Raw genomic sequence first — 100,950 nt, 5'->3', positions numbered from 1 at the left:
TTACAAAGGGTACAGATTACTACTAGACATCCTTTTTCCTTATTAATGATTCTTTAACATCACTAACAATTTCTCTTGACTATACATCCACACTGTAATAATTAAACAAGCGAGTGCAACTTCTGATAATGCCATAAATCCAATCGCATAATGACCTGTCAGTTGGAATAGTAATGTTAAAATTAATGGTGGGAAGAACCCTCCTAGTCCACCTAAAGCTGAAACGAGTCCATTTACAATACCAGCTTGTTCAGAGAAGTACATTGGAACAAGTTTAAAGATTGTACCATTACCGATACCTGCACAAAATGCGACTAGTAAACAACCAAATGTATACACGTTCATGCTAGGCATAAATGATAAAACAATACCTGAAAGTGTTAAACCGATAAATACGAAGATTAATATTTTAAAGGGGTTAAACTTATCACCGAGCCAACCGCCAATCGGGCGCATGATTGTTGCTAATACGATAAATCCTGCTGTCCGCATACCGGCATCTACTTTCTCTAAACCGAAGTGAGATACTAAAAAGTTTGGTAAGTATACAGTAAATGCGACAAATGATCCGAAAGTTAAAAAGTAAAAGATACATAGGAACCAAAGTTTTTCGTTTTTATATACACCTTTTATTTGTTCCATTAATGGTGTGTTCACTTTTTTCTCTTTACGATCACCTAATAAAAAGTTCATAAGTGCAAACGCTGCAAGTAAAACTAAATAACACTGTACTGTCGTTCTCCAACCAACTGAAGTTGCGATAACAGGTGCTAAAAACGAAGTAATTGCTGTTCCGGCGTTACCGACACCATAAATACCATTTACAAAACCGTGACTTTCTTTTGGGAAGTATTTCGGTAAAGAAGTTACCCCTACTGAGAATACCGCTCCACCGATTCCTACAAATAATCCACCAATAATTAAATCCATCATAGAATTGGCAACACTAATATAAAAGACAGGAAATAATAATAGAATAAAACTAATAAAGAATAACTTTCTTGCTCCGAAACGATTTGTCCAATAACCAATTGGAATGCGGAGAATAGAGCCCAAAATAACAGGTACTGCTGTGACCATAGAAATTTGTCCCGCAGTTAATGGGATATCCGCTTTAATATAAGGCATTAATGATGATAAAATGACCCATACCATAAAACCGATAACTAGATTAGAAGTTTGTAGACTTAATTGAAAATTAGGACTTTTCATCCTGTTCCCTCCTATGTATGCATAGTTATATTCATTCTCTCCAGCCTAATCACGTCCTAACATGATTAGGCTGAAAAGAATCAACCACCACTTACTGGCGGAATCATCGCTACAATATCACCAGTTTGAATGATGTCATCCTCATTTGCATACTCTTCATTTATGGCGACCATAATCTCGTTTGGAATTGCTACGTTGTAGTTCTTAGTCAATACTTCCTTTAATTCCACAACCGTAATATTTTCACAATCTATGTGCAAAGCTGGCTTACTTACTTCTTCTTGCAAATGTGCAAATAATAGTACTTCAATCATGTTCTCATCTCCTTTCCAGGCTCACCATCTACATATGCTGTTTTCTCTAACTGATCACCTATCCATGATTCACCATCTTCCCAAAACTCTTTCTTCCAAATCGGAACAATTTGTTTTATACGCTCCATAATATATTCATTCGCCTCATAGGCCGCTTTCCGATGTGGTGTAGCAACAGCAACGACAACAGCCAAATCAGAAATTTGTAATGTACCTATGCGATGTGTAATTGCCACATATGTCCCAGACCATTTCTCTTTAACTTCAATACCAATTTTCTCAAGCTGCTTTTCTGCCATTGTCTTATAAGCTGCATACTCTAAATAAAGCGTACGACGCTCTTTCGTAAATTCTCTAACAGTACCAATAAAAGTAGTAACCGCCCCACACTCACGACGAATTACTTTGTTGGTAACTTCTTCAATTGAAATAGGTGTATCAATTACTTCATAATACGTATTTGTCATTTTGCACCTCTTATCTTTGTATAAGTTGGCAATCTATTTTCCTATTACTTGTATGATCGAAGTGGTTCTTTCCATGGCCACTCACTTCCGACGTTTAATTCTAATAACAGTACCGAAACAGTTATTCCTGCTTCAAATCCTCTCGTTCCCCCTGGCAAAACGATAAATGCATTCGCTTCTGCAAGTGAAGAAATTGCACTAGATTTATCTAAACCAACTGGTGTAACTTGCAATTGGCCATCTACAATTTCCACTCTCCCTCTTACAAAACGAATAAACGGATTTGCTTTCGGAAAGTCTTTCTGTAAAATTGCTTCTGCACGATATACGTGCGGATCTTTCCTATGCAAATATGTTCCGATGACTGGTCGAACATATAATTCACACCCGACATAACAAGCAGATGGATTACCAGATAAACCAAATAATAGTTTTCCTTCTAGCTCAGCTACAGTTGTCACACTTCCTGGTCGCATCGCTATTTTGTTGAAAAGTACATTTGCTTGTAATCTCTCATAAATAGCAGGTAAATAGTCATAGTCTCCTACTGAAACGCCACCAGTTGTAATTAAAATATCGACCTCTTTCATCGCTTTTTTTACAGTGTTATAACACGTCTCAAAATCGTCAACGAATTGTCCATAATACCGGACAGCTCCACCTGCCCGTTCAATTTGAGCAGCTATCATATAGGAGTTACTATTTCGAATCTTCCCTGTCCTTAATTGTTCATGTACTTCGAGCAGTTCACTTCCTGTCGTTACAATTCCAATAACCGGCTGTTTTACAACATGTACGGAACTATAGCCAAATGTAGCAAGAAACGCCGCTACTCCCGGATTAATAACAGTCCCTTTTTTCACAAGGATGCTATTTTGTTTTACATCTTCTCCTTTAAAAGAAATGTTATCACCAGAAGAGAAAGAGCGTTTTAATACCATATAAGTCTTTTCGTTTTCTTCAAATCCTTCCGTTAGCTCTAACATAACAACAGCATTACACCCTGCTGGAATTGCGGCTCCTGTCATAATACGGACAGCTTGAAATGCTTTCACTTCTTCTGAAAAAACAAAACCTGCTCCAATTTCGTCAATCACTTCAAACTGAATGGGATTACTGCTACTGGCTTCTTTCGTATCTTCTGCTCGAATCGCAAATCCGTCGTATGGAGAGCGATCAAAATGCGGAACATCATGATCAGCAATAACATCTTCTCCGAGGATTCTTCCGTAACTTTCTATAAGAGAAACCTTTTCCACTTCACCTTGATAGGCATATTCCATTACACTTGCAACTGCTTCTGCCACTGGAATTGGTATACGTTTTTCTAACATTCCTGTTTCACCTCTTTTTGATAAGGAGACTCTCTCTATCTATTCATCCTATATATTTTGCGTATAATCGTTTGGCCATTTTTACATCATTTGTTCCATGAATAAATGCCCTACCATCTGTAAATAAAACGAAACGATATTCCTCTACTAGAAACGATAGTAAATATGGAGTTTTTTTGACATTCACACTTTTTTGTAAGCGCTTTTGAATTTCTTCTAAATTAAGAATTTTCTTTATTCCTGAACGGATTTGAACTGTATTCCGCCCGCATAGCACTTCCGTTTTCATCTGTGCTTCAAATGTTAAACTTGGGTACGTGCGTGTATTTCCGCAAGATGGGCATGTATTTTTCTTCTGTCTATTTACTTTTAGTGAGAGACATTGATTATTCCAAATATCAAATGATAACATTGTTCCTCGTACTGCTTCGAAATCATCCACCAATATTTTCATCGCTTCTGTTACTTGGTGAGCAACAACCATTTGTACCGCTGGCTGAATGATTCCGGCTGTATCGCATGTTGCACCTCCCATAGGATGATCCATTAAGCAGCGAAAACATGGTGTTTTCCCTGGAAGAATTGTATACGTTACACCGTAACTTCCAATACATCCACCGTATATCCAAGGTATATTTTCTTTTTGTGAAATGTCATTTATAAGTAAACGCGTATCAAAATTGTCAGTCGCATCTAATATAAGGTCCACTTCTTTTGTTAACTCTTCCATTTCTTTCATTGCGACATCCGTTACAACTGGTACAATTTCCACTTCAGAATTAATCTTTCTTAAATGCTCTGCCGCTGCAATTGCTTTCGGTTTGCACTGCTGTGCATCTTCTTCTGTATATAACTGTTGCCGTTGTAAATTACTCCATTCGACGTAGTCACGGTCAGCAATTGTCAATTTCCCAATTCCCATCCTAACGAGCGCTTCTGCATTTGCAGCTCCTAGTGCACCCGCACCGATTAGAAGCACATGCTTTTCTCTTATTTTTCTTTGTCCCATTTCACCAATTCCAGAAAACAATACTTGTCTTGAATAACGCTCTTGCATAAGGAATGCTCCTTTCACTATCCACCAATGTAAGACATTTCAACTTTTGGACGTTTATTTGTACTTTCAACCGTTCTTTCATCTGAATATCGATCTGTTCTATATCGCCATGTATGTTGTAAAATTTTTAATAATGAGGCGTCAGAAATATTTTCTCGAAGAAGCGTTCGTAAATCCGTTCCATTTGCTCCGAATAAGCATGTAAAAAACTTACCGTCTGCTGAAATACGAGCTCTCGTACAAGAAGAACAAAAGGACTCAGAGACAGAAGTAATAAATCCAACTTCTGCATCGCTCCCTACATATCGATACAACTTTGCAACTTCTCCAAAGTAACGGGGCTTAACAAGCTCAATCGGATATACACGATTAATTTTCTCTATTAATTGTTCCTTCGTAATGACTTGTTCAAAGTTCCATCCGTTCGTACTGCCAACATCCATAAACTCGATAAAACGGAGCTGAATTTCTTGTTCTTTAAAATAACGAGCCATATGAAGAATTTGACTATCATTCATTCCTTTTTTTACGACCATATTTACTTTTACTTCTAATCCTGCTTTTTTTGCTGCTTCAATTCCTTTTAATACAGGTTTTGTGCTTACATTTCGTCCATTAATTTTTTGGAAGACAGGATCCTCTATCGCATCTAAACTAATATTTACACGTTTTAATCCTGCTTCTTTTAATAACTTTGCTTGTTTTGCTAAATGAATACCGTTTGTTGTGAGTCCAATATCTTTTAAGCCTTCTAGCTTTGCAAGTCTTGCAATTAACGTCGGCAAGTCTTTACGCAATAACGGTTCACCACCAGTAAGCCTAATTTTATTGACTCCCATACTTATAAATAATTTCGCTAATCTTTCTATTTCATCAAAAGTTAATAAAAACTCTTCCTGTAAAAAAGCATAATCAGGTCCGAACACTTCAGCAGGCATACAGTATGTGCACCTAAAATTACAACGATCAATAACTGAAATACGTAAATCTTGAAGTGGTCGTTCTAATGAATCTTTCATGTTCTCCTGCATCTATATCCCTTCTTTTCTGCTCAAATCCTTAGTAAGCTTTCGTTTTTTATTTGCCTTCATTATAAAAAAGAAGTTACATATTTAATGTGACTTTTCTCACATTACTTTCCCCATTCAAAAATTCTTCACAAATCCGTTCGAATTTTGTTCACATCTTTAGTCTCATCTACTTTATGTATTGATTTTTTCAAACTAAAAACTGAAAACCTCTTCCCCTTACGGTCATTGAAATTTCAATTTATTTTTAAAATAGCTCTTGCATTTTCATCATACTTACACTCAAAATAGGAAATGTATTGCTTATAAGAAGAAAGGTGATCACTGTGGCAAACAGTATGACATTATCTCAAGATTTAAAAGAATTACTTGCATCTGTTGAATATAAAATGCAAATTAAAAAAGGTAGTTTTATTTTTCAAGAAGGTATGGAAGCAACTGAACTCTATATCATCCACTTCGGAAAAGTACAAATTAGTAAACTAAGTGCTGATGGGCAAGAATTGACACTCCGGATTTGTTCGGAATACGACATTATTGGAGAATTAACATTGTTCACGGACAATGCGAAGTATTTATTAAATTCAAAATGCCTTGAAGATGTTGAAGTAGGAGTTATAAAGCGTGAAGCCTTAGAAAAAGCATTACTCGAAAAGCCCGCTCTTGTATTTGAATTTATGAAATGGATTAGTGAACATTTAAGAAGAATGCAAACAAAGTTCCGAGATTTAGTATTACACGGCAAAAAAGGTGCCCTGTATTCTACTCTCATTCGAATGACGAATAGTTACGGTTTGTTAAAAGAGAATGGGATTCTCATTGATTTACCATTAACGAATCAAGAACTTGCGAACTTCTGTGCAACTTCCCGTGAAAGCGTAAATCGGATGTTAAATGAATTAAAAAAGCAAGGTACAATTTCTATTCATAAAGGAAAGATTACAATTCACGATTTGCAGTTTTTAAAATGTGAAATTGCTTGTGAAGATTGCTCTGCCTCTGTTTGCAGCATTGATTAGCATCTTATTTAGATGCTAATCTTTTTTCAATTCAAGCTACTTATTAACGGTTATTCCCTATATAGACAAAAACGAGGCCTTCCATATTAGACCTCGTTTCGTTTTAACCGCTAGCTCCTATTTTTTCAATTCATTAGGAATACGTCTTCTGTAAATTACATAACTACGGCTTACGTATTTAATTGGGGCGCTAAATACATGTACAAGTCTTGTAAATGGCCATACTGCGAATAGCCCCATGCCTGCAAGAATGTGAATTTTAAACCATACTGGTACTTCCATCATATATTCAACTTTCGGTTGGAAAACGAATAGACTTCGGAACCAAGGACCGATCGTTGTACGATAATCAAACCCCTTTGAGTCGATATTTAAAAATGTTGAAGAAAGTCCTGCTAACATGACGATAAGTAATAAAATAAGCGCAATATAATCTCCCTTTGTGCTCGTTGCAATGATACGTTTTACTGTTACACGGCGGTACGTTAATATAATTAATCCGATAATAGAAGCAACACCTGCCGGAAGCCCGAAACTAATTGCCATTATGTGATACATATGTTCAGAAATACCTATTGAACGATATACAGCCTCTGGAATTAAAATCCCCATAACATGACCGCCAATTACGAACATAATCCCAAAGTGGAATAATAGACTTCCGATTCGGAGCATTTTCTTTTCTAATAGTTCGCTAGATTTTGATGTCCATCCAAATTGATCATAGTTGTATCTGAAAATATGTCCACCGATAAAGATTGCAAAAATGATATAGGGAAACAATACCCATAGAAATTGATCCATCATTTTGACAACTCTCCTTTCTAATTTGTCTGTACACCCCATATATCGATAGCGAGGAGAATAGCTGCAAGAATTGGTTCATACATACTGTCTGCTTCTTTTAACTGCACATGCAATGCTTGTATATTCTCCTTGTATTTACTCATAATCGGTTCACTATCTTGTTCATCTGCATTTGCAAAGAACTCAAGCAAAAGCGGTAAATAATCAGGTAGTTCTTTATCTGTTACTTCCAAACCAGATTTTTTATAATGCTGTTTTAACTCTAGTAATTCAATACCTCTTTCTCTTTGTTCACCAGTGTTCATATAAGTAAGATACATATTTGTTTTCTTACCAAAGTCGAATGTATATACGTAACAATCAATTAATTGATCATTCGTTTTATTTAGTACTTCTTTTATAAATGCTATAAGTGATGCTTTAACTTCTTCCTGTTCAATTGCTTCAATCTCTTCTTGTAATTCCATTACAGCTTCTCTCCACCCTAGTTCAGGGTAGGAGAGAAGAAAAGAAGAACAAGAAAAAGCCGTTTGTAAACTTTGTTTCATCATTTTCTGCCCCCTTTATTTAAGAAATTGTCATACAAGAGCCCGGACCACCTGTGAATGAAAGACCACAACTTCCTTGTTCACTATATAAATCTGCCACTTGTTCACGATGAGTGCCCGGAATGACGAAGCGATCTTTATATTTCGCGATGGCAAGAAGACGATACATATCTTCTATATCCTGTTTCGTTAAACCAAGTTCTTTTAATACAACTTCATTTGGCTCTTTATTAATTTGCAATGCTCTCATATGTGTTCGCATAACAGCCATTTTTTTCAATGTAAGACGAATGTGTGACTCATCCCCTGCAGTGAGTAAATTCGCTAAATATTGAATTGGAATACGCATATTATCAATCGCAGGGAAAACCTCTTCTGCTTGCCAGTTACTACCTTTCCCTTCCACCATGTTCATAATTGGGCTAAGCGGCGGGATATACCAAACCATCGGCATTGTACGATACTCCGGATGAAGAGGCAGAGCAATTTTCCAATCGATAATCATTTTATAGATTGGTGACTCTTGTGCCGCTTTAATCCATTCTTCAGGAATGCCTTGTTTTTTCGCTTCAGCTGCTACTTCGGGATCATTTGGATCTAGGAAAACAGTAAGCTGAGATTCATATAAATCTGTTTCATCTTCAACAGAAGCTGCTTCTTTTACTTTGTCAGAGTCATATAGCATTACCCCAATATACCTGATACGTCCTACACAAGTTTCTGAACAAATTGTTGGCATACCAGCTTCAATACGTGGGAAACACATTGTACATTTTTCTGCTTTATTCGTTTTCCAGTTAAAATACACTTTTTTATATGGACAAGAAGATACGCAGAATCTCCATGCACGACATGCATTTTGATTTACAAGAACAATGCCATCTTCTTCACGTTTATACATCGCACCAGATGGACAAGATGAAACGCAAGATGGATTCATACAATGTTCACATATGCGTGGTAAATACATCATAAAGACATTTTCAAAATCTGTTTTAATTTCTTCTTCCATTTTCTTTACGTTCGGATCTTGCAATCCTGTTATATGTCCACCAGCTAAATCATCTTCCCAGTTTGGACCCCATTCAATTTTATCGATAAATTCACCTGTAATTGCTGATTTCGGACGAGCAACTGGCTGGTGCTTACGCTGCGGACTATTTGTTAACGTTTCATAATCATAGTTCCAAGGTTCAAAGTAATCATCAATTGTCGGTTGGTCTGGATTATGGAAAATATTCATAAGGCGCTTCATTTTCGAACCGGATTTCAGCTGAATTTCACCATTTTTCAATTCCCAGCCACCTTTATATTTCTCCTGATCTTCCCATTGCTTCGGATAACCAATACCAGGCTTCGTTTCTACATTATTGAAATACATATATTCAGCACCTGGACGATTTGTCCAGGTGTTTTTGCATGTTACGCTACAAGTATGGCAGCCGATGCATTTATCTAGGTTCATTACCATTCCGACTTGTGCTTTAATCTTCAAGCCAATCTACCTCCTTCAGTTTGCGAATTACAACATTTAAGTCGCGCTGATTCCCAGTTGGACCATAATAGTTAAATCCATAGCTTAATTGGCCATATCCGCCAATCATATGTGTCGGTTTTACGTGAATTCGAGTTGGACTATTATGCGTTCCCCCGCGGGTGCTTGTTAATTTCGTTCCAGGTACGTTAATGTGGCGATCTTGTGCATGATGCATAAATGCCATCCCTCTTGGTATACGGTGCGTTACAACAGCACGCGCTACAACAACACCGTTACGGTTAAAGCACTCGATCCAATCATTATCTGCAACACCAGCTTCTTCAGCATCCTCTTTATTCATCCAAACAGTTGGACCACCTCTAAACAGCGTTAACATCGGTAATGAATCGAAATACATACTATGAATCGACCACTTATTATGCGGTGTTAAATAGTTCAATGTAATCTCTTTTCCTTCTACTTCAGGCCGTGATTTACGGAACGGTTTATGTTGCAGAATTGGTTTAAATGTTGCCATCGTTTCACCAAACTCTTTCATCATTTCGTGATCTAAGTAGAAAGATTGTCGACCCGTTATCGTTCTCCAAGGGATAAGACGTTCCACGTTTGTAGTAAATGGTGAGTAACGACGTCCACCTTTTTCTGAACCTGTAAAGGCCGGAGAAGTAATTACTGTTTTTGGCTGCGCTGTAATTTGTTCAAATGTGAAGCATTCTTCTTCACGTTCTTCTGCTAAATCACGTAGTTTTAAATCTGTTTGTTTTTCAAGTGCTTCCCATGCTTTTACAGCCATATGACCGTTTGTTGTAGAAGAAAGTGTTAATACCGCCTCAGCAGCATTAATCGCTTCTTTTATGTCTGGGCAACCTTTCGCGATAGAATCCGTTCGAACAACTCCTAATCGACTCTTTAATTGCTCATATTCTTTTTCTGCTGACCAAGAAATCCCTTTCGTACCAATCGGCTGTTCCCCAGCATTTGGTCCTAGCGCAGTCATTTTGTCATAAATCGTTTTATAATCCCTTTCGACAACATGAATTTGTGGCATCGTTTTACCTGGGATTGGTTCACACTCACCTTTACTCCAGTCTTTAATTTTGCCAAGTGGTTGTGCTAATTCTTGCGGTGTATCGTGAAGAAGCGGTGTTGCAACAACTTCTTTCATCGGTTCAAGATCAATTTTCTTCGCTAAATCAGACACAGCTTTAGAAAGAGAAGTGAAAATATCCCAGTCAGAGCGCGCTTCCCACGGTGAACCGATTGCCGGATTAAATGGATGTACAAATGGATGCATATCTGTACTACTTAAATCATGCTTTTCATACCAAGTTGAAGCAGGTAAGACGATATCAGAATAAAGCGCTGTTCCAGCCATACGGAAATCTAAATTAATGAGTAAATCAAGCTTCCCTTCTGGTGCTTCTTCATGCCACTTAATTTCTTCTGGTCGTAACGAATCACTATCATCATTCATTAATCCGTTCGTTGTACCTAACAAATGTTTCAAGAAATATTCATGTCCTTTACCAGAACTTGAAATTAAATTTGCACGCCATACGAATAAGTTGCGAGGGAAGTTATTTTTATTATCAGGATCTTCAATCGCAAATTTCAGTTCTTTATCTTTTAATTTTTGTGCAACGTATTTTCCGATTTCTTCTTGCGTTGTTGCACCAGCAGCAACAGCTTCTTTATATAATTCAATCCCATTTTTCTCGAATGTCGGATACGAAGGTAACCAGCCAAGCCTTGCTGCTAATACGTTGTAATCACCGTGATGTTGATAACGAGAGTTGCCTTCTACTGGTGATGCTAAATGTCCAACTGGTGTATCTTCATAGCGCCATTGATCTGTTACGAAATAGAAGAAAGATGTACCATTTTGTAATTTCGGTGGCCCTTGCCAATCTTTTGCCATCGCGATTGTTTGCCATCCTTCTGCCGGTCGTAATTTTTCTTGACCGACATAATGCGCCCAACCGCCGCCGTTTACACCTTGTGCCCCTACGAGAAGAACAAGATTTAAAACGGCGCGATAAATCGTATCAGAATTAAACCAATGGTTAATACCGGCCCCTACAATAATCATCGAGCGACCATTCGTATCAACTGCGTTTTGTGCAAACTCACGAGCGATTTGAATAATAAGCTCTCGTTTCACTCCTGTCATGTTTTCTTGCCATGCAGGTGTAAATGGTACATCATCATTGAAATCTTTCGGCTCTTGTCCGCCGAGACCTCGGTTCACGCCGTAATTTGCTAACGTTAAGTCGTATACAGTTGTAACGAACACTTCGCCCTCTTCTGTCATAACCTTTTTCACTGGAATTGTACGTTCTAATATTGTATTTCCATCATCAGAGAAGTACGGAATTTGTACAGTTTGAACACTATCTTCCATTCCAAGTAAAGAAAGACGCGGATTAATCTTTTCACCGGTTTCTTCATCTTCTAAACGTAAGTTCCATTTCTTTTCGTTATCCCAACGTGACCCCATTGTGCCGTGAGGTGTTGCAAAATCTTTCGTGTTCTCGTTCCAAAGAACAGGCTTCCATTCTCCTAACTTTGTTTCTCGTCCAATATCAGTAGCATTTAAGAAACGATCAGCAACGAATTGATCTCCTTTTTGTTTCAATGTGACGAAGAAAGGAAAATCAGTATATTGCTTCGCATACTTTGTGAAATATTCCACTTGATTATCTACATAAAATTCTTGTAAAATCACATGCCCCATTGCCATCGCAAGTGCACCGTCTGTACCTTGTTTCACACTAATCCAATCATCCGCAAACTTTGTAGATTCAGCGAAGTCAGGACTGACAGAAACGACTTTCGTTCCTTTATATCGAACCTCTGCTAAAAAGTGTGCATCTGGTGTTCTCGTCATCGGTACATTTGAACCCCACGTCATAATGTAACCAGAGTTATACCAATCGCTACTTTCTGGTACATCTGTTTGATCACCCCAAATTTGCGGAGAAGCTGGTGGTAAATCTGCGTACCAATCATAGAAGCTAAGCATCGGTCCACCCATAAGTTGCATAAAGCGACTACCAGCTGCATGACTTAACATCGACATAGCTGGAATTGGTGAGAAACCAACATTTCGGTCTGGACCGTATTTCATAACTGTGTATAGTAAAGAAGCTGAAACGAGTTGTAACACTTCATCCCAATTCGCACGAATGAATCCCCCTTTACCACGCGCCTGCTTATACGTACGTGCCTTTTCAGGGTTTTCCACAATGCTCTTCCAAGCATCTAATGGTGACTCGTTATTTTGCAGTTCCTCTTGCCACATATTCCAAAGAACACCACGTACATACGGATATTTCACACGAAGTGGACTGTAAATGTACCAAGAAAAACTTGCTCCACGTGGGCATCCTCGCGGTTCAAAATCAGGCATATCAGGACCTGTAGTCGGATAGTTAAGTTCCTGCCCTTCCCACGTTACAATTCCATCTTTCACATATATATTCCAGCTACATGAACCAGTACAGTTCACGCCGTGTGTAGAACGAATTACTTTATCATGCTGCCAACGCTTTCTGTACACATTCTCCCATTCGCGATCTTCATATGTTTCTTGTGTATGATTATCGTTATAACGATCTATTGGTGAAAAATATTTTAAACGTCTCATTAGTGCTGAAGATTTCTTCTTCATAATGTTCACTCCTTTAATACGTCTCTCTTACATACCCTTACTATAAAAGAGGTTATAAAATACAGATGTGACATTTCGCACAGTTCAAGAGATTGTCAAAAATTCAGTAGAAAATAAGTTTGTGAGAAAATCTTTTGTTCCGTTGTGAAGATTTATGGTTAATCTTAATTATTAGGAGAATAGTATTTTGGGGTATCGACTATTTTGCAAAAGAAAAAACGTAGGAGACATTCCTACGTTTTTCTTTATAAATATATGAAAAAGAGTTTTGATATTATTTCAAAACTGCCATAAGGAAAAGTTTAGAAATTGTATATAAGGAATTTTTTCTTTAACAATACTATTTTATATCCAGACATATTTTACATAAAACTACAAATCATTATTTACTATATTGCCCTTAGTTACGGAAACAATTATACTATATGTAATCGAAATAAATAATCTGAATATTCTTAGAATTTAAGATAGAAGTTTTACTACCCACAAATAGAATTATAAATTTGTCCACTAAATAGATTAGAAAACGATAATAAAATTAGGAGGATTACGATGCCCCAGCTTGATTCATTACATCCCACTGTAGAAAAAATAATTAACAATATTGAAAAATTAATGGTCGGAAAACGAAAAGAAACAATCTTAGCTTTGACAGCTCTCTTAGCTGAAGGTCATGTACTATTAGAAGATGTTCCTGGTGTCGGGAAAACAATGCTAGTACGTGCTCTTTCTAAATCCATTGATGCTGATTACAAGCGAATTCAATTCACACCTGATTTACTGCCATCAGATGTAACAGGTGTTTCTATTTATAATCCGAAAGAGCTCCAATTTGAGTTCAAGCCTGGACCAATTATGGGGAATTTTGTACTTGCTGATGAAATTAATCGTACATCTCCAAAGACACAATCTGCTTTACTTGAATGTATGGAAGAAGGCAATATCACAATAGATGGCATTACAAGGCCTTTGCCAAAACCGTTCTTTGTAATGGCTACACAAAATCCGGTCGAATATGAGGGAACATACTCTTTACCAGAAGCTCAGCTCGATCGTTTCTTGTTGAAACTAAAAATGGGATATCCTACACCAGAAGAAGAATTTGAAATTTTGAACCGGATGGAAAAAACAAATCCACTTTCCCATTTGCAAGCTATTACTACAATAGAAGAATTACTTTACATACAACAAAGCGTACGGGAAGTAAACATGGACAAAGCAATTAAGCATTACATTGTAAAGCTTGTTACTCAGACTCGTACGTATAATTCTATACAGCTTGGTGCAAGTCCACGTGGCTCAATTGCTTTAATGAAAGCTTCACAGGCTTATGCATTCATCCATGGCAGAAATTATGTTATTCCAGACGATGTTAAATTTTTAGCCCCTTACGTTTTGGCTCATAGGCTCATTCTAAAAATGGAAGCAAAATTGGAAGGAATAACAGGAGAGCAAGTTATCGCAAAGATCGTTGCACGAACAACAGTGCCGACTCAAAGGACGATGAACCCTTGATGAAACGAATACTGCGATTGCTATATCACGTTACGAAGTTATTGCTACTCCCTTTATGCCTAGTCCTAATATTTGTGTACGCTATGCTTCAAGGAGGATTTGTCAGTTGGTTTTTGTTTTACAGCATAATTCCCATTGCTCTTTATTCGCTACTACTCCCCTTCTACGCTTTACGGGACGCTGAAGTAAAACGAATAACAAACCAAAATGGATATGTAGTAGGAGAACAATTTGTAAGCACGATTACAATAAAAAGAAAATTTCCTTTTCCCTTACTTTATTTAGTTATAGAAGATGAACTGCCACCACAATTTATAAGTTGTAAACAAACAAAGATAAATAAGGTAGTACTCTTCCCAGGATTGAAACGAAATATTTCGTTTCAATATGTTATTGATACACTCCCTAGAGGCGATCACACTTTTTCAAGCGTACGTGTCAAAACTGGCGATCTATTCGGCATGATGGAGAAAGAAGTAACTTTTTCAGTTCCAGATACATTTTTAGTCTATCCCCAATATGTAGATATAACGTATCAACAATTGGAAAATCATTTCGAACACGGAGCGCTTTCAGCAAATATAAATTCAGCAAAAGACTCTACAGTCTCAGTCGGTGTCAGAGAGTATAAACCTGGTGACCGCTTTTCATGGATTGATTGGAAAGCAACTGCACGAACAAATAATATTATGACAAAAGAGTTTGAACAACAGCGCAGCCATAATATCATGATATTCATGGACAGAACCGAGTCTCCTCTATTCGAATCAGTCGTCACATTTACCGCTTCTATTGTGAGAGCTGTCTTGAAACAAAATTCACCAGCATCATTCGTGTCTGTCGGAAAAGAACAAACTATTTTCCCTTTAGACAATGGAGATACGCAGTTACAACAAATCCTTTGTCATTTAGCAAAAGTACAAGCAGACAGTGTATCCCCGCTCTCTCAAAGTGTAGAAATGGAACTAAGAAAAATTTATGAGCCAGTAACGATTATACTCGTGACAAGTAATCTTTCTCCCGATATTCAAAAGGCTGCTGATTGCGCTGCTATAAAAAACAGAAAATTCATGGTGTTTGTCGTGAAAGAAAAAGCGAATCAACTTTCACACCGAGAACTCAGTATAATAGAAACTCTAAAAAAACGACAAATATTTGTAAACACGGTTTATGAAAACCGGTATACAAACGTGTTTTTTGAGGTGAGCAAATGATAACATTACAAACAAAATACAAGTGGGATACGAACAGATTCTTTATGCATGCATGTGTATTTCTTCTTTTACTAGAATGGCTAAGACCTCTTATAGGTATTACAAATGTAGGTAGATTAGATATTTTCGTAACATTTATAGGAATTTGCTTCGCTCTCTCTTTTTTTCAAACGAGGTGGCAGATTCCAATAAAAATTGTCACAGTCCTATTTATCATTCATTCCCTGTATTATAAAAAGGCTTTTATAAATCCATCTTGGCTAACAGCATTCTTTTCTGATATGTTTCGAAATTCCTCCCTGTTTTTCCAAGGGAATTTACTAGATATTTCTCCAGTTTTTCCGACGGTTTTATTTTTTCTCTCATTTTGGTTTTTGAGTTCTTTTACTTCATTTTGGATTATTCATAAAAAACGTGGGTTTCTATTTCTTGTATTGACTATTATTTATATCGCAACTTTTCATAACTTACATTTATACAATGCAAACTACGCTATTATTCGTACTGTTGTCATCGGCTTTTTTATGCTTAGTCTTCTTCAAGTAGAACGAATAAAAGAACGTGAACACTTACAAAATTATGCTAGGGAAATCTCAAAATTACTTAGACCACTTACAATATTTATTGTATTATTAGCAACCATCGCATACTTTGCTCCAAAATTTGGCCCTCAATGGATTTTTTAAAATTCAACACATCTGAAGCAAGTAAAGAACAAAAAGTTTCTACAATTGGGTATGGTTTAGATGACTCGCGATTAGGTGGTCCTTTTAAGGCGGATCCTACAATTGTTTTCACAGCACAAGCGCAAAACAAACAATATTGGAGAGTAGAAACAAAAGATTTTTATACAGGAAAAGGTTGGGAAGTTTCTGAAAATCCGAAAAAGGTTTCTTTTAAAAATAAAAACGACGTCGTAAGCTGGTATGAACAAAATACAAAAACGGAAACTACTGAGGCAACAATTACCATGCAAAAAAGTTACCCTCACCTTACCTATCCAGCAGGATTAGTATCAGTTGAGGCTTCTTCTGATGTATCATACAGTGTTGACCCGTTTTCAGAAAAAATTTATACGATGAATGGAGACTCTTCTACTACTTTACATTCGTATAAAGTAACATATGAGATCCCTGAGTTTTCCATAGAAAACTTGAAAGCTGTAAAAGCAAATGCAGGTCAAGAAACAAATCCTTATTTTATGACAAAGTACACACAACTTCCCGAGTCATTACCACAGCGCGTAAAAGACTTGGCTGTTAATCTTACAAATGATAAAGACAACCGGTATGATAAAGTATTAGCTATTGAAAATTACTTCACAGACAACTCTTTTACATACGAATCAACGAATGTCTTGTACCCTGCCAAAAGCCAAGATTATGTAGATCAATTCCTTTTCGATACAAAAAGCGGCTACTGTAATAATTTTTCGACGTCTATGATTGTACTACTTCGTTCTGCCGGGATTCCTGCTCGCTGGGTAAAAGGCTATACAGAAGGAACTCTTGACAATACACTTGCCTCTGCAAAAGGTGAGGATGTTTATACAATCACGAACGATAACGCACACTCTTGGGTCGAAGTATATTTCCCAGGATACGGATGGATTCCATTCGAACCAACAAAAGGATTTACCAATCCCTATAATTTTATAAATAATACGCCTGCTCCTATTTCACAAAATAGCGAAGCAAATCATTCTAATAACGAGCAAACGCATCAACGAAATAATGAAGCAAAACTTAAAAGTTTAATAGAAAATACAGAAGAAGCTTCTACTAAAAAGGTCACAAATTCTAAAACTAATTTTTCTTGGTGGTACGTATTCCTCTCTACGATACTAATTAGTATTATGGGATACATTCTCTTCACCACTAGAATGAAATGGATAACATTTCTTATTATTCATTTCTATAAATACCGAAAAGATGGTGCCGTTTATCCAAAAGCTTACGTTGCACTTTTAAAACAATTTGCGAGAATTGGCATACCACGGGGTGAAAGTCAAACATTCCGAGAGTACGCTCTCCATATCGATACACTTTACAACTCGGCCGATATGCAACAACTTACTTTCAGTTATGAGAACGCTATGTATCAGCAAGGACAAGCCGCAGCCGAATGGAAGAAATCCGTACACTTATGGGAAGTACTTATGAAAAAAGCAGCTTCTCCACCTAAATCAAATGGCTTTGATACAGTGATTTAGGCTTGATAATTTGAGTTTAAAGAAAACGCCTCAAAGAACTACATTGTTCTTTGAGGCATTTTTAATAAAGTGAAACTCCTAATTATTCCCCAAGTACCTTCTCAATCTCAACCTCTAAATCTACCGGTTTCGTCTGCGGAGCAAAACGCCCTACTACTTTCCCGTCTTTTCCAATTAGAAACTTTGTAAAATTCCATTTCACTGCTTTCATACCAAGTAAACCTGGTGCTTGTTCTGTCATGTATGTATATAGAGGATGAGCCTTATCACCTTTCACATCAATCTTTGCAAACATCGGGAAATTTACACCGTAGTTTAATTCACAAAAACTCGTAATATCCGCTTCTGTACCTGGTTCTTGTCCTCCAAATTGGTTACAAGGGAATCCGAGTATTTCGAGGCCTTGGCCTTTATATTTATCATATACCTCTTGTAATCCTTTATATTGCGGTGTGAAACCACATTTGCTAGCTACATTTACAATAAGGAGTGGTTTTCCTTCGTAATCTTTTAACGATTTTTCTTCTCCTGTAATTGTTTTAGCTGAAAAATCATAAACTGTCATTGTCTTTGCCCCTCTCTTCACTATCATTCTATGTTTATACTATACTACATTCGTGAATATACAGCTCTTATTACGTACTTATACACTATAATGATAGCGCTTTATTTCCGTTCGAAAATTCGACACAAATTACTAGACTTTTATGATGGAAAGTTTTACAATTAAATTGTGAACAAAATGTGACAGTTTATATTCCATTATAAAAGAAAAGGATGGTGTTCATTATGAAAACTGCACAACATGAAACGATTTCAAATCGCGAGTTTTATTTCGTACTATATATGATGTTATTGTATGTTACTGGCTGGGTAATCGATGTAAATGGTTTATTCTTAAGCTCCTACTTTAATTTAGCAGGAGAGATTATGCTTCCATTAGTAGGGGGCATTGTTGGACTGTTCATTATGTCTATTAGTAAAGAACAAACGAAATAATAGTATTACAAAAAGGCAGAAGACGAGCTTTCGTTTTCTGCCTTTTTTCTATTTTAGCGTATAATAGAAACATGCATTATATAAGGAGTGGTAAAGATGAAAAAAGTAGAGCAATTATCTTCTCACCTATATCTTATTGATGATTTCGATTTACAACACAATGAACGAACTGGTACGTACGTTTTATTAGGTGACGATATTACTTTAATTGAAACTTGTGCAGCCCCTTCTCTTCCGTATATTTTAGACGGCTTACAACAATTACATATTGATTTAAACGATGTAAAAAACATTATCGTTACACATGTTCATTTAGATCACGCCGGGGCAGCTGGTTTAATGATGGAAAAGTGCCCAAATGCTACTTTATATGTGCATTCTCGTGGTGCTCGTCATATGATTGATCCAACAAAACTTATTTTAGGCGCAAAAGCTGTGTACAAAGAAGATTTCGATAAACTCTTTGATCCAATTCTTCCAATTGAAGAAGAACGTGTTCATATTGTACAACACGGTGATACGTTAAAAATGGCAGAAGACCGCATCCTTACATTTTATGATACACCAGGACATGCAAAGCACCATATTAGTATTCACGATTCATTAACAAACGGCATTTTTACTGGCGATACAATTGGAATTTATTATAGAGAACTCGCAGACCTTGATGTAGAACTATATCTACCATCAACGTCCCCTTCACAATTTCAGCCAGATGCGATGATTGCTTCTAAAAATCATATTCAAAGCATGAATATAGATACTATTTATTTCGGTCATTACGGCGCATCCTCTCATGTTACAGAAATATATAATCAACTGGAACATTGGTTACCTATTTTCGTTCATACTGGTAAAGAGGTCTTTGAACAGTATGATGATTTCGATAAGGCTACTAAGGCTTTACAAACTGTATTAATGGATAAGATTTCTTCTCACCTTACAACATTAAATATCCCATCAGATCATTCCGTTTATAACATTTTACATCTAGATATAGAAATTAGTGCGATGGGCATTATTGATTATTTCACGAAACAAGAGAAATCCAATTCCACTATTAACTAACCGTAAAAGAAGAGATATACAACAGTCGTTATTGTATATCTCTTCTTTTTTTGAATATATTTTTAGTAAAGGAGGGTGGAATAGAATGCAAAAAGTGATTCAATATCTCTGCTTCACATTATTTATCATCTTATTATTATTTGTAGGAGTAAAAATTCAATTTTATTTAGATACAGACGCACAGGTGAACTTTAACGTTTATCCAAGATTATTCTACTTTACACTCTTTCCTCTTTTGGTCGGCATTTTATTACGATTCCTTCAATCTATTAATTACGCAACGAGTAAACAAAACTGGAGCTTTCAACCGGATAAGTTTATTGCTATTACAGTGCCTATGCTATTCATTTCCTTTTCTCCAGCCCTACTCTTTTCACCAGTTGGCCAATACCTACCTTATTTAGCTAATATTATTCTTATAAATACAACTTTTGTTACGATAATTAGTTTAATAGCTGGTTATTCACTTTTAGATTGTTTTATACAAAAGGACAATGCAACGATGAAAAAATATAATTGAATGCTTTATTTAATCGTGCAAGTCAAGGATTGTACTGCCTTGGCTTGTTTTTAGAATACTTATATTCCTGTATAATACAGTTATCGAATAAATTTCGGAGGAATGATACAATGTTTTTTCAATTTTTTCTACTAGCAGTCATTATGTCTTTTATTAGTGGTAGACTCATTGGTACAAAACTAAATCTTTTCAAACAAGCAAGTGCAGCCACTGTAGGTGTTTCACTTACGTCAGCTCTGTATTGGTTTTTATATTTACGTTATCAAGATGAATCGGTTGTCGGTGTTGATAGATATTTTTGGCTAGGAAGCTCATTAATTGTATCGATGCTTTGTTACCTAGTTTTTGAATTATTTGATCCTATTAGGCGTGGCGAAATGGATGACGTAGTAACGGAAAGCCAAAATCCTATTTCAAAATTCTTCGCTAAGATTGGTAGACAAAAAAGATATATGCGCGTCTCTTCTATTGCAATAAAACACGGAATGGGAAAATATTTAGCTTTAAAGCGCTCACCAGAAGCAGATCGTAAGCTCGCCACTTCACTTCGAAATACACTAGAAGAATGCGGTGGTGTATTTATTAAATTCGGACAAGTTTTATCAACTCGCTCTGATTTATTACCACCTGTTTTTATTCACGAGTTATCAAACCTTCAGGAAAATGTAACACGTTTATCACAAAAACAAGTTGAAGAAATATTGAAAAAGGAACTACATACACCAAAAGATGAAATCTTCAGCTCCTTTGAAATGGAACCGTTAGCTGCCGCCTCTATTGGCCAAGTACATAAAGCAAAGTTGAAAGAAAACGACCAGGATGTCGTCGTTAAACTACTACGTCCTAATATTTCTGAGACAATTAAACGTGACTTAGATATTTTAATTCACTTTTCTTTATGGATTTCCAACAAATCAACTTGGGCTAAAAATATTGGATTTCTTGATTTAGCACATGGCTTCTCTATCGCAATGAAAGAAGAAATTGATTTCAAAATTGAGGCTCGTAACTTCGAACAAGTGTCTGATTCACTAAAAAATAGTGAAACGAAAGTAAAAATACCGAAAGTATATCAAGAATACAGTAATTCAAAAATACTTGTGCTTGAATTTTTAGATGGAGTAAGTGTTAAAAGTGGGTCAGCATTATTAAATGAATTACAAATTGATACGAAAAAAGTACAACGGCAACTCTTTGATTGTATTTTAGAGCAAATTTTCTTTAAAGGTATTTTCCATGCAGACCCTCATCCAGGTAATGTGTATATTCTTCGTGATGGCACTCCTGCATTACTTGATTTCGGTTCTGTCGGAAGATTAGGAACCCTACAACAAGATGCATTCAAGCGACTACTTATTGGCTTTGAGCGCAAAAATTCATATGTCTTGCTTGATGGACTGCTTCAATTAGTTGAAAAGAAACCAAATGTTGATAAAGAAGGATTAGAACAATCTATCAGCCAATTATTAATTCAAAGTACGTACGGCTCTACAAACAGTTCTGAAGAATTCATGCAAGGGTTGTTTCAAATAATCGCTGAGTTTGAATTAGCGTTTTATCCAATGGTTGCAGGGGCTTTCCGCTCCCTAATTACGCTAGAAGGAACGATGCTACAACTAAATCCTGAATTCAATTTAATGGACGAAGCGAAGCGCTTTGCGAAAGATCATGCAGCTAGCTTCATGCCGGTTAACAATTATTCTAGTTTAAAAGAAGCTGCAACAAACGAATTACTCTCTATGTTACCTGCCATGCGACGCATTCCTAGAAAATTAGATGATTTAAGTTCAAAGCTAGAAAACGGAGAATTGTCCGTAAAGGTCGGCTTTTTCTCTGACGAAACAAATGCATCATTCATTACTACATTTATCTCACAATTCCTCATTGCGTTTATTGGAACTGCATTTGGTGGGATTTCGGTAGGCGTATTACATTTAGCAAACAATGCGAAAGAACCAAATAATCAATTTTTAAGTGTCGTTGGTTACGGTGGTTTATTTATAAGTGCGATATTACTTGTAAGAGTCGCTATTCATGCGGTAAGGAAATTTAAGTAAGAATAAAACGAGTATACAATCAGTAGATTGTATACTCGTTTTTTATTGTTTACATATTCAATATGTACTAGGAAATTTATGTTAAACTAAAGAAAATCGTGTACTAAGTTAAATGACACTTCAACTAAGGGAGAATTATTATGTATAGACTTTTTGGATTCTCGTGTCTAATGTTTCTCGCAAGTATATGTTCTTTCTTTATTTTAAGAGGACCTAATGCAAATTTAACCTTAATTATTACGATTCTAGCTATACTTTCATTACTCGGTATTCTTTTTGCAATCGCATCAAAGAATTGGTTATTCAGAATAGTTGGTACGACATTAAATGGCGTAATATTAGTAGTTGTATACTTCCTATTGCTAGCAAAAGGAATAAGTGGTTAATATATTTACGTTTCAATAAGAAAAGCTCACAGCTTAGGCTATGAGCTTTTTTACTTATCTCACCTTTTCATCTACATACTCCATAAACCGCTCTGCTTGAATAAATCTTTCTTTGTACGCCTCAGGTACGTCTTCTACTTTCATTCCACCAGTTGATTTTGTCTTTACTTGTACGATTTCATATGTCATTAAAGCTTCCACATAATGATCAAACTCTTCTTGTGTTAATACTTCTTCACTAGATTTATGACCATTTAATTTATCAAAGTATGGTTGAAGCCCCATACTTACCCTCTTCATTTCATCTCTTTTTGCTGGTGATAATTGATCATAATCAATATTACCGTTCGAATCTCCGTATGCAAGCTTTGCATTTGTTAATTTTTTTAGTTCTTTTGTAAACTCTTCATATTCTTTCGCACCCATTTCATCTTTCGCTTCTGATAACTTTGCACTAAAACGCATGTACGCCTCTAATGTCATCGTTCCAGCATGTTTTTTTAAATTCTCAAAAGAACCGTATATACCATCCGCCATAATAGATTGATACGCAAAACCAGTCGTCGGGATTAAAAGAGCTGCTGCAAGTACTCCTGCGATAAGACGTTTCTTTTTCTTTCTCTTACGCCCCCCTTGATTCATTTTTATTTGAACGATTACTTTTTCTTTTAACTCTGGCGGGGCAACAATCCCATTCGATTCCTCTTGTATAGATTCTCTAATTCTGCAATCTAAACTCATTTCACATCCCCTACCTCTCCTAAAAAGATTTCTTCTACTTGCTCTTTTTGACGTAGTTTTTTTAATGCTGCGTGAATTCTAGATTTCACAGTACCAATTGGAATATGTAATATCTGTGCCACTTCTTCTTGTGAATAATCGTGTAAGTATCTTAATATAATAACTTGTTTCAATTTATACGGTAATTTATGAATGAGTTCGATTAATTTTTGGTTTGATATTTTACTTACAACATCGTTAGAAAAATCAATTTGTACTGGTTTTCTTTGCTCTTCTGCTTTTTTTATAATTCGTAGTCGCATCCACCTCTTTCTTCTATAAGAGTGAATTTGTTTAATCGCAAGTCCAATTAGCCAAGGACGAAATGGCTTCTCGTTATCATACTTACGAAGCGATTCATATAGTTGTATGTATATTTCTTGAACGACATCATCTACATCCGTTTTATCATCTAGTAAAAAATGTACTGTTTTATATACTTCTTGAATCGTTTTATCATACAACTTGCTATATGCTTCTTTATTGCCTGATAAAGTTAATTGGATCAAATCTGTATAAACTGTTTCATCCTTCATATACCATCCCTCCTTTGTCTTATACTATATATTGGCAAGTAATTGATATTTCGTTCGATTTTTTCAAAAAGTTTTATATAAATTAATATAATGATCGAATGAGTTCATAAGCTTCACTTATAAAGTCGCATAACTATTATATAATTTTCCAATTTCTAATGACGATTTAAAATGATTTATATAGTCAAATTTAGGAGGATATATGATGAAAGCCATTATTGTAACGTCGTTCGGTGGTCCTGGAGTGATGAAATATACAGATGTGGATATGCCGGCTTTTTCAGAAGATCAAGTTTTAATTCGTGTTGTTGCTACTAGTGTAAATTTCGCTGATATTAAATCCCGTTATGGTAAAAAAGGAAATAAAGCACTACCTTTTATACCAGGGATAGATGCCGCTGGTATTGTAGAACGAGTCGGTTCTCATGTGAAAAATATTCATCCTGGACAGCGAGTCATTGCTTTTCCTCAAAATGGATCTTACGCAGAATACGTTGTCGCAAACGAAAACCTTACTTTCGTTTTACCTGATAAAGTCGATTTTCAAACTGCAGCGGCATGCCCTATCGTATCTTTCACAAGCTATAATTTACTGGCAAATGTAGCAAGACTTCAACAAGATGAGTCTGTACTCATTCATGCAGCGGCTGGTGGAATTGGTACGACAGCAATTCAAATTGCTAAACTATTAGGGGCTGGAACTGTTATCGGTACTGTCGGAAATGAAGCGAAAAGTAAAATCGCTTTAGATGCTGGAGCTGATTATGTTATTTGTCATCATGATGAGGATTTTGTAGAGAAAGTCAATGAGCTGACAAATGGTGAAGGGGTCGATGTAATTTTAGATTCTATTTCTGGAACAGTTTCGGAAAAAAGTTTAAAATGTCTTGCTTATTATGGTCGCCTCGTTCATTTCGGAAATGCAAGCGGTGAAATTGGTAACTTTCAAACGAAAGATTTACACGCAAGTTGCCGCTCTATACTCGGTTTTAGTTTTGGTACTACACGAAAAAAACGTCCTGAATTACTCCAAGAAACTGCAAATGAAGTTTTCCGCTATTTACGTGATGGAAGTTTGCAAATTAAGGCTACGAAATCTTTTCCACTTCAAGATGCAGGGAAAGCACATGAATGGGTCGAAAGTAGAAAAAGTACAGGGAAAGTAATACTAACTGTCCAGTCCTCTTCCTGAAATGAATACTGGAAACCGAGGTGTCATTCATGGGATCACGAATTATGCATGCTATTATCGCTAACAGGATTGCCGAGAAATTATGTATTCAAGATAAAACTTCGTTCATACTTGGAGGTGTAGCCCCTGATGCTGTTCATTCAGCAGAAGAAAAAGGCGCTTCGCACTTTTACGCTGGCACAACGAAAAACTATACGAGAAGGATAGATTTCAATTCTTTTTTTCAAAAATATAAAGTTCATATGGATTCCCCTTTTCTCTTAGGTTATTACACCCATCTCATTGCCGATGATAATTGGCTAAGTGGCTTTTTTCTACCTTGGCTAAAAAATAGAATAGAAAATGACGAAACTATCGCACCTATGTACTATAACGATTTTAAATTGTTAAATGCAAAGTTGCTTCATCATTACGATAAAGAACAGCAGCTCTTCTCTCTTCTCAATCAAGAGGCTCACATTGTGGATATTGAAGAGGTTTCTAAAGAAAACGTACTAGCTTTTCGAAAGTATCTTTTTGAAGATATGTTGTATCCAGAGCAACATTTGCATGAAGACTTACAAGTATTTACGTTTGATCAAATCGTTGGTTATATTGAAACAGCTATTGAAAAAGGCGTATTTTTTATTAATCAACTCTCTAATGAAAAATTCATTTCAAACATGTAATCCCCCTCAATATATTTGAAGGGGATTTTCACATAGTAATATTATTATTTATTCTTTTCCATAACTGCAAAATAATTACCTTCACTATCAGCAAAGTTAAATACTTTACCAGAAGGCATAGTCACCATTTCGCCAACAGTAACATTTTTATTTTTTAAATCTGTATATAATTGATCAAGATTTTCTGAGAAGAACATTAAAGATGGTGTACCAAGATTCAATTCTGGGCTCATTTGAGAAATCACTTCTTTATTATGTAATATAATGCTCGTTTCTGCACCGTTAGTCGGAGCGATTTCAATCCATCTCATTCCTTGCTTATTATCTTCCTCTGCTACTACATGAAATCCTACTTTCTCTGTCCAAAAATTGACTGCCTCATCTTGATTATTTACATACACCATAATTTGTCCAACTTTATGAATCATTTGTATTCCTCCTAATGTTTTTTATATTCTATGTAGCTTTCTACAGGTGTTATCGTTATTCCTTTTGAGTTGATATGTACTTCTTTGCAAAATTTATCGACTGACTCATCCCATCCAGCTCGTCAAAATAATCATTTCTTTCAATCATATTATATCCGTCGAATCCAATTTCATCTAATACCTTGAAGAATATATCGAAATCTACTTCACCATTTCCTGCTGCGACTTCTATATACTTACTTGAATTTTTATTTTTTACTTCTTTACAATCTTTAATATGAGTTTGTACTATATAATCTTTTAATAGTAATAAACCTTCTACCGGATTTTCATTTACATCACTTATTAAATTTGCTGGGTCAAAGTTAACAGCTAGTCCTTTTGAGTTTATAGTTTCTAAAAATCGTTTTAACACTGTTGCTTTTTCAGAGCCTGTCTCAATAGCGAAGACTCCTCCAAATTTGAATGCTAAATTCCCTACCTCATAACAAACCCGTTCCATTTTATCATAGTACGCACTTTTTTCATCATCTGGAATTTCCCCGATATGAGCTGTTATTATCTTTGCTCCTAGCTCCAAACCTCTGTCAGCAATATATTTAAACTGATCTATTGCACCGTCAACTTCCGTTCCTATAATTCCATTTTCTCCAAAGTTAATTGCTAATGACGGAACCTTTATTCCATTAAAAGATAAACCTTTCTTTAAAGTAGTCCATTCTACCATTGGAATATTAGCTAAGTTGAAGTTCTTATTCATAGCATACAATTGAATACATTCTAAATTCCATTCTCTCGCCTTTTTTATTCCTTCGTTTACTTCAATATGTTTCGTATTTAAAAACATCCCTAATTTCCTATTCATATATGTACCTTCTTTTTATTATTTCGTATCATTTTAATATTCGACTCTCTTTATATTACTTCCTTGTACATATGTTGATTAAAAAAATGATGCTAGATACATTTTAATAACCATTAATAACCCCCCTTGTATTATTCAATTGCAAATAAAAAAGACGTAACTACAAATAGTTACGTCTCCCTAATTATTTATCTTGGCTTTTTCTTCCCAGTAAATGCTGGTTTCTTTTTCTTTGGTGCTTTCGGTTTCGTTTCTACAAATGATCCGTTGAACATTTCTTGCTTCGTAAATACGATACCTAGTTTTTTTGCAAATTGAAGTAATTTACGCTCTTCTTGTTGTGTTACAAGAGATACAACAGTTCCTTCTTTACCCATACGTCCAGTACGTCCTGAGCGGTGAATATATTGGTCTACTGTGTCTGGTAACTCCAAGTGGATTACATGTGTTAAATCATCAATATCAATACCGCGTGCTGCAATATCAGTAGCAAGTAGAATTTCTAATTTCCCGCCGCGGAAAGCTCGCATCGTTGCTTCACGCTCTTGCTTACCTGCTTCTGCATGAAGAGCTGCTGCTTTCATTTTACGGAACTGCAATTTCTGAGTAATTTCATCTAAACGGAATGGGTCGTTTAAGAAAGCAACTGCTTTTACATCGCCCATATGCATAATTCTTCTTACATAATCATTTTTTTCGCGTCGCTCACAAATGATATACGTATGCTCAACTAAGCTTTTTGACTCTGCACGTGTTACACGTACTAATTGTGGTTCAACTGCCAAATCACGTGCCGCGTCTTCTGCCGCTTTGGTAATTGTCGCTGAGAAGAATACTAATTGACGGTCGCGCATCGTTGATTTAATTACATCTTGTACTGCGCCCATCATCTTTTGTTTTACAATTTGATCAAACTCATCAAATACAATTGTTTTCACTTCATGCATCTTTAGCTTTTTCATACGAATTAATTCTAAAATACGGCCTGGTGAACCGACAATTACTCTCGGGTGTTTCTTTAATTTTTCAACTTGGCGCTTAATATCTGCACCACCAATTAAAGATGCACCTGAAATTTCAGTTCCTGCTGTAAATTTTTGAACCTCTTCATGAATTTGCATTACAAGTTCACGCGTTGGAGCTAAAATAACAACTTGTGGCTGTTTTACTTCAGGATTAATTTTATGTAAAAGGGGCAATAAGTACGCTAATGTTTTTCCTGTTCCAGTTGGAGATTCAGCTATAACGTCTTGTCCTTCTAAAATAGTTGGAATCGCTTGTTTTTGAATTTCAGTTAATTCTTTAAAACCAGCCTTCTCCCAAGCTTCTTGTAAAAATGGTTGCATATCTTTTATCATTTGTTTTTCTCCTTTATCTCTATTTTTGAAGAAAATGCTGTATTGTTCGCACCGTTTCTATCATGTGTGAAATAACAGCTATTAAATCATCAACATGGTCTTCTGTAATCGCTTTTTGAAATATAACCTCTACCTTATTATGATATGAAATCGCTTGCTTATTATATTCGTATGAAACTTTCTGCATAATCATTCTTTCTTTTCCCCATATAGAACGCATGAAAGTTTCAATTTCTTCGCATCCTACTTCTGGTTGTTCTAACGGGAATGAAAATGCTAGCTTCATTTCACAACCTGGTGTAAACTGAGGCACTTCTAGTATTTCACCAGACAAGTTCTTTGCATCCACAGATAATGAAAATGTTGCTTCTACTAATGGTTCGAACGGTTCTGTTAATTGAAATGAGATATGATATATACGACTTAATGAGGCAAGGTCCATCATATCTTTTCGATCTGTTACAAGAATATCTCCATGTAGATCAAAATCATACACAGCACCTTCTACGATTACTTTTAAATTGTCAAAAGCAGTTGGATCAAACATAATTTCCTCCAAAAAACAGGCGCCTTTCGATGGAAAGGCGCCACTTGATGTATATATAGTTTACAGATAAACGAGATGAATTACAACCTTTTAGAATAAACCTACTGCTTTTCCATCTTCATTTACATCCATTTGAAGTGCCGCTGGTTGTTTTGGAAGACCTGGCATTGTTAACATTGTACCTGTTAACGCAACGATAAAGCCTGCACCGATAGATGGTTTTAGCTCACGAATTGTAACGATAAAGTCAGATGGACGCCCTAATTTTGTTGCATCGTCAGAAAGAGAGTATTGTGTTTTCGCCATACAAACTGGTAGGTTACTCCAACCTTCTCCTTCGTATTGAGCTAATTGCTTACGTGCTTTCGGAGCAAATTCAATATCTTTTGCGCCATACACTTTTTGAGCAATTGTACGAATTTTTTCTTCTAATGGTAATTCTAATTCATAAAGTGGTGCGTAGTTGTTCTCACCTTTTTCGATTTCTTTTAGTACTTTTTCAGCAAGGTCAACTCCGCCTTGGCCACCCTTCTCCCAAACTTCTGTTAAGGATACTGCATAGCCACGCTCATTACACCACTCTTGTAAGTATGTAACTTCTGCATCTGTATCTGTAATGAATTTATTAATTGCAATTACGAAAGGCACACCGAAGCTTTGAATTGTTTCAACATGTTTCTGTAAGTTTTCCATACCTTTTGCTAATGCATCTACATTTTCTTCTTTTAATTGATCTTTTGCTACGCCGCCATGCATTTTAAGCGCACGAATCGTCGCAACAATAACAACTGCTTCTGGTTTAATACCAGCTGCACGAGCTTTAATATCTAAAAACTTCTCAGCGCCTAAATCAGCACCGAATCCAGCTTCTGTAATAACATAATCACCTAATTTTGCTGCCATTGTTGTAGCGATAACACTGTTACAACCGTGAGCGATATTCGCAAATGGTCCGCCATGAATGATAGCTGGTGTATTTTCTAACGTTTGTACTAAGTTCGGCTTTAATGCGTCTTTTAATAATAATGTTAACGCACCTTCTACCCCTAAGTCTTTAACCGTTACAGGTTGATTTGCAAAGTTATAAGCAACTACGATACGAGATAGACGTGCTTTTAAGTCTTGAATATCTGTTGCAAGGCAGAATACCGCCATAATTTCAGATGCTACTGTAATATCAAAACCATCTTCACGTGGTACACCTTGAACTGGTCCACCAAGACCAATTACTACGTTACGAAGGGCACGATCATTTAAGTCAACACAGCGTTTCCAAACGATCTTACGCGTATCAATTCCAAGTGTGTTTCCTTGTTGGATATGATTATCAATAAATGCTGCTAACGCGTTATTAGCAGTTGTGATTGCATGGATATCTCCAGTAAAGTGAAGGTTAATGTCTTCCATAGGTACTACCTGTGAAAAACCACCACCTGCTGCTCCGCCTTTTAGTCCCATCGTTGGTCCAAGAGATGGTTCGCGAAGTGCAATTACTGTTTTCTTACCAATTTTATTAAAAGCTTGACCTAAACCAACTGTTACTGTTGATTTACCTTCTCCAGCTGGAGTTGGGTTAATCGCTGTTACTAAAACAACTTTACCGTCTTTCTCGTTCTGTAAGCGCTTAAAAATGTCAAGAGATAACTTACCTTTATAATGCCCGTATGGCTCTAATTCATCTTCTAAAATATTTAATTCAGCTGCAATTTCTTGAATCTTCTTCATACTCGCTTCTTGTGCGATTTCAATGTCGGATTTAACTGTTGTAGTAGTTGTCATATACCCTAGTCCCCCTTTAATTGGTTCTGATGATATTGTATCAGTTTTTTGTATTTTCTGCACTTATTTACCTCCTAAAAATTCTTTCATTTCTTTATACGTTTTTTAACATAAATACCCATAAAAATGTTAACGATTGTTGTAACTCTGTAGGTAATTGACCTAACATCTTCTCATTTACTCCACGCTTATATACACCGATACCATCTACAACTTCAAAACCTTGTTCTTTCGCTAACTGCTCAAATTCCCAAGGCATCATCGTATTACAAACAACATCTTTGCCATACAAGCGAGGATAACTGTTCTCTCGAGGCTTTGCTGTCGGTCCTAAAATTGCAATACATGCATATCCATTTCTTTTTAAAACACGCTTTATCTCATTTAATGCTCGTAATGGCTCTTCAGTCCATTCTAAAGAGTTAATGGCCATAATTGATTCAAATTGTTCATTTTCAAATGGTAATGCAAAAAGATCTCCTTTTATAAAAGATAAATTTACTCCTTCTCCGCGTTCCTTACCTTTTTGAATCATCACTTCTGATAAATCTACTCCCACTGCTTTATAACCTGCGCGACTTAATTTATATGTACCGTATCCATCACCACACCCAACATCGAGCACTTGAGCTTCTTTTTTCACATACTGTTCAAAAAACGGAATAATTGTACTCCTACTTCCGCTGTCCCACATTTCCTGACTATTTTGATTCCAAAACTCTGCACTACTATCCCATTTCTTCTCTGCTGATTCATGCCAATTAAATTTCGTCATACATTCCCCTACCTTCACGTATTATCATTCATTTCATTCTACATCATTTTCCAAAATTCCTGTTTATTCCGCTACCAGTAAAACGCCCACCTCAAAATTCGATGAATGCGAGGCAGTTAATGGGAGAGAACTGCTCATAAAAGTCCCATTGGTGCGGGCTGATAATCAATCATGATGGACCAATCCCCACACTTTATCTTCATTAGGAGATGTACATGCGAACGATGGAATGCGTATTCTCCATTTTTTGCTTTACTTGGGTTTAACTCATACTCATGCTCTTCTCGTTTTGAAAGATACTATAGATACACCCAATTGAAAGAGAGGGATGTACATGCGAAGAAAGAGAAATCATCATTTAAAAAGTGGTGAGAAAAACGAAGAGTATGCAGCTGAAATATCACCGGCTGGCATTCCAATTAGACATAAGCGTAAAGAAATTGCAAATGAAATAGAAGGTACAAATACCGGTGCAATGATAGGCTATGTCGCTTTATTTCTTTCGTTATTCTCCATTGCTTTTTATCCTGTTACGCTCGGCTCCCTAGCAATTTTAGTTGGCTTATTAGCTGTCAATTTCGGAGCAAGAACACTTGGATATACAGCAATTGGTTTTGGTAGTTTTTCTGTTTTATTTACTTTACTTTATCCGCTTGCTTTGTCAGCGTTTTAAAAAAACACACCAAGTTATACTTGGTGTGTTCATTCATGATACAACATAATATGACCGCATCCACAACAATGTTTCGCTGTAATTTCTTGAAACACTGGATAATTTTCTTCATCTCGATGCTCAATAAATACTTTTTCAAATCGATACATGTTTGGTGCATATGCCCAATCTTGTTTCGTACGTGCATATAACGTTGAGGAAAAAAACTCCTCACCACCGCAAACGATACATGTGTTCTTCATCGCTATCCCTCCTATGCTTGTCTTACTTCATCTATATGAACATAAGCATAAAAAAAAGACCTTCTATTACTAGAAAGTCTTCTCTGAAACAAAAAGAAATGTACCAAACATTCCTACTCCGCTATATTCTTTTGAAACACCAGCTTCTGTTTTAAATGTTTGCTTTACAGTCATAAAGAATACACCATTTCGTGCATCTGTACTTTCAAATTGTAGTTTTTCTTTTTTACCATCTACATTTTGCGTGCATTCAAAACTACTCTCATTACAATTCAACGCATACTTATCCTCTACATACACTTTAAAATCTGATTCTTTCGGACAAGTTATAAGTAATATTGCCACGAGAATAATACTTATAATACCCACAATTGTATAATATTTCTTCATTTGTACTCCTTTCAAATGACAAGAAAACTTGACTTCATACGCCAAGTTTTCTTAGTCAACAACCCATTGCCACTCTTGTTCTTTCTTATCAAAAATGAGCCAACCTGTTTCTGTTGCTTCCTCTTTCAATTCATCAATATTATCTAACACCTCATCCGTACTTTCATACGAACCAACTACATATACCGGAATTTCAAGACCTCTTCTTGACTCAATCTTCCCTGCTAGATCTATGTAAAGACCATCTTCCATTAGTGGAATCAGTCCCATGATCAATTCTTTTGAAATTGCTGGGAAAATTTTTGATTTTTGGAAGAAAGAAAAACGTTTCTTACCGAAAGCACCGAGTTTATACGGAATGACTTTACTTAACATTCCTACAAAATCAGCAATTCTACGATAATACACTTTGTTGTACCATCCGTCATCATGTGAAAAATAAACAAATCGATTTTTCAACAGCGGAAAGAATGTTCTTGCAAGTGGTTCTTTTTTGTGAGCCAAATATAATAATTCTGCAATTTCTTTCGGCTCTAATTCATCTAAATCGCTTGCATCATCAAAATCTACCCAACAAAATTCATCAAATTCATCAATCTCTGCTTGAATTAACTTATGTATATTTTCTTCCTCAACATATTCAAATAAAGTATGATAATGAAAATCCGTCCATTCAAAGTTGTGCTTCAAAAGCAACACTTGATGAAGCGGTGAAGGGATGTTACTCGCAAACTCTTTAAACGTAATTCCTGATGTAATAAAACAATGACCTCGACGATTACCATTAATATATATCATATTCTTTACTTGGTCAGATCCTCCAGACAAAGCACCTAGCCACCTTCGTTTTATATGTTTCAATTCTATAGCATATTTTAACATGAAAAATTTTAGAAACATAGAAAAAAATGCAAAAACTATTTACAATTTCATGTGTTTTATTACATAGTGATTACAAGAAAAAACGCCTGCTCATAAGCAGGCGTTTTTAAAGGATTTCATCTGGGTTTTGAGGATGATGATTTCCCTCTTTCTTTTCTTCTTTTTGGAACATCGATTGAATTTTATCAATTGTTTGTGGAGCTAATTCAATCATTTTTTCTGCTAAATGTGTCGCATTTTGTAGATGAAGAATATTTACTCCATCTTTATTCACCACAAGAAATGCTACTGGTGTAATCGAAACACCACCCGCGCTACCGCCACCAAATGCAGCGTTACCGTTCGCTCTTTGTCCATCATTCGTTTGGAAATCAGAACCTCCTGCTCCAAAACCGAACGCTACTTTAGAAACCGTTAACACCACACCACCGTCAGCCGTTTGAACAGGCTCTCCAACAATCGTATTTACATCAACCATTTCTTTTAAATTTTCCATTGCTGCTTTCATTAACCCTTGAATTGGATGATCCACCGTTCATAACCTCCTTTGTCATATCTTTCCTAGTTTTTCCGAAAGTTTGTGAACTAAACATAAAATTTTATATTGATTTCAAAAAACTTAAGTTGTAATATTTAGAAAAATAAAAAAAGAGGTCGATTCGTTATGATACGAAAATTAACAAAGAAAGATCATGAACAAGTATTCGCTTATCTAAAAGAAGAAGCAGCCATTAACTTGTTTATTATTGGAGATATTGAAGCTTTCGGTTATGACACAGATTTTCAAGAATTATGGGGAGTATTTAAAGAGAATGGAACATTAAAATCAATTCTACTCCGATTCCACGATTCATTTATACCCTATAGTAAAGAAGAATTTATTACCACTGATTATGAGGCGCTTCTTTCCGCATATAAGCCGCTTAAACTCTCTGGTAAATCAACTATTGTAGAAAAGTTTGAAACTGCTCCAAGTCTACAATTAGGCGTCAAAAATGAAATGTATTTTTGTGAATGTCTAAATGACAACTACTTACCTAGCACACCAATTCATGAAACAATTAAACTTGCCTCACTCGATGATATAGAACGAATTATGAGATTACGAAGTGACATTGCTGAATTTCCAGTTGCTAATGAATCAGAGAAAATATTAAGACAAGCTCTCAAAACAAATACAGGACGCACATATTATATTGAAAAAGACGGTGCTATTATTGCATCCGCCTCTACTTCCGCTGAAAATTCATTATCCGCTATGGTAGTTGGTGTATGTACACACCCGAATTATCGTGGAAATGGCTACGCTTCGCTCATATTACAAAAAATGATTCAAGACTTTACGAAAGAAGGCCGAACGCTTTGTTTGTTTTATAACAATCCAGCTGCTGGGCGAATTTATAAACGATTAGGGTTTAAAGATATTGGGATGTGGACGATGTATCGATAATAAGAAGTAACTCTATAAGAGGAAATAGTCGTAACTTAGTAATACAAGCAAATTACAAAATAACCCACACCGTTATTATGAAGATGGAGAAACTACTTGTAAAGCCGTGCCCCTAACTAAAACATGTCATGTATTCAAGCTAAATTTAGACAGATAAATGCCCCAGTTGCATCTACTCCAGCAACTGGGGCTACATATTTATACTCAATTTCTTTCCACTACAAATAGAAATATTTATGAAACATTTATCACACTTATGTCGCTATTATCTTTCCGTACAAATGCCCTTCTAAATATTACTGCGTCTTATTATACTTTGCTTTAAAATCAATATATTCCTGTTTCGCATCTTGGTTATTACCTTGGTGACTATCAAAAGATGTGTGTATTTGTGATATATATTCTACTAACTTACCTTCATCATTTCGCTTTTTATAATTTATTACAATACTTACCTCCAATATCTGCTTTGAACCATTTTTAGAATCAATATGCAATGCGATTGATCCACCACCATATTCATCATATTGTATTTTCAACTTATCATTAATAATACTCTGAAACTCTAATTCATTTAGTTTATATCCAACTGTACTAGGTTGATCAAATTTTTTTATATCATCTCCGGGCTTCATCTTTAGTTTCCCTATTCCTTTTAAACGATCAACAATTAAGTTTACGTATGAAACATCCAGATTTGAATCCGGACTTTTCACCTGTCCATTTTTATACATAATATTGGTACGATAAACAACTTCTTCTTTATTATCTTTGCTGTCTACTGCTGAAGTAACCTCTTGTGTTGTATTTCCATATAAACTTTTATCTTTCGTATTATATATCCCTTCCGAAGTTTGATAGATTGTTTTTCTATGCTCTCCATCTTCCTTTTGCTCATATGTACTATATATACCTCTTTGTTCCACATACGCATATCCATCATCACTCGCAGACATAACCTTTTTCATGTCACCTTCATCCAAAGCTTTGACAAATGGCTCATATTCTATCTTCGTCTCCCCAAAACCACATCCACTTAATAAACTTGATACTATTAACAGAACTATCATCATCTTAGATTTCTTCTTTAACTTCATACTGACACCCCGTTGATTTCTCTAGGCATTTTTAGGTTCATTACATTCCCATTTTGATAGTAATATAGTTCACCTTTACTTACCGGTATTTATTAACCCATACAGATTATGTTGAAGATACTTTAATTTTTAATAGCATCGATTTTTATACAATCCTTAATTGTTTATATATTCCGTTCGAATTTTCAGAAACCAAAACTTATTTTATTTCTTTAGTTTTCTTTTTTCCTTCTCTTCATAAAGCTTTAGTCTTTTCTGACGTTCCCTTTCATACTCCTCCCACGAAATATAAAATGACGGAAACTTAAATCTACAATAGGCTAATAATTGGAACTCTGCTGCACCTATGGCTACCGCGTACATTATTAGAGTCCCTCCCGCATACAATCCTAAAATATTTAGTGTATAATCATTATGCACATAAATTAAAATGAGAAGAGTTAACACATAAATTAGAGCACACTTAATTGCAATCCTCTTTGTTTTACTAAAAAATGAAGAGGATTCTTCTCCCGTATTAAATGCCCCTTTACTTGCCTGTCTAAAAGTATCAATAGTCGCTAAAATATGTAATATGACTGCACCTAAAAATAATAACCCAACATACATTAATGTAATTTGATCAATTGAATAATTTGACATTCCCGGGATTATCAACATTGTAAATGTAATAGTACCTAGCTGAAACGCATATAACAGTACCACAAGTGTTTGTAGTTTCTGAAATTTAAATGGCATCTTAGGAAACAGATAAATAATTAAAAAAATTACTTGAAGACTATAAAGCACTAACTCAAGGCTAACAATTATTTTATCAAAGAGAGTCGGGTAATAACTCCAACCAAACCTTATTAACCCTCCAATAAGAAAAAACATTATTAATGAAATAAAAAACATCGTTCCAAACATAAACCCTGTAGCCCACTCGGGGCTTAAGCGATTCTTGCAAGTACTTTTAAATTCATTTAAATCTTCTTCTTTTATATTCCACATATAATTACACCATCTTTTCTAAAATCATGTAATAACTCTATTTTTGTAGACAAACTGAAAGTAAATAAATGTTTTTAGTATTTCATATTAAACTAGCCTTTTTTACTTTTTTTAACAAACACAAAATACAGCGATAGCATTAGTATTAAGCCTATTCCACAAACCAATACACCTCCATATTCTTTCTGGTATAAAAAAATAAACATAGTAACAATATAGCTCGGTATTGACAAAATAATGAGCCACTTCCCCAGAAACTCTGCTATTTTATATAGAATTAAAAAGATAAACATAATCCCCACAATAATAGGTGCTATTACACTTTCAAATAAACCTTTTTCTTTTTTTACAGCTTTAGAATCTTTATTCAAGATATTACATTCCTCCTTTTACTAGTTAATTTATGAATAATGTATTCATTCTATCTTCAATGTAAGTTTACGAGTATCATTTATAACTTTCATTTCAGTTTTTGTTTCGCTTTTGTTCTTTCTCTCTTATTCTTTTTCTATTTGCTATAAATTCTTGGTGTTCCTTTTCATGTTGTTTCCACGTAATATTAAATGATGGAAATTTAAAGCGACAATACACTAATAGGACGAATTCTGCTGATACTACAGCAAATGTATATAATATTATTGTTTGTACAACATAAATTGCCATTTGGCTAAATGTATAATTAAGATTTAAAAAAATTAATATAAGTAGAACCATTACACCAATTGTCATTCCAATCGATAAATATAATTTTGCGTTAGTAAAAAATGAGACGGCTGGTCCTTCCGATTTATATCCTCCATGTTTTGCCTTTTTAAAAACATCAATTGTAGTTACAATGTGAGTACAAAGCGCCCCTAACATTATTAAACCAATATAAACTAACGTTTTATTATTACTTGGAAAATCAAACATTCCTTCAACCATCATAACAATAAATGGTAATGTTGCTAATTGAAAAGAATAAAATAAAGTCACGATGGCTTGGAGTTTCTGTAATTTAAAAGCAACCTTTGAAGACATGAAAATTATTAAAAGAATCAACTCCAAAATGTATAACTTTACCTCAGATCGTACCAAAAATGTTTCAAAAGGTGTTAAAGAAATCTTATCACCGTTCAGCAAAACACCTAAAAACATGATGAGCATTGGTATAGAAGTATATGCAAAAACTCCTACATAAAAGATTCTTATATAATCCGGACTTAATCGGTTTTTATTTGCAATTTTGAATAAACCTAAATCTTCTTCCTTTATTTTAAGCATCCATCTTTCCTCATTTCGACGCAAAACTTATTTCTTTATTTTGTTTGCTTCTTTTCCTTCTCTTCATACATCTTTAGTCTTTTCTGACGTTCTCTTTCATGTTCCTCCCACGAAATATAAAATGACGGAAACTTAAATCTACAATAGACTAATAATTGGAACTCTGCTGCGCCTATGGCTATCGCGTACATGATGAATGTAAATATAAAGTAACCAAACATTATGCTCAATGAGTAATTATTTTGTATATAAATTAAAACGAGAAGAATTAGTACATAAATTACCACACCAAACATTACATTTTTCTTTTCCTTATTAAAAAATGAAGTAGATCTTTCTCCCATACTAAACGCACCTTTACTTGCTTGTTTAAAAGTATCAAATGTTGTTACACCATGAACAAGTATTGCTCCTAATACTAGTAAAACTACATAAATAAGCGTAATAAAATTAATAGAATAATTACTCATCCCTGGAAGAACAAACGCCGTAAGACCTATAGTACCTAACTGAAACGCATATAATAATATCACCAATGTCTGGAGCTTTTGAAATTTAAAACGTACCTTAGGGATCAGATATATAATAAAAAAGATTACTTGTAGGCTATATAACAACAATTCCATTCTGACCATTACTGTGTCAAAAAGAGTCGGATAGTAATCCCAGCCAAATCTAATTAATGCTCCAAAAATAAAAAGCATCAATAACGAACTATAAAGCATTCCACCAAACATAAACAACATAGCTCCTTCAGGGCTTAAACGATGTCTACATGTAATTCTAAATTCATCTAGATCTTCTTCTTTTATGTTCCACATTTGTTAGCTTCACCTTTCCCCGAACTATAGTATATTACCAAAATAAAGATTTAATTTTCTTAGTCACTGATTTTATACCTTTTTATTTTCATCGCCACTCTTAACTATCTCTTTTGTTGTACTGCGCCTTGTATTTTAAATATTCCTGTCTCGCATCTTGGTTATTATCCTGTTTTCTATTAAAATACGTTATTATTTGGAACATATTTTCTATTAATTTTCCATCCTCATTCTTTTCTTTAAAATCTATATCTATCCTCATTTGCAAAATTTGTTTTGGATTTTTTGAGGCATCCAGGTGCAATACGATTGTTGCTCCATCAAATTCATCGTATTGTATCTTTAATTTATTATTAATAATATCTTTAAATTCAGATTCAGTTAGTCGATATCCGACTGAATTAGGCTGATCAAACTTTTTTATATCATTCTCGGGCTTCATCTTTAGTTTCCCTATCCCATTTAAACGATCTACAATTAAGTTTACGTATGAAACATCTAGATTTGAATCCGAACTTTTCACCTGTCCATTTTCATACTTAACATGAGTACTATAAATAGTTTCTTTTTTATAATTTTCATTTGTCCTTTTCCCCTTGTCTTTTTCTATATCAGTCGCAACTGTTTGTATCGCCTCTCCATATAAACTTTTATCTTTTGTATTATATACACCTTCCGTAGTTTGACGAATTGTCTTACTGTGCTCTCCATCTTCTTTTTGCTCAAACGTACTATAAATACCTCTTTGAGTCACATAAGCATATCCATCATCACTCGCAGACATTACCGTACTCATGTCCTCTTCATCCAATGCCTTTACTAATCTCTCATACTCTATTTTTGTTTCCCCGAAACTGCATGCGCTTAGTAAAAACGTTACAGTCATTACAATAACTATTTTTTTAACTAACCTTTTACTCATACCATAACTACACCTTTCCCCTTATTTTATACATTACTTGCTATTTGAATATTGTTTTTCATACTTCTCATATCGGGTTTTAGAAGCTTTATCGTTATCTTCTTTACTATTTAAATAGATTGCTATTTTTTGATCATGCCTTATTAATCGGCCTTCTTTATTCTTTTTTTCATATCCCATTGTGATGCTTATTGTAGTGAATTCCATTGGATTTTCTTTTGAATCTTTCGCCGAACTAAACTCCATTAATAATATTGCTTCATCAAATTTATCGTAGTCCACCTTTAACTTGTTATTAATTATTTCTTGAAATTCCGATTCAGTTAAGTAATATGTTACCTTGGATGACTCACTAAATCTTTTTTTATCTTTTTTGGTTCTTAAACTATCTATTCCCTTTAATCTATTAAATATAAATCGAACATTCGAAACATCCAAATTTTGATCTGGACTTTTTAATTGATTATCTTCATATTTAATACTAGTTCTATATACAATCTCTTCTTTTTTTTGCTCACTATTTAATGAACTAGCAATTTCTTGCAAAGTTGTTCCATAGAACTTTTTTTCTTTGACATTATATACTCCTCCTGTTGTTTGATATACAACGCTAATGCGATTATCATTTTCCGCCCAAAACGTGCTATCCCTAACCTCTTCTTTCACATAAGCATACCCATCATCACTCGCAGACATAGCCGTCTTCATATCACCTTCATCCAATGCCTTTACTAATCTCTCATACTCTATCTTCGTCTCCCCAAAACCACATCCACTTAATAAATTTGCTATTATTGACAGAACTATCATCATCTTGGCTTTCTTCTTTAACTTCATACTGACACCCCGTTGATTTCCCTAAGCATTTTTTTAAGTTCATTATGTTCCTTTTTGAAAAGTAATACATTTCACCCTTATTTACTTTTCGTTTTGGATTTTGTATTTTGTTTTCGAATTCTCCCACGCATTCTCTCATTCTCTTCCCACGTAATATTAAATGATTTAAATTTGAATCTACAGTACACCAATAACTGGAATTCCGCTGCACCAACGGCTACTGTGTACAGTAAAACAGTACCTATTACATATCCAATAAAAGTATCAATCGCATAATCATTATGAAAATAAATCAAAATAAGTAGGATTAATGCGTATATTGAAGTTACTTTCATCATAGTTCCTTTTGTTTTACTAAAAAAGGAAGCGGATCTTTCATTCATACTAAATGTACCTTCACTTGCCTGTTTAAACGTATCAATCGTTGTCACAATATGAACAATCACTGCTCCTATAAATAAGAAGCCTACATATACTAATGTAATTCCGTCGATTGTATAATCAGACATTCCAGGAAGAATCAGAGCTGTGAATAATATTGTACCTAATTGAAATGCATATAATAACACGACAATCGTTTGTAATTTTTGAAATTTAAATCGAGCTTTTGGAAATGAATATAGAATTAAAAAAATTATTTGTAAGCTATATAGCACAAGTTCAATTTTAACAATTGTTTTTTCGAATAAAGTAGTATAGTAATCCCAACCAAAGGTTACTAAAGTACCAATAAGAAAAAACATCATAACTGAAACGTACACTATTGTTCCTATCATAAAACCTAAAGTACCCTCAGGACTTAAACGGCTGCTACATGTTACTCGAAATCCATCTAAATCTTCTTCTTTTATGTTCCACATTCAGTTTTTCACCTTCTATACAGTTTAAATAATTTCCAGGCACTAAAATCCCATTACATTCCTAACTTTTTAAGTACATTCATCTTTGCGTAACTATATTCAGATAATATTACCTCTACATTAATTACCGTACATAATCAGAATGCTTTTGATAGTTCAAATAGCCTTCTTTCTCCTCAAAAGCTCTAAATATTCTTCTCTCTTTCACTTAAGCATATCCCTCATACTCTATTTTTGTTTCCCCCGAAACTGCACTCACTTAGTAAAAACATTACTGTCATCACAATTGTATCGAGATAATAAAGCTCTTTAATTTTATCTTCAGAAAGGTGATAACCTCCCATCAACAATATGCTAGGAGGTTATTACAGTTATTTTAAATTTGTTTTTATTTTAATGGATTCGATTTTTGCAAATAATAATGTTATTTAATTTGAGAGAAGCGAATATTAAAAACCTACTGCTTAATAACTCGTAATTAAGTCTTCACCCTCATATCTAGGGTCTTTCTCAACTTTACCATCTTTTGTTTTGATGACTTTTAGTCTACCTAACCACTCTGCTCCCTTATATGTCTCTTCACTTACCCATAAATTATGCTTTTTACCATCTACCTCAACTACTAATGTGGGGTGTGTAAACATGAATTCCTTCTCTACATGCCTACCTACAATTTCTGCATGTAATGATGTACCTTCTTCAACTAATTTACTATTTTGATACCCTTCGATAATAGGTAATCCAATAACTACAAAGAATATGAGTCCAAATACGATTACTTTCTTCTTTGTACTCCATTTATTCTTTTCTTTCAATTCCTTCTGTCTCGCTTCTCTTTCTTCGCGTTCCTCCAAACTCTCATTTAAAGCATCTTCCCATGCCTTAATTTCCGCTTCAATTTCTGCTTCAGCTCTTGCTAGTTTTTCTAGTTGTTCATCGGTTGCTACCATCTCATATGAGTTATCTCCAACCAAACGAATTTCAGTACCATTTTCTTTTACTTTTCGCAAGTCTTTTTCTGTACAATTAAACTCTCGAATGATTTCCCCTTGTGTGTTTACCAATCTAACGTAAATGTTTTTTTTCTCCTTCTTCTTAAACATCTGCACTCCCCCTTATTTGTTTCCTATCATAGATAACCCTATTGCAATTAAGAGAAAGAAAACGATAATAAGGAAAGTCTTCCCTTTGCTTAATTGTGTTGTACAACCTTCCAAGACAGCCCATATAAGAATTGGAAAAAGAAGAATACCTAGGAAAATATCAACTAACTTGTTGCTACTCTTCTTTAGTGGTTTTTCTTCTACTATCGTTTTTATCTGAACAGCTTCTTTTCTTATTTGTTTCGGTTTCTTTTTCTTGCGTCTATGATTCACCCAACTTACTCCTTTTAGAATAACTTTTTCCTAACTATAAAAATACCGAAATATCCCCATTTTCATCGTACAGGATAAAAAGTATAAATTCTCATTAATACCATTTTTCAAAACATCTATTTTATTTTTTAACAAACTCATTCCGCCACATTTTAAACTTAGCTGCAAATTGACCTTCAATTCTTCAAAACAAATCAAATCCCTTAGAATGATTTATTATTATGAAAAGACTTTTCATAATTCACATAATCTTGCTTCGCTTTCCTCTTTAACTTCATACTGTCACCAGTTACTCTAGGCATTTTTAGTTTCATTACGTTCCCTTATTGTTCCTATCATAAACCCTAAAGCATCCTCAGGACTCCACCAATGTTTATATATCACCCGGGATTTATCTGAATCTTCTTTTTACATTGCACATTCAAGTGTCCCACCTTTAACTACATTCATTTAAATCATGTAGATTAAATATAAAAACCTTCTCATTTTAATGAAAAGAGAAGGTTTTCTTGCTGTTATACATTCATGCCATATTCAGAACTTTCCCTCTTCAAATAATGTATTATAGTTGTTAATCTTTGAAATTTTATTTTCGCTATTAATTTAGGCATTTTTACTTTTCTTAAAAAATACCAAATATGCAAATAATGACGAGATTAAGAGGAATACACCCGCCCCTATACCCTCATATATTTTAAAATAAACAGCAGCAATTATCACAAATATTGACATTGTTATTATTAGAATCATTGTATATTTCATTATAAATTCTAACGCTTTATATATAGATACTATTGTCCTTTCAAAAAAACTTTTCTCTGTTTTCAAAACATCCCGCTCCTTATTCAAAGTAACACCTTCCTCTCTTTACAAATTGACTTTTGAATAAACTTTCCCCTTCAAAATAGCAACAAAGCGAACTATAGCACGTAACTACTACCAATATAGAATGAGCCCGTTGAAAATCACGTGTCGAAATATTAAGTTAATTTCATATAGATTTGAGAACGAAAAACCTCCTCATTCTAACGAGAAGAGAAGGTTTTATTTATGTTATTTCCCCAAATCCTATTCAAAACTATTTCTTTTATGATATTTCCATATTTTAAAAGTCACAAGCTTAAAATATTATTCTTCATTAAATACAGCAATCTTCACTTCAACATACTGTAAAGACTCATCACCGCTAAACACATGATAAATTGGCGAGGCTAAATTCAGATTATTATCCTCCATATACAGAAGCATTTCACCATATACCTGCTCTGTTAATTTTTCATAATCTCCCGTATATCGTTTCATGAGCATCTCATCAACATAATAATAACTCCTAAATTGAAGTGTTTCTGATGCTGGAATTTTATCTTCATTTACTGGCATGAATAATTCAACGTACATATTTTCATCAGATGGTATATTTTTCAAAGCATAAAACATCGGACCTTTTACTGTTAAATTCGCTGTTGCAATTTCTGACATAAAATGTTCAATTGCTTCTTCCATATCTTCGTAATGAAAATAGTACTCTTTCGAAACTACATTTGTATATGCAATACTTTGTCCTTCTATTATCATTTTATTGTTTCACCTACTTCTATAATAGGAGCATAAATATCTAACCACATGTCACCGTATACATCTAAACATACGTGATAAAAACTGTTTTCTAATTTAATATGATGCTGTTCGGCAAACTCATGTATTAAATTATAAGCCTCCTCAATATCACCATCTTCATCTGTAAATCGAACACATAATGCCTCTTCAATAATTAATCCATCAACGTATTCATATGCAGAATTCTCTCCTAATTTAACACGCTCATTTACTGGAACAGAATACGTATATTCACCGTACTCTGGTTCATTTTCCAATGGCTGATATTTAAAAAGAACAGGACCTACTGCATATATTCCATTATGAACAACTCGATTTCTCAGTGCGATAGCAGGTAATAACCAATCTTCTTTTTTTACAATTTGAGTAATACTAATTAAATTTAAAAGTGATAATGCTTTATATTGAATTTTCATAATAACTACTCCTTTTACTATACTTTCTCTTGGCTATATTTTTTATGTTTCTTCAAATGTCACTTACGCTCTCCTTCATATTCCTTCCACATTATAGTAAATGACGAACATTTAAATCTACTATACTCATTTCCTTTACGCCTTACGTTTTGATTTACCTTTTTTATTTTTCTTTTGATATCTTGGAGTCTCTCTTTTATGTTGTTCCCATGATATGTTAAATGAAGGGAACTTAAATCTACAATAAGCCAATAATTGAAATTCCGCTGCACCAATGGCCACTGCATACATAACAACATTACATATAACATAACCAAACATTGTGTTTAATGAGTAATTATTATTTATATAAATCAAAACAAGAAGAATTAACACATAAATTACAGCACCTCGTATAACATGTCCCTTTGTTTGACTAAAAAATGAAGCTGATTTGTCCCCACTACTAAATGCACCTTCGCTTGCTTGTTTAAATGTATCAACTGTTGTCACAATATGAACAATTATTCCACCTAATACTAATAGACCTACATAAATACGTGTATGGAGATCAATTGAATGCTCAATCATTCCAGAAAGAACAAATAACGTGCATCCGATAGTTCCAAGTTGAAATGCATATAATAATATAACGAGCGTTTGTAATTTTTGAAATTTAAAACGCGCTTTAGGGAATAAATATAGAATTAAAAACATTACTTGCAAACCATATAACACTAATTCAACCCTAACAATTACTTTATCAAACACAGCGGTATAATAATCTATTCCCCCCCAAAAAATAATAATCATGAACAATGAAGTATAAAATATTGTTCCGAGCATAAATCCAGTGACACCTTCAGGATTTAAACGGCTTCTACATGTCATTCTAAATTTCTCTAAACCCTCTTCTTTTATATTCCACATTACTTATATACACCTTTCTAATCACCAAAATATAGATTTTATTTTTTCCCCAATTTTAAATTTCTCATCTATCTTTTCAGTTACATTTTTAACTCCTTTTTTAGTAATATCAATTAGATTGTCTCCCCCAAGCTTTTCAAATTTATAATTCATCGCCCAGGTAGCAAATACTGCAGTACCAGCTCCAACCACAGTACCAAGTGGTGGAAGGAAAAACGATCCTGCTACAGCACCAGCTGCCATCGCTCCAGCATTTGCTCCAATATCTACAGCTGAATCTGTTGTTATATCCACTACATCTTTTAACTGCCAACCATCTTCTTTAGCATCAACAACATTACCTCCAACTGACATAACCGCTCCAAAGATACCTGCTCCTTTCAAGAATCCGCCTGCTTTACCCAGGCCTTTAAAAGCTTCTTTCCATTTCATAGGATTAATATCTTTTAAGCCATCTGCCCAAGCAGCTTTAAATGAACTCAGTCCTTTTTTCCCAATCGCGGTAGGCAATCCTTTATTCTCCCGATCCATCTGAAAATCCGCATAATTTTGAAACTCTGGTAATTTATAAATATTTCTGCGTGCCTTTTTTATTTGTTCCTTTGTTGTTTTCAAACCCTCGAATTTAAATTCTAATTTATCCTTTAAATATTTGAATAAAACGTCATCTTTATTATCCATTTTAAGTATTCTTTCTGCTAAAACCATATCTTCTTTCTTAGAAGTCGATAATGTATATGCCCCTTTACCTTTTCGGCCTTTAGGATCGAAAAGAACTTCCAAACCCAATTTCTTTGTAACATAATGCATACGTATGTAGGCATTTAAAGTAGCCTTAGCTCCCTTGTTCCCAATATCAAACTTAGTCATGCCATCTGCCAATCCCTTAATGATATTTCCAATTGATGTGTCAGCTAATAACTTCCCTATTGAAGCGATAGACAAATTCCCATTATTCACTTTTATTTGTTTCATTCCCTCATCTATCTTACGCATTAATTCATCAAACTCTTGCAGGTCACTTTGCTTACTGTTATAAGTCTCTAATTTTTCTAATGTATCACTGATTTCTTTTTGGCTTTTTACAGTGCCTTCAGTGATGCTTGATGATGATGGATATTGAATTGCGACGATGTCACTAATCGTACCTACTGTTTTTTTCGCCTCTTCATTAGAGTGGCTAAATCCCTCACTATATCCATTAACTTTTTTCTTTACATCATCCAAATAACTTCCATGAATTTTTGCATCTGCATCGCTATCGACCTGACTGTTAAACTCCTCTACTGCTTTTTGAAATTGACTTTTTAACATTTCCGTTGTAACTGTAAATCCAGTGATAACAGCTCCATGAACTGTAGATAAATGATTCTTAATAGTATCAGCAGCTTTCCCTTGAAAAGAGTTAATTTGTGTAAACTCCTCTATTTTTTGCTGCAATGTTTCCAAATGTTGATTTAACTCTTCAGCACTTGAATTAAACCGCTCTTGCAGTTCTTTTACTTCTTGTAACTCTATGATTTTGCTCATATTTTCCCCCTCCTATCCCTTTACATAGCACGGTGAGCTGAACTGTCTTTCAAATCTTTTCCAAGCTTTTCATCTTGCTGAACCATTTCTTGTCCTGTTTGCTGAATTCTACTAATATCCTTTTGTAGTATTTGTTCATATTGCTGCACTTTTTTCGATAACTTTTCAATCGCTTCACAATATTTTTTCAGTTTACTTAAATTCGTACGATGTAACTGCATACCATTAAATTTAGTCTTCCCTAAATCACTAGCACCACTTTTCAAATCACTTACTTTCGCATCAAATACCCCTTTATTTAATTTAATTTCCCCCATTTATCATTTCCCCGCCTTCTGTACTTCTACTTGAATACTAGCGTCAACCATTGAAACACTTCTACTTAGAGAAAGAATACTAGACTCACATGTAGCGATTTCTCTTTCAAGCCGCCGTATAGCTTGATCGATGTCTTCTTGCACTCTCCCTAGTTCTCCGATAAACTTCCCTAAATTCGAAATGACTTGTTGTTCATATGTTTCTTTAAAAGTAGTTGCTCTTTGCCCTTTCCAACTACTCTCGTTTATTTCTAAGGTCTTAAACTGCTCTTGATTTTGTTTAATTGCTTCAAGATTATTTACAAATTTCCCTTTAGCAGTTATTAGCCTTCTTAGTTTCATTTGTAGTTCAGCCAATTGCCCTTGTTGATGACTTATACTACTTAATAAACCAGATTTTTGACTATTTAATTCCTCTATCCCCATGCAAATCCCCCCTTAAATAGTTGGCACTTTAATTCTAGTAGCAAAACGATTTTCAACAAAATACCCTTCAAATGGATTTAATTTTGTACTACTTAAATCTTTATTAGATACATCGAAGACCATTTGGCCTGATGATTTTCTAAGTAAAATAACATGAGATTGCGTTTTTATTGTTTTTGAAACTAAGTCGTATCGACTGTCAATTGAATCAACATCACAGCCAATTACGAAGTGGATGCCCATAAATGCACCATTTGTTATTAATTCCGCTAAACTATATATATCGCTATCTTCTAAATTACTTAAAATATCATTTACATCTGCAATTACGATTACAATCGGCTTAAATTTCTTAATAAATTCTGCCGGATTCACTGTTTCACTTGATGCTTCCTGCTCCTCTTTAAACGCCGCTTCTCTCGATTTATAAGCGTTTGTAACTTGTTTAATCGTTTTCTCAATTCCTGTTTTTTCAGCTACATATAAAGCAGCGCTCTCTCTATAGTTTGAGAAATTTCGTGTTCTTGTATCAATTAAACCTAGGTCAAAGTGTCCACTGTCTGCTAACTGTTGAAGGAATTGATGAACTACATTTTCAACTTCATCTTTCTTAATTCCCCCTACAACAATATTAGACGCTTCCGTTAAATCTAATTCGAGAGGCGTAACGTTTTCTGTCTCTACACCAAATGTTAGTTTGCCTGCTTCAATAATTTTTCTTGTTTCTGGCCATGCAATGAATTCCTTGTATTCCAGAACTTCAGGTACCATAGGAATTGCTTTCGGTCTTTCTCCATCCCAGAAGGAATCCATCTCTTTTCCTTCAGCTTGTATATTTTCAATTCGAGTAAGGACATCTTCTCCATTTGTCGGTAAAGCTGTTTGGAAGATTGTTGGTTCGTCAATTTTAACTAAACCACGGCCTGCTAATTCTTCAATTTTTAACTCTGTTCTTCCTACAATAGCTCTAGATTCTGCCTCATCTATCATATATAGAGCAATTTGTAGTTTAATATTTGTATTTACTTGTACTCTCAATGCATTTTGACGTGTAGCCGTAAGCATTAAATGAATTCCTACTGCTGCCCCTTCACGTACAATTTGTGCAATAATGCGTTCAAAGTCTTCGACAAATCCAGCTTCTCTAACAGCATCATAGTTATCTAACGTAATTAATATTGTTGGTAATACTTCTTTACTAGCTCTCTCATACATTTCAAGACTCGCAACACCATATTTACTTAGCAATTGCTTTCTATCTTTTAATAGGTCTTCTATGCGACGAAGAAATTTCTCGCATTTTTCAACTTGGTCTAATGTAATGATGTCTGCCACATGCGGTAAAGATTTTAATGGCATTAAGCCATTTGTTCCAAGGTCCACTAAATACACATGCAAATGCTCCGGACTATGCTGACGAGCTACATCCATAATGACTGATTGTAAGAATGTTGATTTTCCGTAGCCTGGACTTGAGAAGACCGCTACGTGTCCGTCTTTACTAATATCTAGTGTTAATGGTGTTTGTGATTGTAATTCAGGCTGATCTAGTAGACCAATTGTTGCTTGTAATGGTTTCTTTTCTTTCGTCCATGCTTCTTTGAACTGAATAGCGTGTAAGTCTTGTAAATATACGCTTTCTGGAAGTGGTGGTAACCACGGTCTAGCTAACGCTTCAATTTCATTTATTTCTGCGTAATCGTGAATGTAGTCAATAACAGCATCCAGTTCAGATGGTACGCTTATTACTTCTTTACTGCTACCAAGTCCACTTAAGTCTTCACTTAATATTTCATATTGTCCTAGATCATTTATTGCATAGATTGTTGCGTCTAAATGTTCTTTATCCTCTTTGTTTTCTACATAGTCTGCTCCGCTCCAAGCTGATTGGAATAGTTCATAAATTTCATTATTCCCAACTTGTAAATAAGCACGTCCTGGTAATGTAATTTCAGCAGCATCTGGTGTTTTTAAAATTTCATTACTATCTGATGTATTTTGCACTTTTAATGCTAGTTTGAATTTCGAGTTACTCCAAATTTGATCATCTACAACACCACTCGGTTTTTGCGTAGCTAATATTAAATGGATTCCGAGTGAACGACCGATACGCGCTGTTGAAACTAACTCTTTCATAAATTCTGGTTGTTCTGACTTCAGTTCCGCAAATTCATCACTAATTAAAAATAGATGTGGCATCGGCTCACTTACTAAGCCTTCTTTATACAATTTTTGATACTGATTAATATGGTTTACATCATTTTCTCCAAATAAGCGTTGTCTTTTTTGCAATTCAGCTTTAATTGATGCGAGCGCTCTCATACTTTGTGCTCCATCTAAGTTCGTAATTGTTCCTAATAAATGCGGTAAGTTTTTGAATAAATTCGCCATACCGCCGCCTTTATAGTCAATGAGTAGAAAGGCTACTTCGTACGGGTGGAAATTGACTGCTAGAGATAAAATATACGATTGTATAATTTCCGATTTACCTGAACCTGTTGTACCTGCTATTAATCCGTGTGGTCCGTGTGCTTTTTCGTGTAAGTTTAAGTTTACGATATCTTCTTTACCACGTAATCCAAGTGGTACAGCTAAAGATTTATGCGCTGCATTTTTCTCCCAACGACTTGTGATATTCAGTTCTTTTACTTTTTCAACGCCGTACATTTCTAAAAATGTTACGCTTTCTGGAATACTATTTTTTAAGTTTTGCAAATGATTTAATGGTGCTAATGCCCGTGAAATATCTTCTAAATTGAACCCTTTCGGTACGTGATTTAGTTTAAATTGACGGTTAACAAGCTCTCCTTGCTCTAAGATGATGTTCCCTTGTTTTGCATCTCTTATATCTATTACCGTTTTCACATGCTCCGGTAAACTTTGCATAACATCTTGTACAAATACAAGTGATACACCTAATTGACTCGGATCATCATTAAAGAATTCCATAACAACATGGTCTAATATTAGTTTTTCATCTGTAATGAGAACGACATAGTGCGGTGCAAAGTACATTTTTTCATTAGTAGAACTTTTTTCATCTAGTTTTAATTTTCGTTCTTTCAATATTTGATACAAACTATTTAACACTTGATCACGGCTACGATCATGGTATACAAATCCACGTACATTTATATCGCGAACACTTCCATGAGGTAACCAGCGCATCCAATCCCATTTTTCTTTTTCTTCTTCCGGAAAAATAGTAATAAACTGCAAGTCATAATAACTATGGAATAAAGCCGTTTGTGCAACTAATAATTGTAATTGCTCTAACACTAAAGAGCGTTGGCCAATATAACCGACTGGTCCATTCATTAAATCTGTTACAACTGGTACATCTTCCAATGATAGATAACGCTGTCTTAGTTCACGTGCTATATCGATTAATTCATCTTTCGTTTGACTAAATTCTTCTTCATTAAATTGAATTTCAAAACTCGTATTAGCTTGTCCTGTTCCAACGCTAAATGTTAAGAAATCATGATGTAACATTGTTTTTTCATAAATTCTAGGATTTACTTGAACTGCCATATTACGTATTACTTCTACATTTGGATTGTGATAATGTAATGCGTGACGCTGTTTTTCACTTTCTGCATGTAAATCTTTCGTTTTTTGTTTTATATACTCTCTATAGCTTTTATCTCGTTCAACAATGTCGACTTTATATTGCTTCAAATTTTTAATATACGATGTGACAGAAACAATGATTGTTACTAATGTCATCGCAATCGATGCGATAATAAACATTCCATATTTCATGAAAATAGCAAGTAATACAGTTACGACAATCATGACAAGTGAAGGTGCAATGATTCTTGCTAAATGCTCCGTTGGTTTTGATGGCATACTTGAAGGCTTTGCAATTGTCATTTTCTCTTCTGGTTCACGGTAAATAATACGTGGTGAACGATGATAGTCTGGATAACCACTTTGATAATTTGTTTCTGATCCTACTAAAATAGGTAACGCAGATTTCACCTTATTTTCTGAAGAAAGTACTTGAATGTCTTCACTACCAATCTCCAATAAAATACCATCAAAATATAATACATCTCCTGATTCCAACATAACGCTATCTTTTAACTTCGTATAATTATGAAATACATCCCCGCCATACACGTTCACTTTAAAAGAATCGTACAACGTTTCGCGAGATAGCATTAAATCTACACTAGTCCCGGTAATAGAAATATCATCGTAATCGTTTTGACTCACTGTAAGAGAATGTTTCGTTCCGATATCAAACACTTTAGTTGTGCCAACAATAGATATAAAGATTTTTAAGCTCACATCTCTTGTTTTCCCAATCTCAATTTCCTTATTAAATTCTATTAATTGATCCTGTACCATCCAAGCATTTACTTCATTATTCCACTTTAACTCTACTTCTTGTTCTAAACTTGGATTCGTAATATCATTTGTCCACTCTTTTCCAATCGACACTATTGATTGCTCATTTGGATGTAATGTGCACTTATATATTTTGTCTCCATAAGTCAATACTAATAGTTGCTCCATCCGTGTTCACTGCTCCTTTTCAACTGTCTCATCAAGTGCTTACTCTTTTTTCTCTGTGTCCGACAAATTTTTATCGCTTGATGAATTGCCATATTTCTTTTTATATTCATCTAATTGTTGCTCATATGTTTTTAACTTTTGATCACGTTCTTCTCCTGATAAATCCGGATTATTTTTCAGTGATTCAATTTGTTTAACAAGGCCGTACATAATAAGCTGAGGATCATCAAGTGTCTTAGCTAAATCTAATGATTTATCAAAATTACCTTTTCCGTTATACATCCAATACAGCAAATACTTTTCATCACTTTTCAAACTAATGTTTTTCATAATCGATTTCTTTTGAGCTTCACCTAGTTTTTCAGCTGTAATGTATGCAAATGCTAACTCATATTTAGATGCAATCGGTAATGATTCAAACTCCTCCTCATTCAATTGCGTAATGACTTTGTCATAATCAGTTGCTATGAAACTTGCATTTGCTTCTAATAATTTATTTTGATAAGGAAATTTTATAAAAGTGAAATATATTAAAGGAGCAGCTAAAATAACTGTCGCCGCTATGAAGGAAAAAGCTAAGTATTTAAACGATTTATAGCTTTTTTTAGGTACTAACTGCATATTTTTTTCTGTTTTTGTTTGCTCCTTCTCAAAGCTGTCATCAAGAAACTGCAGTAATGCATCTAAGCTTTCCATTTGAGCAACGGTCTGTTCAAATGTTGTTTCTTTTGCATCTTTTAGTAACCCAGCATACAAATCATCAAAGTTATGTTTTTGGGAGAATAAAGCAATAATTAGACACTTATATTGTGTTAAAAATTGCTCTTCTAATAACGGGGTTGGTGGAACAATATCTCGAATTCCTCTATGTATAATACTTGGTATTAAATTAGCATTAAAAACTATGTTGTCTGGATGTAAAAAGAACGTGATTCGTTTATTTAAATATTTACGAAACTGCGCAACATTCCGAAGTAGTCTTAATTTCTCATTTCTTCCAAAGCGGCTAAGATCATCCCACTTATATAATTTTTTATCTACTTGATATAGAAACGTAAACATATCATCCGTTTCTTCTATTGTTAATGGTACAAATTCAGATGATACGCCCGTAATTATATCGAATTGACGGAAGTCTTTTATACGTGTTTGAGATTTGGTCATCTCCAATTTCCAATTTTCTTTTTCTATTTGAAATTGATAGTTCATTGCATCAATTTGAATTATTTTTTCCGTCATGTTTATCCTCTTCTCCTTTTCTTTATAACCCGTAATAACTTATTTTCAAATAACTAAAAGTAAAAAATATTCTTTATAAAACTTGCAAAATATCTCCATCTGTTATTTGGTGATCAATTAAACGATCATTATCTGTTAAAACAATTGACTTATTTTTCACTTTAATTACAAAATGTGAACCTTCATGATTATCAATCTTTAGCGTATCTAATAAGTTTTTCAATAAATATTTAATAGATTGGTGATTCGGAATACGCAAATCGTATGTATTTCCATTCCATTTATTAAAATCTACTGTTACATTAATATGTGTTTGTATTGCCATCGCTTTACCTCCAACTTTTACGAAGAACCATATAAATACCGATGCAAATAAATAGAATGCCGCCGCCAAATAATAATATTATTGTTATACTAATTGGCTCTTCATTCATTGTTTCATTACTCGCTACTTCATCTGCACTTTTTCTGACAATGTATTCACTGCTAAACAAACTATTTTTCGTATCTTTAACACTATTATTCTCTTTTTGTTTTATAAAAAGAGAATCTCGCAAAGCTTCCATCTCTTTTTGTTCTTTCTTTTTCTTTTTCTCAATTTCTTCTTCTATATCTTGGTTAAATAATTCAATCGATGCTTTATCTAATTCTGTTTCCTTATGTTCCTTTTTATTTTTTTCTTGGTCGCTTTCTTCAAGTCGATCCACTTTAAACTTAATCTTCCCATCATCACCAAGATAACTGTCAGCCGCGCTCCTTATCGGTAGCGCGACAAACAGTAAAAGGATAGAGAGAAATGATAACTTAGCCACTATGCTCCATTGTTTGATCATTTACTTCTTTTTCCTCCCATTTCTTATGCCATACAAATAGATTACTAACCAATCCAATAATGGCAATTACAAACAATACGACAAAAATAACTTTCCCAGTATCTTTACCACTAATAAAATCATTTAGAAAACTTTCTATATACTGAAGCGGTGAGAATTGACGTATCTTTCCGACAGAAGACATTTGATCTACTTTACTTCCAACTGCCTCAGTTAAAAATAGGTACATGCTTAAAAATACTAATAGTATAAACATTCCTACCATTTTTATTTGTCGTAATAAGTAGGTTGAGACCAATACAAACGCCATCATAATAAATGTGATGAACGCAATCCATAGCAAACTTTGATCCTGACCGAACTTTAAAAGACGCCCAGAAATGATACCTATACTAATCCCTTCCACAATTGATATACCGAAAGCTACTACTGTAGTTGGTACATTCATATCAATTAATGAGAATTTCTCTTCAAAATGATCTGATTGCATTCGTTTCTTTTCTTGATTCGCAATTGCGTATGCTGTAAATAATGCAACAATAAAACAAGTTAATACAATTAAATATGGTGTAAAAGCATTACCAGCTACAATGACTCCATCATTTTGTTTCTGAACTGGACTAGATAAAAATTGATATAACATTTCATTTTGGCGATCACCAATTCGGCTATTAGCCAAAATTTTAGTAAAGTTTTTGGAGAATGATTTATCATCTTCCATTTTCTTTGTAAAGTCATTTAATAATAAATCAGCTTTTGAAACAATTGTCGTTCCGCTGTCTTGAATTTCTTTTGCTTGTCCATTAATTTGATCAAATGTTTTATATACATCGTCTGATGTTGCTAAACTATGCTTCGAACTTTCGACCAATGACTGACTTTGCATCATTAATGATTTAATACCAGAATCTAACGATAAAACAGCCGTTTGCTCACCAGCATGATTTGTTGTTACTACTTGCTGCTCTTCAACTAGCTTTAAGCTATTCTCACGCCATTTCGCTAAACCTTTTACATACTCTCCTAAATTTTCATTCATACTAGTCGCTTGTTGCGTCGTTCCATTTAATTTCTCCGCTAGTAGCATAGAATTTTGATCCGCACTAGTAATAGATTGTTGATAAGAGTTTATTTTTTGCTTTAAACCTGACATATCTTGCTTTATTTCTGTCGTAATACTTGATGAAACAAGATTTGAAATTAAATCAATTAAGCTTTGTTTATTTAATACGTAGTACAAAGATTGATCCGTCGCAATTGCATCTAAACTTCCTTCTTCTAACTTAGGACCTACATCTTTCGTTCTTAAATCAATCCCATAATACATTTCGTAAAGGCTCATTAAACCTTGATAACTTTGGACTGTATCTACTGCTTCTTTAATTAATACATTAGATGTAATATCTGTTATTTTTTCTGTTTTTTGATGTATAACTTGATTCGTTGTACTTTCAATAACTTTTGAATTGCTGCCGTTATCTGTCCCAGTGTCTGGCTTCTCTCCTGTATCAGGTTTTCCTCCTGCATCAGGTTTTTCTCCTGTATCTGGATTTCCTCCTACATCAGGCTTTACACTGTTACCATTATTACTCTGTTCTGTTTTTTGAATAATAGGCGTTTTAGCATTGTGTACTAACGGCATTATGCCATACTGTGATTTATGAACCACATTTTCCACCTTGCTGTTTTCAGTTTGTGTTCCTTTATCTTCTTTATTAGGTTCTTCTTTTTCAGAAATAGTTTCTTTTTTATGATTCCCACTCAATTCCCACTGCCACATTACAAGAGAGAAAACATCTATATTGATGTTTGGATCTTTTAACTTCACATGCAGATCAATCTTTATATCCCCTTCATTACGAGGAGCTATTGTAATTTCTCCTGCTTCGCTTTGAAGAAAGTCACTTGTACGATCCACATCATCAATATGTAAGAATCCTGTACTTCCATCTAGTTTAAATTCTTCTGGAATCTTTATCTTCAAAATTTGCGAAGATTCCATTTTAATTACTTTAGCAGTATCACTAAATGTAATTCCCTCTGTATAAAGTCTATCCTTTACTTCTTTAATAGCGTTTCCTAAAGATATTTTATTTACAGGATCATAATAAAAATTATTTTCTTTATTATATTTTTTTGTAAATTGAATTACATTTTGCAGTTGTAATTTCGTTGCATCTGGTAACTCACTTTGACCGATTTCTTCCATGTTTAAACTAGGTAATTTCGCAATTAAATTCTCGATTTGTTTCTTTATTCGAACATCTGGTTGTTTCATTAATGTATTTATGAAGATTTCTTGCTTTCCATCATTGGACATAGATTGCTTTAACTTCTTAATTACCGTCTCTTGAATATCACTTTCTAACTTTCCTGCAAGTTCTGTATCATATTCAGACACTTGTTTTTTTACATCTGCTAAATATTTTTGAATTGCTGAAGCATCTGCTAAAATATTTGGTTCTTTCTCTGAAAGCGTAAATTGATTTGAAATACTTTTATTGGCGGATTCCAATGCGCTTAATTGCTTTAAAACATCGCCTGTATTCATATCATTCATATATTGATTGAATTGATTTGTGAAATTATTCGCTAACAGATTGTTATCAGTTTGCATTTTTTGATAGTTATTAAAACCATCTAAGTACGTATTGTTAGATTTATTCCCTTCATCTAGCGCTTGACCGAAACCTTTTAAAACATCCTGAAATCCTTTGAAACTATTAACAGAAACACCTGTATAATCTTGTACTGTTTTAAATTGATTGGTGTAATTTGCTAATGGACTATGTATATCTTTTTTATACATAGTTGTTTGAACGTTTCCTTTTTCAACTATTTTACCTATATTATCTTGTGCACCTTGTAGCTTACCGATAATACTTGCAAAATAAACGTCGATTATTTGCTTATTGAAATCTTCTAAAATAACAGAAGCTGTATTTTCTGCCTCAGCTTTCAAATCCTTATTCCCAGTTGCATTTACTTTGTAGTTTAACGTTAATTTCTCCGGAAGCTCCGAATCAATCGCAACTGCCTTCCTAGAAAAATCATTTGGAATAACAATCATCATATTGTAATTATTATTTTTCAATCCATTTTCCGCTACCCCGCGACTAACTACGTACCATTCTTGTTTCGTATTTTTATTTACATTTTTAACAAATTGATCTCCAAACGCTATTTTATTGCCCTCAAATTCAGTGCCCTGATCTTCATTTACCAACGCAACTGTCATTTTTGGTGTAGTATTCTCATTAGCTTTCTTAACATTTTGATTTAATGCTAAATAGGAGACTCCTGTTGATAGTACAAGAGCTAAAATAATAAACAACAAGATACTCCATTTGAACTTTTTCACTACTTATCACTCCTGTGACTGCGAGTCTATCTAATGAAAGACTTCGTATCTTACTCTAATTTTAAAGTAATTTAGCCATACAACGTATGGTTGCATGGCTAAATTATATATTTCTTTTTATCTGTCTTATTGTAGACCGAAATTACGAGAAAGATCTTCGTCATGTCTAGCAACAGCTTCTGCAGTTTTATTAAGCTGCATATTAATTTCTTGTAATAGCTGTGCGAAGTTTTGTACTTTTGGCTTTAATTGATTGAACTGTTGGTCAAAACCTTCAAAAGCACGACCTTCCCATTCTCCTCTTAATTCATTTTGTAAGTTTTGTAGTTGACGTAAAATGTCCTCAATTTGATTTGCACCTTGTCCATATCGAGTCGCTTTTGATTTAAGCTCCTCTGGTGACATACGAATTTGTCCTGCCATTATTAAATCCCCCTTAAAATTCAAAAATAGTAAAATTAACCAATAATCAATTCTACAAATTGATTATATCAATAATTTAAAAATTTCTAAACAAAAAAATGATATTTTTCCAAAATTTCTCTTTTACTATAATAACGATATATTGTATAATAGTAATTTATTTATTTTTAAGCATACTCTATCAATCTACTATAAAATAAAGGCAAACCATCTATTTTATATATTTATAAGGACTTATTGGCTTTAAATTCCAGCGGTAAAGTAGCCACTAAATCATTATTTTCTCTTCTCCCATTCCGACTATAATACTCCCTTCAAAGTCATAATTACCTGCCTTTCAACAAACCCAAACCCTTCGTACATCTCTTTTGCAAAATTCCCAGCAAATACATTCAACCGAATTTCTGAATACTTCTCCTTTAATTCCTTAATACCAGCTTCCATCAGTTCTCGCGATAATCCTCTCCCGCGATATTCCGGGAAAACGTACAATTCATATATAAATCCAAGTTTTTCACGAGAAAAATAGTCTGTATTTTCCCCTATTAATACCCATCCCATTACTTTATTTGCTTCTTTAATGACTAAATAATATGCTCCTTTTTCTACAATCGGCTTTGTAATTTCAATCGCTTTCTCGGTACTTAATTGACAATTCCCTCTCGTCCCTTCAAAAAGCGCTTGAGCCGCATATTTTAATATTTCATTGGTATCTTCTTGATTTGCCTTAATTATCATTTTTCACAACTCCCCTTGAATAATAGGCATTACTATCCCTTGTTCAAGATTCTCCGCTTCCATAACAATTGCCGTTAATCCTTGTTCTGTACTTGTTTCATGGAGCTCTCCCTTCTCCCAAAACACAGCTTGTCCCGCCTCTACCTTTATCTTTTCTTTATTTGCCCCACACACATATCCTGCTCCGTCCACAATAAGAAGCAGTTGAGATACAACTGCTTCGTGATAACCGATGATTCCATTCTCTCGTAAATGCATAGCACCGATATGTACATTTCCTTGATGGTTTAATATTTTCGACATGATGAAATTAGATTGAAATACTGATAGGTGCTTTCCTACTTTTTCACTGAAATCAAATATTTTCATTTCTGCCCCTCCTTATATGTATAAAACCATTCTTACTGTCTGCATCATATGTCCTTCAAAGTCTTCTTCAAATTGCTCTAATTCAGCAAAACCTTTCGCTTCATAAAAGCGCTTTCCTTTTTCATTTGCAGCTTCTACATGTATGTACAATTTCCGTATCCCATTTAATGCCTTAATCCCTCTTTGTAATAAAGCACTTCCGATCCCTTTTCCTTGCTGATCTGGTAACAAATAAATTGCCCCTAATTCTGCTTCGTTTTGTAGTCTAACAGGTGAAAAGTTCGCAAAGCCTATTACTTCTCCCTCTTCTTCCGCAACGAATAAATGTGTATTTTTAAGACGATATTTCATTTTTTCATCAGAATATGCCTCGTCTAAAAAACTATCTTGAATCTCTCTCGGAATAATGCCTTCATATGTATCATGCCAAGCTATTTTCGCTACTGATTGTACAGCCTGAATATCTTCTTGCTTCATTTCTCTAATTACATATGTCATCTCGATGTCTCCATTCTCTTTAAATTATATTCTGCTAATATACTAGAAGAAACGGCAGAACCATTTTCATAATTGACCTTAATTAATTTTAACTTTTCAATCGAAGCTGTTGTAACATCAAAATTCTCATATATATACTCCATCGCACTTAAAAAATGAGTTGAATTCAAATGATTCGCAATCGTACAATGCGGAACCCATTTTCCTGGTACATAATATGAATTTGAATTATCATGAAAAGTTTTGAAATGATCATGATAAAAATGATGAAGTCTCAATAAATCATCGGTAACAGTCGGCGCTAGAAAAACCGTACCGTTAGTAGGAAAAGTTCCAACAGAAGGAAAAGTGACTGCAGACATGTTTTCTTGAATAGCTACAAATTCCTTTAATTTTTCAATATACAAATTAACATCTAACTCATTATAATCCGCAATCGTTATATGAGGTTCTACTCCAGCTAATTGATTTGTTCCAATTACATTTGTTAATTTATTGTGTAATTCTGTAATTTTATTAGTAAACACACGATCAAATGTAGCTATGATAGCGTACAATCTTTCTCACCCCTTCGTTACACATAGCGCTTCCCATTCTTCACGAATCATGCCCATTCGAATAGAATCATAGTATGTTCCGTTATAATAACGACACTTTCGCATTCTACCTTCTAAGCTCATTCCTATTTTCTCTGCTACTTTCATCATTCGTTCATTGCCAGACCAAGTCGTGATTCCTACTCTACCAATCTCCATTTTTTCAAATAGCAAATCTCTATATAATGTCAATACTTCCGTACCGTAACCACCATTCCAGTATGTTGGGTCATAAATCACAAGCCCCATCTCTAACCAACGCGACGGTTTATATTCCCAATAAAACCCGACTGTCCCAATGATTTGACCGTTATTTTCTATAATTAAATTTGACAGTGGTTCTTCTTTTAAACGAGTTTGCATCTTCTCTTTATAGGAAGAGTATTCTTGCATTGAGAACGGGAAATATGGCGCATCCCATTTCTTCCATTCTGGGCTTTCTTCTTTAAATATGATATTCCATAATGTTTTTATATCTGATTCTTCTATTGTACGAATTGTAACTTTCTTCCCCTTTAATACAACGTTTTGCATAATTTCCTCCTGCATTTCTCTTTATTTCATATATAATTATAATATTTTTTCAGAAAAATCAAAACTAATATCATATATTATATTGTATAATTTTGTTATTAGATACCAATTATTGATTTAGAAAGCTGGTGATTCAGTGAATAATCGATTTAGTATTGCTTTATTTCTCACTATTATTACGACAAATATTATTCTATATTTCTTCTTACCATCAAATATTGTTACGAAATGGGACTTCAATGGAACGCCTACATCAACAATGGATAAAAGCACTTTTGTAATCGTAAATATAATTATATGTTCCTTCTTATTCTTTGTATTTTTAGCTTTATCTAAAGCAGCGAGTAACCAGAAATTTCTTCTGTGGATCGGCAATACGATTTTACTATTCTTATTTTTTGTTGATATTATAACTTCCCTCATTGCTTTTGGTTATTCGCTCCCTCTTGATCACTTAATGTTTATAGCTTTAGGTTCATTATTTATCTTAATGGGTTATTTCAGTTCCAAAATTGATACGAATAAATCAACAGTTTCATTGGAATGGAATCATAAGCATCTTGAAAAAAGCTTCAAATATTTGTAGTATTTCAATGATCATAGCAGGTGTTTTTTTAGCGATACTCCCGTTTATCGTTTCTGCTCCCTATAGAGGTTATGGCATACTAACTATTATTTTAGGAATGACGCTTATCATTCTACCGAGTACGATTTATTTACTTATTAAAGACAGCAGGCAATCCACTAATTTAAAAGGTTAATTGAAGTACGAAGGCGTAAAATAGGCAATAAAAAATAGGAGGTTACATCCCTCCTATTTCAGCTCAATATATTGCTTTCCTTCTTTTTCATCTCAAGCAAAATGCCTTTCTCTATCCACCCCTCTACACCATCTTTTTTAATTAAATCATATCCTGAACAACTACCATCAATGAGAGAAACGATATCTCCTTTTCTAACGCTTATTTGCGCACAAGAAATATCAGTTTTCACTGTATATTCACCTGACTCAAGTTGTTTCATATATTCATTTTTTACAGTGAGTAATTTATTTGTTTCCTTTTGCTTACATATTGTGTAATCTTGCATCTTCTCGATAGGCTCTATGTAATAATACGGATATGTCACTCCGCCCTGCATTTCTGAATTCGCATTAAAATCCGCTATTACTTCATACTCTGGAAAATAGTCTACATATGTATAAGAAAACATATCACTTGTTGGTTTCCTCTGAATAATAAATGCATTTAATTGTCCTGCTTCTTTAATTGCATTTCCTCCATCAATTGCAATAATTTTTTTCTCCTTATCAATAACTGGATTGTTAGACGGTGCTTCTTCAGAATAGTTCACGACAGGCCAATGACCAACTATTACATACTTATTTGCTTTATGTGATTTATTAAAAAACTCTGGCATTGCTATCGCATTTTTGCGCTCAGTTTCTTTCCAATCTACTCTATCTTCTAGCCCAGCATGTACAAAAATATAATCTTCTGTTTCAATCGCTGTCGGCAGCTCTGTTAGCCAATATATTTCTTGTGAAAATTCACTTAGCAATGCTTCTTTCACTTCACGAATTGAAGTGCCTTCATGAACTAAAAAATCCAATTTCTCTAGCCATTCATTAAAAATCGAATGCTTTCTCGCACATAAATAATTAATAAGACGAGGGTTTTCATTTAGAAGAGCATCAACTAAAACTTCACAATTCCCTTCAACAACGTGAACATTTGAATTGTTCTTTACAAGATTCATGACATAGCTCACTACGCCTACGCTATCTCTTCCTTTCTCACAAAGATCTCCATTAATAATTAAATAATCTTCATCTTTAAAGTTAACTTTATGTAGTGCTTCTTTTAAAAGATTTAATTCTCCATGAATATCAGATATGACGATAACTTTAGCATCATTAGGGATTGATAGTTTCTTTATTTTCTTCAAGTATAAGCGCTCCAATCATTCTCTTTATTATTAAACAATTCGACAAAATACACTATATAGCCTTTTCCGATACGTATACCGTAACTTACAACCTATTTACGTTTCAATAATAACTTGATAAATAAGAAGAAGCTGTTCCCAACTTTTTCTGGGCAGCTTCTTCTTATTATTTATAATTCTTTAAGAAAGGAATAACTCACTTTATCATACCCTTCTCTTTCATAAAAACGATGAGCATCAATTCTTGCAAATGCTGATGTGAGGACGATAGACTCACATCCGTTTTCCTTTCCCCAGTTCTCTATATACGAAAGTAATACATTTCCATGTCCTTTTGAACGATGCGCGTCTGCCGTTACAAGGTCATATACGAAAACGTGCTTCTTATTATAAAAGTTCGTACAAATCGCTACACCTGCAAGGCTAACAACTTCAGCATCTTCATTACGTAACGAAAATAATTGATAATTTTCTTTCTTCATTTTTCGAAATAAAGTGCTTGTTTCCTCTTTTGAAAGTTGTGTTCGTAATCGCTGTAAAACAGGTAATACTTCATGTAATTGTTCTTCTGTTACTACTTCTTTAACATTCATTTTCAACTCTCCCCTAACTATTTAAATAACTTTCTAAATGTTATATCATTAGTATAGAAAGCAACTGCCCTTCACTTAAGTGACAGTTTAAGTATTTTTTATAAGGCCAGTTTTAAAGGAGAGTTTTTAACATGGATTTTACTATCCCATTGCAATTACAAAGTAACACACCTATTTACTTGCAAATTTACGAATATATAAAATCTGAAATTATACAAGGTACTATTTCTGTTGGCACACGTCTACCCTCACACAGAAATTTAGCATCACAACTTAATATTAGCCGTATTACTGTTGAATCAGCTTATCAACAATTATTAGCTGAAGGTTATGTAGAAAGCAAACCGAAACGCGGTATTTTTGTGGCAAACTTCGATATTGACGTTATCCCAAATAAAAAACGAAATACAGCAAAGAAGATGAACCATTTAATAGAAGAACAATTTGAATATGATTGTAGCCAAGGGCTTATTGATCAAACTGCTTTTCCGATTACAAATTGGAAACGAGCATTACAAGAATCCATACTTACATACGAAAATGCACTATTTGCCAAAGAAGACCCTCAAGGTGAGTTCGCTCTTCGAGAACATATATCAACTTATTTATATCACTCTCGTGGTGTACATTCTTCACCTGATCAAATTATTATCGGTGCCGGAACGCAGCCACTTCTCTGGCTACTACTTCAACTGCTTGGTCCTACAAAAGAATACGGCATTGAAAATCCTGGATTTCACCGTATACACGCAATCATTAAAAGCTGTGATCGACAAATTCATCCCATACCATTGGATGAAAAAGGGATTCATATTTCTAGCTTACACAATACAAATTCCAATGTCGCATACGTTACGCCATCACACCAATTTCCACTCGGGATCATTATGCCTTTATCTAGAAGAATAGAATTGTTAAAGTGGGCCAATGATTGCAACGGATACATTATTGAAGATGACTATGACGGGGAGTTTCGCTACGCTGGTAAGCCGATTCCTTCTTTACAAAGTCTTGATTCAAATGAACGCGTTATTTATATGGGGACTTTCTCAAAATCTTTTTTACCTTCTTTACGAATGGGATATGTTGTTTTACCACCACATCTTTTAAAAATATATCAAGAACTACATGGCATTTTTAAGCAAACCGTCGCTACAATACAACAACTTGCTTTTGCTAACTTTATACAAAGCGGTAATTGGGAACGTCACCTTAATCGGAGTCGTACACTATATAAAAGAAAACATCATGCATTAGTAAAATCCATTACGAAAGAAATGGGGACTACTGTTCAAATACTTGGCGAGCAATCCGGACTTCATATTGTTTTATGTGTCCATAACAGTATGAATGAAGACGAACTGATTCAATCTGCTAAAAAACAAAGCGTTAAATTATACCCATTTTCTCCATATGATTTCGTGAATGATTTACGTAAGGAATCATACGTATTACTCGGTTTTGGGAGTATTCCGGAAAATAAAATTGAAACGTTGGTTACATTATTGAAAGACGCTTGGTTTCCTAGTTAAAAGGGAGATTGCTGACATTTACTATACTAGTAAGTGGAATTTACATTGGTATTTTCAAATATAGAGGTACTTCGGCGAAATATAAAAAAGAAGGCTGTTTCTATAGACAGCCTTCTTCTAGTTATTCACCTGATCGAGCAGTCCTTCCCGGACGCTTCACACCAGTTGTTTCTGTTGAATAGGAAGCTTCAATTATAGCGGTTGGATCTACAGAGAGAACGAGATCTTTCATTTTTGAATAAATGAAACGGTTTGTAATACAATAAATGATTCTCTTATGCTCTCCTAAAAAACCACCTTCTCCATGTAGATACGTAACAGATACTTGTAATTCTTTCATAAGTAAATCGCCTATTTCTTTATTTTTAGCAGAAATAATCATGACGCTCTTACCTTGGTTAATACCATCTAATATGAAATCAATCATCTTCGTAACAATATAGAAAATTGCTAATGAGAACATCGCTTGTTCAATTGAAAATAAAATGGCAACAAAGATGAAAATAACTGCATTTACAGCAAGTAAAAATGTACTAATCGGCACTTTAAAATGTTTATTCATCCAAACAGCTAACATTTCTGATCCATCAATTGCTCCGCCCATTTTTACTACAATCCCAACTCCAACACCAAATAGAACTCCGCCATAAAGTACAATTAATAATTCAGAAGTTGTAATCGCTGGAAATGGTTTTAAATAAATTAATCCGAGTGTTGTAACTACATTTGCATAAGATGTACGGATAAAAAACTTCTTTCCCATTACTTTTGCAGTAAATAATAAAATCGGGATATTAATTCCTAAGAACACTCCATAAAGCGGCAATCCTGCAACTTTATTTGCCATAATAGCAATAGCCGTTACCCCGCCATCTACTAATCCATTAGGTGCTAAAATAAGCTCCAATGAACCCGCTACTATAATTGAGCCAATTGTTAATAATACGTATTCAAATACTTTCTTCATTCATTACCCCCAAAGCTTATATATTTTCTTAGTATTATTTTAACGTAATTTTTCTGCTAAGACAAAGATATCAGTTTATATACACAAAAGTTTCACCTTTATCGCTATTTTTATGTAACACATTTAGCGCGTAATACTAGAAACACACTTACAAATTAAAAGTAAGTGTGTTTTTAACATCTATTCAATTTTTACATACGGCTTCATTTTTAATTTAAATATTGCCTCAACTGCCCTTTGATATCCACCAGCATTTCTAAGTGACTCTCCCACTTTACGACTATTTTCCTTAAACGTCACATCATCCATTACTTTCTTTACAGTCTCACGTAACAATTCAGAGGTTAACTCGTTACGATTAAGTCTTATGCCTGCCCCTACTTCAGTCAATCGTTTTGCAACTAATGGCTGATCTCCTGTTACCGGAATTACAACTAATGGAACACCGTAATATAACGCTTCGCTCGAACTATTCATACCACCGTGTGTCACGAATACATCAGCATGCTGTAATACTTCTAATTGCGGGACATAATTATACAACTTAAAGTTATTCGGAATATTTTCAAATTGATTTATATTTATCTTCTTACCAACAACTAATACGACTGTCGCTTCTACATCTTTAAACGCTTCAAAACATTTTTCATATAACGCAGGTTGTTCATTAAAAACTGTTCCCATAGAAATAAAAATCACTTTTTCATTTTTTAATTCCTCAATAGGAAAACTGCCTACTTCTTTTCGAGTAGCAATTGATGGACCGACAAACTTATACGATTCATCGAATACATCTGAACGCGGCTGATATTCTTTTGAAGTATATACAATCGTCATATCACCAGGATGGTTCATAATATCATACATACTATTACATTTCATTCCATATTGCTTATTCCATCTTTCCATTCCCGCTAAACAAGATTGATATAATGGATTCGTTTCATCTACTTGTCTCGATTCTTGTTCATCATTAAAAGTAACGTACTGATTAAAAGCAAACGTTGTACAAGAAGAAACGCTAGGTAATTGTAAAACATTTGCTATAATACGTCCTACTGGAAAATGATTATCGTATATTAAGTAATCATACTTTTCCTCTTTTGTTTCTTCTACAATTTGAGTAACAATACGCTCTGATGCTTCAATCATATGAGATAGCATCGTCAAAGGACTCCCGCCTTCATTTACTCGTTCCATAATATTAATTTGAGAGAGAAAATTCTCAAACACTCGGAATTCCGCACCTGTTGCTTCAATCTTCTTTCTATAATCTTCAATACAATACGAAACAACTGTTTCTCCTCGCTGGATTAACTCACTTACAATAGCTAAAGTCGGATTAATATGACCTTCTCCAGGGAAATTTATTACGAGTACATTTGCCATAACATTCTCTCCTATCCAGTTAATATAATAAAGTTAACAATTAATCATATTAATTAATTTAAATCTATTATAAATGAATTCATTCTACTTCTTCATGCTTTTCTCTTCCTTTTATTATTGAGAAATATTTTCTATAGTCTACATTAATATGATTCACAATTTTATAAAGTAAAAACTTTAATCAATAGGGGTTTTGTTCATCCCTCACTGATTATCAGCCCCCACCAATCGGGATTTTACGGACATCCCGCTCCCCCTAACTTCTTTGCTTTCACTGAATTTTGAGGTGGGGGTCTTACTGCCCAGCGAATAGCGCGATAAATGAATGCTTAATTCTACTTTTACTCTTCATAGCTTTAAAGATACGAGCTTTACATTCAAATATTATCACTCTTATTTTTTTGACAATTCATACAAAAATGGAGAAATATAATATTTTTAATGAGTTTTGACTATAAATATAACTATGATTTCAATCCTTTTATCTTTATCCCCATAACACATCATCTGTTATATAATAAATTTATAGAATTTACAGAAAAAGGAGTCTTTTCATGTTACAACAACTATTCAATTCCCCTATTCTATCCGTTCAAGCCTTGCACCCAGGCTATGAAGATCATGCAAGCGATGTTTTTCTCGTCCGAACAGAAGATAAAGAAGTTATCGTTCGTTCTTCTAAAATGTATGAAGAACCAAATAATGATTTTTGGTGGGGATGTAAAAATCTATTTGGAATTGATCCGAGGAATGTACATCATTTAGAAACGGTACATACATTGCTACAAGAACATACGAATCTTCCTATCCCAACAATATTAGAAAAACATATTTTAAATGACCGAGAATTCGTTGTTGCCGAAAAATTAGTAGGTAACACCGTTCAATCTTTTATCGGGCAACCAGATTCTATTTTATTTAGCCTAGGAAAAGGACTTGCAGAAATACATAAGTTTAAAGCCGATTTCATCGGAAATCCGTCAGGCACGTTCCAAGTTCCACTAGATGAATTCCAATCACATATTTTAAACGTGAGTAAAGAGCTTGTGAATATGTTTTATTCCGATGATGAAAGCATCCAAAATGCTTTTCCTACTTTTGAATCACAACTTTCTTCCCTATCCATACCAAAAGAATCTACACTCGTCTTAATTGATATGGATCCTACTCAATTTTCATCTGACGGTACAACTATTACGGGTTTAGTAGATACTGAAGCTTACGCAGTTGCTCCGCGAGAGCTTGATTTTATCGGACTAGAATATGTACTTACCGAAAAAGAAGCTCATGCCTTTAAAAGTGGTTACGAAACAATTATGTCTATTCCCCATCTAGAAGAATGTAGACAGCCTTATCGTTATTTATACCGACTGTTATCTGTGCAAGGTAGTGTGGAATTAAAGAAATGGTTATGTCACCCATCCTATTTTTAAATACGAATGAGAGGGATTATACAATGGATATTCGGAAAAAACGTTCTGTAACAGAAAGTGAAATACAGCAAATGAAGGATTTGGCTTATATTTGTGGGCAACATGACAATCTTGATTACTCTTCAGATTTACATATCAACTTTTTAAAAAATCGAAATGAAGATCATATAAACGATTTTCTTCTTTATAACGGTACTCAATTAATTGGCGCTTTAAATATGTATGATTTCGAAAGACCAACAAAGCTTGAACTAATAGGCTTTGTACATCCTCATTTTAGAAAACAACATTTCGGAGCTAACCTTTTACAAACTGCAATGAAGGAAATTCAAAATAGAGAGGCGGATGAAGCTCTTCTTATTATCAATGGGGATTCTATTTCTGGGAATGAATTTGCAAAACATATGAAGTTACCGTATTTATATAGTGAATATAGTATGGAGTTCAAAACAAACGAAATTCAAAAAACAACGACGAATACTATACAGCTTACCCCTGCACCTTCAGAAGCACTTCTTGACCTTGTTGAAATTTCTAGTAAAGCTTTTGGTGGTTCAGTAGAAAATACGGCTACATGGTTACAAAAAATGATGACTTCATCTTCTCATAAAGTTTACAGTGCTCTTGCCGATGAAAAAATGATAGGAACGATTACAGTTTCTGAGCAAGAACAATCTACTACACTATCAGGATTCGCCGTTCATCCTTCTTATCAAGGTAAAGGATACGGAAAAGATATTCTTAGTTATATGGTACATACCCTTATTACAGAAGGAGCTTCAACAATTGAATTAGACGTCGAAACGAAAAATAACCATGCTTTAAAACTATATACACAATGTGGTTTTGAAATTAAAACGAAGCATGATTATTATAATTTAATGAATAGCAAGGAAGTTATTTATGTCTAGAAAACTTATTTATTCTGATTATGATATTTTCGCATCTGTTTATAATAAACATTGGGGGCATTTTGCCGAACACTCCTATCTAGCTTTTGAAAAACTCGTTTTACAATATGCACAACCACGTTCTCATATTTTAGATCTTTGCTGTGGGACTGGTCATCTTACTAGGAAACTACTTGATCATAATTTTGTAGTAACTGGTATAGATGGTTCTACTCAAATGATTGAATACGCACGTGAAAATGCGCCAGATGCAACCTTTATCGTCGATGATGCTCGCTATTTCAATATAAATGAGCATTTCCACTATGTTCTCTCTGCCGGTGATAGCTTAAACCATATTATGAATTTAGATGAACTAAAAAGTGTGTTTCACAACGTTTACTCCGTATTACATAACGAGGGTATATTCACATTTGATATGAATACGGAAAAAGGATTTCTTGAAAACTGGAGTGCTTCGTTTCATATTTCAGAGAAAGAATATGTTTGTACAATTGATTCTACATATGATAATGAAAATAAAAAAGCAGAAATGAACTTTATACTATTTCAACATGACATAGATAATAATTGGACAAGAAGTGACTTTTCTTTTGAAGAAGCCTGTTATTCCAATGAAGAAATAATTTCTTCATTGGAATCCGTAGGTTTTAAGAACATTCAATTCCACGGTACAAATAGAGCGTTTTTCACTTGCCAAAAATAAAAAAACTGAATCAAAACGATTCAGTTTTTTCTTAATATATTTACAACTGCAGTTGTTTCGTCATTTTCTTTATAGACACGCGGAATTCTTCTATCTAGCATACATGTAACTTCATAGTTTATTGTACCTAACATATCCGCTATTTCTTCTACTGCAATTTTCTCATCGCCTTGTTTACCGTAGAATACTACTTCGTCTCCTACTTGTACTGGCATTGCTTCTGAAACATCTAACATGAGCTGATCCATACAAACACGGCCGATAACAGGTACTCGAACCCCGTTAATTAACGCATGGCCTTTATTGGATAATTGACGATTATAACCATCAGCATAACCAATTGGTACAGTCGCAATCCATTCTTCACCAGTTGTTACATACGTATTCCCATAACTTACACCGCGATTCTTCTTTGCATGTTTAATATGGGCTACTTTTGATTTTAACGACAACGCAGGCTGTAAAGAAACGACTGTATGATCCACTTCTTTTGACGGATACATACCGTACACTCCTATTCCAACGCGTACCATATTTTGAAATGTGTTACTTAATTCCATTGATCCTGCACTATTTGAACTATGAATATATGGTATTTGAATTCCTAATTCTTTTGCTGTATTAACAGCTTTTTCAAATAAACTTGTTTGCATATTCGTATATGATTTATCGATTTCATCTGCCGTAGAGTAATGCGTAAATATCCCTACTACCTCTACATACTCCATACGGTTTAATTCTGCTAAAAATGGTTTAACCTCTTCTTCTTGTAAGCCGATACGGCTCATTCCTGTATCAATTTTCACTTGAATTTGTACTTTCTTTTGAAGACGGTTTGCAATTTCATTTATACCATGTAAATCTTCTACTCTATAAACAGTCATCATAACGTCATATTGAATTACATCTTCTACAGCCGCTACTGGTGTGTATCCTAAAATTAAAATCGGCACAGTAATTCCTGCTTCTCTTAATTCTATTGCTTCATCTACAAATGCAACTGCAAGTTGATTTATTCCTGCTTCAATTGCAGCTTTGGCAACTTCAACTGCCCCATGGCCATACCCATTCGCTTTTACAGCAGCCATCATCTTAATTTCTTCATCATTTACATGTTTTTTAAATTCTTTTACATTATGTTTTACAGCATTTAAGTCAATTTCTACAATTGTATCTCTTCCATATTTCAAACTCATTGGTCTAACTCCTAACTCAATAATTGCATTCCATTCTATTTCACGTTTCATATGACCTTTTACAATATAATACTTTTCATTATGCTAGTCAAACTACTAGAATTTTCGGAATTTTGAGTATGATATGATATCCTCAAGAAACTATTATATACGGAGACGAGGAGAATTACAATGTTTGTTCAATCTGCATTGCATCAACTAAAAGTTGCTATTGATACTTCTATTCATATGCTTAACCAATATAGTGAAAACGATTTAACAATACAACCGATTCACTCAAAACGATCATTATTTGAAATGTGTGCACATCTTTCTCTTATTTGCCATGCTGATTTACTCATTTTAAATGGTATTCCAGAAAAAGAATTACATACCTTTTATATAAAACATACGCCCGTAACAATTGCTCACATGCAACAAACGATGATTGAAGGATACAACCTTCTCTCTAAAACATTTCTTTCCTACTCCCAAGCAGAATTAGCAGAAGTTATGACTGCCTATTGGGGTATTTCTTATTCGCGCTTTGAATGGTTACTTGAAATCGTTGTACACTTTTATCATCATCGTGGACAAATTCATCTTTTATTATGTGAGCACGCTAAAGATCCTAGGATATCTTTATTTGAATAAAGATATCCTTTCATATAATCTTCAGTTTCTTCAAAGCAAAAGCAATACCACCTTCGCTTGATTTCTTCGTCACAAAATCAGCCCTGCCCTTTAACTCCTCTCCACCATTCCCCATCGCAATTCCTAATCCTACATACTGCAACATCTCAATATCATTTCTACCGTCGCCAAAAGCAATGGCTTCTGATTTACAAATATTTAGATGTTCCAATACTTTTTGAATTCCAGTTAGCTTCGATACTTTACTATCTTCCAACACATTCATAACGTAACCATGAAAGCGTTCAAACGTAAGTGCTGGATATCTTTCTAAGAATTTTTGAGCTTCTGTTTCATCAGCATACAAACATATGCAATACATCTCATCTGACAAGTTTCTAACTTTGTCAGGATACTGCTCTAAATTTAAAGTTTCGTGTAATGCTCGTATTACACGTTCATCTTTTGAGGCAATATTATTCATTACAAATTCTTCTGTAAAGTAAGAAACACTGTGACCATGTAATTCAGCAAAATTTGAAATATCATGAACGATTTCGCTTGAAAGTACTGATTTATGTATAACTTCTTCCCCACATTTTATATGTGCACCATTTGCTGAAATAAACGTATGTATGCCTAGTTCCTTAAATTGTGAGCATAAACTATATGGTCTTCCAGTTGTAACAACTACATGAACTCCATTATCTATTAACCTTCGTATCGCTTCTTTTGTACTTTCGTGCATACTTCTATCAATCTCACTTAGTAACGTACCGTCAACATCGAAAAATACAACTTTGTACATAAGTCTTTACATCCCGGCCAAATGATTCGTATCATTAATGAAATGTACCGTTTTTTGTTCACCCTCAATTTCAAGTAAACTCATTCCCGTATCCCCAATTCTAAAATAGTAGTCCATTGAAATTGGCATTTTGAAAAACGCACGTAATATACTATTTATTACACCGCCGTGTGCAACAATCGCAATTCGATCATATGTATTCTCTGTCACAATTTTAGAAAAGATTCCTTCTATTCTCATCCGAAACTCAATAAATGACTCTCCGTTTTCAAAACGGTCATGAAGAAACTTTGGCTCTGGATATTTCTTTGCTTCTTCAAATGATAAGCCGGCTTGTATTCCATTATTAAATTCCATTAATTCCTCCTCTAATTGAATTGGACAACCAATTGCTTCCGCTAATGTTTCACCAGTTTCGCGAGCGCGTTTTAATGTGCTTGTCCAAATGAAATCTGGTGCAAAATCCTTTTTCACTTTCTGGACAAGTCTTTGTACTTGTTGTCTCCCTTTGTCCGTCAACTCAAAATCAGCCCGGCCTTCATGTACATGTAAAATGTCTGCTTCAGATTCTCCGTGGCGTATTAGTAGTATTTGCATGTTCCTCTCCCCTTTATTCAATATTCACAAAATTTAATTATACCATATTTTAATTATTTAAAAACAAAAAGGAACGGTCTCCCGTCCCTCACCCATTCACTTTCTCTGCATTATTCCAGTAATATTTACTAAACGCTTCTGTTAACACATCAATCGTATTATAGAGTTCATCTAACGTATTATCTATACCACCAACTTCGATTAACATAGCATTTTTAGATAAGTCTTGATTATAAACACCATCGCCGTCTTTTTTATATTTTGGGAATATCCCTCTACTTAATCCATAATAATTTTCATCTATATAACTATTGATTGCCCTTGCAATTTTTTCATTTTCTGTATGATTTCCATTTTCCATTCCAATAATAAAGTATAATCTTGCATATGACTTCCCATTAATTACTTTTGTTGTTACCTTCTTCCGCTGATCATCACGATGTATATCAATCGGAAACGCAATTTTATTATTTTGTGCTAATGTTTCTTTTACATATCCATGAGACGCTTTATATGCTTGATACCATTTCCATTTTTTACTCGCTAATAAATCACCCATATTCGTTTTATCATGAATTACTGGTATCCCTTGTCCTTCTAGCTGTTCTTTCAGACGATCCCCTAGTAAGGACACATTTACATCTGGACTCGATGGATCAGTAGCCCCTGGTAATAACGGCAGAAATGATTCCCAGCTATGTGTATGGTAAATATACACTGCGCTTTCTCCCTTTTTTGTCCCGTTCTTTTTTTGCACTGGATTATTCTTTTCCGCTTCTGTAACCTTATCTTTTGCTACTTCCCGCTCTTTCGTTACTTCTTCAATCGGTACACTAGATTCATTTGGGATATTCGTCAAGTTTGTCCCTTCCCCAGCTACGATAATATTAGAATAATACTTTGACATACCAGGTACTTCTTTACCAACAAATGTTCTTAAATCTTTAATTTTCAAATCTGTCGCAATAGAGAACATTAAATTCCCAACTGACTCTCGTTTATTCTGCTTAAAATAATCAAATCCGTAATAGCGATTCTCACTTTCTATCATTTGAACAAAACCTTGCATCGATACTTTTCCAAACCATTGATTCGCATAATTCGATTTCATTGTATGTAAAAGTGACGTCAAAATCGACGCTATCATAATTACTATTAGCGCATATAAAAGGAGTAACGAAATTAGTTTTTTCCCATGTATTCGAGTTGCATACTTTTTCACTGTATCACCTTCTTTATACATGAATATGTACAAGCCTTTCGGAATATACGCACAAAAAAAGAGAAATGGCATCCCATTTCTCTCCCTCACTCTTATTGTTCTTTTCCTGTATCATTTGAAGGTAGCTTCTGCGCCTTTTTTTCTTTAAAGATTTCTCCAATCGCTCCAAGAGTACCAAGTGTTTCAATTGCATTAGACGGAATAAAGACTTTATTTGCTGGTCCTTTTGCAACTTCTGCTAATGATTCGAATGATTTATAAGCAAGTATACGTTCATCTATATTTGCTTCACGAAGTAATTCAATACGGTTTTGTTCTGCTTTTGCGATTTCTTCAATTGCTCTTGCTTCCCCTTGTGCTTCTAATTCTTTCGCTTCTTTTAAACCTTCAGCTTCGCGGATACGCGCTTCTTTATCCCCTTCAGCCATCAAGATTTTACTTTGTTTTTCCCCTTCAGCACGAAGGACTTTATCTTGTTTTGCAGCTTCTGCTTCTAAAATAATCGCACGTTTATTACGCTCAGCCTTCATTTGTTTTTCCATTGATGCTTGCACATCTTTTGGCGGGTTAATATCAACAACTTCGACACGTTCAATACGTACGCCCCATTTTTCTGTTGCTTCGTCAAGCGCTAAGCGAATTTCTGTTGAAATTTTTTCACGACCAGATAACGTTTCATCCAGTTCCATTTTACCGATAATTTGACGCATCGTTGCAGAAGTAATGTTACGAACACCATATTCATAGTTTGAAATACCATATGTCGCAAGTTCTGGTTCAACAATTTGATAGAAAATAATTGTATCAATTTCTACTTGCACGTTATCTTTCGTAATTACCTTTTGCGGCGGTACATTCGTTTGTTGAATACGTAAGTCGTGATATACACGAACGCGATCTACAATCGGGATTAAAATATTTAACCCTGGGTGCATTATACGTTGAAACTTACCAAATCTTTCAACAACCCCAACTTTTTGCTGAGGAATAATTTTAATTGTTAATGCGATAAATGTTACTACAATTAGCGCGAATATAATCGTTAACGTTAATGCTACCATATTTATTCACTCTCCTTTTTCACTTGTAATATAGTACTATGCCTCTTTATAACAACGACTTTTTCTCCAGCATCAATTGAAGAATCTGCAATAGCTGTCCAAGTATCTCCATCCACCTTCACAATACCATTCGCTTCATTTGTAATCGCTTGCATAACAATCCCTTTTTTACCAACAAGCATATCTACTGTATCAGTAAAACCTTTTGCTTCTCGAAAGTTTTTTGAAATTCTTTTCGTAAAGAATGTCAAAGTTAAACTTACAATTGCACCAACAGTAACTTGTAACAGTAGTGCTTCAGGAGCAAACAAAGCAATAAGACCTCCGACAACAGCTCCAATTCCAAGCCAAAGCATGTAAAATGTAATCGACAACATTTCTGCGATAAATAAAATACCAGCTATTATAAACCAAATTACCCAAGCAGCCATATGCAACCCTCACTTTCTTTCTCATTTTCTATATGTATATGAAGAAAAGAATGGTTTATCCGCCCTTTCTTACACTTGGGCGTTTGCTACAAGCTATTGTACATATTCACTGTTACAGTGGTTATTAATATAATACTATATTAGTATATTCTTCATTATACATGAAAATCCCTTTCAAAAAGTGACAAAAAATTAAATTCTTTAAAAATTTTAATATTTAAATTACAATTATTCTAATTACTGAATACTATTTTTTTAGAGGTGGTATTCTTATTGAAAAACCAGTCACTAACTTACTACTTAGGTTCCAAAATATGCATTACTCTCGCTGACATCGTATATGTAATGATTATTACAACTCATATTTATATAGCAACTAAATCAGCTACTATTACTGCTCTTTTTCCACTATTACAAGTTATCACAAATCTAATTGCTAACATATCTGCACCGCTAATAATAAATCGGTTTCCACCTTATACGTTGTTATATACGCTACAATGGCTGAAAACAGTATTTTTACTATTATTAATGATTTTGTTCCCGATCTTATCCACAAACATTATAGCTCTATTAACTTTTATTTTTTTCATTTCATTATGTAGTGGGTGGAGTGCTCCATTATTATACGGTATTCTTCCGCGCCTTACACCAAAAGGTAAATTAGTAAAAGTAAATAGTATCTTTTCCTTTTCAACACAAATTGCGCAAGCCGCCGCTTATTCATTTACGAGTGTTATCGTTCTTCTCATTTGCGCTACATCTACACTCATGATTAATAACATGTTGATGATTTTTGGATGCATTGCATTACACTTTTCATTACGTACCATACATACTGAACGAATAGCAGATCCTCCCTCTTCAAAAAGTACTGCTTTATCGGAAGGTTGGAAACTCTTATTTCATAACCCTTCTCTCCGTACCGTTACATATATGGACTTAATTGAAACTTTCGCAGGGACAATATGGATTGGTGCTATTACAATGGCATATGTTACGACTATCCTTCATAAAGGCGAGGAATGGTGGGGATATATTAATACAAGTTATTATGTTGGCACGTTAATCGGTGGTCTATTGGCATGGAAAATGAGTTCCTATATTCAAAACAATTTAATACGCTCCATGTCGATAGGCTCTCTTATGTTTAGCATTCTTACATTTTTATATAGTATGACAAGTAGCGGATTTATTGCGCTTTTCCTATGTGTTCTAATGGGACCATGTTATCAAATTAGAGATATTTCTCAAACGACAGTTTTACAATCAAGTGTCGCCCCTTCTTTATTATCAAAAATGTATACAGCACCTGGCGCCCTTCTTTCAACAGCTTCTGGTCTTTCTATGCTTAGCGTTGGCATTATTACTGATATGTTCGGTGTTCGTACAATTTATATGATCGCTTCTATTCTTATTTTATGTTCCGCTTGTTTATCTTTTAGCTTATTAAAATATCATAAGACAGAGCAGAACGATATTTCACTTTAATGACTATAACAAAAAGGACAGGAGTTCCCTGTCCTTTTTGTTTATTCTATTCATGATAAATTGGGGATTTTTCTATGCTTTGTCGCTTGTTCAAAAGCATAAGCTAATTTAATTAATATCCCTTCGCTAAAGGCAGTGCTTGCAATCGTAATTCCAAAAGGTCTCCCACTTTCCATATACCCTGCAGGTATTGCTATAGACGGATAACCTGCTTTTGCACATATAGTAGAACCTATATAGGAAGGGAACAGTATCGCATCAAGATTATATTTTTCCAATGCAAAATCAATACCTTGTTCTTGAGAAAAATATATATCTTCTAACCTTGCATTTAAATATTCTGGATTTCGTAACGTATTAGGAAATTTTTTTCTTCCCTCTAACTTAGTTTGGCCATATTTTAAAGCTCTTTCTGCTATGTTTTTATTAAACTCCATTAACTCTGAAATAGAATGTACCGGAATAGTAGAAGGTAATTTAGAAAGATAATTATCTAAACTATGCTTCAGCTCATAAAGCGGAACTCCCCAGCTCCATTCTCTATGAAAAGAAGGAATATCAATATTCTCTACTACTGTCGCTCCCTCATTACGTAATACTTGGATCGTTTCTTTAAATAATTTTTCATCGTACTCACCATTTTCGTAATAATCTTTTGGTGCGTCGTTAAACACACCAATTTTCGCTCCATTTAAACCATTAGCAGCAAGGTAAGATGTATAATCCTGATATGCTCTACCTTCACTTTTACGAGTTGCTGCATCTTTCTCATCCGCTCCAGTTAAGCTCCCTAGTAAAATAGCTGCATCTGTTACTGTTCTAGCAAATGGCCCTGCTGTATCTTGCGAATAAGTGAATGGAATAATTCCTCTACGACTAATTAGACCGACAGTCGGTTTAATACCAACTACAGAATTTTGAACAGCCGGACTCAAAATAGAAGCGTCAGTTTCTGTCCCAATAGATACTACTGTAAAGTTAGCAGCAACTGCTATCGCAGAGCCTGTACTTGAACCACCAACAAACATGTCATCCTTACCCGTTCCGTATGGATTGATTGTTTGACCACCTCTTGCACTATATCCAGCCCACATTTCAAAAGACATTGCATTTGCTAATTCTGTCATATTCGTTTTTCCTATTATCACTGCCCCTGCTTCTCGCAGTTTAGTAACGAGAAATGAATCTTCACTACTTATATTTTGTTCTAAAGCAATCGTACCTGCGCTTGTATGCATGGAGTCATTTGTCTCAATATTATCCTTAAGCAAAACAGGTATACCATGTAATGAACCCCTTACACCCTTTGTCTTTCTTTCATGATCTAACGCTTCTGCAATAAAAATAGCATCTGGATTGATTTCTAAAATTGAATTGATTTTCGGTCCGTCTTGGTCATACTTTGCGATTCTATAGAGATAATACATCACTAATTCCTTTGAAGTTAACTGCCCAGATTCCATTTCGGTTTGTATATCATGAATTGTTAATTCTTTTTTTAATACTGGATTAAACTGAATCTCCATTTATATTCTCCCTTATAGTAATTTTTTTGCGTATAACCCTTACTTTTTCATCTTTTCACCCCAACTATTCCAAACTAATATCCCTTTAAAAAAATTCAATTTATCCATTCAAAAAGCCTTTAATTTCCCGAAAAATAAAAAGAGTCTGAAACGAATAAACTTCCGCCTCAGACTCTTTGATTACTTTACACATATCCCATCTAATAAGTGTAAAAACTCTCCTTGTTTCCCTGCTAATTCAGGGCATTTTGCAATATTAACCCATTCGTAGCTAAACGCTAAACCTTGATCTTCATCACCAGCACTTACTATATGCTCCCATGTATCTTTTACATCCGTTAGTAAAGTTACATGAAAAAAGTGACGTTTTTCATATTCCTGTTTTTCCTTCACATGTATAATGTAATCTGCTAGGAAACGCTCTATACATAAATGACGCAACCCGGATTCTTCCTGTACTTCGCGCAATATAGCAGCTTCTAACGTTTCACCTTCATCAACTGTTCCCCCTGGCACTTGAATACCAGCTTCATGTATATCACGATGTTTAAAAACAAGTAATTGCATAACCCCCTCTTTTTCTCTTGTAATATATGCATGTACTTTTTTCTTATATAACATCGTCATTGTACGTCTCTCCCCTCAATTGTTCACTCTGTTACTTCTTCAAGCGTCAGTTGATTATCATATAAATATGTAGCTTGTGGATTTCCCACATACCTTACGTGCCATGGTTCATACCGATAGCCCGTAATCGTCTCTTTCGCTTTTGTGTATCGAATCACAAAACCAAATTTATGGGCATTGTCAGAAAGCCACTGACCTTCTTTCGTTTCCCCAAAAACTGTCTCTAACTGAAATTTAGCAGCTTGAGACGTAATATCCATAGCTAGTCCAGTTTGATGTTCACTTGTGCCAGGAACCGCACTAGACATTGCTGTTTTTGCTTCTCCGTCTTGTTTTTTATACATCGTATTTAATGCTTTTTGTCGATCGAAAGATCTAAATCCAGAAACTGCAAAAAGGAAAATACGCTCCTTATCAGCCTGCTGAAACATATCCTCAAGCGCCCTCGCTGCCTCTTTTCTCATCTTTTTCTTTTCTTGATCACCTTCACTAGAATAGCGCACTTTCGGAATAACTAAATCTGGCGGTCTATACCCATCTGGTAAACGCCTACTTTTATTCACAAGTACAAGCATTGAATTCGGATTATTAATTACCGCAATATCCCCATCCATATTAGCAATCGTTTCTTTTGCTTTCGGAAATATGTTATTTACACTTACTTCTCGCGCCTGCTTATCCTTATACATTTTATAATTAATTCCTGCTACTCCAACAATAAGTATCACCGCTACGATACCAAGTAGTGCCCATCTTTTTTTCATATAACGACCTCTTATTTTAATAATTTGGCCATTTCATACTCATCGATACCCTTTCCATCGATAATAAGAGCAGCTTTTTTGACACCTTCTTTCTCAAATCCAACTTTTTTATATAGTGCCTGAGCTCTTGTATTGTGGGCCATTACTGTTAATTCTAAACGCCATACATCATGTAATTTTGCCCACTTCTCAACCTCTTTAAACAATCTCGTCCCAATACCTCGCCCGTTATATTCTTGCAAAATCCCAATTACAATGGTTGCCACATGCCTCTTTCTTTGAATATTATTTCCATTCACTAATATAAAACCTACTATCCTCTCATCTTCAACTGCTACAAATATTGTTGCATATTCATTTTCTGTAAATCGATGGATCATTTTTTCTTGTTGCTCAGCTGTAGTTTTTCTTTCTCCTGGTTCATATAACATAAACTTCGTTTCTTCATCTAATTGCTTACTTAATTGCAAAAATGATGCTGCATCTTCTACATTGATCTCCCGAATCACCTAAATCACCCTATCCATTTCATAATATAAAAATTTTCCTTGTAAAAAGATTTTCTCTACCATTTCGAAAATCCCTTTCTAATTCTCCTATTATAAATAGACAAATTTCGATATCGCTATAACAATTACAAATTATGTCCATTATGTGACACCTTACTATCCGCATTTCAAACCAAAACAAAAAACGTAAGCATTACACTTACGTTTTTCCAAGAAGGGAGTGAGCTAATAATTATTGATAGAGTCTTCTGGCTAATTCAAGTTTCACTTTATCCATTCACTTTTTCTGCCTGCCAAAAATATTCACTAAATGCTTTAGCAAGTGCATCAATTGATCGATTTAGTTCTTCCTCTGTATTATCTACACCGCCAGCTTCAATTAATATCGCTTGTCCTGATAAATCTTGATTATAGATTCCATTTCCTGTTTGGAACCCTTTTTGAATGACACCACGACTTACTCCTGGATATTTCTTATTAATCGCCTCATGTAAAGCTGTTGCTAATTGTAAGTTTTTTTCATAGTTTTTGTTGCCTTTCCCTACTACAAATGCAAGCTTCGCATATGATTTATCTCCAATTGTTTTTGTCGTGACATTCTTCCGAGCACTATCACGATGCAAATCAAAAAAGTATTGAAGATCTTTATTGCCAGCCATAGCTTGCTGCACAATTTCTCGAGACACCTTATACGAACTATTACTGTTTAAACCTTTACTTATTAATTTTTGACCAACATCACTCTTATCGTTAGTAGCTCCAATCCCTTCCCCTTCTAGTTGTTCACGGAAACGGTCTCCTAATATGGAAATATTAGATACTGAACTCGTTGCTTTATTCGGATCCGGGTCATTCGTTAAGTTAAGTAAAGGTAAATAAGATTCCCAGCTATGTGTATGATAAATAAATGCAACTTGTCTTTTCCCGGTCGTTTGGGACGGCTGCTTTTTCTCTTTATTCGTATCTTGTTTAGGTGCTTGTCCAGTTCCACTAGTCCGTTCCTTCACTACTTCTTCAAGAGGAACGCTCGACTCTATCGGTAAGTTAGAATAATTTGTGCCCTCACCCGCAATAACAATTTCTGTATCGTACTTACCAAACCCGGGTAACTCTTTCCCAACAAAACTGCGCACATCATCAAAGCGAATATTTGTAGCCATAGAAAAGAGAAAAGAAGAAATAGAAAAATCTTGACTCAAGTTTCGATACTCCTGTGTAAAATAGTGATTCTCTTTTCCAAGTACGTACATGTAGCCATTCATCGATAACTCATTTAACCAATTATATAAATACGTTGACTTCGTCTCTTTCATAGAGGTTACCATCATACTAATAAGAAAAAAAGTCGCTAGTACTGTAGTAATAACAAATAAAACTAACTTACGCATACTTGTAAACTTCATATAAAAAAAGCCACGATTCATACTATCACCCTCTCTACTTCAAGTTATGTACAAGCCCTAGAGAATAGACCGTTAAAATTCCGGCTATATTGTTAATGAGGTGAAATGAATTGAAGCTATTAATTGGAACATCGCCAATTGTTCTATCCTTTATTTTTTATTTACTTGCTAAACATCCTACAGTCCGTATTGTGTTACATATTTCTGCCTACTTAGCACTGTATGTCCTAGGAACAATTGTTTCTATTACTATTTATGATGTTTTAATACACAATTTAGTTTTCATGACGAGCATTCATGGAATTTTACTGAATCCATTTTTCCTTATTGCAGGAGCGTATATAGGGATATATACTTTGCACCTACTTTTGTCTCATCTTATTTCGAATATAAAAAACGGAGCGTAATAAAATGAAACCACCATTTATCTGTCATACATGCAAAAAAAGAATTGCGAGAAAGAAAGATCTTATTACCGCCACATGGTACTTCCGTTTATATTTGTTTCATAGCAATTGTTTTAAACAGCAGCAACTGTTCACCTCATGTTTTCTCCCTATAAATACACTTTTCGCTTTCTTTCTCATTATATATGTACTGATTGTAGGCAGTATTCTTATGATTGCAGAGCCATCTATCATTTGGCTTATTTTTTTGCTTCCTATTTTATATCGATTTCTTTCATATTATTATGTTGAACGTTTTTTCTCTAAATAACGTGTTGAATGGCCTCTCGGAATACTTAAACACTCCCATTTATTTTCTTTTAACATTTTACCAATGCAAATAATCTGGCCAATATGTAATGCATAATGGGAAATTTGTCTTTCGATTGCTTGCAGGACCGTATGAGCTTCACCACGAATGTATACCGTCTTCAATAGATGTTCCGGCAATATCGTATTCATCGTATTAAAAACGGATTCCCATCCTTCTTGCCACGCTGCAAGGGCTTCTTCCTTTGAAGAATAGCCTCCTTCAAATTCACCATCTCGGTCACGATCAACTTTTTCACCATCAGATGTTAAAAAATCCGTCCATCTGGAACGCATATTACCGTGCAAATGTTTCATTATAATCGCTATGCTATTTGTTTCTTCATGAGAAGACCATTGTATTTGTTCGTATGATAATTGAGAAAGCGCCCGTTCTCCTTGCTGCTTTGTCGCTTTAAAATTAGAAATGGCACATTGTAAATATTCTCGTCCGATATCCATATTGCCCCCTACCTTCACACTAACTAATTTTCGTTCCATTTGGCAATTCCATATTAGGCTGAAGCAACACAACATCACCAGCTTCAGGAACTCCCCCTAATACAAGCACTTCCGATTTAAATCCAGCTACACGCTTTGGCGGAAAATTTACAACAGCAACAATTTGTTGACCGACTAAATCTTCTGAACTATACCTTTTCGTAATTTGAGCACTTGACTGCTTTATTCCAATTTCCCCAAAATCAATTGCTAGTTTAATCGCTGGAACTCTCGCTTCTTTAAATTCCTCTGCATGTATTACAGTTCCAATTCGCAAATCCAAGTTTAAAAAATCTTCGAAATTAGCCATTTTATCATTCCTCCCAATTATTACTTAGACAAAATACAAAAATCCCCTTCAAAAAAAGAAAGGCGCCTAAGCACCTTTCTTTTGTAATTCACTTGATTCATTTGATTTATAGAAGAAGAAACCGAGAATCCCGCCAATACATGATGGAATTAACCATCCGATTCCTTCTTTATATAACGGTAACATTTGTAGCACATTAGAAATTGCGTCAATTTTAATTTTCGCACTTTCTAAACCGTTAAAGAAACTAATTAACAATGCACCTAAAATAGCTCCAATATAAATTGTATTACGCTTCCCAATCCATTTATGGAAATACGAAAGTACGATTAATACAATTGCAACTGGATAAATGATCATTAACACTGGTAAAGTAACTGCGATTAATTGTGTTAAACCTAAGTTAGATACAATTAAACTAAACACACATACCATTGTTACAATCGTTTTATGCGAAAGTTTTGGGAATAGGTTTGTAAAGAAGCCCGCACAAGCTGATGTTAACCCAACAGAAGTTGTTAAACAAGCGAGTATAATAACAAGTCCTAATAAAACTTTACCACTCGTCCCATATAGCTCATTTACAACATTCGTTAAAATAAGACCACCGTTTTCTGAGACACCAAGTGATGTACTTGTTGAACCAAGATAAGCAAGTGATAAATAGATTAACGTTAAACCAAGTACAGCAATAATACCTGATACGACTGTTATTTTTGCAATTTGACTACTCTCTTTTATCCCTTTAGAGCGAATAACTTGTACAACGACAATTCCAAATACGAGAGCACTAATTGCATCCATCGTTAAATACCCTTGAATAAATCCACCAAAGAAAGCATTTTCTTGGTAAGCAGCTAGTGGAGCAGCCGGCTCTCCAATTGGATCAATAATTGCCTTTCCGACAATAACAGCAACAATTAATACCAATAGTGGCGTAAGAAATTTTCCAAACCAATCCACTAATTTAGATGGATTTAATGATAAATACCACGTTATTCCGAAGAAAACTAAAGTGAAAAGAAATAGCATGTACCACTCTGAAACCATTGCCTCTGATAAAAACGGCTTCATACCCATTTCAAACGAAACGGCTCCAGTACGCGGAATCGCGAAAAATGGTCCAATTGCTAAATAACTAATCAATGGGAAAATAAACGCAAATATAGGGTGGACTCTAGAAGATAGCGCTTTCAAGTCCCCCTCTACAAACGCGACAGCTGTTACAGCTAATAGGGGTAATCCGACTCCCGTTACAAGGAATCCTATCGTAGCAATCCAAACATTCTCTCCTGCTTGTTGACCTAAAACTGGCGGGAAAATTAAATTTCCTGCTCCTAAAAATAATGCAAATAGCATTAAACCAATTGCTACCGTATCACCTGGCCTCAATCGTCCCTTCATACTTTTCATTTGCATAGCACTTTTTCATTGTTTATCTCTATTTTCACAATATGCTATGCATCCTCCTCTCTGCTCAAGATGATAAAATATGCCCCTTACAAAGCAGTGTCTTTCTCCATAATTTCTCCATTCCCCTTATTATTACTCTAATCATTAATACAATTGTTATTTTTAATTTTTGATTTTTTTGAATTTTTAAATCATTAGAGTGTTATTACGTGGAGTATAGTTGTCAGACCTCTTTGTTTTTATCACACATATAGTAACATATTTACTTGAAAAATAAAAACATATTTTCAAATTGATTTTTTTGAAAATCAAAATTATCTACATTTTATATTCTTTCACACAAATGTTATTTGTGCACTAGACTCATTCTATACTATTATTTTCAAATAACTTCAAAAGCCATCTAACATAATTTAGACGGCTTTTGCATGTTACTCTATCGTTTCTACTTCACGTGGATTATTCATCTCTTCTACATACACAACTCTAAATCCATGATCTTCTAAATCTTTTTGAAGTGTTTCTAATTCACCATCTACAAACTCTTCTCCTAATGTAAACATAATTCTACGAACTAATAGAGCATCATTATCAAAAGTCATCAAACTTTGAATACCAGTGTATTTCTTTAAAACTGTCGATAACTTTTGGATTGCTCCATTATAGTCTTGCGTTCCAATCATGACAGAGTATTTACTAGAGTGAACGCCCCATGCATCCTCTAATAACTCAAAAACTTTTTTATGCGTTAAAATTCCAAGGAAAATTCCTTTTTCGTCAACTACTGATAAATAAGGCAATTTTTTTATTGTAAAAAATACTTTGAAGAAAGATGAATCCTCTCTCACAAACCCTTCTTTATCGTTCAATAATTGTATTATACTCTCGTCAAGTGATCCTTTATATTCTAAAATATCTACTTTATATATATTCCCTAAAAATTTCTCTTTTTTTTCATCTAAAACTGGTACACAACGATACCCCGTTTTATTTAAATGCTCTAGTGCTTCTCCTATCGTAATCGAACTTGAGCACAGTAAAACTTCCCTTTTCGGCACGTAATTCCCTTTAATCCTCATAAAAAGCCTCCTTATGTTAAAATACTTTCTGTGCCATAACTATATTATATTTTCAGAAAAAAATAAATGATTTATTTTATTTTTCTGAAAATTATTCATTTTCTTGTCATAATTTATTCATGAATCCTTCACTTGCACTTTCTTCAGCATCAAAAACCCTCCCTCTGAATTCTGAATTACTTTAATGTATCATTGTACGGACCTAATTGTTTTTTAGAAAAGTAATGATTTGTTTCCTTACTTTTCATTAACATATTTCCTTTTATAATTAAAAAATAGGTAGCGATTAGAAAGTAAATCATCCCCAATAACCAATCCAAATTTGTAGCCAGATTGTGTAAAAGAATATATCTCATATATACATAACCAATCGGAACATGTAGTAATACAACCGCACCTAATCCCGGATTGTATATTGTTTTAGCTTTTATATTCGCAAAAATACCATGCCATATGAATTGAAAAAATCCCATTAAAATAGGTGCCAATCCAAGCCATATTATATTTTGAAAGAAAACTGGCAGTAAATAAAAAACATACGCAATCAAAATATTTATTACCATAGCAGATTGCATATTTAATGGATAGCGATCTGGTATATCACTTTTAAATATAACTACATTAAATAGACCAGCAAAATAACCTGGCCAACGATACTCTTCAAATTGATGCACTAAAATGGCCACAAAACTTAACACTAACAGTACTTTTATTTCACTCATTTCTCCCAAATTCGCGACTAAACAAACAGCCACAACAATAGCCACAACTAGCCCTATATCATACCAATGCTTTCTAAAGAAACTAACCATCTCTATCACCCACTATCTCAATTTTTCTAAAAATAGCGTTCAAATAGGAAATCAATCTGTTTTTCTATAGGCAGTACTCTTATATCTGCACCTGATTCGAGAATTGGCATCATTAATGTTGGAAGAAAAATGGATCCAAATATTTGCACTGTCATCATCATTAAAATTTCCTGATCCGTTTCATTTGTTATTTCACTCAAAATATTCTTCACTTTACTAAAACCTAGCCTCTTCAAAAAATCCCCATATTCGTATTGAGATGTAAATACCGTAGTTCCCATTGCAATTATCTTCCTAACTAACTCAGGATATTGCCGAATTACTAGTACATAATCCAATAAAAATATTTTCAATCTTTCTTTTGCTGGCACTGTAATATTATCTAAAATAGAAAAAGTACCTTGAAAGCTAATTAATAAGACTTTAATCGTCTCACTAATCAACTTTTCTTTTGAACCAAAATGGTAATTTACAAGCGCAATATTTACATCTGACAATGCTGCAATTTTCCTTATCGTTACCCTTTCAAAACCTTCTTTTTTAATTAATTCCAATGTTGTATTTAAAATCTTTTCTTTCGTTGATACGTTTTCATTCCCCCCCAATTTATCTCCCCCTCTAGAATTTATTAGTTAAACAACGATTTAAACATTGTTTAATTTAATCGTATCACTTTCCAATTTAAAAAATCTATTTAATCCTTTCGACATTTCCCTACATTTCTCTTCATTCCATACAAAAAGCGTGAAAATGCTAAACTGTTCACGCTTTTTGTATTTGCACTGCTACATATTATTTTCTACTTTATATTCCACACATAAAATAGATTTCTAAAAACAATTTAAAACTATCCATATGTCATTGCGTAAAGAAAAATATATTGTAACTTGCTCCAAAAACGGATAAAATAAGAATAAGAATTTTCTGAATATTCAAAGAGTGGGTGATTATATGTCTTTGTTACGCTCGCATATATGCAAATTTATGATTGGTGTCATTGTTATTTTTGTCATAAGTCCTATTCCAGCTCTTTTTATTACACACAATTACTCTTATCAAAATGGATTTATTAGTATTTTTCAAAACTTCGCACAGCTTTCTTCTATATCAATTCCAAAGGTTGATTGGATGCATGAATCTATCTTTTTCACAGCAAACCAAATGATACATACTTCTAATCATTCAACACCATTATTCCCTTACATATGGGAGCTATATTTTATATCGATTGTTCGTTTTACTTTTACCCTTGCGATTGGATTCTTCATCAGTTTAGGTATCGGCCATTTATTTTTCAAAGTACCTAGATCATTTAAAAAGTTTACTACTGTATTGAATTGGATACCTTACTCTTTTTGTACTGTAGTATTACAATGTTCAGTCTTATTACTACTTCTATACGTCGCACAATTTATAAACCTTCCTTACTACTCATCTTTTATCATCGTATGTAGTACTTCCATGATTATCGTTATGCAAGCAATAAAAAAATGGATTCCTTTCTTAAAAAACACAAATGCATATGAAATAAAACATGATTCTTTTCTTGTAGATACATTGTTTTTGGCGCTTACTTCGAATCATAAATCAATTTTAGGTTCCATTATTCTTTCATTCGTTTTTATGGAATGCGTTTTTCATGCAAATGGACTGTTGCAATTTATCGTTCAATTTGGCGGAAATTCACCCATAATTGTTACAATCGGCTTATTACTACTCTATATCCCATATAGTATACTTTCTTTCCTTCAAACACTATGGACCACAAACTACGCCAAACAACAGTCATACACTTTAACGAGAAGTATTCCAAAACCTTAATTTGAAATAACCCTCTATAATCTAAAAGTAGGGGGTTATTCCTTTTGTATAGCGGACAAAATAACAGCAAATTCAAAAACTACTACAGAAACATACCAATATTTACCCTTTTTCTTTGACTATTCTTTTCGTTTGGATTTATTATAAAAGTATAACATAATCACAGGAGGTGACATCTTTATTCCAAACTAGGGAATAGAGAACACACTTGGACATATTAAATATTTTTCTCATCTTTGTACTTATTCTTATTTCGGGCTTTTTCGTTGCATCAGAATTCGCTGTTGTAAAAGTACGAAAAAGCCGAATTGACCAACTTGCAAATGAAGGTAATAAACAAGCTTTAGCTGCAAGAAGTGTTCTATCTAATTTAGATGTTTATTTATCAGCTTGTCAGCTCGGGATTACGATCACTTCTTTAGGGCTTGGTTGGCTTGGTGAACCGACTGTGGAACATATACTGCGACCGCTCTTTGAAAAAATTAATATTACTGGAACAATGGCTAACACTTTATCTTTTGTTATTGCTTTTAGTGTTATTACATTTTTCCACGTTGTATTAGGTGAATTAGTTCCAAAGTCTTTCGCGATTCAAAAAGCAGAAGCAATCACACTCAAATTTGCAAGACCACTTATTTTATTTGATAAAATTATGTATCCATTCATTTGGCTACTTAATAGTACAGCTATATTTTTCACAAAGTTACTCGGATTAGAGCCTGCGAAAGAAAATGAACTTGCTCATTCTGAAGAAGAATTACGCCTCATTTTAGGTGAAAGTTTTAAAAGTGGCGAAATAAACCAAACCGAATATAAATATGTAAATAACATCTTTGAATTTGATGATCGAGTTGCGAAAGAAATTATGGTTCCTCGTACCGAAATGATTTGCTTATCTACCGAAAATACGTTAGAAGAAAATATGGATATCGTCGCAACTGAAAAATATACACGCTATCCAATCATTGAAAAAGATAAAGATGATATCATCGGGATGATAAATACGAAAGAAGTATTCCACGATCAAACAAAAGGTATTTACAAACCACTTGAATCTTATATACATCCTGTTCTAACTGTATTTGAAACAGTTCCAATTCGTAAAACGTTAGTCCATCTTCAAAAAAATCGCGTTCAGATGGCAATCGTTATGGATGAATATGGTGGCACTGCCGGTCTTTTAACGATGGAAGATATTCTTGAAGAAATTATTGGAGAAATTCAAGATGAATTCGATGCGGACGAATCACCTATGATTGAAAAGCGTACACCTAAGCTTACTGTTCTAGATGGAAAGGTGCTCATTTCTGAAGTAAATGATATGTTTGGCCTACATATTGATGATAGTGATTTAGATACAATCGGAGGCTGGCTTCTCTCTCAAGCAGTTGACTTAAATATTGAAGCTGGTTACTCCATCGAATATGCTGGTTTTCAATTTAAAGTATTAGAACTTGATGGACATCAAGTCAAAAAAGTTGCAGTACATAAATTAGATATTAAAAAGGAGTTATAAAGTGACTGTTTTATTAACAATTTGTATCATTGCCTGTTTCATTGTTTCATTTCTCGCCTTTATTTATCCAATTATCCCTGGCATACTAGCTGTCTGGGCTGGATATTTGATTTACCATTTCGGTATTAATGGAGGCGAATTAACAACTTCCTTTTGGATTATTCAAGTCATTTTCACTCTTTTCATTTTTGTTGCTGATTTTATTGCAAATGGATATTTCTTAAAAAAATACGGTAGTTCTAAATGGGGCGAACGTGTCGGGATGATTTCTATCATTGTCGGATCGTTCTTCTTCCCACCATTCGGACTTATTATCATACCGTTCTTATCGGTATTTATAACAGAACTAGTGCATAAAAAAGCGCCAAAAGATGCCTTTCTAGTTGGAGTTGCTACTGTAGTTGGTTTTTTAAGCAGTACAGTAGCGAAAGCAATTCTCCAAATCATTATGATTATCATCTTCCTATGTTATATCATCTTTTAACCATCCCGACTTCGGGATGGTTTTTTAATACGCAATACCTACTCGACTATTTTCATATATGTTTTTATTACATAACTCCCAAGCAAAGTGTGCTGTATCACCTACTGTAATTTTCGATCCACCTTCTGGCAATATATCTTTTTCAGTTCGATATACCTCTATCGCCTCACCGTCTATTAAATGTGTCGGACAAACAACTGTCCAACATAAATTATTACTATTACTTAGCACCTTATATGCAGCCAAATGATCTTCTGCTGCCGTTGTCGTTTTCCGTTTTGATTCCGTTGATTGGAAACGATATAAATTCGGATTTGTTCTTGCTTGTAAAATACCGGCTGTTCCTATTATAATGATTTTCTGAACACCCTCTTCTTCCATATGTTTTATTATGTTTGGCATACTCTTCTTCAGTGTCTCATTCCGATCAGTTCCAAGTGCACTAATTACAATATCACAACCTTTTACCGCTTCTTTTATATCATTTCCGTTTAATACGTTTCCTTCTATAACTTGTAACCTTTCGTGCTTTATTGTCATCTTATCCAAATCACGAACTAACGCAGTCACTTCCACTGAATCCTTTAATGCTAATTTTATTATGTTCAAACCTACTCGACCTGTTGCTCCTAATATACATACTTTCATTTGTTTTCCTCCTCTTTCATTCTCTCTCTATTTTTCAATAATCTCAGTTAATTTACAATCAAAAAGCTTCCTCATATATAAGAGGAAGCTTTATTATTACTTTATTTCTTTTCTTTAGAATCAGTAGATTTCTCAGTGCCGCTTGTTTCTTTATCCTTTTTGTCCTCTTGTTGTGTTGTTGTGTCGTCTTCTTTCTTCTTGTCATCACCTTTACTACAACCTACCATTAATAAAGAACTTGCAAGTGCCATAGCAGTTATTGATTTAACCCATTTGTTCATTTGCGTTTCCTCCTTGTGATAGAATATGTACAACCTCATATTACTCTCTATTTTTAAAGGAGAGATTGAAAAACAGTAAATATACGGTAAATTTTTGTAAATTTCCCGATAACAAAAACCAATTTTAATTTATATATTCCATTTCCAATCGATACACAATGAAACTAGTTTTCTTCTCTAAATGGACGTAAAAAAACTAAGGCGCATACCATTCCGCCTTAGTTTCTCATGCAAACTTTTCATTTTCATATGGATGTGTAATCTTATATTCCTTCTTCATAACATATTGCCACACATTATAAGCGTAACGGTTCATTTTCAGGAAACAGTTTTCCAAAAATGAGCGAAACTCCGGATTAGCAACTTCCACTGCAACTTGAGCAAACTTTAGAGCTAATCGTTTCAAGTGCGCAATATAACAGGTTGCAATATGAATATCCCCTGTATATTTACTATCTATTTCCTTTTCCATTTCATACAAATCAAACTCCGTTGTTTCACAAGTTATATGCTGCACATTCTCTCCTTCTTGAAAATTCACTTGTTCATTATATGCTTGTAACATATAAGGTAAATGGTGCTGTAATAGATTTTTTAATTCTTCGTCTCTGACCTTTCCAGCATACTCTCCAACCTTGTATATTAGCATATAACTATATCTCATTAATTCTTTCATACAGTCCATTAAAGTACCTCCCTTCTCTTTTGTCCATATGCTATAAATATGATGCTAATACATTCGCTATTCTTGCTAAAAACCAATCCCATCTACTAATTTTCTCAAAATCTTCTTCAGAAAATCGTTTTGATTTATGAAAGTCTACCTGTAATCGACTCCATACTTCATCAACAACTGTTTTATCATATATGATACAGTTAGACTCGCAATTTAAATAAAAACTTCTATTATCAAAATTCGCTGTTCCAATATCAACAATTTCTCCATCAATGATTGTTACTTTCCCGTGAAAAAATCCATTTCGATATTGATAAATCTCCGCTCCAGCATGTAACATATCTTTCAAATATGGATAGGCAGCTTGTTTTAACAATACGGCATCACTTTTAAATGGCACGAGAATTTTCACATTAACCCCACGATTTAGTGCCCCTTTTAACTCTTTCACCATTTCTTTACTGGGTACAAAATATGGTGTAGCGATAATTAAAGACTTTTTAGCCTTCTTTAAAAGTGCCCCATACTTTTCCCATAAACCTTTTCCATTTGAAAATAAATATTGATATTTTACATTTCCTACTGTAGGTAAACTTTCATGTACAGGCATTTTTTCTCCTGTATCTTCTTTCCAATCTTCAGTAAACTTTCTTTCCATATCCGCTGCACCATCTCCACGGATGCGCACGTGATAATCACGCCATGGCCCAAACTTCGGATCTTGTCCAAGGTACTCCTTTCCGATGTTAAAGCCACCGACGTATGATACTTTTCCATCTATCGTAACAATACGTCTATGATTCCGTTGATGCAAAGAATAGAACATATTTTTCAGTTTCGGTTTTTTACTAAATGTAAACTTCACACCGTTTTCCTTTAATCGGCTAATTACCTTTTTCTTCAGCTTATATCCACCTATCCGGTCAACTGACAATTTCACTTCTACTCCGCCAGATGCTTTTTTCTCTAATAACTGTAAAAACTCTTGGCTTATTTCATCTTTTCCTACAATATAAAAATGGATATATATATACTTTTCTGCATCGTTTATATCCTCAAATAATTTTCTATATAACTCTTCACCGTTCGTATATAGTTGAAATTCACCTAATCGAACTTGCCCTAATTCATTTTCACTAGCCATTTTCTTCCCCATTTCCACATCGATGTTCATCCAAATGAATACACCTATTAAACAAAGGATTACAGCGAAAAAGTGCTTCATGGATAAATTCCTTTCTCCACTTACTGTTATTTCTATATCTTCCCTTTTTTATTACATTATCATTCAAGAAAATATGTCATTGCATGATATATGTCCATATCAAACGATAGCTCATTTGCATATTGTATGTTGTATCTTAAAATAAAAGGAGGAAATAACAATGGGCTTCGCACATGGTAATGGATTTGCGCTATTAGTCGTATTATTTATCCTCTTAATCATCGTCGGTGCTGCTTGCTTCTGCTAAGTAGTTATTGTCATATGATATGTGGATGAAAAAACTATAAAAGCGGACACCTATTTTTAGGTGTCCGCTTTTCATTTCAAAACCATTTCCGCCTGTTATAGTAACTTAAATGGCTAAATATTCATCTCAAAAAGTTAGCAATGTGGCTACTTTCTTACTCTCTGCCTTACGTATATGACGCTGTTCCGCACGTAACACAGCAATACGATGTAATTCTTTCTCTTCTTCTGTTTCAGGGATAACACGCGGTACAGGAACTGGATTATTTTCCTTACTAAGTGCAACAAAAGTAACAAACGACGTTGCCGCTATACGCTTCTCACCTGAAATTAAATCTTCAGCCACTACCTTCACAAACACTTCCATCGACGTTCTTCCCGTCCAAATTACGAAAGATTCATAACTAACACAATCTGAAGAACGAACAGGATGTAAGAAATCTACCCAATCCATAGATGCTGTGACACATTCCTTTCTCGAGTGTCTGGATGCTGAAATAGAAGCAACCATATCCATCTCCGCTAATATCTTTCCACCAAAAAGCGTGTTATGATCATTTAAATCTGTTGGGAATACTCGGCTCGTTTTGAACACTCTTGACTCATTGGCAGTTTTTCCTTGTACTTCCGTCATTGTTAGCACCCCTTTAATGATTTATCCCTAATATTTCAATAACCACTATACGAAATGAACTACACGTTTAATATTAACAACATTCAGAACTTTTAGTCCACAAAAAAGAACCGATCTTATCAATCGGCTCCTCTAAATACATATTGTTCTTTTGGCTGTTCAACTTTATTCCATTTTGTTATTTCTAATACAGGAATATTCGCATGAAATGGCTGATAAAACTCAGTAGTTATCTCTCCTTCTACTTGAATCCAGTCATCATTATTCCACTCTACACCTTCTGGTTTTTTCACTAACATACCATATACACCAGAATCCGCTACGCAATGTATAATACCGAAACGGAATAAGAAATATTGTTCTTTTTTAGAAGAATCATCTTTAAAAACAAACCCTTTAAAAGATAATTTTTTCCCAGTAAACTCGCCAGGATAATTATAAATTGTTTCCATGCCCTTAAGGAAGTTTTCATCATTTAAAGTAACACTATCTTTCGTCACAAACTCTTTCTTCCCTTTTTCCATTACACCGCGGTATCCTTCTTTTCCGTAATAAATGCTCGTATCAGGTCTTAGAAATTGCCTTGTCATAAATGGATCTTTACTTTCTGCTTGCGCAACAGGAAAATGAAACCCTTTCGCCTTAACAATATCTGAATCTAACGTTGCAATCGGGAGAAATAAGCCTGAGACAATTGGAAAACAGAACAATGTGTACGAAAATGCTTTTTTCCACCATGTATTTTCATCTTTCGAATGATCATGGCCGCAGTGACTATGATCACAACTGCAATCATTTTTCTCTTTTTCCTTTTGGTGTTCTTTCTGGAAAACGACAATAATTTGTACAATCGTTAAGAAACCTAAAATAATTGCTGCTGTTGTTGATAAATAAGCATACTTCATATTGATATACTTCGTAATGTTACCGGAAATATGAAGCTGCGCAATTAATATTGTAAAACCTAATAATATATATGCTCGAAACATAACCTACCACCCCATCGCATAAATGAGTAGTGAGCTTGCATAAACAACAAGAGTAACTGTAACTGTAACGACAATTACAAATTTTGTTTTAAATGTCGCAAGCATCATAAACATATTTTTAATATCCACCATCGGTCCGTAAACTAGGAACGCGACAAGTGAAGCTGTTGAAAACGTACTTTGGAACGAAGAAGCGATAAATGCATCTGCCTCTGAACAAAGTGATAAAATGTAAGCAAGCCCCATCATAACAGCTGATGAAGAAAACGGACCTTGTCCAATAGCAAGAAGTGTTGAAGTTTGTACAAACGTTTGTACCGCTGCTGCAATTAACGCACCTAGTACTAAATATTTTCCCATTGAGAAGAATTCCTCAACAGCGTGTGTACATACATCCCACATTTTTTTACGTAATGGACGCTTATTATTCACTTCTGGGAAGTGATCATCTCTTAATTGATGTTCTTTAAACATAAAGGATAATATAATTCCAACGATAATGGCTACGATAATCGCTACAATAGAACGATACCATACCATGTGCATACTACTCCCAAAGGCAACATAAGTAGCAAATAATACAACTGGATTAATAATAGGTCCAGTTAACATAAATGCAATCCCTGCGTATGGTGGAACGCCTTTTCCGATTAAACGTCTTACAATCGGAACAATTCCACATTCACAACCTGGAAATAACATCCCTAAAAAAGTAGCTAATAAAACAGACAGAAATCGGTTCTTCGGCATCCATTTTGCCACCATATCTTCTGTCACGAACATTTGAATGAATCCTGAAATAAATACACCAATTAGCACAAACGGAAGTGCTTCTATTAATATTGAGATAAAAATTGTATTCATTTGCAGGAATGCTTTCGGTAATTGAAACAATTCCATGATGTATTTCCTCCAACTTTTCATTAACAATATGTAATTTTAACCCTATTTTATTAATTGGACAAGGTTTATATGGACTACATACCCTTCATATACATTACATTGTGCAAGTTATATTCTACTCCAAATTTGAGATTTCATAGCAAAAAAGCTGCTCTAGCGCAGTTGTATAACTATGCTAGAGCAGCTTTCTTATCGTTAAAAGTAACGTTTCTTCCAAAAAACAAAAGCTAACGTGAAAGATAGTGTTACACATATGATGAGTACAATGACAAAGCCGTGGGCTTCCCCTTCAAACGGAACCTTTACGTTCATTCCAAAGAAACTAGAAACCATCGTCGGTAACGATAATATGATCGTAATAGACGTTAAGAGTTTCATAACACTATTTAAATTATTTGATATAACGGAGCTAAAAGTATTCATCATTCCACTTAAAATGTGACTATATATTTCCGCCATTTCAATAGCCTGTTTATTTTCAATTAATACATCTTCTAATAAATCTTGATCGTCTTCATACATTTTTAAAAATGTACTATTACGCATTAACTTTTGAATTACAATTTTATTAGCCTTTAATGACGTTGTAAAGTATACTAAACTTTTCTCAAGGCCTAATAATGTGAAAATCTCTTTATTTTTCATTGACTGATTTAATTGATGCTCTAAATCAATTGTTTTTCGATTTATTTGCTTTAAGTATCTTAAATAATAAGTAGAAATCGTATATAAGAGCTGAAGTGCAAAGCGCGTCTTCTTAAACGTATAAAATTCTTTAATACGTTGATTAATAAAACGTTCAAAAATCGGATTTTCTTCTAAGCAGATTGTAACAAAACAATCCGGCATAACAATCATACCTATTGGAATCGTGTCATAAATCGAATTTCCTTCTTCGTCATGTCTAACTGTCGGAATATCCACGATAATTAAAGTATTATTGTCTTCCTTTTCAATACGAGAGCGTTCTTCATCATCCAAAGGGTCTTTAATGAAATCTAAGTCTACATTTAAAGTTTGTACTAGATATTGAATTTCTTCTTCTGTTGGATGAAGTACATTAATCCAGCACCCCTTTTGCATTTTCTCAATCTCTTGTAGTTTTCCGTTTCGGTCTGTTAAATAAATATTTAACATACTATCACCCCGATTCTTTTTACATGTAGGAATCTACCTCTCTTACATAACAGTTTTTAAACCGCCATTCTCAGCATATGAAACATACGTTTAAATTTCAATAGAAAAGTTATTTTGAAAACGTTTTTATAAAAAAAAAAATTATAAAGTGAAACTTTAATCAATAGGGAGGCTTCATCCCCACTGATTATTAGCCCTCACCAATCGAGCTTTTACGAGCAGCCCGACCCCAACCTAACTTCTTTGCTTTCGCTGAATTTTGAGGTCGGGATCTTATAAACATAGAAAAAGACAGAGTGCTCTCTGCCTTAAAAGCTTATGTTGCCTTTATAACATATTTAGAAAGCATCCACAAGTTAAACCCGACTGAAATCGTATAACCCGCGTATGTTGAAATGATAAAACTTACATAATCGAAATACGGAAGCAATACAATATTTAAAACTATCTTCACAATAATTCCAATCACCAATCCTAGTACAGTCTTCTGCTGTTGATTGATTCCTTGTAGCATAGCAGCCGTTACTGTAAAAAGAGAAAATAGTATGCAAGCTGGAGCATAATACTGTAAAATGATTCTCCCCATCTCTGGATCATTTCCAGCACCAAATAAAAGGGTATATACCGGATTGGCTAACACCATCATTCCAATTGCCGCCGGTATCGTAATCGCTACTACTAATATATTCGTCCTCGTAAAATGTTTGTACAATAACTTCGTATTTCCTGCTGTATAAGCTTTCGTCATCTCTGGTACGAGAGACATACTAAAAGCAGTCGCAACGGATACCGGGATGAGCACAACCATTTGAACAAGACCAATTATCGCATTAATTTTTTCTGCTTCTCCTTGCATATACCCTATTTGTATAAGTAGTTTATTAATTGTAAATGTATCAATCGTCTGATACAACGGAATCGCTAAGCCCACCACAACAAAAGGAATAGAATATGTAAAAAGCTCCTTATATAATGAGAAAAAGGATTTTGTTGTTTGTGGTATACTTGCCATCTCTTTTTTCTTTAAGTGCCTTCTCCTTCTTATATAATACGCACTTAAAACAGTTAATCCACCTACAGCTCCCATAAATGCACCGAACGTCGAAATACCAACTGCTAACGAAACAGACGCTTTTAAAACATATAAAACGACAAAGCTTCCTATCAAAATGGTTAAGACGCGAAAAAATTGCTCCACAACTACACTTAATGCAGAAGGTCCCATTGACTGAAATCCTTGAAAAAATCCTCTTAACAAGCTCATTACTGGTACAAGTATTAACGCAAAACTTACAATTTGAATATTATTTGTGACCGCTGCTACACTATTTCCCGTTTGATCATTTCCATCGATTACAAGTTTAGCTAAATGTGGAGCTAGCATATATAAAGTAAAACACGAAATTACTCCCATTATAAACATGAACACAATTCCACTTTTCAATACTCTCTTAACCGTATGATAATCATTCAGTTGATCATATTTTGATACCATCTTTGAAACTGCTAGCGGTAATCCCATCGTTGCTATACTGAGCATGATGGTATAAGGACGATATGCATACGTGTATAGAACATACCCACTTGTACCGACCATCGCTGTAAATGGTATAATATATATAAACCCTAACATTTTTGATATCATCGTTGCCATCGTTAAAAATATCGTTCCACGTATAAACGGTGACCCTTTCATCACATTCCTCCGCTACGCTTTATTATTACACATTATGGACAACTCCTTTTTTTTAGAACCGAAACAAATAAAAAAAGCCAATGAATTATCATTGAAGTGAACCCCGAAAA

Annotated in this window: 105 protein-coding genes and 2 pseudogenes; 26 read left to right on the top strand and 81 right to left on the bottom strand. The window is 34.2% G+C overall.

The genetic code is table 11. From position 1 onward, the window contains the following. Positions 1–42: 42 nt before the first annotated feature. The 6 genes from narK to moaA form a co-directional block, all read right to left on the bottom strand. Positions 43–1,212, bottom strand: a complete 1,170-nt coding sequence (narK, locus tag COK05_RS07450) for a nitrate transporter NarK (RefSeq protein WP_098612066.1) — start codon at positions 1,210–1,212, stop codon at positions 43–45. Positions 1,213–1,292: 80 nt separating this feature from the next. Then, positions 1,293–1,526, bottom strand: coding sequence for a molybdopterin converting factor subunit 1 (gene moaD, locus COK05_RS07445; protein WP_098612065.1), 234 nt, complete (start codon positions 1,524–1,526; stop codon positions 1,293–1,295). Then, positions 1,523–1,993 carry a molybdenum cofactor biosynthesis protein MoaE gene (locus COK05_RS07440; protein ID WP_098612064.1) on the bottom strand — a complete coding sequence of 157 codons (471 nt, stop codon included), beginning with the start codon at positions 1,991–1,993 and terminating at the stop codon, positions 1,523–1,525. The genes moaD and COK05_RS07440 overlap by 4 nt, the downstream gene beginning before the upstream one ends. A 44-nt stretch (positions 1,994–2,037) precedes the next feature. Then, a complete protein-coding gene (locus COK05_RS07435; RefSeq protein WP_098612063.1) occupies positions 2,038–3,327 on the bottom strand; it encodes a molybdopterin molybdotransferase MoeA in 1,290 nt (429 codons plus the stop codon). 43 nt (positions 3,328–3,370) lie between these two features. After that, complete coding sequence (locus tag COK05_RS07430; RefSeq protein WP_098612062.1) at positions 3,371–4,384, bottom strand: molybdopterin-synthase adenylyltransferase MoeB; 1,014 nt, start codon at positions 4,382–4,384, stop codon at positions 3,371–3,373. Positions 4,385–4,401: 17 nt separating this feature from the next. Then, positions 4,402–5,415, bottom strand: a complete 1,014-nt coding sequence (moaA, locus tag COK05_RS07425; RefSeq protein WP_098612061.1) for a GTP 3',8-cyclase MoaA — start codon at positions 5,413–5,415, stop codon at positions 4,402–4,404. A gap of 323 nt (positions 5,416–5,738) precedes the next feature. Here moaA and COK05_RS07420 point away from each other — a divergent pair, with 323 nt between their 5' ends. After that, positions 5,739–6,431, top strand: coding sequence for a Crp/Fnr family transcriptional regulator (locus COK05_RS07420; RefSeq protein ID WP_098612060.1), 693 nt, complete (start codon positions 5,739–5,741; stop codon positions 6,429–6,431). Positions 6,432–6,548: 117 nt separating this feature from the next. On the opposite strand, the gene narI is transcribed toward COK05_RS07420, so the two are convergent. From narI to COK05_RS07400, 4 genes are read right to left on the bottom strand one after another with little or no spacing between them, the layout of a single operon-like run. Beyond that, positions 6,549–7,238, bottom strand: coding sequence for a respiratory nitrate reductase subunit gamma (narI, locus tag COK05_RS07415; RefSeq protein ID WP_098612059.1), 690 nt, complete (start codon positions 7,236–7,238; stop codon positions 6,549–6,551). 17 nt (positions 7,239–7,255) lie between these two features. Further along, positions 7,256–7,786 carry a nitrate reductase molybdenum cofactor assembly chaperone gene (gene narJ / locus COK05_RS07410; RefSeq protein ID WP_098612069.1) on the bottom strand — a complete coding sequence of 177 codons (531 nt, stop codon included), beginning with the start codon at positions 7,784–7,786 and terminating at the stop codon, positions 7,256–7,258. Positions 7,787–7,805: 19 nt separating this feature from the next. Further along, positions 7,806–9,281 carry a nitrate reductase subunit beta gene (narH, locus tag COK05_RS07405; RefSeq protein ID WP_098612058.1) on the bottom strand — a complete coding sequence of 492 codons (1,476 nt, stop codon included), beginning with the start codon at positions 9,279–9,281 and terminating at the stop codon, positions 7,806–7,808. Further along, positions 9,271–12,954 (bottom strand): nitrate reductase subunit alpha, encoded by a 3,684-nt coding sequence (locus tag COK05_RS07400; RefSeq protein ID WP_098612057.1) that lies wholly within the window; start codon positions 12,952–12,954, stop codon positions 9,271–9,273. Before COK05_RS07400 ends, narH begins: the two co-directional genes overlap by 11 nt. 552 nt (positions 12,955–13,506) lie before the next feature. On the opposite strand from COK05_RS07400, the gene COK05_RS07395 reads away from it, so the two are divergent. From COK05_RS07395 to COK05_RS07385, 3 genes and pseudogenes are all read left to right on the top strand, one after another. Then, positions 13,507–14,469: an AAA family ATPase gene (locus COK05_RS07395; RefSeq protein WP_098612056.1), complete on the top strand. Its 963-nt coding sequence runs from the start codon at positions 13,507–13,509 to the stop codon at positions 14,467–14,469. Beyond that, a complete protein-coding gene (locus tag COK05_RS07390; RefSeq protein WP_098612055.1) occupies positions 14,469–15,683 on the top strand; it encodes a DUF58 domain-containing protein in 1,215 nt (404 codons plus the stop codon). The genes COK05_RS07395 and COK05_RS07390 overlap by 1 nt, the downstream gene beginning before the upstream one ends. Beyond that, positions 15,680–17,895 (top strand): annotated as a pseudogene (locus tag COK05_RS07385) (transglutaminase TgpA family protein). Before COK05_RS07390 ends, COK05_RS07385 begins: the two are co-directional and overlap by 4 nt. A gap of 82 nt (positions 17,896–17,977) precedes the next feature. On the opposite strand, the gene bsaA reads toward COK05_RS07385, so the two are convergent. Next, positions 17,978–18,460, bottom strand: a complete 483-nt coding sequence (gene bsaA / locus COK05_RS07380) for a glutathione peroxidase (protein ID WP_098612054.1) — start codon at positions 18,458–18,460, stop codon at positions 17,978–17,980. Positions 18,461–18,684: 224 nt separating this feature from the next. Between bsaA and COK05_RS07375 the strand changes: the two genes are divergently transcribed. The 5 genes from COK05_RS07375 to COK05_RS07355 all read left to right on the top strand — a co-directional run bounded on the left by COK05_RS07375 (position 18,685) and on the right by COK05_RS07355 (position 22,925). Then, entirely contained in the window at positions 18,685–18,894 is a 210-nt protein-coding gene (locus tag COK05_RS07375) for a DUF3925 domain-containing protein (protein ID WP_098612053.1), read from the top strand. A gap of 96 nt (positions 18,895–18,990) precedes the next feature. Next, positions 18,991–19,962, top strand: a complete 972-nt coding sequence (locus tag COK05_RS07370; RefSeq protein WP_098612052.1) for an MBL fold metallo-hydrolase — start codon at positions 18,991–18,993, stop codon at positions 19,960–19,962. A gap of 85 nt (positions 19,963–20,047) precedes the next feature. Then, positions 20,048–20,482 (top strand): hypothetical protein, encoded by a 435-nt coding sequence (locus COK05_RS07365; protein ID WP_098612051.1) that lies wholly within the window; start codon positions 20,048–20,050, stop codon positions 20,480–20,482. A 110-nt stretch (positions 20,483–20,592) separates the two neighbouring features. After that, on the top strand, positions 20,593–22,539 hold the full coding sequence (locus tag COK05_RS07360; protein WP_098612050.1) for an ABC1 kinase family protein: 1,947 nt from the start codon (positions 20,593–20,595) through the stop codon (positions 22,537–22,539). A gap of 140 nt (positions 22,540–22,679) precedes the next feature. Then, positions 22,680–22,925, top strand: a complete 246-nt coding sequence (locus tag COK05_RS07355) for a hypothetical protein (RefSeq protein WP_098612049.1) — start codon at positions 22,680–22,682, stop codon at positions 22,923–22,925. A 54-nt stretch (positions 22,926–22,979) separates the two neighbouring features. Here the strand turns inward: COK05_RS07355 and COK05_RS07350 are convergent, their stop codons facing one another. Further along, positions 22,980–23,666 (bottom strand): DUF3600 domain-containing protein, encoded by a 687-nt coding sequence (locus COK05_RS07350; RefSeq protein WP_098612048.1) that lies wholly within the window; start codon positions 23,664–23,666, stop codon positions 22,980–22,982. Then, the gene (locus COK05_RS07345) at positions 23,663–24,241 is read right to left on the bottom strand and encodes a sigma-70 family RNA polymerase sigma factor (protein ID WP_098612047.1); all 579 of its coding nucleotides are present in this window, start codon (positions 24,239–24,241) and stop codon (positions 23,663–23,665) included. Before COK05_RS07345 ends, COK05_RS07350 begins: the two co-directional genes overlap by 4 nt. A gap of 205 nt (positions 24,242–24,446) precedes the next feature. On the opposite strand from COK05_RS07345, the gene COK05_RS07340 reads away from it, so the two are divergent. Both COK05_RS07340 and COK05_RS07335 read left to right on the top strand, forming a co-directional pair. Next, positions 24,447–25,433, top strand: coding sequence for a quinone oxidoreductase family protein (locus COK05_RS07340; protein ID WP_098612046.1), 987 nt, complete (start codon positions 24,447–24,449; stop codon positions 25,431–25,433). Between the two features lie 29 nt (positions 25,434–25,462). Further along, on the top strand, positions 25,463–26,101 hold the full coding sequence (locus COK05_RS07335) for a zinc dependent phospholipase C family protein (protein ID WP_098612045.1): 639 nt from the start codon (positions 25,463–25,465) through the stop codon (positions 26,099–26,101). Between the two features lie 44 nt (positions 26,102–26,145). Here the strand turns inward: COK05_RS07335 and COK05_RS07330 are convergent, their stop codons facing one another. The 6 genes from COK05_RS07330 to COK05_RS07305 form a co-directional block, all read right to left on the bottom strand. Next, entirely contained in the window at positions 26,146–26,529 is a 384-nt protein-coding gene (locus COK05_RS07330; RefSeq protein WP_098612044.1) for a VOC family protein, read from the bottom strand. A 55-nt stretch (positions 26,530–26,584) separates the two neighbouring features. Continuing rightward, positions 26,585–27,394 (bottom strand): sugar phosphate isomerase/epimerase family protein, encoded by an 810-nt coding sequence (locus COK05_RS07325; RefSeq protein ID WP_098612043.1) that lies wholly within the window; start codon positions 27,392–27,394, stop codon positions 26,585–26,587. Positions 27,395–27,582: 188 nt separating this feature from the next. Further along, complete coding sequence (locus tag COK05_RS07320) at positions 27,583–28,752, bottom strand: DEAD/DEAH box helicase (RefSeq protein WP_098612042.1); 1,170 nt, start codon at positions 28,750–28,752, stop codon at positions 27,583–27,585. A gap of 19 nt (positions 28,753–28,771) precedes the next feature. Then, entirely contained in the window at positions 28,772–29,299 is a 528-nt protein-coding gene (locus COK05_RS07315) for a hypothetical protein (protein ID WP_141538938.1), read from the bottom strand. A 90-nt stretch (positions 29,300–29,389) separates the two neighbouring features. Continuing rightward, the gene (locus COK05_RS07310) at positions 29,390–31,078 is read right to left on the bottom strand and encodes a formate--tetrahydrofolate ligase (RefSeq protein WP_098130740.1); all 1,689 of its coding nucleotides are present in this window, start codon (positions 31,076–31,078) and stop codon (positions 29,390–29,392) included. Between the two features lie 94 nt (positions 31,079–31,172). Then, positions 31,173–31,853, bottom strand: a complete 681-nt coding sequence (locus COK05_RS07305; RefSeq protein ID WP_098612040.1) for a class I SAM-dependent methyltransferase — start codon at positions 31,851–31,853, stop codon at positions 31,173–31,175. Between the two features lie 334 nt (positions 31,854–32,187). On the opposite strand from COK05_RS07305, the gene COK05_RS07300 reads away from it, so the two are divergent. After that, the gene (locus COK05_RS07300; RefSeq protein WP_098612039.1) at positions 32,188–32,526 is read left to right on the top strand and encodes a permease; all 339 of its coding nucleotides are present in this window, start codon (positions 32,188–32,190) and stop codon (positions 32,524–32,526) included. A 29-nt stretch (positions 32,527–32,555) separates the two neighbouring features. On the opposite strand, the gene COK05_RS07295 is transcribed toward COK05_RS07300, so the two are convergent. The 4 genes from COK05_RS07295 to ytfJ form a co-directional block, all read right to left on the bottom strand. Next, positions 32,556–32,768, bottom strand: a complete 213-nt coding sequence (locus COK05_RS07295; protein ID WP_000798747.1) for a hypothetical protein — start codon at positions 32,766–32,768, stop codon at positions 32,556–32,558. Positions 32,769–32,837: 69 nt separating this feature from the next. After that, positions 32,838–33,158, bottom strand: coding sequence for a hypothetical protein (locus COK05_RS07290; RefSeq protein ID WP_000761171.1), 321 nt, complete (start codon positions 33,156–33,158; stop codon positions 32,838–32,840). A gap of 51 nt (positions 33,159–33,209) precedes the next feature. Beyond that, positions 33,210–33,986, bottom strand: a complete 777-nt coding sequence (locus tag COK05_RS07285) for an oxalate:formate antiporter (RefSeq protein ID WP_000014087.1) — start codon at positions 33,984–33,986, stop codon at positions 33,210–33,212. 160 nt (positions 33,987–34,146) lie between these two features. Continuing rightward, entirely contained in the window at positions 34,147–34,572 is a 426-nt protein-coding gene (gene ytfJ / locus COK05_RS07280; protein WP_000349986.1) for a GerW family sporulation protein, read from the bottom strand. A 132-nt stretch (positions 34,573–34,704) separates the two neighbouring features. Here ytfJ and COK05_RS07275 point away from each other — a divergent pair, with 132 nt between their 5' ends. Further along, positions 34,705–35,490 (top strand): GNAT family N-acetyltransferase, encoded by a 786-nt coding sequence (locus COK05_RS07275; protein WP_098612038.1) that lies wholly within the window; start codon positions 34,705–34,707, stop codon positions 35,488–35,490. A 296-nt stretch (positions 35,491–35,786) separates the two neighbouring features. Here the strand turns inward: COK05_RS07275 and COK05_RS07270 are convergent, their stop codons facing one another. From COK05_RS07270 to COK05_RS07130, 28 genes are all read right to left on the bottom strand, one after another. Then, positions 35,787–36,587 (bottom strand): DUF3952 domain-containing protein, encoded by an 801-nt coding sequence (locus COK05_RS07270; protein ID WP_098612037.1) that lies wholly within the window; start codon positions 36,585–36,587, stop codon positions 35,787–35,789. 204 nt (positions 36,588–36,791) lie between these two features. Beyond that, positions 36,792–37,580 carry a hypothetical protein gene (locus COK05_RS07265; RefSeq protein ID WP_098612036.1) on the bottom strand — a complete coding sequence of 263 codons (789 nt, stop codon included), beginning with the start codon at positions 37,578–37,580 and terminating at the stop codon, positions 36,792–36,794. A 92-nt stretch (positions 37,581–37,672) separates the two neighbouring features. Beyond that, positions 37,673–37,951, bottom strand: a complete 279-nt coding sequence (locus tag COK05_RS07260) for a hypothetical protein (RefSeq protein ID WP_001990239.1) — start codon at positions 37,949–37,951, stop codon at positions 37,673–37,675. A gap of 94 nt (positions 37,952–38,045) precedes the next feature. Beyond that, the gene (locus COK05_RS07255; RefSeq protein ID WP_098612035.1) at positions 38,046–38,843 is read right to left on the bottom strand and encodes a hypothetical protein; all 798 of its coding nucleotides are present in this window, start codon (positions 38,841–38,843) and stop codon (positions 38,046–38,048) included. Positions 38,844–38,878: 35 nt separating this feature from the next. Further along, complete coding sequence (locus COK05_RS07250; protein ID WP_098612034.1) at positions 38,879–39,664, bottom strand: hypothetical protein; 786 nt, start codon at positions 39,662–39,664, stop codon at positions 38,879–38,881. A 100-nt stretch (positions 39,665–39,764) separates the two neighbouring features. After that, positions 39,765–40,586, bottom strand: a complete 822-nt coding sequence (locus tag COK05_RS07245; protein ID WP_029442153.1) for a DUF3952 domain-containing protein — start codon at positions 40,584–40,586, stop codon at positions 39,765–39,767. Positions 40,587–40,619: 33 nt separating this feature from the next. After that, the gene (locus COK05_RS07240; protein WP_119683232.1) at positions 40,620–41,423 is read right to left on the bottom strand and encodes a DUF3952 domain-containing protein; all 804 of its coding nucleotides are present in this window, start codon (positions 41,421–41,423) and stop codon (positions 40,620–40,622) included. 77 nt (positions 41,424–41,500) lie between these two features. Then, complete coding sequence (locus COK05_RS07230) at positions 41,501–42,283, bottom strand: hypothetical protein (protein ID WP_098327465.1); 783 nt, start codon at positions 42,281–42,283, stop codon at positions 41,501–41,503. A gap of 464 nt (positions 42,284–42,747) precedes the next feature. Next, positions 42,748–43,386: a hypothetical protein gene (locus COK05_RS07225; RefSeq protein ID WP_141538936.1), complete on the bottom strand. Its 639-nt coding sequence runs from the start codon at positions 43,384–43,386 to the stop codon at positions 42,748–42,750. 12 nt (positions 43,387–43,398) lie between these two features. Then, a complete protein-coding gene (locus COK05_RS07220) occupies positions 43,399–43,659 on the bottom strand; it encodes a hypothetical protein (RefSeq protein ID WP_097998241.1) in 261 nt (86 codons plus the stop codon). A 603-nt stretch (positions 43,660–44,262) separates the two neighbouring features. Beyond that, positions 44,263–44,508 carry a hypothetical protein gene (locus COK05_RS31630; protein WP_046392640.1) on the bottom strand — a complete coding sequence of 82 codons (246 nt, stop codon included), beginning with the start codon at positions 44,506–44,508 and terminating at the stop codon, positions 44,263–44,265. Between the two features lie 279 nt (positions 44,509–44,787). Beyond that, positions 44,788–45,234 (bottom strand): DUF5085 family protein, encoded by a 447-nt coding sequence (locus tag COK05_RS07210; RefSeq protein WP_000582716.1) that lies wholly within the window; start codon positions 45,232–45,234, stop codon positions 44,788–44,790. Continuing rightward, on the bottom strand, positions 45,231–45,692 hold the full coding sequence (locus COK05_RS07205; RefSeq protein ID WP_098612032.1) for a DUF5085 family protein: 462 nt from the start codon (positions 45,690–45,692) through the stop codon (positions 45,231–45,233). Before COK05_RS07205 ends, COK05_RS07210 begins: the two co-directional genes overlap by 4 nt. Before the next feature lie 135 nt (positions 45,693–45,827). Continuing rightward, positions 45,828–46,601 carry a hypothetical protein gene (locus COK05_RS07200; protein WP_098291291.1) on the bottom strand — a complete coding sequence of 258 codons (774 nt, stop codon included), beginning with the start codon at positions 46,599–46,601 and terminating at the stop codon, positions 45,828–45,830. Between the two features lie 21 nt (positions 46,602–46,622). Then, the gene (locus COK05_RS07195) at positions 46,623–48,131 is read right to left on the bottom strand and encodes a T7SS effector LXG polymorphic toxin (RefSeq protein ID WP_001990254.1); all 1,509 of its coding nucleotides are present in this window, start codon (positions 48,129–48,131) and stop codon (positions 46,623–46,625) included. A 20-nt stretch (positions 48,132–48,151) separates the two neighbouring features. Beyond that, positions 48,152–48,448, bottom strand: coding sequence for a TIGR04197 family type VII secretion effector (locus COK05_RS07190; protein ID WP_000503886.1), 297 nt, complete (start codon positions 48,446–48,448; stop codon positions 48,152–48,154). A 3-nt stretch (positions 48,449–48,451) separates the two neighbouring features. Continuing rightward, positions 48,452–48,874, bottom strand: coding sequence for a YwqH-like family protein (locus COK05_RS07185; protein WP_098612031.1), 423 nt, complete (start codon positions 48,872–48,874; stop codon positions 48,452–48,454). Positions 48,875–48,886: 12 nt separating this feature from the next. After that, positions 48,887–53,398, bottom strand: a complete 4,512-nt coding sequence (gene essC, locus COK05_RS07180) for a type VII secretion protein EssC (RefSeq protein WP_098612030.1) — start codon at positions 53,396–53,398, stop codon at positions 48,887–48,889. A 39-nt stretch (positions 53,399–53,437) separates the two neighbouring features. Then, a complete protein-coding gene (gene essB / locus COK05_RS07175; RefSeq protein ID WP_063536166.1) occupies positions 53,438–54,637 on the bottom strand; it encodes a type VII secretion protein EssB in 1,200 nt (399 codons plus the stop codon). A 73-nt stretch (positions 54,638–54,710) separates the two neighbouring features. Continuing rightward, positions 54,711–54,962, bottom strand: coding sequence for an EsaB/YukD family protein (locus COK05_RS07170; RefSeq protein ID WP_001007566.1), 252 nt, complete (start codon positions 54,960–54,962; stop codon positions 54,711–54,713). A 4-nt stretch (positions 54,963–54,966) separates the two neighbouring features. Then, on the bottom strand, positions 54,967–55,470 hold the full coding sequence (gene essA, locus COK05_RS07165) for a type VII secretion protein EssA (RefSeq protein ID WP_098612029.1): 504 nt from the start codon (positions 55,468–55,470) through the stop codon (positions 54,967–54,969). Beyond that, entirely contained in the window at positions 55,442–58,804 is a 3,363-nt protein-coding gene (gene esaA, locus COK05_RS07160) for a type VII secretion protein EsaA (protein WP_141538941.1), read from the bottom strand. Before esaA ends, essA begins: the two co-directional genes overlap by 29 nt. A gap of 153 nt (positions 58,805–58,957) precedes the next feature. Continuing rightward, positions 58,958–59,254, bottom strand: coding sequence for a WXG100 family type VII secretion target (locus COK05_RS07155; RefSeq protein ID WP_000918601.1), 297 nt, complete (start codon positions 59,252–59,254; stop codon positions 58,958–58,960). A 300-nt stretch (positions 59,255–59,554) separates the two neighbouring features. Beyond that, on the bottom strand, positions 59,555–59,992 hold the full coding sequence (locus COK05_RS07150) for a GNAT family N-acetyltransferase (RefSeq protein WP_098612027.1): 438 nt from the start codon (positions 59,990–59,992) through the stop codon (positions 59,555–59,557). 3 nt (positions 59,993–59,995) lie between these two features. Then, positions 59,996–60,361 carry a cupin gene (locus tag COK05_RS07145; protein ID WP_098612026.1) on the bottom strand — a complete coding sequence of 122 codons (366 nt, stop codon included), beginning with the start codon at positions 60,359–60,361 and terminating at the stop codon, positions 59,996–59,998. A 12-nt stretch (positions 60,362–60,373) separates the two neighbouring features. Beyond that, positions 60,374–60,859 carry a GNAT family N-acetyltransferase gene (locus COK05_RS07140; RefSeq protein WP_098612025.1) on the bottom strand — a complete coding sequence of 162 codons (486 nt, stop codon included), beginning with the start codon at positions 60,857–60,859 and terminating at the stop codon, positions 60,374–60,376. After that, positions 60,856–61,416, bottom strand: a complete 561-nt coding sequence (locus COK05_RS07135; protein WP_098612024.1) for a 2'-5' RNA ligase family protein — start codon at positions 61,414–61,416, stop codon at positions 60,856–60,858. The genes COK05_RS07140 and COK05_RS07135 overlap by 4 nt, the downstream gene beginning before the upstream one ends. Positions 61,417–61,422: 6 nt before the next feature. Further along, positions 61,423–61,989 carry a GNAT family N-acetyltransferase gene (locus tag COK05_RS07130; protein WP_001181853.1) on the bottom strand — a complete coding sequence of 189 codons (567 nt, stop codon included), beginning with the start codon at positions 61,987–61,989 and terminating at the stop codon, positions 61,423–61,425. A 136-nt stretch (positions 61,990–62,125) separates the two neighbouring features. Here COK05_RS07130 and COK05_RS07125 point away from each other — a divergent pair. Beyond that, positions 62,126–62,750, top strand: a pseudogene (locus tag COK05_RS07125) (DUF1648 domain-containing protein). A 58-nt stretch (positions 62,751–62,808) separates the two neighbouring features. Here the strand turns inward: COK05_RS07125 and COK05_RS07120 are convergent. Next, positions 62,809–63,936: a metallophosphoesterase gene (locus tag COK05_RS07120; RefSeq protein WP_141538934.1), complete on the bottom strand. Its 1,128-nt coding sequence runs from the start codon at positions 63,934–63,936 to the stop codon at positions 62,809–62,811. Positions 63,937–64,106: 170 nt separating this feature from the next. Continuing rightward, entirely contained in the window at positions 64,107–64,529 is a 423-nt protein-coding gene (locus COK05_RS07115; protein ID WP_098612023.1) for a GNAT family N-acetyltransferase, read from the bottom strand. 131 nt (positions 64,530–64,660) lie between these two features. On the opposite strand from COK05_RS07115, the gene pdxR reads away from it, so the two are divergent. Continuing rightward, a complete protein-coding gene (pdxR, locus tag COK05_RS07110) occupies positions 64,661–66,061 on the top strand; it encodes a MocR-like pyridoxine biosynthesis transcription factor PdxR (protein ID WP_098612022.1) in 1,401 nt (466 codons plus the stop codon). A 121-nt stretch (positions 66,062–66,182) separates the two neighbouring features. Here the strand turns inward: pdxR and COK05_RS07105 are convergent, their stop codons facing one another. Beyond that, positions 66,183–67,028, bottom strand: coding sequence for a YitT family protein (locus COK05_RS07105; RefSeq protein ID WP_098612021.1), 846 nt, complete (start codon positions 67,026–67,028; stop codon positions 66,183–66,185). 180 nt (positions 67,029–67,208) lie between these two features. Further along, positions 67,209–68,417, bottom strand: coding sequence for a macrolide family glycosyltransferase (locus COK05_RS07100; RefSeq protein WP_098612020.1), 1,209 nt, complete (start codon positions 68,415–68,417; stop codon positions 67,209–67,211). 554 nt (positions 68,418–68,971) lie between these two features. Between COK05_RS07100 and COK05_RS07095 the strand changes: the two genes are divergently transcribed. The 3 genes from COK05_RS07095 to COK05_RS07085 are packed head-to-tail and all read left to right on the top strand — an operon-like array spanning position 68,972 to position 71,467. Then, positions 68,972–69,850, top strand: coding sequence for a nitrate reductase (locus COK05_RS07095; protein ID WP_098612019.1), 879 nt, complete (start codon positions 68,972–68,974; stop codon positions 69,848–69,850). Positions 69,851–69,873: 23 nt separating this feature from the next. Continuing rightward, positions 69,874–70,761, top strand: a complete 888-nt coding sequence (locus COK05_RS07090; protein WP_098612018.1) for a GNAT family N-acetyltransferase — start codon at positions 69,874–69,876, stop codon at positions 70,759–70,761. Then, positions 70,754–71,467, top strand: coding sequence for a class I SAM-dependent DNA methyltransferase (locus COK05_RS07085; protein ID WP_098612017.1), 714 nt, complete (start codon positions 70,754–70,756; stop codon positions 71,465–71,467). The genes COK05_RS07090 and COK05_RS07085 overlap by 8 nt, the downstream gene beginning before the upstream one ends. Positions 71,468–71,487: 20 nt before the next feature. On the opposite strand, the gene alr is transcribed toward COK05_RS07085, so the two are convergent. Further along, complete coding sequence (gene alr, locus COK05_RS07080; RefSeq protein ID WP_098612068.1) at positions 71,488–72,663, bottom strand: alanine racemase; 1,176 nt, start codon at positions 72,661–72,663, stop codon at positions 71,488–71,490. Between the two features lie 171 nt (positions 72,664–72,834). On the opposite strand from alr, the gene COK05_RS07075 reads away from it, so the two are divergent. Further along, on the top strand, positions 72,835–73,296 hold the full coding sequence (locus COK05_RS07075) for a DinB family protein (RefSeq protein WP_098612016.1): 462 nt from the start codon (positions 72,835–72,837) through the stop codon (positions 73,294–73,296). Positions 73,297–73,306: 10 nt separating this feature from the next. Here COK05_RS07075 and COK05_RS07070 read toward each other — a convergent pair whose 3' ends face one another. The 5 genes from COK05_RS07070 to COK05_RS07050 all read right to left on the bottom strand — a co-directional run bounded on the left by COK05_RS07070 (position 73,307) and on the right by COK05_RS07050 (position 77,394). Next, a complete protein-coding gene (locus COK05_RS07070) occupies positions 73,307–74,083 on the bottom strand; it encodes a Cof-type HAD-IIB family hydrolase (protein WP_098612015.1) in 777 nt (258 codons plus the stop codon). Between the two features lie 6 nt (positions 74,084–74,089). Then, positions 74,090–74,680 (bottom strand): histidine phosphatase family protein, encoded by a 591-nt coding sequence (locus tag COK05_RS07065; protein WP_098612014.1) that lies wholly within the window; start codon positions 74,678–74,680, stop codon positions 74,090–74,092. Between the two features lie 88 nt (positions 74,681–74,768). Beyond that, the gene (spoIIP, locus tag COK05_RS07060; RefSeq protein WP_306482866.1) at positions 74,769–75,974 is read right to left on the bottom strand and encodes a stage II sporulation protein P; all 1,206 of its coding nucleotides are present in this window, start codon (positions 75,972–75,974) and stop codon (positions 74,769–74,771) included. A gap of 20 nt (positions 75,975–75,994) precedes the next feature. Further along, on the bottom strand, positions 75,995–76,963 hold the full coding sequence (locus COK05_RS07055; protein WP_098612013.1) for an SPFH domain-containing protein: 969 nt from the start codon (positions 76,961–76,963) through the stop codon (positions 75,995–75,997). 2 nt (positions 76,964–76,965) lie between these two features. Beyond that, a complete protein-coding gene (locus COK05_RS07050) occupies positions 76,966–77,394 on the bottom strand; it encodes an NfeD family protein (RefSeq protein WP_098612012.1) in 429 nt (142 codons plus the stop codon). Positions 77,395–77,667: 273 nt separating this feature from the next. Here COK05_RS07050 and COK05_RS07045 point away from each other — a divergent pair, with 273 nt between their 5' ends. Further along, entirely contained in the window at positions 77,668–78,885 is a 1,218-nt protein-coding gene (locus COK05_RS07045) for an MFS transporter (protein ID WP_141538933.1), read from the top strand. 50 nt (positions 78,886–78,935) lie between these two features. On the opposite strand, the gene COK05_RS07040 is transcribed toward COK05_RS07045, so the two are convergent. The 5 genes from COK05_RS07040 to spoIIP (COK05_RS07020) all read right to left on the bottom strand — a co-directional run bounded on the left by COK05_RS07040 (position 78,936) and on the right by spoIIP (COK05_RS07020) (position 83,735). Next, on the bottom strand, positions 78,936–80,411 hold the full coding sequence (locus tag COK05_RS07040; protein ID WP_098612010.1) for an amidase family protein: 1,476 nt from the start codon (positions 80,409–80,411) through the stop codon (positions 78,936–78,938). 180 nt (positions 80,412–80,591) lie between these two features. After that, complete coding sequence (locus COK05_RS07035) at positions 80,592–81,038, bottom strand: NUDIX hydrolase (protein WP_098612009.1); 447 nt, start codon at positions 81,036–81,038, stop codon at positions 80,592–80,594. Positions 81,039–81,061: 23 nt separating this feature from the next. Continuing rightward, complete coding sequence (locus COK05_RS07030) at positions 81,062–81,802, bottom strand: M15 family metallopeptidase (RefSeq protein ID WP_098612008.1); 741 nt, start codon at positions 81,800–81,802, stop codon at positions 81,062–81,064. Positions 81,803–81,813: 11 nt separating this feature from the next. Further along, positions 81,814–82,311, bottom strand: coding sequence for a GNAT family N-acetyltransferase (locus tag COK05_RS07025; RefSeq protein WP_098612007.1), 498 nt, complete (start codon positions 82,309–82,311; stop codon positions 81,814–81,816). 269 nt (positions 82,312–82,580) lie between these two features. Then, the gene (gene spoIIP / locus COK05_RS07020; RefSeq protein WP_098612006.1) at positions 82,581–83,735 is read right to left on the bottom strand and encodes a stage II sporulation protein P; all 1,155 of its coding nucleotides are present in this window, start codon (positions 83,733–83,735) and stop codon (positions 82,581–82,583) included. Between the two features lie 89 nt (positions 83,736–83,824). Between spoIIP (COK05_RS07020) and COK05_RS07015 the strand changes: the two genes are divergently transcribed. Next, complete coding sequence (locus COK05_RS07015; protein ID WP_098612005.1) at positions 83,825–84,121, top strand: hypothetical protein; 297 nt, start codon at positions 83,825–83,827, stop codon at positions 84,119–84,121. Between the two features lie 4 nt (positions 84,122–84,125). After that, positions 84,126–84,431, top strand: a complete 306-nt coding sequence (locus COK05_RS31625; RefSeq protein ID WP_098612004.1) for a permease — start codon at positions 84,126–84,128, stop codon at positions 84,429–84,431. Here COK05_RS31625 and COK05_RS07005 read toward each other — a convergent pair. The 6 genes from COK05_RS07005 to COK05_RS06980 form a co-directional block, all read right to left on the bottom strand. Continuing rightward, positions 84,404–84,970: a DUF1572 domain-containing protein gene (locus COK05_RS07005; RefSeq protein ID WP_141538932.1), complete on the bottom strand. Its 567-nt coding sequence runs from the start codon at positions 84,968–84,970 to the stop codon at positions 84,404–84,406. The two genes, COK05_RS31625 and COK05_RS07005, sit on opposite strands and share 28 nt — an antisense overlap. Next, positions 84,951–85,280 carry a chaperone CsaA gene (gene csaA / locus COK05_RS07000; RefSeq protein ID WP_098612002.1) on the bottom strand — a complete coding sequence of 110 codons (330 nt, stop codon included), beginning with the start codon at positions 85,278–85,280 and terminating at the stop codon, positions 84,951–84,953. The genes COK05_RS07005 and csaA overlap by 20 nt, the downstream gene beginning before the upstream one ends. Before the next feature lie 66 nt (positions 85,281–85,346). Further along, positions 85,347–86,684 carry a branched-chain amino acid transport system II carrier protein BrnQ4 gene (brnQ4, locus tag COK05_RS06995; protein ID WP_427272158.1) on the bottom strand — a complete coding sequence of 446 codons (1,338 nt, stop codon included), beginning with the start codon at positions 86,682–86,684 and terminating at the stop codon, positions 85,347–85,349. 440 nt (positions 86,685–87,124) lie between these two features. Continuing rightward, entirely contained in the window at positions 87,125–87,772 is a 648-nt protein-coding gene (gene cbpA, locus COK05_RS06990; protein ID WP_098612000.1) for a cyclic di-AMP binding protein CbpA, read from the bottom strand. 176 nt (positions 87,773–87,948) lie between these two features. After that, a complete protein-coding gene (locus tag COK05_RS06985; RefSeq protein WP_098611999.1) occupies positions 87,949–88,593 on the bottom strand; it encodes an HXXEE domain-containing protein in 645 nt (214 codons plus the stop codon). A 17-nt stretch (positions 88,594–88,610) separates the two neighbouring features. Further along, positions 88,611–89,189 (bottom strand): TetR/AcrR family transcriptional regulator, encoded by a 579-nt coding sequence (locus tag COK05_RS06980; protein ID WP_098611998.1) that lies wholly within the window; start codon positions 89,187–89,189, stop codon positions 88,611–88,613. 346 nt (positions 89,190–89,535) lie between these two features. Between COK05_RS06980 and COK05_RS06975 the strand changes: the two genes are divergently transcribed. From COK05_RS06975 to COK05_RS06965, 3 genes are all read left to right on the top strand, one after another. Then, a complete protein-coding gene (locus tag COK05_RS06975; protein WP_098611997.1) occupies positions 89,536–90,405 on the top strand; it encodes a hypothetical protein in 870 nt (289 codons plus the stop codon). Between the two features lie 208 nt (positions 90,406–90,613). Then, positions 90,614–91,921, top strand: coding sequence for a hemolysin family protein (locus COK05_RS06970; RefSeq protein ID WP_023521750.1), 1,308 nt, complete (start codon positions 90,614–90,616; stop codon positions 91,919–91,921). 1 nt (position 91,922) lies between these two features. Beyond that, positions 91,923–92,405 carry a DUF456 domain-containing protein gene (locus COK05_RS06965; protein WP_000217334.1) on the top strand — a complete coding sequence of 161 codons (483 nt, stop codon included), beginning with the start codon at positions 91,923–91,925 and terminating at the stop codon, positions 92,403–92,405. 24 nt (positions 92,406–92,429) lie between these two features. On the opposite strand, the gene COK05_RS06960 is transcribed toward COK05_RS06965, so the two are convergent. The 4 genes from COK05_RS06960 to cls form a co-directional block, all read right to left on the bottom strand. After that, positions 92,430–93,053: an NAD(P)-dependent oxidoreductase gene (locus COK05_RS06960; RefSeq protein ID WP_098611996.1), complete on the bottom strand. Its 624-nt coding sequence runs from the start codon at positions 93,051–93,053 to the stop codon at positions 92,430–92,432. 101 nt (positions 93,054–93,154) lie between these two features. Continuing rightward, the gene (locus COK05_RS06955; protein WP_141538930.1) at positions 93,155–93,334 is read right to left on the bottom strand and encodes a hypothetical protein; all 180 of its coding nucleotides are present in this window, start codon (positions 93,332–93,334) and stop codon (positions 93,155–93,157) included. Between the two features lie 226 nt (positions 93,335–93,560). Beyond that, positions 93,561–94,019 carry a spore coat protein gene (locus tag COK05_RS06950; protein WP_098611994.1) on the bottom strand — a complete coding sequence of 153 codons (459 nt, stop codon included), beginning with the start codon at positions 94,017–94,019 and terminating at the stop codon, positions 93,561–93,563. A gap of 31 nt (positions 94,020–94,050) precedes the next feature. After that, positions 94,051–95,235: a cardiolipin synthase gene (gene cls / locus COK05_RS06945; protein ID WP_141538928.1), complete on the bottom strand. Its 1,185-nt coding sequence runs from the start codon at positions 95,233–95,235 to the stop codon at positions 94,051–94,053. Positions 95,236–95,395: 160 nt separating this feature from the next. On the opposite strand from cls, the gene COK05_RS06940 reads away from it, so the two are divergent. Beyond that, the gene (locus COK05_RS06940; protein WP_000505094.1) at positions 95,396–95,482 is read left to right on the top strand and encodes a YjcZ family sporulation protein; all 87 of its coding nucleotides are present in this window, start codon (positions 95,396–95,398) and stop codon (positions 95,480–95,482) included. Between the two features lie 126 nt (positions 95,483–95,608). Here COK05_RS06940 and COK05_RS06935 read toward each other — a convergent pair whose 3' ends face one another. The 5 genes from COK05_RS06935 to COK05_RS06915 all read right to left on the bottom strand — a co-directional run bounded on the left by COK05_RS06935 (position 95,609) and on the right by COK05_RS06915 (position 100,840). Further along, a complete protein-coding gene (locus COK05_RS06935; protein ID WP_141538927.1) occupies positions 95,609–96,115 on the bottom strand; it encodes an acyl-CoA thioesterase in 507 nt (168 codons plus the stop codon). Positions 96,116–96,234: 119 nt separating this feature from the next. Beyond that, positions 96,235–97,104, bottom strand: coding sequence for a TIGR03943 family putative permease subunit (locus tag COK05_RS06930; RefSeq protein WP_098611992.1), 870 nt, complete (start codon positions 97,102–97,104; stop codon positions 96,235–96,237). A 3-nt stretch (positions 97,105–97,107) separates the two neighbouring features. Then, positions 97,108–98,004 (bottom strand): permease, encoded by an 897-nt coding sequence (locus COK05_RS06925; RefSeq protein WP_098611991.1) that lies wholly within the window; start codon positions 98,002–98,004, stop codon positions 97,108–97,110. A 198-nt stretch (positions 98,005–98,202) separates the two neighbouring features. Continuing rightward, positions 98,203–99,144 (bottom strand): magnesium transporter CorA family protein, encoded by a 942-nt coding sequence (locus COK05_RS06920; protein WP_098611990.1) that lies wholly within the window; start codon positions 99,142–99,144, stop codon positions 98,203–98,205. A 316-nt stretch (positions 99,145–99,460) separates the two neighbouring features. Then, positions 99,461–100,840 carry a putative polysaccharide biosynthesis protein gene (locus COK05_RS06915; protein ID WP_098611989.1) on the bottom strand — a complete coding sequence of 460 codons (1,380 nt, stop codon included), beginning with the start codon at positions 100,838–100,840 and terminating at the stop codon, positions 99,461–99,463. Between the last annotated feature and the right edge of the window lie 110 nt (positions 100,841–100,950).

Origin of the sequence: Bacillus cereus (genome assembly GCF_002567495.1) — a bacterium.
Taxonomy (GTDB): domain Bacteria; phylum Bacillota; class Bacilli; order Bacillales; family Bacillaceae_G; genus Bacillus_A; species Bacillus_A cereus_AQ.
Note: the sequence above shows the minus strand (reverse complement) of the source record. Positions and strands in the feature narration are given on the sequence as shown.

Bases quoted from the DNA above. Each gene is read 5' to 3' on its own strand.
- narK (WP_098612066.1), bottom strand. From the start codon at position 1,212: ATGAAAAGTCCTAATTTTCAATTAAGTCTACAAACTTCTAATCTAGTT.
- moaD (WP_098612065.1), bottom strand. From the start codon at position 1,526: ATGATTGAAGTACTATTATTTGCACATTTGCAAGAAGAAGTAAGTAAG.
- COK05_RS07440 (WP_098612064.1), bottom strand. From the start codon at position 1,993: ATGACAAATACGTATTATGAAGTAATTGATACACCTATTTCAATTGAA.
- COK05_RS07435 (WP_098612063.1), bottom strand. From the start codon at position 3,327: ATGTTAGAAAAACGTATACCAATTCCAGTGGCAGAAGCAGTTGCAAGT.
- COK05_RS07430 (WP_098612062.1), bottom strand. From the start codon at position 4,384: ATGCAAGAGCGTTATTCAAGACAAGTATTGTTTTCTGGAATTGGTGAA.
- moaA (WP_098612061.1), bottom strand. From the start codon at position 5,415: ATGCAGGAGAACATGAAAGATTCATTAGAACGACCACTTCAAGATTTA.
- narI (WP_098612059.1), bottom strand. From the start codon at position 7,238: ATGATGGATCAATTTCTATGGGTATTGTTTCCCTATATCATTTTTGCA.
- narJ (WP_098612069.1), bottom strand. From the start codon at position 7,786: ATGAAACAAAGTTTACAAACGGCTTTTTCTTGTTCTTCTTTTCTTCTC.
- COK05_RS07400 (WP_098612057.1), bottom strand. From the start codon at position 12,954: ATGAAGAAGAAATCTTCAGCACTAATGAGACGTTTAAAATATTTTTCA.
- COK05_RS07395 (WP_098612056.1), top strand. From the start codon at position 13,507: ATGCCCCAGCTTGATTCATTACATCCCACTGTAGAAAAAATAATTAAC.
- COK05_RS07390 (WP_098612055.1), top strand. From the start codon at position 14,469: ATGAAACGAATACTGCGATTGCTATATCACGTTACGAAGTTATTGCTA.
- bsaA (WP_098612054.1), bottom strand. From the start codon at position 18,460: ATGACAGTTTATGATTTTTCAGCTAAAACAATTACAGGAGAAGAAAAA.
- COK05_RS07375 (WP_098612053.1), top strand. From the start codon at position 18,685: ATGAAAACTGCACAACATGAAACGATTTCAAATCGCGAGTTTTATTTC.
- COK05_RS07370 (WP_098612052.1), top strand. From the start codon at position 18,991: ATGAAAAAAGTAGAGCAATTATCTTCTCACCTATATCTTATTGATGAT.
- COK05_RS07365 (WP_098612051.1), top strand. From the start codon at position 20,048: ATGCAAAAAGTGATTCAATATCTCTGCTTCACATTATTTATCATCTTA.
- COK05_RS07360 (WP_098612050.1), top strand. From the start codon at position 20,593: ATGTTTTTTCAATTTTTTCTACTAGCAGTCATTATGTCTTTTATTAGT.
- COK05_RS07355 (WP_098612049.1), top strand. From the start codon at position 22,680: ATGTATAGACTTTTTGGATTCTCGTGTCTAATGTTTCTCGCAAGTATA.
- COK05_RS07350 (WP_098612048.1), bottom strand. From the start codon at position 23,666: ATGAGTTTAGATTGCAGAATTAGAGAATCTATACAAGAGGAATCGAAT.
- COK05_RS07345 (WP_098612047.1), bottom strand. From the start codon at position 24,241: ATGAAGGATGAAACAGTTTATACAGATTTGATCCAATTAACTTTATCA.
- COK05_RS07340 (WP_098612046.1), top strand. From the start codon at position 24,447: ATGAAAGCCATTATTGTAACGTCGTTCGGTGGTCCTGGAGTGATGAAA.
- COK05_RS07335 (WP_098612045.1), top strand. From the start codon at position 25,463: ATGGGATCACGAATTATGCATGCTATTATCGCTAACAGGATTGCCGAG.
- COK05_RS07330 (WP_098612044.1), bottom strand. From the start codon at position 26,529: ATGATTCATAAAGTTGGACAAATTATGGTGTATGTAAATAATCAAGAT.
- COK05_RS07325 (WP_098612043.1), bottom strand. From the start codon at position 27,394: ATGAATAGGAAATTAGGGATGTTTTTAAATACGAAACATATTGAAGTA.
- COK05_RS07320 (WP_098612042.1), bottom strand. From the start codon at position 28,752: ATGATAAAAGATATGCAACCATTTTTACAAGAAGCTTGGGAGAAGGCT.
- COK05_RS07315 (WP_141538938.1), bottom strand. From the start codon at position 29,299: ATGTTTGATCCAACTGCTTTTGACAATTTAAAAGTAATCGTAGAAGGT.
- COK05_RS07310 (WP_098130740.1), bottom strand. From the start codon at position 31,078: ATGACAACTACTACAACAGTTAAATCCGACATTGAAATCGCACAAGAA.
- COK05_RS07305 (WP_098612040.1), bottom strand. From the start codon at position 31,853: ATGACGAAATTTAATTGGCATGAATCAGCAGAGAAGAAATGGGATAGT.
- COK05_RS07300 (WP_098612039.1), top strand. From the start codon at position 32,188: ATGCGAAGAAAGAGAAATCATCATTTAAAAAGTGGTGAGAAAAACGAA.
- COK05_RS07295 (WP_000798747.1), bottom strand. From the start codon at position 32,768: ATGAAGAACACATGTATCGTTTGCGGTGGTGAGGAGTTTTTTTCCTCA.
- COK05_RS07290 (WP_000761171.1), bottom strand. From the start codon at position 33,158: ATGAAGAAATATTATACAATTGTGGGTATTATAAGTATTATTCTCGTG.
- COK05_RS07275 (WP_098612038.1), top strand. From the start codon at position 34,705: ATGATACGAAAATTAACAAAGAAAGATCATGAACAAGTATTCGCTTAT.
- COK05_RS07270 (WP_098612037.1), bottom strand. From the start codon at position 36,587: ATGAAGTTAAAGAAGAAATCTAAGATGATGATAGTTCTGTTAATAGTA.
- COK05_RS07265 (WP_098612036.1), bottom strand. From the start codon at position 37,580: ATGTGGAATATAAAAGAAGAAGATTTAAATGAATTTAAAAGTACTTGC.
- COK05_RS07255 (WP_098612035.1), bottom strand. From the start codon at position 38,843: ATGCTTAAAATAAAGGAAGAAGATTTAGGTTTATTCAAAATTGCAAAT.
- COK05_RS07250 (WP_098612034.1), bottom strand. From the start codon at position 39,664: ATGTGGAACATAAAAGAAGAAGATCTAGATGAATTTAGAATTACATGT.
- COK05_RS07245 (WP_029442153.1), bottom strand. From the start codon at position 40,586: ATGAGTAAAAGGTTAGTTAAAAAAATAGTTATTGTAATGACTGTAACG.
- COK05_RS07240 (WP_119683232.1), bottom strand. From the start codon at position 41,423: ATGAAGTTAAAGAAGAAAGCCAAGATGATGATAGTTCTGTCAATAATA.
- COK05_RS07230 (WP_098327465.1), bottom strand. From the start codon at position 42,283: ATGTGGAACATAAAAGAAGAAGATTTAGATGGATTTCGAGTAACATGT.
- COK05_RS07225 (WP_141538936.1), bottom strand. From the start codon at position 43,386: ATGTTTAAGAAGAAGGAGAAAAAAAACATTTACGTTAGATTGGTAAAC.
- COK05_RS07210 (WP_000582716.1), bottom strand. From the start codon at position 45,234: ATGATAATAGAAGGACAAAGTATTGCATATACAAATGTAGTTTCGAAA.
- COK05_RS07205 (WP_098612032.1), bottom strand. From the start codon at position 45,692: ATGAAAATTCAATATAAAGCATTATCACTTTTAAATTTAATTAGTATT.
- COK05_RS07200 (WP_098291291.1), bottom strand. From the start codon at position 46,601: ATGTGGAATATAAAAGAAGAGGGTTTAGAGAAATTTAGAATGACATGT.
- COK05_RS07195 (WP_001990254.1), bottom strand. From the start codon at position 48,131: ATGAGCAAAATCATAGAGTTACAAGAAGTAAAAGAACTGCAAGAGCGG.
- COK05_RS07190 (WP_000503886.1), bottom strand. From the start codon at position 48,448: ATGGGGGAAATTAAATTAAATAAAGGGGTATTTGATGCGAAAGTAAGT.
- COK05_RS07185 (WP_098612031.1), bottom strand. From the start codon at position 48,874: ATGGGGATAGAGGAATTAAATAGTCAAAAATCTGGTTTATTAAGTAGT.
- essC (WP_098612030.1), bottom strand. From the start codon at position 53,398: ATGGAGCAACTATTAGTATTGACTTATGGAGACAAAATATATAAGTGC.
- essB (WP_063536166.1), bottom strand. From the start codon at position 54,637: ATGACGGAAAAAATAATTCAAATTGATGCAATGAACTATCAATTTCAA.
- COK05_RS07170 (WP_001007566.1), bottom strand. From the start codon at position 54,962: ATGGCAATACAAACACATATTAATGTAACAGTAGATTTTAATAAATGG.
- essA (WP_098612029.1), bottom strand. From the start codon at position 55,470: ATGATCAAACAATGGAGCATAGTGGCTAAGTTATCATTTCTCTCTATC.
- COK05_RS07155 (WP_000918601.1), bottom strand. From the start codon at position 59,254: ATGGCAGGACAAATTCGTATGTCACCAGAGGAGCTTAAATCAAAAGCG.
- COK05_RS07150 (WP_098612027.1), bottom strand. From the start codon at position 59,992: ATGATAATTAAGGCAAATCAAGAAGATACCAATGAAATATTAAAATAT.
- COK05_RS07145 (WP_098612026.1), bottom strand. From the start codon at position 60,361: ATGAAAATATTTGATTTCAGTGAAAAAGTAGGAAAGCACCTATCAGTA.
- COK05_RS07140 (WP_098612025.1), bottom strand. From the start codon at position 60,859: ATGACATATGTAATTAGAGAAATGAAGCAAGAAGATATTCAGGCTGTA.
- COK05_RS07130 (WP_001181853.1), bottom strand. From the start codon at position 61,989: ATGCAAAACGTTGTATTAAAGGGGAAGAAAGTTACAATTCGTACAATA.
- COK05_RS07115 (WP_098612023.1), bottom strand. From the start codon at position 64,529: ATGAATGTTAAAGAAGTAGTAACAGAAGAACAATTACATGAAGTATTA.
- pdxR (WP_098612022.1), top strand. From the start codon at position 64,661: ATGGATTTTACTATCCCATTGCAATTACAAAGTAACACACCTATTTAC.
- COK05_RS07105 (WP_098612021.1), bottom strand. From the start codon at position 67,028: ATGAAGAAAGTATTTGAATACGTATTATTAACAATTGGCTCAATTATA.
- COK05_RS07100 (WP_098612020.1), bottom strand. From the start codon at position 68,417: ATGGCAAATGTACTCGTAATAAATTTCCCTGGAGAAGGTCATATTAAT.
- COK05_RS07095 (WP_098612019.1), top strand. From the start codon at position 68,972: ATGTTACAACAACTATTCAATTCCCCTATTCTATCCGTTCAAGCCTTG.
- COK05_RS07090 (WP_098612018.1), top strand. From the start codon at position 69,874: ATGGATATTCGGAAAAAACGTTCTGTAACAGAAAGTGAAATACAGCAA.
- COK05_RS07085 (WP_098612017.1), top strand. From the start codon at position 70,754: ATGTCTAGAAAACTTATTTATTCTGATTATGATATTTTCGCATCTGTT.
- alr (WP_098612068.1), bottom strand. From the start codon at position 72,663: ATGAGTTTGAAATATGGAAGAGATACAATTGTAGAAATTGACTTAAAT.
- COK05_RS07075 (WP_098612016.1), top strand. From the start codon at position 72,835: ATGTTTGTTCAATCTGCATTGCATCAACTAAAAGTTGCTATTGATACT.
- COK05_RS07070 (WP_098612015.1), bottom strand. From the start codon at position 74,083: ATGTACAAAGTTGTATTTTTCGATGTTGACGGTACGTTACTAAGTGAG.
- COK05_RS07065 (WP_098612014.1), bottom strand. From the start codon at position 74,680: ATGCAAATACTACTAATACGCCACGGAGAATCTGAAGCAGACATTTTA.
- spoIIP (WP_306482866.1), bottom strand. From the start codon at position 75,974: ATGCCATTTCTCTTTTTTTGTGCGTATATTCCGAAAGGCTTGTACATA.
- COK05_RS07055 (WP_098612013.1), bottom strand. From the start codon at position 76,963: ATGGTAGCATTAACGTTAACGATTATATTCGCGCTAATTGTAGTAACA.
- COK05_RS07050 (WP_098612012.1), bottom strand. From the start codon at position 77,394: ATGGCTGCTTGGGTAATTTGGTTTATAATAGCTGGTATTTTATTTATC.
- COK05_RS07040 (WP_098612010.1), bottom strand. From the start codon at position 80,411: ATGGAGATTCAGTTTAATCCAGTATTAAAAAAAGAATTAACAATTCAT.
- COK05_RS07035 (WP_098612009.1), bottom strand. From the start codon at position 81,038: ATGACGATGTTATATAAGAAAAAAGTACATGCATATATTACAAGAGAA.
- COK05_RS07030 (WP_098612008.1), bottom strand. From the start codon at position 81,802: ATGAAAAAAAGATGGGCACTACTTGGTATCGTAGCGGTGATACTTATT.
- spoIIP (WP_098612006.1), bottom strand. From the start codon at position 83,735: ATGAATCGTGGCTTTTTTTATATGAAGTTTACAAGTATGCGTAAGTTA.
- COK05_RS31625 (WP_098612004.1), top strand. From the start codon at position 84,126: ATGAAACCACCATTTATCTGTCATACATGCAAAAAAAGAATTGCGAGA.
- COK05_RS07005 (WP_141538932.1), bottom strand. From the start codon at position 84,970: ATGGAACGAAAATTAGTTAGTGTGAAGGTAGGGGGCAATATGGATATC.
- csaA (WP_098612002.1), bottom strand. From the start codon at position 85,280: ATGGCTAATTTCGAAGATTTTTTAAACTTGGATTTGCGAATTGGAACT.
- brnQ4 (WP_427272158.1), bottom strand. From the start codon at position 86,684: ATGAAGGGACGATTGAGGCCAGGTGATACGGTAGCAATTGGTTTAATG.
- cbpA (WP_098612000.1), bottom strand. From the start codon at position 87,772: ATGAGGATTAAAGGGAATTACGTGCCGAAAAGGGAAGTTTTACTGTGC.
- COK05_RS06975 (WP_098611997.1), top strand. From the start codon at position 89,536: ATGTCTTTGTTACGCTCGCATATATGCAAATTTATGATTGGTGTCATT.
- COK05_RS06960 (WP_098611996.1), bottom strand. From the start codon at position 93,053: ATGAAAGTATGTATATTAGGAGCAACAGGTCGAGTAGGTTTGAACATA.
- COK05_RS06955 (WP_141538930.1), bottom strand. From the start codon at position 93,334: ATGAACAAATGGGTTAAATCAATAACTGCTATGGCACTTGCAAGTTCT.
- COK05_RS06950 (WP_098611994.1), bottom strand. From the start codon at position 94,019: ATGGACTGTATGAAAGAATTAATGAGATATAGTTATATGCTAATATAC.
- cls (WP_141538928.1), bottom strand. From the start codon at position 95,235: ATGAAGCACTTTTTCGCTGTAATCCTTTGTTTAATAGGTGTATTCATT.
- COK05_RS06940 (WP_000505094.1), top strand. From the start codon at position 95,396: ATGGGCTTCGCACATGGTAATGGATTTGCGCTATTAGTCGTATTATTT.
- COK05_RS06935 (WP_141538927.1), bottom strand. From the start codon at position 96,115: ATGACGGAAGTACAAGGAAAAACTGCCAATGAGTCAAGAGTGTTCAAA.
- COK05_RS06930 (WP_098611992.1), bottom strand. From the start codon at position 97,104: ATGTTTCGAGCATATATATTATTAGGTTTTACAATATTAATTGCGCAG.
- COK05_RS06925 (WP_098611991.1), bottom strand. From the start codon at position 98,004: ATGGAATTGTTTCAATTACCGAAAGCATTCCTGCAAATGAATACAATT.
- COK05_RS06920 (WP_098611990.1), bottom strand. From the start codon at position 99,144: ATGTTAAATATTTATTTAACAGACCGAAACGGAAAACTACAAGAGATT.
- COK05_RS06915 (WP_098611989.1), bottom strand. From the start codon at position 100,840: ATGAAAGGGTCACCGTTTATACGTGGAACGATATTTTTAACGATGGCA.